The organism is Pseudoxanthomonas sp. z9 (assembly GCF_006542425.1).
In the GTDB taxonomy this organism is placed as follows: Bacteria; Pseudomonadota; Gammaproteobacteria; order Xanthomonadales; family Xanthomonadaceae; genus Pseudoxanthomonas_A.
In genome coordinates this window covers 111885-222455 of sequence record NZ_VFID01000014.1, presented here as the reverse complement: position 1 = coordinate 222455, position 110571 = coordinate 111885, and the positions used below count along the sequence as shown (strand labels likewise).

The 110571-nt window shown below is 66.9% G+C and carries 111 protein-coding genes, 5 tRNA genes and 2 pseudogenes (1 of these 118 cut by a window edge); 34 read left to right on the top strand and 84 right to left on the bottom strand.

Features of this window, described 5'->3' with window-relative positions; translation table 11 throughout:
• Positions 1-195: 195 nt before the first annotated feature.
• Entirely contained in the window at positions 196-1647 is a 1452-nt protein-coding gene (locus FG323_RS17160; protein WP_141455926.1) for a bifunctional 2-methylcitrate dehydratase/aconitate hydratase, read from the bottom strand.
• Positions 1648-1775: 128 nt separating this feature from the next.
• On the opposite strand from FG323_RS17160, the gene FG323_RS17155 reads away from it, so the two are divergent.
• Positions 1776-2585, top strand: coding sequence for a class III extradiol ring-cleavage dioxygenase (locus FG323_RS17155; RefSeq protein WP_255470219.1), 810 nt, complete (start codon positions 1776-1778; stop codon positions 2583-2585).
• Positions 2586-2618: 33 nt separating this feature from the next.
• Here the strand turns inward: FG323_RS17155 and FG323_RS17150 are convergent, their stop codons facing one another.
• On the bottom strand, positions 2619-3548 hold the full coding sequence (locus FG323_RS17150) for a LysR family transcriptional regulator (protein ID WP_141455925.1): 930 nt from the start codon (positions 3546-3548) through the stop codon (positions 2619-2621).
• Positions 3549-3674: 126 nt separating this feature from the next.
• On the opposite strand from FG323_RS17150, the gene FG323_RS17145 reads away from it, so the two are divergent.
• Genes FG323_RS17145 through FG323_RS17130 form a run of 4 tightly spaced genes read left to right on the top strand, consistent with a single transcriptional unit; the run spans position 3675 to position 7639 of the window.
• Positions 3675-4871, top strand: a complete 1197-nt coding sequence (locus FG323_RS17145; protein ID WP_141456024.1) for an MFS transporter — start codon at positions 3675-3677, stop codon at positions 4869-4871.
• Positions 4872-4916: 45 nt separating this feature from the next.
• On the top strand, positions 4917-5948 hold the full coding sequence (locus tag FG323_RS17140) for an aldo/keto reductase (protein ID WP_141455924.1): 1032 nt from the start codon (positions 4917-4919) through the stop codon (positions 5946-5948).
• Between the two features lie 37 nt (positions 5949-5985).
• The gene (locus FG323_RS17135) at positions 5986-7005 is read left to right on the top strand and encodes a zinc-binding alcohol dehydrogenase family protein (RefSeq protein ID WP_141455923.1); all 1020 of its coding nucleotides are present in this window, start codon (positions 5986-5988) and stop codon (positions 7003-7005) included.
• Between the two features lie 4 nt (positions 7006-7009).
• Positions 7010-7639 carry a LysE family translocator gene (locus FG323_RS17130; protein ID WP_141455922.1) on the top strand — a complete coding sequence of 210 codons (630 nt, stop codon included), beginning with the start codon at positions 7010-7012 and terminating at the stop codon, positions 7637-7639.
• Between the two features lie 12 nt (positions 7640-7651).
• On the opposite strand, the gene FG323_RS17125 is transcribed toward FG323_RS17130, so the two are convergent.
• The 3 genes from FG323_RS17125 to FG323_RS17115 are packed head-to-tail and all read right to left on the bottom strand — an operon-like array spanning position 7652 to position 12559.
• The gene (locus FG323_RS17125) at positions 7652-10459 is read right to left on the bottom strand and encodes an AAA family ATPase (protein ID WP_181444274.1); all 2808 of its coding nucleotides are present in this window, start codon (positions 10457-10459) and stop codon (positions 7652-7654) included.
• Entirely contained in the window at positions 10452-11207 is a 756-nt protein-coding gene (locus tag FG323_RS17120) for a hypothetical protein (RefSeq protein ID WP_141455920.1), read from the bottom strand. Before FG323_RS17120 ends, FG323_RS17125 begins: the two co-directional genes overlap by 8 nt.
• Positions 11204-12559 carry a hypothetical protein gene (locus FG323_RS17115; RefSeq protein WP_181444273.1) on the bottom strand — a complete coding sequence of 452 codons (1356 nt, stop codon included), beginning with the start codon at positions 12557-12559 and terminating at the stop codon, positions 11204-11206. The genes FG323_RS17120 and FG323_RS17115 overlap by 4 nt, the downstream gene beginning before the upstream one ends.
• A 179-nt stretch (positions 12560-12738) precedes the next feature.
• Here FG323_RS17115 and FG323_RS17110 point away from each other — a divergent pair, with 179 nt between their 5' ends.
• The 3 genes from FG323_RS17110 (at position 12739) to FG323_RS17100 (ending at position 16451) form a co-directional block, all read left to right on the top strand.
• Positions 12739-14781, top strand: a complete 2043-nt coding sequence (locus FG323_RS17110; RefSeq protein ID WP_141455919.1) for an NADPH-dependent 2,4-dienoyl-CoA reductase — start codon at positions 12739-12741, stop codon at positions 14779-14781.
• A 450-nt stretch (positions 14782-15231) separates the two neighbouring features.
• Positions 15232-15696: a cell wall hydrolase gene (locus FG323_RS17105; RefSeq protein WP_141455918.1), complete on the top strand. Its 465-nt coding sequence runs from the start codon at positions 15232-15234 to the stop codon at positions 15694-15696.
• 143 nt (positions 15697-15839) lie between these two features.
• Positions 15840-16451, top strand: coding sequence for a glutathione S-transferase N-terminal domain-containing protein (locus FG323_RS17100; RefSeq protein WP_141455917.1), 612 nt, complete (start codon positions 15840-15842; stop codon positions 16449-16451).
• A 66-nt stretch (positions 16452-16517) separates the two neighbouring features.
• On the opposite strand, the gene prpF is transcribed toward FG323_RS17100, so the two are convergent.
• The 5 genes from prpF to prpB all read right to left on the bottom strand — a co-directional run bounded on the left by prpF (position 16518) and on the right by prpB (position 23087).
• Positions 16518-17711, bottom strand: a complete 1194-nt coding sequence (gene prpF, locus FG323_RS17095) for a 2-methylaconitate cis-trans isomerase PrpF (RefSeq protein WP_141455916.1) — start codon at positions 17709-17711, stop codon at positions 16518-16520.
• An 18-nt stretch (positions 17712-17729) separates the two neighbouring features.
• Positions 17730-18188, bottom strand: a complete 459-nt coding sequence (locus FG323_RS17090) for an SRPBCC family protein (protein ID WP_203322211.1) — start codon at positions 18186-18188, stop codon at positions 17730-17732.
• 58 nt (positions 18189-18246) lie between these two features.
• Positions 18247-20856 (bottom strand): Fe/S-dependent 2-methylisocitrate dehydratase AcnD, encoded by a 2610-nt coding sequence (acnD, locus tag FG323_RS17085; RefSeq protein WP_141455914.1) that lies wholly within the window; start codon positions 20854-20856, stop codon positions 18247-18249.
• Between the two features lie 97 nt (positions 20857-20953).
• A complete protein-coding gene (gene prpC, locus FG323_RS17080) occupies positions 20954-22108 on the bottom strand; it encodes a 2-methylcitrate synthase (protein ID WP_141455913.1) in 1155 nt (384 codons plus the stop codon).
• A gap of 91 nt (positions 22109-22199) precedes the next feature.
• Positions 22200-23087, bottom strand: coding sequence for a methylisocitrate lyase (gene prpB, locus FG323_RS17075; RefSeq protein WP_141455912.1), 888 nt, complete (start codon positions 23085-23087; stop codon positions 22200-22202).
• 144 nt (positions 23088-23231) lie between these two features.
• Between prpB and FG323_RS17070 the strand changes: the two genes are divergently transcribed.
• Positions 23232-24449, top strand: a complete 1218-nt coding sequence (locus FG323_RS17070) for a citrate synthase family protein (RefSeq protein ID WP_141455911.1) — start codon at positions 23232-23234, stop codon at positions 24447-24449.
• A 7-nt stretch (positions 24450-24456) separates the two neighbouring features.
• Here FG323_RS17070 and prpE read toward each other — a convergent pair whose 3' ends face one another.
• The 5 genes from prpE to FG323_RS17045 form a co-directional block, all read right to left on the bottom strand.
• A complete protein-coding gene (prpE, locus tag FG323_RS17065) occupies positions 24457-26358 on the bottom strand; it encodes a propionate--CoA ligase (protein ID WP_141455910.1) in 1902 nt (633 codons plus the stop codon).
• Between the two features lie 180 nt (positions 26359-26538).
• The gene (locus FG323_RS17060) at positions 26539-27864 is read right to left on the bottom strand and encodes a hypothetical protein (protein WP_141455909.1); all 1326 of its coding nucleotides are present in this window, start codon (positions 27862-27864) and stop codon (positions 26539-26541) included.
• A gap of 148 nt (positions 27865-28012) precedes the next feature.
• Positions 28013-28999, bottom strand: a complete 987-nt coding sequence (locus FG323_RS17055; RefSeq protein ID WP_141455908.1) for a malate dehydrogenase — start codon at positions 28997-28999, stop codon at positions 28013-28015.
• A gap of 32 nt (positions 29000-29031) precedes the next feature.
• Positions 29032-30231 carry a pyridoxal phosphate-dependent aminotransferase gene (locus FG323_RS17050; protein ID WP_141455907.1) on the bottom strand — a complete coding sequence of 400 codons (1200 nt, stop codon included), beginning with the start codon at positions 30229-30231 and terminating at the stop codon, positions 29032-29034.
• Positions 30232-30403: 172 nt separating this feature from the next.
• Entirely contained in the window at positions 30404-30898 is a 495-nt protein-coding gene (locus FG323_RS17045; RefSeq protein ID WP_141455906.1) for a peptidylprolyl isomerase, read from the bottom strand.
• A gap of 205 nt (positions 30899-31103) precedes the next feature.
• On the opposite strand from FG323_RS17045, the gene typA reads away from it, so the two are divergent.
• The 4 genes from typA (at position 31104) to FG323_RS17025 (ending at position 38703) form a co-directional block, all read left to right on the top strand.
• Positions 31104-32933 carry a translational GTPase TypA gene (gene typA, locus FG323_RS17040; protein WP_141455905.1) on the top strand — a complete coding sequence of 610 codons (1830 nt, stop codon included), beginning with the start codon at positions 31104-31106 and terminating at the stop codon, positions 32931-32933.
• A gap of 10 nt (positions 32934-32943) precedes the next feature.
• On the top strand, positions 32944-33414 hold the full coding sequence (locus tag FG323_RS17035; RefSeq protein WP_141455904.1) for a DUF2127 domain-containing protein: 471 nt from the start codon (positions 32944-32946) through the stop codon (positions 33412-33414).
• Positions 33415-33467: 53 nt separating this feature from the next.
• A complete protein-coding gene (locus FG323_RS17030) occupies positions 33468-35081 on the top strand; it encodes an amidase (protein ID WP_141455903.1) in 1614 nt (537 codons plus the stop codon).
• Positions 35082-35172: 91 nt separating this feature from the next.
• Complete coding sequence (locus FG323_RS17025; protein WP_141455902.1) at positions 35173-38703, top strand: EAL domain-containing protein; 3531 nt, start codon at positions 35173-35175, stop codon at positions 38701-38703.
• A gap of 7 nt (positions 38704-38710) precedes the next feature.
• Here FG323_RS17025 and FG323_RS17020 read toward each other — a convergent pair whose 3' ends face one another.
• The 54 genes from FG323_RS17020 to FG323_RS16755 form a co-directional block, all read right to left on the bottom strand.
• Positions 38711-40105: a 3-deoxy-7-phosphoheptulonate synthase class II gene (locus tag FG323_RS17020; RefSeq protein WP_141455901.1), complete on the bottom strand. Its 1395-nt coding sequence runs from the start codon at positions 40103-40105 to the stop codon at positions 38711-38713.
• Positions 40106-40161: 56 nt separating this feature from the next.
• Positions 40162-40677, bottom strand: coding sequence for a disulfide bond formation protein B (locus FG323_RS17015; RefSeq protein ID WP_141455900.1), 516 nt, complete (start codon positions 40675-40677; stop codon positions 40162-40164).
• A gap of 215 nt (positions 40678-40892) precedes the next feature.
• On the bottom strand, positions 40893-41264 hold the full coding sequence (rplQ, locus tag FG323_RS17010) for a 50S ribosomal protein L17 (RefSeq protein ID WP_141455899.1): 372 nt from the start codon (positions 41262-41264) through the stop codon (positions 40893-40895).
• 204 nt (positions 41265-41468) lie between these two features.
• Positions 41469-42467 (bottom strand): DNA-directed RNA polymerase subunit alpha, encoded by a 999-nt coding sequence (gene rpoA, locus FG323_RS17005; RefSeq protein ID WP_141455898.1) that lies wholly within the window; start codon positions 42465-42467, stop codon positions 41469-41471.
• Positions 42468-42521: 54 nt separating this feature from the next.
• Positions 42522-43148 (bottom strand): 30S ribosomal protein S4, encoded by a 627-nt coding sequence (rpsD, locus tag FG323_RS17000; protein ID WP_141455897.1) that lies wholly within the window; start codon positions 43146-43148, stop codon positions 42522-42524.
• 14 nt (positions 43149-43162) lie between these two features.
• Positions 43163-43555 carry a 30S ribosomal protein S11 gene (gene rpsK / locus FG323_RS16995; protein ID WP_055941307.1) on the bottom strand — a complete coding sequence of 131 codons (393 nt, stop codon included), beginning with the start codon at positions 43553-43555 and terminating at the stop codon, positions 43163-43165.
• A gap of 12 nt (positions 43556-43567) precedes the next feature.
• The gene (rpsM, locus tag FG323_RS16990; protein ID WP_055943298.1) at positions 43568-43924 is read right to left on the bottom strand and encodes a 30S ribosomal protein S13; all 357 of its coding nucleotides are present in this window, start codon (positions 43922-43924) and stop codon (positions 43568-43570) included.
• A 351-nt stretch (positions 43925-44275) separates the two neighbouring features.
• Positions 44276-45628 carry a preprotein translocase subunit SecY gene (gene secY / locus FG323_RS16985; RefSeq protein ID WP_141455896.1) on the bottom strand — a complete coding sequence of 451 codons (1353 nt, stop codon included), beginning with the start codon at positions 45626-45628 and terminating at the stop codon, positions 44276-44278.
• A 7-nt stretch (positions 45629-45635) separates the two neighbouring features.
• Entirely contained in the window at positions 45636-46079 is a 444-nt protein-coding gene (rplO, locus tag FG323_RS16980) for a 50S ribosomal protein L15 (RefSeq protein ID WP_181444278.1), read from the bottom strand.
• On the bottom strand, positions 46079-46270 hold the full coding sequence (rpmD, locus tag FG323_RS16975) for a 50S ribosomal protein L30 (RefSeq protein WP_055941302.1): 192 nt from the start codon (positions 46268-46270) through the stop codon (positions 46079-46081). Before rpmD ends, rplO begins: the two co-directional genes overlap by 1 nt.
• Positions 46263-46805: a 30S ribosomal protein S5 gene (gene rpsE, locus FG323_RS16970; protein WP_141455894.1), complete on the bottom strand. Its 543-nt coding sequence runs from the start codon at positions 46803-46805 to the stop codon at positions 46263-46265. Before rpsE ends, rpmD begins: the two co-directional genes overlap by 8 nt.
• Before the next feature lie 153 nt (positions 46806-46958).
• Positions 46959-47315: a 50S ribosomal protein L18 gene (rplR, locus tag FG323_RS16965; protein ID WP_141455893.1), complete on the bottom strand. Its 357-nt coding sequence runs from the start codon at positions 47313-47315 to the stop codon at positions 46959-46961.
• A 29-nt stretch (positions 47316-47344) separates the two neighbouring features.
• Entirely contained in the window at positions 47345-47872 is a 528-nt protein-coding gene (gene rplF, locus FG323_RS16960) for a 50S ribosomal protein L6 (RefSeq protein WP_141455892.1), read from the bottom strand.
• Positions 47873-47884: 12 nt separating this feature from the next.
• Complete coding sequence (gene rpsH / locus FG323_RS16955; RefSeq protein ID WP_141455891.1) at positions 47885-48283, bottom strand: 30S ribosomal protein S8; 399 nt, start codon at positions 48281-48283, stop codon at positions 47885-47887.
• A gap of 198 nt (positions 48284-48481) precedes the next feature.
• Positions 48482-48787, bottom strand: a complete 306-nt coding sequence (gene rpsN / locus FG323_RS16950) for a 30S ribosomal protein S14 (protein ID WP_141455890.1) — start codon at positions 48785-48787, stop codon at positions 48482-48484.
• Between the two features lie 18 nt (positions 48788-48805).
• Entirely contained in the window at positions 48806-49348 is a 543-nt protein-coding gene (gene rplE / locus FG323_RS16945; protein WP_141455889.1) for a 50S ribosomal protein L5, read from the bottom strand.
• An 11-nt stretch (positions 49349-49359) separates the two neighbouring features.
• Entirely contained in the window at positions 49360-49677 is a 318-nt protein-coding gene (gene rplX, locus FG323_RS16940; protein ID WP_141455888.1) for a 50S ribosomal protein L24, read from the bottom strand.
• A gap of 15 nt (positions 49678-49692) precedes the next feature.
• A complete protein-coding gene (gene rplN / locus FG323_RS16935; protein WP_013535986.1) occupies positions 49693-50061 on the bottom strand; it encodes a 50S ribosomal protein L14 in 369 nt (122 codons plus the stop codon).
• Between the two features lie 15 nt (positions 50062-50076).
• Positions 50077-50343, bottom strand: a complete 267-nt coding sequence (gene rpsQ, locus FG323_RS16930; RefSeq protein WP_141455887.1) for a 30S ribosomal protein S17 — start codon at positions 50341-50343, stop codon at positions 50077-50079.
• A gap of 12 nt (positions 50344-50355) precedes the next feature.
• Positions 50356-50541, bottom strand: a complete 186-nt coding sequence (gene rpmC, locus FG323_RS16925) for a 50S ribosomal protein L29 (RefSeq protein WP_141455886.1) — start codon at positions 50539-50541, stop codon at positions 50356-50358.
• Complete coding sequence (rplP, locus tag FG323_RS16920; RefSeq protein ID WP_141455885.1) at positions 50541-50954, bottom strand: 50S ribosomal protein L16; 414 nt, start codon at positions 50952-50954, stop codon at positions 50541-50543. Before rplP ends, rpmC begins: the two co-directional genes overlap by 1 nt.
• A 2-nt stretch (positions 50955-50956) precedes the next feature.
• On the bottom strand, positions 50957-51691 hold the full coding sequence (rpsC, locus tag FG323_RS16915) for a 30S ribosomal protein S3 (protein ID WP_141455884.1): 735 nt from the start codon (positions 51689-51691) through the stop codon (positions 50957-50959).
• A gap of 2 nt (positions 51692-51693) precedes the next feature.
• The gene (gene rplV / locus FG323_RS16910) at positions 51694-52029 is read right to left on the bottom strand and encodes a 50S ribosomal protein L22 (RefSeq protein ID WP_079724420.1); all 336 of its coding nucleotides are present in this window, start codon (positions 52027-52029) and stop codon (positions 51694-51696) included.
• Positions 52030-52041: 12 nt separating this feature from the next.
• Positions 52042-52317 carry a 30S ribosomal protein S19 gene (gene rpsS, locus FG323_RS16905; RefSeq protein ID WP_055941277.1) on the bottom strand — a complete coding sequence of 92 codons (276 nt, stop codon included), beginning with the start codon at positions 52315-52317 and terminating at the stop codon, positions 52042-52044.
• 6 nt (positions 52318-52323) lie between these two features.
• Entirely contained in the window at positions 52324-53151 is an 828-nt protein-coding gene (rplB, locus tag FG323_RS16900) for a 50S ribosomal protein L2 (RefSeq protein ID WP_141455883.1), read from the bottom strand.
• 11 nt (positions 53152-53162) lie between these two features.
• On the bottom strand, positions 53163-53459 hold the full coding sequence (gene rplW, locus FG323_RS16895) for a 50S ribosomal protein L23 (protein WP_141455882.1): 297 nt from the start codon (positions 53457-53459) through the stop codon (positions 53163-53165).
• Positions 53456-54061, bottom strand: a complete 606-nt coding sequence (gene rplD / locus FG323_RS16890) for a 50S ribosomal protein L4 (RefSeq protein ID WP_141455881.1) — start codon at positions 54059-54061, stop codon at positions 53456-53458. Before rplD ends, rplW begins: the two co-directional genes overlap by 4 nt.
• A gap of 11 nt (positions 54062-54072) precedes the next feature.
• Positions 54073-54726: a 50S ribosomal protein L3 gene (gene rplC, locus FG323_RS16885; RefSeq protein WP_141455880.1), complete on the bottom strand. Its 654-nt coding sequence runs from the start codon at positions 54724-54726 to the stop codon at positions 54073-54075.
• 11 nt (positions 54727-54737) lie between these two features.
• A complete protein-coding gene (gene rpsJ / locus FG323_RS16880; RefSeq protein WP_022968186.1) occupies positions 54738-55049 on the bottom strand; it encodes a 30S ribosomal protein S10 in 312 nt (103 codons plus the stop codon).
• Between the two features lie 573 nt (positions 55050-55622).
• Positions 55623-56813, bottom strand: a complete 1191-nt coding sequence (tuf, locus tag FG323_RS16875) for an elongation factor Tu (protein WP_141455868.1) — start codon at positions 56811-56813, stop codon at positions 55623-55625.
• 98 nt (positions 56814-56911) lie between these two features.
• Complete coding sequence (fusA, locus tag FG323_RS16870) at positions 56912-59002, bottom strand: elongation factor G (protein WP_141455879.1); 2091 nt, start codon at positions 59000-59002, stop codon at positions 56912-56914.
• Positions 59003-59173: 171 nt separating this feature from the next.
• On the bottom strand, positions 59174-59641 hold the full coding sequence (gene rpsG / locus FG323_RS16865) for a 30S ribosomal protein S7 (RefSeq protein WP_141455878.1): 468 nt from the start codon (positions 59639-59641) through the stop codon (positions 59174-59176).
• 18 nt (positions 59642-59659) lie between these two features.
• The gene (gene rpsL, locus FG323_RS16860; RefSeq protein WP_141455877.1) at positions 59660-60034 is read right to left on the bottom strand and encodes a 30S ribosomal protein S12; all 375 of its coding nucleotides are present in this window, start codon (positions 60032-60034) and stop codon (positions 59660-59662) included.
• Positions 60035-60267: 233 nt separating this feature from the next.
• Entirely contained in the window at positions 60268-64494 is a 4227-nt protein-coding gene (rpoC, locus tag FG323_RS16855) for a DNA-directed RNA polymerase subunit beta' (protein WP_141455876.1), read from the bottom strand.
• Positions 64495-64624: 130 nt separating this feature from the next.
• Positions 64625-68776 (bottom strand): DNA-directed RNA polymerase subunit beta, encoded by a 4152-nt coding sequence (gene rpoB / locus FG323_RS16850; protein ID WP_141455875.1) that lies wholly within the window; start codon positions 68774-68776, stop codon positions 64625-64627.
• A gap of 313 nt (positions 68777-69089) precedes the next feature.
• Complete coding sequence (rplL, locus tag FG323_RS16845; RefSeq protein WP_141455874.1) at positions 69090-69461, bottom strand: 50S ribosomal protein L7/L12; 372 nt, start codon at positions 69459-69461, stop codon at positions 69090-69092.
• Positions 69462-69522: 61 nt separating this feature from the next.
• Positions 69523-70047, bottom strand: a complete 525-nt coding sequence (gene rplJ / locus FG323_RS16840) for a 50S ribosomal protein L10 (protein ID WP_141455873.1) — start codon at positions 70045-70047, stop codon at positions 69523-69525.
• A gap of 462 nt (positions 70048-70509) precedes the next feature.
• Positions 70510-71208: a 50S ribosomal protein L1 gene (gene rplA, locus FG323_RS16835; RefSeq protein WP_141455872.1), complete on the bottom strand. Its 699-nt coding sequence runs from the start codon at positions 71206-71208 to the stop codon at positions 70510-70512.
• Between the two features lie 3 nt (positions 71209-71211).
• Complete coding sequence (gene rplK, locus FG323_RS16830; RefSeq protein WP_141455871.1) at positions 71212-71640, bottom strand: 50S ribosomal protein L11; 429 nt, start codon at positions 71638-71640, stop codon at positions 71212-71214.
• 195 nt (positions 71641-71835) lie between these two features.
• Positions 71836-72393, bottom strand: a complete 558-nt coding sequence (gene nusG / locus FG323_RS16825) for a transcription termination/antitermination protein NusG (RefSeq protein ID WP_141455870.1) — start codon at positions 72391-72393, stop codon at positions 71836-71838.
• 13 nt (positions 72394-72406) lie between these two features.
• Entirely contained in the window at positions 72407-72796 is a 390-nt protein-coding gene (secE, locus tag FG323_RS16820) for a preprotein translocase subunit SecE (protein ID WP_141455869.1), read from the bottom strand.
• A 70-nt stretch (positions 72797-72866) separates the two neighbouring features.
• Positions 72867-72942: transfer RNA gene (locus FG323_RS16815), tRNA-Trp, on the bottom strand.
• 98 nt (positions 72943-73040) lie between these two features.
• Positions 73041-74231, bottom strand: a complete 1191-nt coding sequence (gene tuf / locus FG323_RS16810) for an elongation factor Tu (RefSeq protein WP_141455868.1) — start codon at positions 74229-74231, stop codon at positions 73041-73043.
• Positions 74232-74276: 45 nt separating this feature from the next.
• A tRNA-Thr gene (locus FG323_RS16805) sits at positions 74277-74352 on the bottom strand.
• Between the two features lie 52 nt (positions 74353-74404).
• Positions 74405-74478 (bottom strand) — tRNA-Gly (locus FG323_RS16800).
• A 37-nt stretch (positions 74479-74515) separates the two neighbouring features.
• Positions 74516-74601, bottom strand: a tRNA-Tyr gene (locus tag FG323_RS16795).
• 110 nt (positions 74602-74711) lie between these two features.
• Complete coding sequence (gene ychF, locus FG323_RS16790; protein WP_141455867.1) at positions 74712-75803, bottom strand: redox-regulated ATPase YchF; 1092 nt, start codon at positions 75801-75803, stop codon at positions 74712-74714.
• Positions 75804-75884: 81 nt separating this feature from the next.
• Positions 75885-76466, bottom strand: coding sequence for an aminoacyl-tRNA hydrolase (gene pth / locus FG323_RS16785; RefSeq protein ID WP_141455866.1), 582 nt, complete (start codon positions 76464-76466; stop codon positions 75885-75887).
• Positions 76467-76519: 53 nt separating this feature from the next.
• Entirely contained in the window at positions 76520-77149 is a 630-nt protein-coding gene (locus FG323_RS16780) for a 50S ribosomal protein L25/general stress protein Ctc (protein WP_141455865.1), read from the bottom strand.
• 150 nt (positions 77150-77299) lie between these two features.
• Positions 77300-78259 (bottom strand): ribose-phosphate diphosphokinase, encoded by a 960-nt coding sequence (locus FG323_RS16775; protein WP_141455864.1) that lies wholly within the window; start codon positions 78257-78259, stop codon positions 77300-77302.
• 81 nt (positions 78260-78340) lie between these two features.
• Positions 78341-78416 (bottom strand) — tRNA-Gln (locus FG323_RS16770).
• A gap of 5 nt (positions 78417-78421) precedes the next feature.
• Positions 78422-79291: a 4-(cytidine 5'-diphospho)-2-C-methyl-D-erythritol kinase gene (ispE, locus tag FG323_RS16765; protein ID WP_255470218.1), complete on the bottom strand. Its 870-nt coding sequence runs from the start codon at positions 79289-79291 to the stop codon at positions 78422-78424.
• On the bottom strand, positions 79288-79929 hold the full coding sequence (gene lolB, locus FG323_RS16760) for a lipoprotein insertase outer membrane protein LolB (protein ID WP_141455862.1): 642 nt from the start codon (positions 79927-79929) through the stop codon (positions 79288-79290). The genes ispE and lolB overlap by 4 nt, the downstream gene beginning before the upstream one ends.
• Positions 79926-81593, bottom strand: coding sequence for a tetratricopeptide repeat protein (locus FG323_RS16755; protein WP_141455861.1), 1668 nt, complete (start codon positions 81591-81593; stop codon positions 79926-79928). The genes lolB and FG323_RS16755 overlap by 4 nt, the downstream gene beginning before the upstream one ends.
• Before the next feature lie 67 nt (positions 81594-81660).
• Here FG323_RS16755 and hemA point away from each other — a divergent pair, with 67 nt between their 5' ends.
• The 7 genes from hemA to FG323_RS16720 all read left to right on the top strand — a co-directional run bounded on the left by hemA (position 81661) and on the right by FG323_RS16720 (position 87060).
• Positions 81661-82941, top strand: coding sequence for a glutamyl-tRNA reductase (gene hemA / locus FG323_RS16750; protein WP_141455860.1), 1281 nt, complete (start codon positions 81661-81663; stop codon positions 82939-82941).
• Complete coding sequence (gene prfA / locus FG323_RS16745; RefSeq protein ID WP_141455859.1) at positions 82919-84004, top strand: peptide chain release factor 1; 1086 nt, start codon at positions 82919-82921, stop codon at positions 84002-84004. The genes hemA and prfA overlap by 23 nt, the downstream gene beginning before the upstream one ends.
• Entirely contained in the window at positions 84001-84453 is a 453-nt protein-coding gene (locus FG323_RS16740; RefSeq protein ID WP_141455858.1) for a GNAT family N-acetyltransferase, read from the top strand. The genes prfA and FG323_RS16740 overlap by 4 nt, the downstream gene beginning before the upstream one ends.
• A gap of 102 nt (positions 84454-84555) precedes the next feature.
• Positions 84556-85074 (top strand): molybdenum cofactor biosynthesis protein B, encoded by a 519-nt coding sequence (gene moaB / locus FG323_RS16735; protein WP_141455857.1) that lies wholly within the window; start codon positions 84556-84558, stop codon positions 85072-85074.
• Between the two features lie 14 nt (positions 85075-85088).
• Positions 85089-85439: a helix-turn-helix domain-containing protein gene (locus FG323_RS16730; RefSeq protein WP_141455856.1), complete on the top strand. Its 351-nt coding sequence runs from the start codon at positions 85089-85091 to the stop codon at positions 85437-85439.
• Positions 85436-86212, top strand: a complete 777-nt coding sequence (ppk2, locus tag FG323_RS16725; protein WP_141455855.1) for a polyphosphate kinase 2 — start codon at positions 85436-85438, stop codon at positions 86210-86212. Before FG323_RS16730 ends, ppk2 begins: the two co-directional genes overlap by 4 nt.
• Before the next feature lie 143 nt (positions 86213-86355).
• A complete protein-coding gene (locus tag FG323_RS16720) occupies positions 86356-87060 on the top strand; it encodes a hypothetical protein (RefSeq protein ID WP_141455854.1) in 705 nt (234 codons plus the stop codon).
• Positions 87061-87127: 67 nt separating this feature from the next.
• Here the strand turns inward: FG323_RS16720 and FG323_RS16715 are convergent, their stop codons facing one another.
• Genes FG323_RS16715 through FG323_RS16705 form a run of 3 tightly spaced genes read right to left on the bottom strand, consistent with a single transcriptional unit; the run spans position 87128 to position 89249 of the window.
• Positions 87128-87394 (bottom strand): acylphosphatase, encoded by a 267-nt coding sequence (locus tag FG323_RS16715; protein WP_141455853.1) that lies wholly within the window; start codon positions 87392-87394, stop codon positions 87128-87130.
• On the bottom strand, positions 87394-87975 hold the full coding sequence (locus FG323_RS16710) for a TlpA disulfide reductase family protein (protein WP_141455852.1): 582 nt from the start codon (positions 87973-87975) through the stop codon (positions 87394-87396). Before FG323_RS16710 ends, FG323_RS16715 begins: the two co-directional genes overlap by 1 nt.
• On the bottom strand, positions 87972-89249 hold the full coding sequence (locus FG323_RS16705; protein ID WP_141456023.1) for a YihY family inner membrane protein: 1278 nt from the start codon (positions 89247-89249) through the stop codon (positions 87972-87974). The genes FG323_RS16710 and FG323_RS16705 overlap by 4 nt, the downstream gene beginning before the upstream one ends.
• Before the next feature lie 91 nt (positions 89250-89340).
• Here FG323_RS16705 and wrbA point away from each other — a divergent pair, with 91 nt between their 5' ends.
• From wrbA to FG323_RS16685, 4 genes are read left to right on the top strand one after another with little or no spacing between them, the layout of a single operon-like run.
• Entirely contained in the window at positions 89341-89940 is a 600-nt protein-coding gene (wrbA, locus tag FG323_RS16700; RefSeq protein ID WP_141455851.1) for an NAD(P)H:quinone oxidoreductase, read from the top strand.
• The gene (locus FG323_RS16695) at positions 89937-90275 is read left to right on the top strand and encodes a DUF2069 domain-containing protein (RefSeq protein ID WP_141455850.1); all 339 of its coding nucleotides are present in this window, start codon (positions 89937-89939) and stop codon (positions 90273-90275) included. The genes wrbA and FG323_RS16695 overlap by 4 nt, the downstream gene beginning before the upstream one ends.
• 44 nt (positions 90276-90319) lie before the next feature.
• A complete protein-coding gene (locus FG323_RS16690) occupies positions 90320-91051 on the top strand; it encodes a hypothetical protein (RefSeq protein ID WP_141455849.1) in 732 nt (243 codons plus the stop codon).
• Position 91052: 1 nt separating this feature from the next.
• On the top strand, positions 91053-91538 hold the full coding sequence (locus tag FG323_RS16685) for an asparaginase domain-containing protein (RefSeq protein WP_141455848.1): 486 nt from the start codon (positions 91053-91055) through the stop codon (positions 91536-91538).
• Positions 91539-91584: 46 nt separating this feature from the next.
• On the opposite strand, the gene FG323_RS16680 is transcribed toward FG323_RS16685, so the two are convergent.
• Positions 91585-92973, bottom strand: a complete 1389-nt coding sequence (locus FG323_RS16680; protein WP_141455847.1) for a PLP-dependent aminotransferase family protein — start codon at positions 92971-92973, stop codon at positions 91585-91587.
• Between the two features lie 125 nt (positions 92974-93098).
• Between FG323_RS16680 and FG323_RS16675 the strand changes: the two genes are divergently transcribed.
• Positions 93099-93962, top strand: a complete 864-nt coding sequence (locus FG323_RS16675) for a DMT family transporter (protein WP_141455846.1) — start codon at positions 93099-93101, stop codon at positions 93960-93962.
• Between the two features lie 75 nt (positions 93963-94037).
• Here FG323_RS16675 and FG323_RS16670 read toward each other — a convergent pair whose 3' ends face one another.
• Positions 94038-95144 carry a branched-chain amino acid aminotransferase gene (locus tag FG323_RS16670; protein WP_141455845.1) on the bottom strand — a complete coding sequence of 369 codons (1107 nt, stop codon included), beginning with the start codon at positions 95142-95144 and terminating at the stop codon, positions 94038-94040.
• A 50-nt stretch (positions 95145-95194) separates the two neighbouring features.
• Complete coding sequence (gene sufT, locus FG323_RS16665) at positions 95195-95746, bottom strand: putative Fe-S cluster assembly protein SufT (protein ID WP_141455844.1); 552 nt, start codon at positions 95744-95746, stop codon at positions 95195-95197.
• A 108-nt stretch (positions 95747-95854) separates the two neighbouring features.
• Here sufT and FG323_RS16660 point away from each other — a divergent pair, with 108 nt between their 5' ends.
• Positions 95855-96274: a hypothetical protein gene (locus FG323_RS16660; protein WP_141455843.1), complete on the top strand. Its 420-nt coding sequence runs from the start codon at positions 95855-95857 to the stop codon at positions 96272-96274.
• 64 nt (positions 96275-96338) lie between these two features.
• On the opposite strand, the gene FG323_RS16655 is transcribed toward FG323_RS16660, so the two are convergent.
• A complete protein-coding gene (locus FG323_RS16655; protein WP_141455842.1) occupies positions 96339-97796 on the bottom strand; it encodes an NAD(P)(+) transhydrogenase (Re/Si-specific) subunit beta in 1458 nt (485 codons plus the stop codon).
• Positions 97796-98101, bottom strand: coding sequence for an NAD(P) transhydrogenase subunit alpha (locus FG323_RS16650; protein WP_141455841.1), 306 nt, complete (start codon positions 98099-98101; stop codon positions 97796-97798). The genes FG323_RS16655 and FG323_RS16650 overlap by 1 nt, the downstream gene beginning before the upstream one ends.
• Positions 98102-98272: 171 nt before the next feature.
• On the opposite strand from FG323_RS16650, the gene FG323_RS16645 reads away from it, so the two are divergent.
• The 4 genes from FG323_RS16645 to FG323_RS16630 are packed head-to-tail and all read left to right on the top strand — an operon-like array spanning position 98273 to position 99988.
• Entirely contained in the window at positions 98273-98608 is a 336-nt protein-coding gene (locus FG323_RS16645) for a hypothetical protein (protein WP_141455840.1), read from the top strand.
• Between the two features lie 9 nt (positions 98609-98617).
• A complete protein-coding gene (locus FG323_RS16640) occupies positions 98618-99175 on the top strand; it encodes an RNA polymerase sigma factor (RefSeq protein WP_255470217.1) in 558 nt (185 codons plus the stop codon).
• Positions 99172-99531 (top strand): hypothetical protein, encoded by a 360-nt coding sequence (locus FG323_RS16635; RefSeq protein ID WP_141455838.1) that lies wholly within the window; start codon positions 99172-99174, stop codon positions 99529-99531. The genes FG323_RS16640 and FG323_RS16635 overlap by 4 nt, the downstream gene beginning before the upstream one ends.
• A gap of 4 nt (positions 99532-99535) precedes the next feature.
• On the top strand, positions 99536-99988 hold the full coding sequence (locus FG323_RS16630; RefSeq protein ID WP_141455837.1) for a DUF3106 domain-containing protein: 453 nt from the start codon (positions 99536-99538) through the stop codon (positions 99986-99988).
• A gap of 27 nt (positions 99989-100015) precedes the next feature.
• Here FG323_RS16630 and FG323_RS16625 read toward each other — a convergent pair whose 3' ends face one another.
• Both FG323_RS16625 and FG323_RS16620 read right to left on the bottom strand, forming a co-directional pair.
• Positions 100016-101104, bottom strand: a complete 1089-nt coding sequence (locus tag FG323_RS16625) for an NAD(P) transhydrogenase subunit alpha (RefSeq protein WP_141455836.1) — start codon at positions 101102-101104, stop codon at positions 100016-100018.
• 69 nt (positions 101105-101173) lie between these two features.
• The gene (locus tag FG323_RS16620) at positions 101174-103459 is read right to left on the bottom strand and encodes a DUF1631 domain-containing protein (RefSeq protein WP_141455835.1); all 2286 of its coding nucleotides are present in this window, start codon (positions 103457-103459) and stop codon (positions 101174-101176) included.
• Between the two features lie 152 nt (positions 103460-103611).
• On the opposite strand from FG323_RS16620, the gene FG323_RS16615 reads away from it, so the two are divergent.
• Genes FG323_RS16615 through FG323_RS16605 form a run of 3 tightly spaced genes read left to right on the top strand, consistent with a single transcriptional unit; the run spans position 103612 to position 105736 of the window.
• Positions 103612-104196: a nitroreductase gene (locus tag FG323_RS16615; RefSeq protein WP_141455834.1), complete on the top strand. Its 585-nt coding sequence runs from the start codon at positions 103612-103614 to the stop codon at positions 104194-104196.
• Positions 104186-105109 carry a 5'-3' exonuclease H3TH domain-containing protein gene (locus tag FG323_RS16610; protein WP_141455833.1) on the top strand — a complete coding sequence of 308 codons (924 nt, stop codon included), beginning with the start codon at positions 104186-104188 and terminating at the stop codon, positions 105107-105109. The genes FG323_RS16615 and FG323_RS16610 overlap by 11 nt, the downstream gene beginning before the upstream one ends.
• A 60-nt stretch (positions 105110-105169) precedes the next feature.
• Positions 105170-105736 carry an NUDIX hydrolase gene (locus FG323_RS16605; RefSeq protein WP_141455832.1) on the top strand — a complete coding sequence of 189 codons (567 nt, stop codon included), beginning with the start codon at positions 105170-105172 and terminating at the stop codon, positions 105734-105736.
• Between the two features lie 10 nt (positions 105737-105746).
• Here the strand turns inward: FG323_RS16605 and FG323_RS16600 are convergent, their stop codons facing one another.
• The gene (locus FG323_RS16600; protein WP_141455831.1) at positions 105747-106625 is read right to left on the bottom strand and encodes a LysR family transcriptional regulator; all 879 of its coding nucleotides are present in this window, start codon (positions 106623-106625) and stop codon (positions 105747-105749) included.
• An 86-nt stretch (positions 106626-106711) separates the two neighbouring features.
• Here FG323_RS16600 and FG323_RS16595 point away from each other — a divergent pair.
• Positions 106712-107194: pseudogene (locus FG323_RS16595) on the top strand (multidrug/biocide efflux PACE transporter).
• 83 nt (positions 107195-107277) lie between these two features.
• On the opposite strand, the pseudogene FG323_RS16590 reads toward FG323_RS16595, so the two are convergent.
• From FG323_RS16590 to FG323_RS16575, 4 genes and pseudogenes are all read right to left on the bottom strand, one after another.
• A pseudogene (locus FG323_RS16590) lies at positions 107278-107499 on the bottom strand (alkylphosphonate utilization protein); the annotation flags it as partial.
• 62 nt (positions 107500-107561) lie between these two features.
• Complete coding sequence (gene pip / locus FG323_RS16585) at positions 107562-108503, bottom strand: prolyl aminopeptidase (RefSeq protein ID WP_141455829.1); 942 nt, start codon at positions 108501-108503, stop codon at positions 107562-107564.
• Between the two features lie 70 nt (positions 108504-108573).
• The gene (gene prmC, locus FG323_RS16580) at positions 108574-109425 is read right to left on the bottom strand and encodes a peptide chain release factor N(5)-glutamine methyltransferase (RefSeq protein WP_141455828.1); all 852 of its coding nucleotides are present in this window, start codon (positions 109423-109425) and stop codon (positions 108574-108576) included.
• 37 nt (positions 109426-109462) lie between these two features.
• Positions 109463-110571: the 3' portion of a M1 family metallopeptidase gene (locus FG323_RS16575; protein ID WP_141455827.1), read on the bottom strand. 1597 nt of this gene lie beyond the right edge of the window; the window shows 1109 of its 2706 coding nt (coding positions 1598-2706); its start codon lies off the right edge, out of view — the gene reads right to left on this strand; it ends in the stop codon at positions 109463-109465.

Genomic DNA, 110571 nt, shown 5'->3' with positions numbered 1-110571 from the left:
CTCCTTGTCTAAATCAGCAGTTGTAGAAAAACCGACGTACTTAAACTCGCGTTTTTTCCAGCTTTCTTATGGTTGTGCGGACGGCCGTCACGCTCGCCATCCTGAACAGATTATGCGGGAGGAAGTGAAGACAGCGTTAACGGTACCATAACAAGTCCACCCGGCCAAGGAAATTGTCTCGTCCGTGCCGGCAATTCATGCGGCCCGGCACAACGCCATCAACTCGTCCATGGCCAGCGCATCCAGGCGTTCCGGGGTCCTTGCCAGCGCCATCAGGCGGTCGACCTGCTCCTCCGGCAGGCGCCCCCTCAGGGCCGCCTCGCATTTGGCCATCAGCAGCGGCATGCCCTCCTGCCGCCGACGCCGGTGGCCGACAGGGTAATCGATCGCGATCCGCTCCGTCCGGCTTCCGTCGCTGAAAAATACCTGCACCGCGTTGCCGATGAAGCGCTTGCCGGGATCCAGATAGTCGCGGGTGAAATCCGGATTCTCATTGACAATCATCAACTTGCGCAGCCAATCGATGCGCGGGTCGGCGGCACGGGCGTCGCTGTAATCCCCGGCTTCCAGTTGCCCGAAAATCAATGGCACCGCCACCATGTACTGCAGGCAATGATCCCGGTCAGCGTAGTTGGCCAGGGGGCCGGTCTTGTCGATGATGCGCTGGCCCGCCTGCTGGGTCTCGATCACCACGCGCTCCACCTGGTCCAGGCGGGGCGCCACCTGCGGATGCAGGCGCAGGGCGCATTCGACCGCGGTCTGTGCGTGGAACTCGGCGGGATGGCTGATCTTGAACAGGATGTTCTCCATCACGTAGCTGCCGAAGGGCCGTTCGAAGCGGAAGGGCTGGCCGCCGAAAGCCACGTCGTAGAAGCCCCAGACCGGAGCGCTCAGTGCGCTGGGGTAGCCGGTTTCGCCTTTCACCGCGTTCAAGGCGTGGGTCACCGCGCGGCGGCAGGCGTCGCCCGCCGCCCAGCTCTTGCGCGGGCCGGTGTTGGGCGCGTGGCGATAGGCGCGCAAGGCGCCATTGTCGATCCAGCTGTTGGAAATCGCGTTGATGATCTGCGCGCGGGTGCCGCCGAGCATGTGGGTCGCCACCGCGGTGGAGGCCAGCCGGACCAGGATGACGTGGTCCAGGCCGACCCGGTTGAAGGCGTTGAGCAGCGCATAGCCGCCCTGGATCTCGTGGGCCTTGATGGCATGGCCCAGCAGTTCGCGTACCGTCATCGGCGCGCGGCCTTCGCGGCGCGCCTGCCGGCTCAGGTAGTCCCCCAGCGCCAACAGCGCGCCCAGGTTGTCGGAGGGATGCCCCCACTCGGCGGCCAGCCAGGTGTCGTTGAAATCCAGCCAGCGGATCTGGGTGCCGATGGCGAATGCCGCCTGGACGGGATCCAGTTCATGGACCGTCCCCGGTATCCGGACCCCGCCGGCCATTTCCGCGCCCGGCACCACCGGGCCCAGATGGCGGGCACACTCGGGAAACTCCGTGGCCAGCATCGCGCAGGCCAGCGAATCCAGCAGCACCCAGCGCGCGGTGTCGTAGGCCTCGACCGAGTCGATGCGATGGTCGACGACGTAGTCGGCCACCTGGACCATCGGCGGATCGGGATCCGGGCGACGCGCCGAACGCAGATCATCCTGGCTCATGGGGCCTCCTTGGATTGAGGGCATCGCCATCTTGCCAGAACCCGATTCCGCGCCCGCTTCGCAGGGCGTTCCGGCGCCGCAACACATCGGTCTGCAGCCGTCTATTGGCGCGGGCCCGGAGCAGGCACATGCTGCACGGCATGGACACTCCCGCCGCGCTCCCCGCCGTCTTCCTTTCCCATGGTTCACCGATGCTGGCGGTCGAGGACTCGCCCACCGGCCGGTTCCTGGATCGACTCGGTGACCTGCTGCCGCGCCCGCGCGCCATCGTGGTGGCGTCGGCGCATTTCATGGCGGCGGTTCCGACCATCACCGCCACCGGCGCGCCCCGCACCATCCACGACTTCGGCGGCTTTCCCGCGCCGCTGTACGAGATCCGCTATCCGGCGCAGGGCTCGCCGTCGCTGGCCGGCACGGTCTTCGAATTGCTGCGCGAAGCCGGCATCGAAGCCCGCCAGGACGACCGGCACGGCATCGATCATGGCGTCTGGGTGCCGTTGCGACGGATGTATCCGCAGGCGGACATTCCGGTCGTCGCGCTGTCGGTGAATCCGGATGGCGACGCCGAGGAACACTATCGGGTCGGTCGCGCGCTCGCGCCGCTTCGTGCCGACGGCGTGCTGGTGGTCGGCTCCGGTGGGTTCTCGCACAACCTGCGCGCGCTGGACTGGCGCAACCCCGACGCCGCCGAGTTCCCGTGGGTCGCCGCGTTCACCGATGCCCTGCGCGCGAAACTGGAAGCCGGAGACACCGCCGGCGCGCTGGACTGGCGTGCGCTGCCCGAGGCATTGCGCAACCACCCGACCCAGGAACACCTCTATCCGCTGTATGTCGCCCTCGGCGCGGGTGGCGACGGCGCGCACGGCAGGCTGCTGCATCGCGACGTGGAGATGGCGGGCCTGGCGCTGGACGCCTTTGCCTTCGATACCTGGACCTGAGCCGCAGCCGGACGATGCGCGCGAGCCTTCCGCTCACCCTGCCAGCGCAGGAAGTCCCTGCTCCCACGGCGGGTTCTCGCCGAATCGCGCGGCCAGCAGGTCGATGAACGCGCGCACCCGCGGCGGCACCAGCCGCCGCTGCGGCATCACCGCGCTGATCGCGGTGGTGGCCGGCGGGTACATCGGCAACACGACTTCCAGCCGGCCGGCGCGCAGGTCGTCGGCCACGTGCCAGAGGGAATGCACGGCGATGCCCTCGCCCGCGACCGCGGCGTCGCGCAGCAATTCGCCGAAATTGCTTTCGTAGCGTCCGTTCACCCGCACCGCGACCTCCTTGCCCTGCGGGTCCTGCAACCGCCAGAGATCCTGCCGGCCCTGGCTGCCGACCAGCAGCAGGCATTCGTGCCGGGCCAGTTGCTCCGGATGCAACGGGCGACCGCGTCGCCGCAGGTAGTCCGGCGAGGCGCACAGCAGCCGCCGGTTGGGCGCGATGCGGCGCGCGACCAGTCCCGAGTCCTCGAGCGCGCCGATGCGGATCGCCAGGTCGAAGCCCTCGCTCACCAGGTCCACCACCTGATCGCTCAGGTGCACCGCCATCCGCAGTTTCGGATGCCCGGCCAGGAACGCGGGCAGCAGCGGCGAGACGTACTGCCGGCCGAAGGTTGCCGACAGGGTCACCCGCAGGGTGCCGGCTACCTCGGTGGCGGCTTCGCGCAGGCCGGCGCCCAGCGACTCCAGATCCTCCACCAGCGCCCGGCCCTGCTGGGCCAGCGCCGCGCCTTCCGGGGTGGGGTGCAGGCGACGGGTGGTCCGGTGCAGCAGGCGCACGCCCAGTTCGCGCTCCAGCCGCTTCAGCCGCTGGCTGGCGACCGCCACCGACAGGTCCAGGCTGTGCGCCGCCGCAGTGATGGACCCCAGGTCCAGCACGCGCAGGAACAGGGTCAGGTCGCCGACACGGTCCATGATTATCAAATATTCATTGATAGTGATTCGACATATTCGCGCTTTTTCGCAATCTGTGGAAGGTCCAAAGTGCGCACCTTCTCCACCGGACCCTTCCCCGTGACCGCTGCCGCCCCCCGCTCCCGCATGCCGATCGCGCTGTACGCCCTGACCGCCGGGGCGTTCGGCATCGGCACCACCGAATTCGTCATCATGGGCCTGCTGATGCAGGTCGCCACCGACCTGCATGTCTCCATCGCCGCCGCCGGCCTGCTGATCTCCGGCTACGCGCTGGGCGTGTTCGCCGGGGCGCCGCTGCTGACCGCAGCCACCAGCCGGATGCCGCGCAAGGCGGTGCTGGTGGCGCTGATGGTCATCTTCACGCTCGGCAACCTGGCCTGCGCGATCGCGCCGGACTACACCACGCTGATGATCGCGCGGGTAATCACCTCGCTGGCGCACGGGACGTTCTTCGGCGTCGGCGCGGTGGTCGCCACCGGCCTGGTGGCCGAGGATCGCAAGGCGTCGGCGATCTCGATCATGTTCACCGGCCTGACCGTGGCGACCCTGCTCGGCGTGCCCGCCGGCGCCTGGCTGGGCCTGCAGTTCGGCTGGCGCGCGACGTTCTGGGCGGTGACCGCGATCGGCGTGATCGCCACCGTGGTAATCGCCACGCTGGTGCCCTCCGATCGCGGCGACGCCGCGCCGATCGCCTTCCGCGAGGAATTGAAGTCGATCGCGCAGCCGCAGGTGCTGCTGGGCCTGCTGATGACGGTGCTGGGCTTTGGCGGCATGTTCACCGTGTACACCTACATCCAGCCGCTGCTCACCCAGATCACCGGCTTCGCCGATGCGGCGGTGTCCCCCATCCTGCTGGTGTTCGGCGTGGGCATGATTGTCGGCAACCTGCTGGGCGGCCGCTTCGCCGATCGCCGCCTGCAACCGGCGTTGCTCGGCACGTTGATCGCGCTGGCGCTGGTGATGGGGCTGATGAGTTTCGCGCTGCACAGCCGCTGGGCGATGGTGCTGTTCACCGGCCTGCTCGGCGCCGCCGCGTTCGCCACGGTCTCGCCGCTGCAACTGTGGGTGTTGCAGAAGGCCGGCGCCGCGCAAAGCCTGGCGTCCAGCCTGAACATCGGCGCCTTCAACCTGGGCAATGCGATGGGCGCCTGGCTGGGCGGCCTGGTCATCGCCCACGGCGCCGGCCTGTCCGCGCTGACCTGGATTGGCGCGCTGGTGCCGCTGTCGGCCTTCGTGGTGGCGCTATGGAGCATCGCGCTGGAGCGACGCCAGCTTCGCGACGCCGCCACTCCGGCCGCACTGCGCGCCGGCGAGTGCGCCTGAAGTAGGTCCTTTCTCTCTCTTCCCTTCTCCTTTCTAGGACATTCCATGGAAACCCGTTTTCTCGGCCGCTCCGGCCTCAAAGTCTCCGCGCTCGGTTTCGGCGCCGGCACCTTCGGCGGCAAGGGTCCGCTGTTCAGCGCCTGGGGCAATACCGATGTCGTCGAGGCGCGCCGGATGATCGATCTGGCCATCGAGGCCGGCATCAATTTCTTCGACACCGCCGATGTCTATTCCGACGGCGCGTCCGAATCCATCCTCGGCGAAGCGCTGCGCGGCCGCCGCGACCAGGTGATCCTGTCCAGCAAGACCGGGCTGCGGCTGGGCGACGGCGCCAACGACGCCGGCACCTCGCGGCTGCGCCTGCTCAAGGCGGTGGACGCTTCGCTGAAGCGGCTGGATACCGACTACCTGGATCTGCTGCAACTGCATGCCTTCGATGCGATGACGCCGATCGAGGAGACCCTCTCCACCCTCGATGACCTGGTCCGTGCCGGCAAGGTGCGTTATCTCGGCGTCTCCAACTTCTCCGGCTGGCAGCTGATGAAATCGCTGGGCATCGCCGAGCGCCACGGCTGGAGCCGCTACGTCGCCAACCAGACCTACTACTCGCTGATCGGCCGCGACTACGAATGGGAGCTGATGCCGCTGGGTATCGACCAGGGCGTTGGCGCGGTGGTCTGGAGTCCGCTGGGCTGGGGCCGGCTGACCGGCAAGATCCGCCGCGGCCAACCGCTGCCGGAAACCAGCCGCCTGCACGACACCGCCGCGATCGGTCCGGCGGTGGATCCCGAACGCCTGTACCGCATCGTCGATGTGCTCGATGAAATCGCCGCCGAAACCGGCAAGGCGGTCCCGCAGATCGCCATCAATTGGCTGCTGCAGCGTCCCACCGTGTCGACCGTGCTGATCGGCGCGCGCAACGAAGAGCAGCTGAAGCAGAACCTCGGGGCGGTGGGCTGGCAGCTCACGCCGGAGCAGATCGCCCGCCTGGATGCCGTGAGCGCGACCGAAACGCCGTATCCGTACTATCCCTACTGGCGCGGGCAATTCTCCGAACGCAGCCCGCTTCCCGTCTGACCACCCACCTGCCCCTTCGTTGCAACCGGAGTCCCCCATGAAAGCCGTCGGCCTCACCCGTTACCTGCCCATCGACGATCCGCAATCGTTGCTGGACATCGAACTGCCCAAGCCAGAACCCACCGGCCACGACATCCTGGTGCGGGTGGAAGCGATCTCGGTCAACCCGGTCGATACCAAGGTGCGCGCGCCCAAGCCGCAGCAGGAAGATCCGCCGCGCGTGCTCGGCTACGACGCCGCCGGCGTGGTCGAGGCGGTCGGCGACCAGGTGACCCTGTTCGCGCCAGGCGACGAGGTCTACTACGCCGGCGACATCACCCGTGCCGGCAGCAACGCGCAGTTCCAGCTGGTCGACGAGCGCATCGTCGGCCGCAAGCCGGCGACGCTGGACTTCGCCGAGGCCGCGGCGCTGCCGCTGACCACCATCACCGCCTGGGAGCTGCTGTTCCACCGCATGCCCTATTCGATCGACAACGAATGCAACCGCCGCAGCCTGCTGGTCATCGCCGGCGCCGGTGGCGTAGGGTCGATGGCGATCCAACTGGCGCGCCGCGCCGGCTTCACCGTCATCGCCACCGCCTCGCGTCCGGAGACGATCGAATGGTGCCGTTCGCTGGGCGCACAGCACGTCATCGATCATCGACAGGATCTGGCGCCGCAACTGGCGGCAATCGGATTTTCACAGGTTGACGCGGTGCTGAACCTGGCCGACACCGACCGCTACTGGAGCGTGATTGGCGAAATCATTGCTCCGCTCGGCCATGTCGGCTTGATCGTCGAACCCAGCGGCGAGCTGCGCATCGGCGATCCCTACAAGGCCAAGTCGATCGGTATCCACTGGGAAATGATGTTCGCGCGCCCACGCTTCCAGACGCCCGATCTGATCGAACAGCACCGGCTGCTCAGCCGCGCCGCCAGCCTGATCGATGCGGGTGAACTGCGCAGCAACCATCGCGAGACATTGGGGCCGATCAACGCCGCCAACCTGCGCGAGGCGCATCGCCGGCTGGAGTCCGGCACCACCATCGGCAAGCTGGTGCTGGCGGGTTGGGAATGACGACATGAGCGCCAGCGCCTGGTGGCTGTTCTGCACGCTGTCGTTGATCACCGCATTCACCCCGGGACCGGCGGTGCTGCTGGCGGTTTCCAACGCGACCACGCTGGGCGCGCGGCGTGCGCTGATCAGTTCGCTCGGCAACGCGACCGGCGTGTTCGTCGTCGCGGTCACCGCGTTGCTGGGGCTGGGAGCGTTGTTGCAGGCGTCCTCGACCGCCTTCACCATGCTCAAGACCGCCGGTGCGATGTATCTGGTCTATCTGGGCATCCGCCAATGGCGCAGCCCACCGCCGTTCGCCGCGGACGCTTCGCTGTCGCCGGCGAATGGCGATGCATGGCGGTTGTTCGGCCAAGGCGTGCTGGTGGCGGCGACCAATCCGAAGAGCATCCTGTTCTTCACCGCGCTGCTGCCGCAGTTCATGCAGCCGCAGGCTTCGCCCTGGCGGCAGGGCCTGCTGCTGACCGTCACCTTCGCCGCCTGCACGGTGCTGTCGCACCTGTGCTACGTCGCCGCCGCGCGCCACCTGCGCCGCTGGCTGGGCGGCGCCCGTGGGCGCTGGTGGCAGCGCCTCAGCGGCATGTTGTTCATCGGGCTGGGACTGGGCCTGCTGCGACTGCGCAGGCAGGCCACCTGACGCCGCGCGGACTCAGGCCGCGGCCGCGTCCTGCCCGCGATCGCGCTTGAGCACCGCCACCGGTTCGGCCCAACTGCTGCCGGCGCGCCGCTTGCTGGTCGCCAGCACCAGGTCCGAGGGTTCGAACACGTTGACGTTGTGGGTGATCGGCGTGGTCAGGATGTACTGGGCGTCGGTCGAGCGCAGGAAGCGGCCGACCTTTTCGATGTTGGCCACGTCCAGATGCGCGAACGGTTCGTCGATGAAGACGAATCCGCCCGGCTGTTCCTCGTCGCGCAGCAACGCCACCAGCAGCAGCAGCGACTTCATCACCTGCTGGCCGCCGGACGCCTCACCGTCGTCCAGGCCGATCCAGCCCTTGCGATCGAAATCGAAGCGCACGGTCAGGCCCGCCTGCGCCAGCGCGGTGTCCTCGTTGACCAGTTCCGGCATCTCCACGTCGACGCCGATGCCGGACAGCTCGCCCAGCGCGACCAGGTTCTTGCGGTAGCGGCGGACGGTGGCACGCAGCACGTTGATGTAGGCGCCCCGCGCTTCCTCGGTCAACTTGCGCGCGCGGTGCAGGTGCGCCTCGCGCTTGCCGATGGCGGCTTCCAGGCCGGCGTGGTCGGCGGCGAACTTGTCGCGCAGCGCGACGCAGCCGTCGTCCTCCACATAGGCGCCGCGCGCCAGCCGCTCGTCGATCCGCTCGACTTCGCGACGCACCGCGTTGGCGCTTTCGTATTCGTCGCGTGCGGCCCGCAACGCGGCCACGCCGCGCCACTCCAGCGGCATCTGCGCGCGGCGGCGGCGGAAGTCGACGATCCGCTGCACCAGCGCCATCCGCTCCTGCGCGATCTGGTGTTCGCGCTCGCGCAGTTCATTCTCCAGCGCCTTCAGTTCGCCCGCCCGGCTGGCGGCGGCGATGCTCTCGGCCTTGTCCTCGGCGGCCAGGCGATCGAGCTCGGTGCGCACTTCCATCAATGCGGTGGCCGCCTGCTGCGCGGCCTCGGCCAGTTCCGGCAGGCGTTCGGCCGCATCGGCGAACTCGGCCGCGCGCGTCACCAGTTCGTTGCCCGCGCCCAGTCCGAGCAGGCGCGCCTGGCTGGCGTCGACCTGCTGGCCCAGTCCGCTCAGTTCTTCCTCGCGCGCATGCGCGCGCTGCTGGAGGGCCGTCAGTTCCGCGCGCAGTTCGGCCAGTTGCGCCTGGCGGGCACCCGCGCCGAAGTGATGCGCGTTGCCGCCGATATGACGACCACCACGCTGTTCGCGCAGATAGCCCTTGGCGGTAATCCAGTCCTGGCCCTTGGGCAGGCGATGACCGGCCTGCACGTCCTCCACCCGCTGGATCCGATCCAGCTGGCGCGGCAGCCACGCCGGTGGGTCGTCGAGGAAGCGCACCACTTCCAGCAGCGAACCGCGGGTCGGCTTGTCGGCCGGCGCGCGATCGGCGACCAGGAAGTGGCGGTACTGCATCTGCTCGCCCAGTTGCCACGCCGCGGCGGCGTCCTTCGGCGAATCCAGCACCAGCAGGTGGCGGTAGGGCGCGAGCACCGCTTCCACCGCCGTCGCCCATTCCGGATTGGCAATCTCGACCAGTTCGGTCAGCACCCTGTGGCCGATGCCCTTGGCGTCGAGCGCGGCACGGAAGTCGCGTTCGAACGGCTCGGTGACCCGACCACCGCCGTTGAGCGCGGCGACCTGGGCGGTTATCTCGGCGGCGCGCTGGCGATCGCGCTGGCCTTCCAGTTTCAGCTCGGCCTGGCGCCGGCGGCCTTCCTCGACTTCCCGGCTCAGCGCCTTGACGTCGGCGCCCTTGCGTCCACCCTGCAGGCGATCCAGATCGTCGCGTCGCTTGACCAGCATCTCCGCATCGCGCGCATGGTCGCGGGCATGGGTGAACACCGCTTCGGCCCCGGCCTGGCGCGCGCGCACCTCGGCCAGCGCCTGCTGCAACGTGGTGCGCTGCGCCTGCGCACCGGCTTCCTGCGCCAGCAACGCGGCGTGCGCATGCCGGCGTTCGCGCAGCGCGCGGCGCAGGCCGATCAGGCGCGGGCGCGCGCCTTCGATGGTCGCACGCAGATCCGCCAGTTCCACCTTCGGCACGATCTCGGTATGCAAGCGGTTGCGCTGGCTGCGCAGTGACAGGCCGTCCTCGAACGAGCGCACATCGGCGCGCGAGGACTCCAGCCGCAGATGAAGTTCCGCCAGGCCCTGCTGGAGCTGCCCGATCTCCTTCTCCACGTCGAACTGCTCGCTGCGCGCGCGCTGGTAGTCGTCCAGCACCGCCTTGTCCTCGAACACGTCGAACACCAGTTGCAGCAGTTCGCGCGGCGAGAGTTGGCACAGCTTGTCGGTGGCGCCCTGTTCCAGGGTCAGCACGCGGCAGATGGCGCGGCTCAGGCCGGCGCCGGCCAGGCGCACCCGGTAGTCACGCACACCCAGCCATTCGCCGCCCTGTTCCAGCGTCTCGATCGGCACGTCGCCGGGCACGATCTGGTAATCGCGCGACCAGTCGCCGCCGCGCTTGCGCACCCGGCAGGCGATCGTGACCTGCTCGTCCATGTACGGGAAGAACGCGCGCTTGCCGCGCCGGTCGGCGGGATTGCTGACCACCGCGCGCAACCAGGCATAGGGCTTGCCGTTGTGGCGCAGGTAGGTCTTGTAGTCGCGCGCCATGTCGCGATCGTCGATCGCCAGCAGCGTGCGCAGCGCATCCAGCAGGGTGGTCTTGCCGGAGCCGTTGGGGCCGACCACGGTGATGATCGAAGCGTCCAGCGGCAGCGTGTAGCGCTGCCAGTAATCCCAGTGGACGACTTCCAGCTGACGGAACTCAAACATCGGCCTGCACCTCTTCGTCCAGCGCGCTCTCGTCGAGTGCGTCCTCGTCGGGCACGTCATCGCCCGACGCATTCCCGCCCGCTTCCTCGCCACGTTCGCGGGCGGCGGCCTGCGACTGCCGCGCTTCCTCGATGACCTGCGACAGCGCGCCGTCCATCACCCGGCTGGCGATGCGCTCGTAGTCGAACGCCAGGTCCAGCAGCGGACCCTCGTGGATGCGCTCGCGGCGGCGGACGATGAAACCCTGGCGCTGCAGCGCGCCCAGGTTCATCTGCAGGCGTCCCTTGCCGCCCAGCTTGTCGCTGAAGTCGGCCAGCAGGGTGCGTTCGTTGATCGGCTCGACCACTTCCGCGCCCACCGGCACCGGCTTGAGTTCGGCGAACATCTGCTCCTGTTCCTGCGCGCGCTCGCCTTCCTGGCGCGCGATCTGGCGCTGGCGCTTGGGCAGCACCAGCAGCGCCCACAGCACCACCAGCAACGCCAGTGCGTCGCGGCCCAGCGACAGGTTGCTGGCCGCCCACGCTTCGGCGTTGCCGAAAACCTCGTTCTCCTGCGTGCGCGCCACGCCCACCGCGACATGCGCGGCGTAGGGATGTTCGAGCAGGCGCAGGCCGGCGGCGGCGAGGCGGCGGTCGAGGTCGTCGCGCAGTTCGGCGTCGACCAGGACCTGGCGCACGGCGCGGTCCTCGCGCGGCAGCCAGCGCTCGGCCAGCAGCCGCGCGATCAGGGATGCGATGGGGTCACTCATGCGGTCTGTGTCTTCCGTTTCTTCGGTTTGTCTTGCTTGTCTTGTTTGTCTGGCTTGCGCGTGGCGACGGGCATGGCAGGTTTCGGCGCGGATTGCGGCAGCAACTGGCCGCGGCTCATATAGGCGACGCCGGCGCGCTGGACCTCCTCGAACACCGGTTCGACCCGCCACTGCATCGGCAGCTGCGCCAGCGAGGCGCCCACGCCCTGGCGGTTCTCCGCGCCGGCATCGCCGATCAATCCAAGCAGCGACAATCGGTACGCGCTGAGCGCAAAGCTTTCCTGCGGCACCCAGTCGGCCAGCGGGGCCTCCTGGTCGAGGCCGGTGAGCTGGTCCAGCCATTGTTCGGCATGGGCGTAGTCGTTCTGCGCGACCGGGGCCTGGGTATCGCTGGGCGCTTGCTGCGCCGGCGGCAGCGCGGTGCTTTCCTGGCCTTCGCGTTCGCGCTCGACCAGTTCGTACTCGGCCACGTCCAGGGCGATCGGCCCGAGCACGAAGGCCGGCATCGGCGTGCGCACCAGCACGTCGTCGGCCAGTGCCGCCAGCGCGTCGATGTCGCGGGCGCGCAGGAAGCGGTTGACGTCGGAAGAGGACAGTCCGCTCGCGCCCAGGTGCACGCGGTGGCGGTCGAGCTGGTTCAGCGCGCGCTGGAACACCGACGCCTGGCGCAGCAACGCGCTCTGCGCGCGGCCGATCTGCTGGGCGACCCGATGGGTCGCGGTATCCAGATCGCCGTCGGCGGCGATGTCGCGAATCAGTTCGGTGCCCTTCTCCACCCATTGCCAGACCGATTGCAATGTATCGGCGGCACGCTGGATGCGGTGTTCCGAACCACTCAGCACGGCCTGGTCGAAGTCCTCGCGCAGTTCGTTGAGCCGCGACAGCAGGTGCTGCAGATCGTCGGCCCCGACCCGCCCGACCGCCTGGCCCGCGGCCAGCTGCGCGGTGACGTAGGCCAGTTCGTCGCCTTCGCGGTTGAACTGCAGCAGCATGCCGATCGCCGCCAGCGCCTGGCGCCCGACCGGGCTGATGCGGTAGCGCTGGCTGTGCGCTTCCCATAGCAGCAGGCCGTTCTCGCGCAGGCGCCCCAGCACGGTGTCGAACTTGACCGGATCCAGATAGGCGAACTGATCACGCAGTTCCTGCGGGGTCCAGTCCGGCGCCTGCCCGCGCTCGCCGATCGTGCGCAGTACCAGCAGGCGCACCATGACGTTCTCTTCGCCCCCGTGGAACAGGGTCGAGAAGGCCCGCAATTGATCGCGGGCGGCGAGCAGGGGGTGGAGGTCCGGCAGATCCGCGGCGGCGATGCCGTCGCGCAGGTAGTCGTGCAGGGGAGGTGTTGCGGCGTCCATGACGTCCCGAAAGCCTTGGTCCCCTATGGTCCCCGAGCGGGACGGGCGGGACAACTCTTGCCAAGCGGGCGCGTTCTGTGCCGTGCTTGGGCTTGTCCCGGAGGTGGCGCCAGCACTTGCGCCAGCGCCCAGCCCGGGGCATCGTGTTGCATCCATACGCCAGCGTATCCATCGCCCGCATGACGCCCAGCGCCGCCGCCCTTCCCGCCGAGCACTATCCGCACCTGTTTGCCCCGCTGGATCTGGGGTTCACCCGGGTCCGCAACCGCATCCTGATGGGCTCGATGCATACCGGCCTGGAGGACCGCGCCCGCGACTTCCCCCGGCTGGCCGCCTATTTCGCCGAGCGCGCCGCCGGCGGCGTGGGCCTGATGGTGACCGGCGGGTTCTCGCCCAACCTGGTCGGCTGGCTGAAGCCGTTTGGCGGCAAGCTGTCCTGGCCGTGGGAAGTGCGTCCGCACAAGTTCGTCACCCGCGCCGCGCATGATCACGGCGCGCTGATCTGCCTGCAGCTGCTGCACGCCGGCCGCTATGCCTACCACCCGCTGTCGGTCGCTCCGTCGAAACTGAAGGCGCCGATCAACCCGTTCACCCCGCGCGCGATGTCCGCGCGCGCCGTGCAGTCGCAAATCAACGCCTATGCCGGCGCTGCCCGGCGCGCCCGCGATGCCGGTTACGACGGGGTCGAGGTGATGGGCTCGGAAGGCTATCTGATCAACGAGTTCACCGCCCCGCGCACCAATCGCCGCAACGATGCCTGGGGCGGCACACCGGAAAAGCGCATGCGCTTCGCGGTCGAGATCGTCCGCCGCATCCGCGAGGCCTGCGGGCCGGACTTCATCATCATCTACCGGCTGTCGCTGCTGGATCTGGTCGAGGACGGCAACCAGTGGGAGGAAATCCTCGCCCAGGCCCGCGCGGTGGAAGCCGCCGGCGCGACGATCATCAATTCCGGCATCGGCTGGCACGAGGCGCGCGTGCCGACCATCGTCACCTCGGTGCCACGCGCGGCGTTCGTCGACGTCACTGCCAAGCTCAAGCCGCATGTATCGGTGCCGGTGGTGGCGACCAACCGCATCAACATGCCGGACGTGGCCGAGAGCATCCTGGCCGCCGGCAAGGCCGACATCGTGTCGCTGGCGCGACCGCTGCTGGCCGATCCGCAATGGCCGGAGAAGGCGCGTACCGGCCGCGCGCATGCCATCAATACCTGCATCGCCTGCAACCAGGCCTGCCTGGACCATGTGTTCGAGAACAAGACCGCCAGCTGCCTGGTCAACCCGCGCGCCTGCGCCGAAACCGAACTGACCTATCCGAAGACCTTCGCCGCCAAACGCGTCGCCGTGGTCGGCGCCGGTCCGGCCGGCCTCGCCTGCGCGACCGTGGCGGCCGAACGCGGGCACCGGGTCACCCTGATCGATGCCGAGCCGGAAATCGGCGGGCAGTTCAATTTCGCCAAGCGCATTCCCGGCAAGGAGGAGTTCCACGAAACCCTGCGCTACTTCCGTCATCGGCTGGAAGAGACCGGCGTCGAGGTGAAGCTCTCCACGCACGCTGATGCGGCGCTGCTGGCCGGCTTCGACGAAGTGGTGCTGGCGACCGGCATCATTCCGCGCCGGGTGGATTTTCCCGGCGCCGATCATCCCAAGGTGGTCAGTTATGCCGACGTGCTGTCGGGCCGGGTCACGGTCGGCGCCCGCGCGGCGCTGATCGGTGCCGGCGGCATCGGTTTCGACGTGGCCGAGTTCCTGGTCCAGGAAGGCCCTTCGCCCAGCCTGGATCCGGCGCGCTGGATGGCCGAATGGGGCGTGGACGCCACCTTCGAGGGCCGTGGCAGCCTGGTCCGCCCGCAGCCCGAACCGCCGGCCCGCGAGGTCTGGCTGCTCCAGCGCAGCGCCGGCAAGCCGGGCGCGCGGCTGGGCAAGACCAGCGGCTGGGTCCACCGGGCCACGCTCAAGGCGAAGCAGGTGAAGATGCTGGGCGGAGTCGAGTACCTGGGCGTGGACGACGCCGGCCTGCGCATCCGCGTGGACGGCGCCGAACAGGTGCTGCCGGTCGATCACGTGGTGGTCTGCGCCGGCCAGGAGCCGCGCCGGGATCTGCAGGCGGCGCTGCTGGCCGCCGGCTGCACCCCGCACCTGATCGGCGGGGCCGACGTGGCCGCCGAACTCGACGCCAAGCGCGCCATCGCCCAGGGCAGCCGGCTGGCCGCGACGCTCTGAGCCGACGGGCGGCGGACAGGCCGCCTCGTCACTGTTAATGACGGGCATCACAAATTTTCGCGCGTGATGCGCGATGAAGATACGCGCTCGCGCCTGCTTTCCAAGCCTTTTCAATGCGTTTCGCGCCGATGCCATGCGGCTCGCAATACGCCGCCAAGCCGCCTCGACCTTGACGCCGTTTTCACCAACAAGCATTTCCAATCAAATACTTAGTAGAGCTGTCAACCCGGCGCGTTCAGGGGGGGTTCCGGTTTTCGCCCGTACCTTGCGCCAACTTTTCGGCCCGCCCCCCAGTTCCGGCAGGCCGCCCCGGCGCCCTCATCATTCAGCCGGGACCCCGGGCAGCCCGTGTGAAGGCTGCCTCCCCATGACGCCCTGCCGCGTCCCTCCCCCGCCGCTTCCAATGGATCGGAACGGTCGGGACCGGCAAAGACGGAGCAAGGAGTTCCCATGAAACTGGCCTGGATTCTCTGGCTGTCGCAGATGTTGCCGCAGCCGGCCGCCGATTCGTTGTGCCTCAGTACCACCGTATACCTGGAAGCCCGCGACCAGACCCTGCGCGGCCAGCAAGCCGTCGCCGAAGTCGCCCTGCGCCGTCGCGACAGCGGCCTGTGGGGGGATTCGGTCTGCGAGGTGGTGACCGCCCGCAAGCAGTTCGCCCCCACCATCGTCGCCCCCGGTACCCGCCTGCAGAACGCGGATGCCTGGGCCAAGTCGGTCAGCGTCGCCCTGAACGCCGAGCGCAACTGGGCCCTGCCGCCCGGCCAGCGCAAGGAAATCGTGCCCGGCGCGAGCCATTTCATGGCCCACCAGATCGCCAACCCGAGTTGGCGCAACGCCTATCGCGTGGCCACCATCGGCGATCACACCTTCCTGCGCGTGCAATCGCTCAAGCCGCAACCACCGCGCTCGTAACGCCGAGCGCCTGGTCGCCGACGCCAGTTTTCGCCTTCCGGCAAGCAGGCCGTCCGTGACGGTCCGTTACAGCGGCGGCCTTGTGGACCCTGGATGGGTCTGGGAGAGTTCCCGGATCGCTTTCTAGTATCTGGAGTCCACCCATGAAGCTGTACAGCAAGCCCGGCGCCTGTTCCACCGCCGACCATATCGCCCTGCAATGGACCGGCCAGCCCTTCGAACTGAAGGTGATGACCGCCGCCGAGATGAAGGCGCCGGAGTACCTGGCAATCAACCCGACCGGCGCGGTCCCGGCGATTGTCGACGGCGACTTCGTCCTGACCCAGAACGCCGCGATCATGGGCTACATCGCCGACCGCTACCCGCAGGCCGGCCTCGGTGGCGATGGTTCCGCGCAGCAGCGCGCCGAAGCCGCGCGCTGGCTGTCCTTCGTCAACTCCGACGTGCATCCGGCGTTCACCCCGCTGTTCGCGCCGGGCAAGTTCATCGCCGACGAATCCGAGTTCGATGCCATCAAGGCCGCTGCGCGCAAGCGCCTGCGCGGCCTGTTCGAAAGCGCCAACCAGCGGCTCGAAGGCCGGCAGTGGCTGGCCGGTTTCCGCAGCTTTGCCGATCCGTACTTCTACATCACCCTGCGCTGGGCCGGTAACGTCGGCGTGGATCTCACGGGGCTCGACAACCTGGCGGCGTTCCGCCAGCGGATGGAAGCCGATCCGGGCGTGCAGGCCGCGCTCAAGGCGGAAGGGCTGCACTGAACAATGGGAAAGGGCGGGCCAAGGCCCGCCCTTTTTCCTTCCCGGGTATCCGTAGACCGGTCCCCGTCAGGACGCATCGCCCGGAACACGCACCCAGCCTTCCATCAGGATGCGCGCGCTGCGGCTCATGATGGCCTTGGCGACCTTCCATTCGCCGTTTTCCTGCGAGGCCTCCGCCCCCACCCGCAAGGTGCCCGAGGGATGCCCGAAGCGCACCGCGCTGCGTTCGCCGCCACCCGCGGCCAGATTCACCAACGTGCCCGGCACCGCCGCGGCGGTGCCGATGGCGACGGCGGCGGTGCCCATCATCGCGTGATGCAGCTTGCCCATCGACATCGCGCGCACCACCAGGTCGATATCACCCGCGCCCACCTGCTTGCCGCTGGAAGTGACGTAATCCTTTGCCGGCGCCACGAACGCCACCTTCGGCGTGTGCTGGCGGCGCGCGGCCTCCGATACATCGGCGATCAATCCCATCCGCACCGCGCCGTGCGCACGGAGGGTCTCGAACATCGCCAGCGCCTTCGGATCACTGTTGATCGCGTCCTGCAGTTCCGTCCCGGTATAGCCGATGTCGGCGGCGTTGACGAAGATGGTCGGGATGCCGGCATTGATCAGCGTCGCCGGAAACGTGCCGATGCCCGGCACGTCCAGCTCATCGACCAGATTGCCGGTCGGGAACATCGCGCCGCCGCCCTCGCCTTCGCCCTCATCGGCGGGATCCAGGAATTCCAGTTGCACCTCCGCGGCCGGGAAGGTCACGCCGTCCAGTTCGAAATCACCGGTTTCCTGCACCTGCCCGCCGGTGATCGGCACGTGCGCGACGATGGTCTTGCCGATGTTCGACTGCCAGATACGCACCGTGCAGACGCCATCGCGCGGGATGCGCGCGGCGTCCACCAGTCCACCCGCGATGGCGAACGATCCCACCGCCGCCGACAGGTTGCCGCAGTTGCCGCTCCAGTCGACGAAGGCGCTGTCGATGGACACTTGGCCGAACAGGTAATCGACATCGTGATCCGGCCGCTCGCTCTTCGCCAGGATCACCGTCTTGCTGGTGCTGGAAGTCGCGCCGCCCATGCCATCGATCTGCTTTCCGTAAGGATCGGGGCTGCCGATCACCCGCAGCATCAGCGCATCGCGCGCCGCGCCCGGCATGCGCGCGGGCTCGGGTAGATCCTGCAGCCGGAAGAACACGCCCTTGCTGGTGCCTCCGCGCATGTAGGTGGCGGGGATTCGGATCTGCGGCGCGTGCGGCATGGAGGCCTCGATGTTCGGTCAGGGGTTGTCGGGAATCTGGGGCTCGACCACGTTGGCCAGCAGGGTCAACGACTCCTGCCAGCCGAGGTAGCAGAACTCCACCGGAATCATCGCGGGAATGCCTTCCTGCACGATGCTGATCTCGGTGCCGCAGGCCACCGCCTTGAGCGAGACGCTGACCTGCATGGTGCCCGGCAGCGCCGGATTCTCGAACTGGTCGTCGTAGCGGATGCGCTCACCCGGCACCAGCTCGCGATAGGTGCCGCCGAAGGCATGGCTGGAGCCGGTGCCGAAATTGGTGAACGACATCCGGTAGGTCCCGCCGACGACCGGATCGATGTGGTGGACCTTGCCGGTGAAGCCGTGTGGCGGCAGCCACTTCACCATGGCCTCCGGATCCAGGAAGGCGCGGTAGACGCGCTCGGGCGGCGCGCGCAGGACGCGGTGCAGGCGGACGGTTCCGGTCTCGTTCGACATGGTCATGGCCTCTCGGGGATGGTCCGTTCCACTCTAGCGCGGCGGGCGCAAGACGGCGTCACGCCGCCTGCGCCGATTCCAGGAAGTCCTGGGCGAAGCGCTGGAGCACGCCACCGGCCTCGTAGATCGAGACTTCCTCGTCGCTGTCCAGCCGACAGGTCACCGGCACTTCGACGCGCTCGCCGTCGCGGCGATGGATCACCAGCGTCAGCGTCGCGCGCGGACGGCGCTCGCCGATGACGTCGAAGGTCTCGGTGCCGTCGATGCCCAGGGTCAGCCGGGTGATGCCCGGCTGGAACTCCAGCGGCAGCACGCCCATGCCGATCAGGTTGGTGCGGTGGATGCGCTCGAAACCCTCGGCGACGATCGCCTCCACGCCCGCCAGGCGCACGCCCTTGGCCGCCCAGTCGCGCGACGAACCCTGTCCGTAATCGGCGCCGGCGATGATGATCAACGGCTGCTTGCGCTCCATGTATGTTTCGATGGCCTCCCACATGCGCATCACCTGGCCTTCCGGCTCGACCCGCGCCAGCGAGCCCTGCTTCACGCCGCCGTCGGGGTTGCGCACCATCTCGTTGAATAGCTTCGGATTGGCGAAGGTCGCGCGCTGCGCGGTCAGGTGGTCACCGCGGTGGGTGGCATAGGAATTGAAGTCCTCTTCCGGCAGGCCCATCTTCGCCAGATACTCGCCGGCCGCGCTGTCCAGCAGGATCGCGTTGGACGGTGACAGGTGATCGGTGGTGATGTTGTCCGGCAGCACCGCCAGCGGGCGCATGCCGCGCAGCGTGCGTTCGCCGGCCAGCGCGCCCTCCCAGTACGGTGGGCGGCGGATGTAAGTGCTCATCGGGCGCCAGTCGTACAGTGGGCTGGCGCGTTCGCCGTGTTCGACCCGCACGTTGAACATTGGACCGTACACGCGGCGGAACTGCTCCGGCTTCACCGAGGCGCGCACCACCGCGTCGATTTCCTCGTCGCTCGGCCACAGGTCCTTCAGCCGGATCTCGCGCCCCTCGAACGTGCCCAGCACGTCCTTCTCGATGTCGAACCGCACGGTGCCGGCAATCGCATACGCCACCACCAGCGGCGGCGAGGCGAGGAATGCCTGCTTGGCGTAGGGATGGATGCGCCCGTCGAAATTGCGGTTGCCCGACAGCACGGCGGTCGCGTACAGATCACGCTCGACGATCTCCTGCTGGATCTTCGGATCCAGCGCGCCGGACATGCCGTTGCAGGTGGTGCAGGCGAAGGCGACCACGCCGAAGCCGAGCTTTTCCAGTTCCGGGGTCAGCCCGGCCTCGTCCAGGTACAGCGCCACCGCCTTGGAACCGGGCGCCAGCGACGACTTCACCCACGGCTTGCGGGTCAGACCCACGCGGTTGGCGTTGCGCGCCAGCAGCGCGGCGGCGATCACGTTGCGCGGGTTGCTGGTGTTGGTGCAGCTGGTGATGGCGGCGATGATGACCGCGCCATCCGGCATCAGGCCCTCGGCCTCCTGCGCGCGAGCTTGCGCCAGATCGCCCGCGATGCCCTTCTCCGCCAGATCGGCGGTGGCGACGCGGGCGTGCGGATTGGACGGGCCGGCCATGTTGCGGACCACGCTGGAAAGATCGAACGTCAACGTCCGTTCGTACTCGGCGTTGCCCAGGCTGTCGGCCCACAGGCCGGCGGTCCTGGCGTAGGTCTCGACCAGGCGGACCTGCTCCTCCTCGCGGCCGGTCAGGCGCAGGTAGTCCAGGGTCTGGCCGTCGATGAAGAACATCGCCGCGGTGGCGCCGTACTCCGGCGCCATGTTGGAAATGGTGGCGCGGTCGCCCAGGGTGAGCGCGGCGGCACCTTCACCGCGGAATTCCAGATAGGCGCCGACCACCTTCTGCTTGCGCAGGAACTCGGTCAGCGCCAGCACGATGTCGGTGGCGGTGATGCCCGGCTGCGGGCGGCCGGTCAGCTCTACGCCGACGATGTCCGGCAGGCGCATCCACGAGGCACGCCCCAGCATCACGTTCTCCGCTTCCAGGCCGCCGACGCCGATCGCGATCACGCCCAGCGCATCGACGTGCGGGGTGTGGCTGTCGGTGCCCACGCAGGTATCCGGGAAAGCCACGCCACCGCGCACCTGGATCACCGGCGACATTTTCTCCAGGTTGATCTGGTGCATGATGCCGTTGCCCGGCGGGATGACGTCGACGTTCTCGAACGCATGCCGCGTCCATTCGATGAAATGGAAGCGATCCTCGTTGCGGCGATCCTCGATCGCGCGGTTCTTGGAAAACGCATCCGGATCGTAGCCGCCGCATTCCACCGCCAGCGAGTGATCCACGATCAGCTGTACCGGCACCACCGGATTGACCTTGGCCGGATCCCCGCCCTTGTCGGCGATGGCGTCGCGCAGGCCGGCCAGATCGACCAGCGCGGTCTGGCCGAGGATGTCGTGGCAGACCACCCGTGCCGGGAACCATGGGAAATCCAGATCGCGGCGGCGCTCGATCAGCTGCTTCAAGGAATCGACCAGGGTCGCCGGTTCGCAGCGGCGGACCAGGTTTTCCGCCAGCACACGCGAGGTGTACGGCAACCGGTCGTAGGCGCCGGGCGCGATCGCGTCGACCGCGGCGCGCGCGTCGAAGTAGTCCAGTGAGGTGCCCGGCAGGGCCTTGCGGTATTCGGTGTTCATGGCTTCGCGGTCGGCGTGGCTTTGCGGCGGTCGGGATTTCGGATCATCGGTGGCGGCTGCGCGCGTTCCCGGACGGAAACGCACGGGCACGGCCGAATCAACGCTGGTCGATCGGGACGAACTTCAGGTTCTCGGGGCCGGTGTAGTTGGCGCTGGGGCGGATGATCTTGCCGTCGATGCGCTGCTCGATGACGTGCGCGCTCCAGCCGCTGGTGCGGGCGATGACGAACAGCGGGGTGAACATCGCGGTCGGCACGCCCATCATGTGGTAGCTCACCGCGCTGAACCAGTCCAGGTTGGGGAACATCTTCTTGATGTCCCACATCACCGCTTCCAGGCGCTCGGCGATGGCGTACATCTTGGTGCTCTGCTGTTCCTCGGACAGATCCTTCGCCACCTGCTTGATCACGTCGTTGCGCGGATCGCCGACGGTGTAGACCGGATGGCCGAAACCGATGACCACTTCCTTGCGTTCGACCCGCGCCTTGATGTCGGCCTCGGCCTCGTCCGGCGTCTCGTAGCGCTTCTGCACCTCGAACGCGACTTCGTTGGCGCCGCCGTGCTTGGGTCCGCGCAGCGCGCCGATGGCGCCGGTGATGCACGAATGCATGTCGCTGCCCGTGCCGGCGATCACGCGCGCGGTGAAGGTCGAGGCGTTGAACTCGTGCTCGGCGTACAGGATCAGCGAGGTATGCATCGCGCGCACCCACGAGTCGCGCGGCTTCTCGCCATGCAGCAGGTGCAGGAAGTGGCCGCCGATCGAGTCGTCGTCGGTCTCCACGTCGATGCGCTTGCCATTGTGGCTGTAGTGGTACCAGTACAGCAGCATCGAACCCAGCGAGGCCATCAGCTTGTCGGCGATGTCGCGCGCGCCCGGGTGGTTGTGGTCGTCCTTCTCCGGCGACACGCAGCCCAGCACCGACACGCCGGTGCGCATCACGTCCATCGGGTGCGCCGACGGCGGCAGCTGTTCCAGCGCTGTCTTGACCGAGGCCGGGATGCCGCGCAGCGATTTCAGCTTGGCCTTGTAGCCGGCCAGTTCGGCGCGGTTGGGCAGCTTGCCATGGACCAGCAGGTAGGCGACCTCCTCGAACTCGCTGGTGGTGGCGATGTCGAGGATGTCGTAGCCGCGGTAATGCAGATCGTTGCCGCTGCGGCCGACCGTGCACAGCGCGGTGTTGCCGGCGGCGGTGCCGCTGAGGGCGACGGACTTCTTCGGCTTGAAGCCGGTGGCTGGGGTGGGTTCACTCATTGCTGCCTCCCGATGGTGTGGCGGTGCGGCGGAAGCGGCTCCGCCGCGCTGGAATGACCGGGGACGGACCGAACCGCCCCCCGGGCTGATGTCAGGCGTCGCCCTTCTTCGCGAACAGGGCGTCGAGCTTGTCTTCGTAGGCGTGGTAGCCCAGGTAGTCGTACAGGTCCGCGCGCGACTGCAGGGTATCGATGATGTTCTTCTGGGTGCCTTCGCGGCGCACGGTCTCGTAGAAGTTCAACGCCGCCTTGTTCATGGCGCGATAGGCGCCGCAGCAGTACAGCGCGATGTCCACGCCGGCCGTGCGCAGTTCGTCGACGGTGAAGAACGGGGTGGAACCGAACTCGGTCAGGTTGGCCAGGATCGGCACCTTCACCGCGTCCTTGAAACGGCGGTAGTCCTCCAGCGTCTTCATCGCCTCGGGGAAGATCATGTCCGCGCCGGCCTCGACATAGGCGACCGCGCGTTCGATCGCCGCGTCGATGCCCTCGACGGCGGCGGCGTCGGTGCGCGCCATGATCACGAAGCCGTCATCGCCACGCGCGTCCACCGCGGCCTTGACCCGATCGACCATCTCGTCCTTCGGCACCACTTCCTTGCCGGGGCGATGGCCACAGCGTTTCTGGCCGACCTGGTCCTCCATGTGCACGGCGGCCACGCCGACGCGCTCGAACGAACGGATGGTGCGCGCGATGTTGAACGCGCCGCCCCAGCCGGTGTCGATGTCGACCAGCAGCGGCAAACCGGTGGCATCGACGATGCGACGCGCGTCGGTCAGCACGTCTTCCATCGTGCTGATGCCCAGATCGGGCATGCCCAGCGAGTTGGCGGCGACGCCGCCACCGGACAGGTACAGCGCCTTGTAGCCGACGCGGCGGGCCATCAGGCCGGCGTAGGCGGTGATGGCGCCCATCACCTGCAGCGGGGATTCCTCGGCGATCGCGGCGCGGAAGCGCGCGCCGGCGGATGCGTTGCTCATGCATGTCTCCTGCGGAAGCGGATGGCGCCCGTTCCTCGGCGGAGCGGGCCGGGGGTGCGCGCAGGGTACGCGCACCGGCGGCGCACAATCTGGCACCATCGCTCGGGTTGATCAATCTTGATTACATCAATCAATCTATCCGCCATGGAAACCGACCTGCTCTCCGCCCAGGACACCTGCCGGCTGCTCGGCATCAGCCAGGCCACCCTGTACGCCTACGTCAGCCGTGGCCTGATCGAATCGCGCCCGGGAACCGACCACCGCAGTCGGCTGTATCTGCGCCGCGACGTGGAGCGGCTGGCGCAACGCAAGCGTGCCGGTCGCGGCGCCGCCCGTGGCGCCGCGCAGAGCCTGGACCGCGGCCTGCCGGTGCTGGAGACGCGGATTTCGCTGATCCGCCCGGAGGGCCCCTACTACCGCGGACGTTCGGCGGTCGCCGCGGTGCGCGAAGGCGCCACCCTGGAAGACGCCGCCCGGCTGCTGTGGGACTGCGGCGACCAGGATCCCTTCACGGCGACGCTGGAGACGCAATGGCCGGCGCACGTCGCCCCCATCGCCGGCGACGCGGACCTGCCGCCGCTGGCGCGCGCGATGTCGGCGATTCCGCTGCTGGCGCTGGACGTGCGCCAATCCGTGGGCGCCTCCGCCCTGGTCCGCCACGAAATCGCGGCCACCCTGCTGCGCCACAACGCCGCGCTGCTGGTGGCGCGCCCACCTTCCGCGGGGCCGGTCCATCGGCTGCTGGCGGATGCGTGGAAACCGGGCGACGAAGGTTTCGCCGATACGGTGCGCGCGGCGCTGGTGCTGTGCGCCGAGCACGAACTCAACGTCTCCGCGTTCGCCGCGCGCGTGGTCGCCTCGACCGGCGCGCACCTGCACGCGACCGTATGCAGCGGCCTGGCGGCGTTGTCCGGCCCGCGCCACGGCGGCGCCACCGCACGCGCCTATTCGCTGATAGAAGCCGCCTGCGCGGCGGACTTGCCTCGCGATTTCATCGCCGCGCGCTGGCAGCAGGGCGAGGACCTGCCGGGCTTCGGCCACGCGCTGTACCCGCATGGCGATCCGCGCGCAACGGAACTGCTCGCGCGATTGCGCCGCCAGCATGCCGATACGCCGGCAATGCAGCGGATGGAAGCGGTGATCAGCGCCACCGAAGACATCAACGGGCTACGCCCCAACGTCGATTTCACCCTGGCGGCGATCTGCCACGCCAACGCCCTGCCCGCATCGCCGGCGCTGGTGATGTTCGCCGCGGCGCGGCTGGCAGGCTGGCTCGCGCATGCGCTGGAACAGCAGGCCCAGGGCCGGCTGATCCGTCCCCGCGCCAGCTACGCCGGCGTGCCGCCCGCCGCGGCGGAATGAACCGGCATCAGTTGCCGGCCTCCGGCCCGCGCTGCAGCGCCTTCTTCACTTCCTCCAGCGCGTTCGGATCATCCAGTGTGGAAAGGTCGCCGGGATCCGCGCCCTGCGCCAGCGCCTGCAATGAACGCCGCAGCAGCTTGCCGGAACGGGTCTTGGGCAGTGCATTGACGATGTACACGCGCGCCGGCCGTGCCACCGCGCCCAGGCTCTGCTCCACGGTACGGCGCATGCCTTCGGCGGCACGCACGCGTTCGTGCGGTTCCTCGGTCGCCTGCCGCAGCGTCGCGAATACCACCGGTACCTGCCCTTTCAGTTCGTCGTTGACACCAATCACCGCGGCCTCGGCCACGGCGGGGAACCCGGACACCGATTCCTCGATCTCGCGCGTGCCCAGGCGATGTCCAGCGACGTTGATGACATCGTCGGTGCGCCCGAGGATGAAGGTGTAACCCTGCTCGTCGCGGATGGCCCAGTCCAGCGAGCTGTACAGCAGTTCCTTGAAATGGCTGAAGTAGCTGGACAGGAAGCGGGCATCATCGTTCCAGATGGTGGTCATGCAGCCCGGCGGCAGCGGCGGCTGGATGACCAGCACGCCCTTCTCGCCCGGCCCGACTTCCGCGCCGGTGCCTTCGTCGATGACCTTCATCCGGTACCCTAGATTGGGGAAACCGGGCGAACCGAACTTCACCGGCTTCATGTCCAGGCCCGGCAGCAGCGTCAGCGCCGGCCAGCCGGTCTCGGTCTGCCAGTAGTTGTCGATGACCGGCTTGCCCAGCGCGTCGTTGATCCAGTGCGCGGTCGGTTCGTCCAGCGGCTCGCCGGCCAGGAACAGGTATCGCAGCTTCGACAGATCATGCCGGCGGATGAAATCGACATCGTGCTTCTTCAGTACCCGGATCGCCGTCGGCGAAGAGAACATGGTGCGCACGCCGTACTTCTCGCACAGCGACCACCAGATGCCGGCATCCGGGTGGAATGGCAGGCCTTCGTACAACACCGAAGTGGCGCCGACGATCAGCGGCCCATAGACGTTGTACGAGTGTCCGACCGCCCAGCCCACGTCGGAGGTGGAGAACATCACCTGCCCCGGCGCGACGTCGAACACCGTGCGCATCGACAGCGCCAGCGCGACCGCGTAGCCGCCGACATCGCGCTGCACGCCCTTGGGCTTGCCGGTGGTGCCGGAGGTGTACAACAGGTAGCTGGGCTCGTTGGATTCCAGCCATGCCACGTCCACCTGCTCGTCGCCGACCGCCTGGCGCAGCGTGGCGTAGTCCTCGTCGCGCCCCGCCACCTTCGGTTCGGCCGGATCCAGTCCGCGCGAGACAATCAGCACCTTGGGCGGCGGCGTGGCCGCCTTCGCGCAGGCTTCGTCGACCAGCGGCTTGTACGGGATGACCTTCCCGCCGCGCATGCCGGCATCGGCGGCGATCAGCAGTTTGGGCTGGGCATCGTCAATGCGCAGCGCGAGGTTGTGCGCGGCGAAACCGCCGAAGACCACCGAATGGATTGCTCCGATGCGCGCGCAGGCGAGCATCGCGAATACCGCCTCGGCCATGTTGGGCATGTAGATGACCACCCGATCACCGCGCCCCACGCCCAGGCGCAGGAGGATGGCGGCGAAAGCGTTCACGTCGCGATGCAGTTCGCGGTAGCTGATCTCGCGCGTGGTGCCGGTTTCGGTGGACACCGCCACCAGCGCCAGCTGGTCGGCGCGTTCGGGCAGATGCCGGTCCACCGCGTTGTAGCAGAGATTGGTCTGGCCCCCGACGAACCAGCGCCGGAACGGCGGCTTCGAATAGTCCAGCACCTGCCGTGGCGGCACATGCCAGTGGATGGCGCGCGCCTCCTCGCCCCAGAAGGCTTCAGGCTCGTCGATCGAGCGGCGATAGACGTCTTCGTACCCCATGCCACCCTCTCGCACCGCAGAGACGATAAGGAGCATAGATCCGCTTTGTAATCGGTGCCCTGCGACATTGGTCGCATGAGCGGTACCTCCCAAAGCGCTCCGGCGGGCACAGCGTTGCGGTGTCGACTCTACCTTTCCGGCATCACGGTGGCCCCGATGCATCCCTATCTGGCGGGCATCTCAGGCATGTTCGCCGGTTCCTTCCACGAGCCGTCCTGAACGTTCAGGATTCGATGTCCCTGCCATCTCGTGATCCCGCCGCGTCGTCATGCGCAGAACCATCATGCAAAGCAGCGGTGCAAGCAGGAAGAGACTCAGAAAATACCTGCCTTGGATCTCGAAGACCAAGTGAACACACCAGAAAGAAAGCGGCCAAAGCATGGGCAGCAATGACAGGAGCCGGTCTCTTCTCCATACCCGGAGGATCGTCAAAACACATGCGAAGAAGACAGCCATCTTCAGCCAGCCGTAGGCCAGCCTTTCCACTGCAAGCGCCTGGTAATAGCGTTTCTGGAATTCGGCCGCATTTGGTGTCGCATTGATATTTGCCCGGACATTGGGCGATTCAATCAGCCAATAGAGTGCGAAGGGAGGCGGATTCAGAATTTCGGGAGCCTTGCAGCGCATGACGGACAACCAATGCTGAAAGGGCCGGGCCTGCAGCCGCTCAATGACTGCTGTGGGCAAGGTGCGCGACAGGTCCTCCCTTGCAGCCTCGGCTGCACGGATTGACCAGTATCCACACCCCTGATCGGGCTGGTCGCTGGACACAAGCAAACCGCCATACAAGGTCACGGCAGAACTGGTCCTGATCTGTTCCGTCCTCCCGCTCAATTGCCGCAAGCCCATATCCATCAGGAATCCCAGGATCGAGCCAACCAGCAGAATCAGCAGAACCCGCCTGCCACGGCTTTCCTCTCTCCGGAAAAATGGCAACAGGCCGGACATCGCCCCAAGTCCCACCAGCGTCCAAAGAATCAGCGCGAATTGCGGCTTTGTCGATACGCCCATGGCGAGCGCCAGCAACACAAGTAGACTCCGCCATCGCGCCGCAAGCGCAAGCCGCTCGTCCGCCAGCAGCCAGAACGCAGTCGCCAATCCCGTTGCCGCGATGAGATCCAGTTGCACAAGCGACATGAAAGGCACGATCAGGAAAAGTATCGCGACGACGATCTGGGCAAGCCAGCGCCATCGAGAGCCGTCCAACCGATATGCCAACCAGAACAGCCATCCCAAAGCGGATATATTGAGGAACAATGCGGCGACCAGCGGTGACGCGCCCATCGCTTTTGGAATTGCCAGCAGCCAAATACCGATGCCCCCGCGCTCGTAAGCGCTTGAAACACCAGCCGCGTTCCAGTAATAGAGCCAGTCACTATGAGGCTCTGGATGCCACCATATCCCCAGAATGATCGCTGCCATTGCCAGCAACAGGAATTGCGCAATGGCAAGGTAGTGCCAACTGTGCGGCTGTGCTCCCGCCCTCTCCATCATCCGCGCCCACATCCTGATCCTCGTCCGGAGTGCATGCTATCAGGCCTGACCTAGCTCCACAGGCAGCCGCCATACGCGAGATACCCGTCAAGAAGAACTTCAAAAACAGAACGCCAGGCTCTCGCCCAGCGTTCTGGGTACAGCGCTTGAGCGGGAAAACTCAGCCCAGCAGATGCGCCACGCCGGCGCGCTCTTCTTCCAGCTCGGCCAGGGTCTTGTCCATGGCGGCGCGGCTGAACGCGTCGACTTCCAGGCCTTCCACGCGGGTGTATTCGCCGTTGGCGGTGATCACCGGCACACCGTAGATCACGCCTTCCGGGATGCCGTAGCTGCCATCGGACGGCACGCCCATGGTCACCCACTTGCCGTTGCTGCCCAGCACCCAGTCACGGATGTGGTCGATGGCGGCGTTGGCGGCGGAAGCGGCCGAGGACAGGCCTCGCGCCTCGATGATGGCGGCGCCGCGCTTGCCGACCTGCGGGATGAAGGTGTTGGCGTTCCAGTCGGCGTCGTTGATCTTGTCCTTCAGCGACACCCCGTTGGCGGTGGCGAAGCGGTAGTCCGGGTACATGGTCGGGCTGTGGTTGCCCCACACCACCAGCTTCTCGATGTCGCCCACGGCCACGCCGGCCTTGTTGGCGAGCTGGCTCAGCGCGCGGTTGTGGTCCAGGCGCAGCATCGCGGTGAAGTTCCTGGCCGGCAGGTCCGGCGCCGACTTCATGGCGATGTAGGCGTTGGTGTTGGCCGGGTTGCCGACCACCAGCACCTTGACGTCGCGGCTGGCGACCTTGTTCAGCGCGGCGCCCTGGGCAGTGAAGATCTTGGCGTTCTCCAGCAGCAGGTCCTTGCGCTCCATGCCTGGGCCGCGCGGACGCGCGCCGACCAGCAGGGCCACGTCAGCATCCTTGAACGCCACTTCCGGGTCGTCGGTGCCGACCATGCCGGCCAACAGCGGGAACGCGCAGTCTTCCAGCTCCATCATCACGCCCTTCAGCGCGGCCTGGGCCTTGTCGATCGGCAGCTCCAGCAACTGCAGGATGACCGGCTGGTCCTTGCCGAGCATTTCACCGGAGGCGATGCGGAACAGCAGGGCATAACCGATCTGGCCGGCGGCGCCGGTGACTGCAACACGGACGGGGGTCTTCATGGGATTGTCTCCGAGGGAAAGGAAAGCCGGACTCACGCGAGTTCGGCGAAGAAGGCCTGGATGCGCGACAGGCCTTCATCCAGCTGGGCGTCGGCACAGGTGTAGGAAATGCGCAGCGCGCGCGGTTCGCCGAAGGCCGAACCCGGCACGCAGGCCACGCCCTTGGCTTCCAGCAGGGCGTTGCAGAAGTCCACGTCATTGTGGATGACCACGCCGTCATGCGTTTTTCCGAACGCGACCGAGATGTCCGGGAACGCGTAGAACGCGCCTTCCGGACGCGGGCACACTACGCCCGGAATCCCGGCCAGCGCCGCCAGCACGCGATCCCGCTTGGTGGCGAACTCGGCGCATTTGCGCTGCGGGATGTCCTGCGGACCGGTCAGCGCGGCGATGGCGGCGGCGGTGACCACTTCCGGCAGGTTGGTGATGTGGTTGGAGTTGAGCGCCACCAGCGCCTGGGCGACGTTCTCCGGCGCGGCGATCAGGCCCACGCGCCAACCCGGCATGCCGTAGGTCTTGGACAACGAGTCGATGACGACGGTGCGATCGCGCAGTTCCGGGCGGAAGTGCAGGAAGTTGTGGTAGCCGACACCATCGAACACCAGGCGGTTGTAGATGTCGTCCAGCAGGATCCAGGTATCCGGGTGGCGCGCCACCACCTCGGCCAGCGCCGCCACCTCGTCCTTCGAATAGACCATGCCGGTCGGATTGGACGGGTTGTTGAACAGGAACACCTTGGGCTTCCGCGCCAGGGCAGCGTCCAGTTGTTGCGGGGTGAGCTTGTAGTTCTGCTCGGGCGGGCACGGCAGCTTCAGCGACACCGCGCCGACGATGTCGGCGATGTCCTGGTAGGTGGTCCAGTACGGGGTCGGATAGGCGATGGTGTCGCCCTCGTCCAGCAGCGCCTCGGCCAGGTTGTACAGCACGTGCTTGGCGCCGACGCCGGCGACGATGTTGCGGCGGGTGTAACCGGTCAGTCCGCTGCCTTCCAGGTGATGCAGGAACGCATCCAGCAGGGCATCGGTGCCGCGATTGGAGCCGTACTGGCCCGAGTCCTTGTCCAGCGATTTGCGCGCGGCCTCGTAGACGTGCTCGCCAGGCAGGAAATTCGGTACGCCGATCGAGAAGCTGATGATGTCGCGGCCTTCGGCCTTGAGCTTCTTCGCCTTTTCCGCGACCGCCATGATCGCGCTGGGCTTGGCGCGACCGGTGCGCCGGGCAAGCTGGGGCATTGCATTACCTCGCAGGGGATGTTTCGCGGGAGGAACGTGCGTGCGCCGTTTTTTGCGGCGCGAAATTTTACCACGCCGCCCCGGTCCGGCCGGGGTGGATCGGAGGGTCCGGCCTCCTCCCTTGGTCGTAGCCGAGGCTCCCCCGACCGGGGGAGCGCACGGCCGGCGCGGGTCAGGCGCTCAGGTAACGGTTCCACTCGGCCACGCGGTCGGCCTTGGCGGCCAGCACGGCGTCGGCGTCACCCTCGATGGTGAGGCGGTTGATCAGGTCGCCCTGCTGGACCGCGTCGACCACGTCCAGGCCTTCCAGGACCTTGCCGAACACGGTGTGCTTGCCGTCCAGCCACGGGGTCGCCACGTGGGTGATGAAGAACTGGCTGCCATTGGTGTTGGGGCCGGCATTGGCCATCGACAGCACGCCGCGCTCGTGGCGCACGCCGTTGTTGGTCTCGTCCTCGAACCGGTAGCCCGGGCCGCCGCGGCCGGAACCCTCGGGGCAGCCGCCCTGGATCATGAAATCGGCAATCACCCGGTGGAAGTTCAGGCCGTCGTAGAAGCCGCGTTTGGCCAGGTTGACGAAGTTGGCGACCGTCAGCGGGGCCTTGTCGGGGTACAGCTCGACCTTGATGGGGCCGCGGGAGGTGTCGAAAGTGGCGATGAGGGACATCGGGAGCTCCAGATACGGGACAGGGGTTCAGGGGGCCCGGGGGTTCCGGAAACCGGGCCTGGCCCGAATCTGGGGGCCAATGGCGCCGTTTCCAGCCCCGGCCCGTTCAGCCAGGACGCCCGGACGCTAATTGCGGGGACGTAACCCGTTATAATACGCCCCATTCCTCCACAGCCCCTGCGCGCACACTGGCGCGCTTTTCCGCATGTCCATCCAGAATCTCCGCAACATCGCCATCGTCGCCCACGTCGACCACGGCAAGACCACTCTCGTCGACTGCCTGCTGAAGCAGTCCGGCACCCTGTCCGAGCGCACGGTGCTTGCCGAGCGGGTGATGGACAGCAACGACCAGGAAAAGGAACGCGGCATCACCATCCTGGCCAAGAACACCGCCATCACCTGGCAGGGCAACCGAATCAACATCGTCGACACCCCCGGACACGCCGACTTCGGCGGCGAGGTGGAGCGCGTGCTGTCGATGGTGGACTCGGTGCTGATCCTGGTCGATGCGATGGACGGCCCGATGCCGCAGACCCGCTTCGTGACCCAGAAGGCGTTCGCGATGGGCTTCAAGCCGATCGTGGTGGTCAACAAGATCGACCGCCCCGGCGCGCGTCCGGACTGGGTCATCGACCAGGTGTTCGACCTGTTCGACAAGCTCGGCGCCACCAACGAGCAGCTCGATTTCCCGATCGTCTACGCCTCGGCGCTGCATGGCTACGCCAGCCTGGACGACACCACCCGCGATGGCGACATGACCCCGCTGTACGAAGCGATCATGAAGCACGTCCCGGCGCCGTCGGTGGATCGGGAAGGCGCGTTCCAGATGCGCATCAGCCAGCTGGACTACAACAATTTCGTCGGCCTGATCGGCATCGGCCGCATCCAGCGCGGCAAGGTCAAGAAGAACCAGCCGGTCAGCGTGGTCGATCGCGAAGGCAAGAAGCGCCAGGGCAAGATCGTGCAGGTGCTGGGCTTCATGGGCCTGGAGCGCATCGAGGTCGAGGAGGCCGAGGCCGGCGACATCGTCGCCATCGCTGGCATCCAGGATCTGAGCATTTCCGACACCGTATGCGCGCTGGACACCCCGGAGGCGCTGCCGGCGCTGACCGTCGACGAGCCGACCATCAGCATGACCTTCCAGGTCAACAACTCGCCGTTCGCTGGCCACAAGGATTTCTCCGGTGGCAAGTTCATCACCAGCCGCCAGCTGCGTGAGCGGCTGGAGCGTGAAACCCTGCACAACGTCGCGCTGAAGGTCGAGGAGACCGCCGACGCCGACAAGTTCCTGGTCTCCGGCCGCGGCGAACTGCACCTGTCGGTGCTGATCGAAACCATGCGCCGCGAAGGCTTCGAACTGGCCGTGTCGCGCCCGGAAGTCATCATCAAGGAAATCGACGGCCAGTTGATGGAGCCGGTCGAGCAGTTGGTGGTCGACATCGAAGAAGTGCACCAGGGCGGCGTGATGGAAAAGCTGGGCACCCGCAAGGCGCAGCTGAAGAACATGGAATCCGACGGCAAGGGCCGCGTGCGCCTGGACTACACGATTCCGGCGCGTGGCCTGATTGGGTTCCAGAACGAGTTCAGGACCCTCACCCAGGGTTCGGGCCTGCTGTTCCACGTGTTCGATCACTACGGTCCGAAGGAAACCGGCCCGATCGCCAAGCGCCAGAACGGCGTGATGATCGCCAACGCCCCCGGCGTCACCCCGGCCTACTCGCTGGGACCGCTGGAAGAGCGCGGCCGCCTGTTCGCCGCCGAGGGCGACAACGTCTACGAAGGCCAGTTGGTCGGCATCCACTCCAAGGACAATGACCTGACCGTCAATGTCATCAAGCCCAAGCCGCTGACCAACATGCGCGCCTCGGGCAAGGACGACGCGATCAAGCTGACTCCCGCGCTGAAGTACTCGCTGGAACAGGCCTTGGATTTCATCGAGGACGACGAGCTGGTGGAAGTCACTCCGAAGGAAATCCGCCTGCGCAAGAAGATGCTGACCGAAAGCGATCGCAAGCGCGCCTCGCGCGCCGCCTGATCGCCCACGGATGGTCGAGGCCCCCTACAACCCGGATCCCAAGGCGCATCCGGGCCTGCACGTCATCGCCCTGTTCGAGGGGTTGAAGGGGGTACTGGCACTGGCCGCCGCGACCGGGCTGGCGCTGCTGGGACCGCAGCCACTGCGGCGCTGGGTGGAGGCGATGATCGCCCGCTTCCATCTCGATACCGAGCACGGCACCCTGCCCTCGCTGCTCAACGCCATCAATCCCGAGGCGGTCCACCTGGCCGTCCTGGTGGTCGTGCTGTACGCGATCATGCGGCTGGCCGAAGCCTGGGGCCTGTGGCGCGCCCGCGCATGGGCTTCCTGGCTGGGCTGCATCGGCTCGGCGCTGTACCTGCCGCTGGATCTGTACGCGCTGTACCACCATCCCGGCTGGCACACCTGGGCGGTGCTGCTGATCAATCTGGCCGTGGTCTACATCCTCGGCCGCGACCTGCGCAGGCGCCGCAGGGTTTGAAAGCACCTCCCGGCCTGCTAGCCTCACGCTAGCTCACCGGGGGATTCCAACACATGCGTTCGCGAACGCTGCTGCTTTCAGCCGCCCTGATGCTGGCCGCCTGCCAGCGCCAGCCCGCCGCCGTCACCAACGCGCCCGCCGACGCGCCGACGGACTTCGCCTACGCCGAACTGGACATCGACGACCTGCAGGGACGCATGCAGCGCGGCGAACTCGACAGCCGCACCCTCACCCGCGCCTACCTGGACCGCATCGCCGCGATCGACAAGGCCGGGCCGCAGCTGAACTCGGTCATCGAAATCAACGCCGACGCCATGAAGGAAGCCGCCCTGCGCGACCTGGAACGCAAGGACAACGCGGTGCGCGGCCCGCTGCACGGCATCCCGATCCTGCTCAAGGACAACATCGACGCCACTCCGATGGTCAACTCGGCCGGTTCGCTGGCGCTGAAGGATTTCCGACCCGCCAGCGACGCCTTCCTGGTCAAGCGCCTGCGCGAGGCCGGCGCGGTCATCCTGGGCAAGACCAACCTGAGCGAGTGGGCGAACTTCCGTTCCACCCATTCCACCTCCGGCTGGAGCGCGCGCGGTGGCCAGACCCGCAATCCCTACGTGCTGGATCGCAATCCCTGCGGCTCCAGTTCCGGCAGCGCCGTCGCCGTTTCGGCCAACCTCGCCGCCGCCAGCATCGGCACCGAAACCGACGGCAGCATCATCTGCCCGGCCGCGGTCAGCGGCGTGGTCGGGCTGAAGCCGACGGTTGGCCTGATCAGCCGCGACGGCATCATCCCGATCTCGTTCAGCCAGGACACCGCCGGACCGATGACCCGCAGCGTGGCCGACGCGGCGCTGTTGCTGACCGCGCTGGCCGGTCGCGATGCCGCCGATCCTGCCACCACCCGCGCGGCCTGGAACATCACCCTCGACTACCACGCGCGACTGAAGCCGGACGGGCTGAAGGGCGCGCGCATCGGCGTGCTGCGCAGCAAGCTCGCCATCCATCCGGATGCGGCCGCCGCGATGGAAGGCGCGATCAAGGTGATGCGCGAGGCCGGCGCGACGATCGTCGATGCCGAGATTCCGACCGACGGCCAGTGGGACGAAGCCGAACTGGAATTGATGCTGTACGAGTTCAAGGCCGGGCTGGAGCGCTACCTCGCCGGCCACGGCGCACCGGTGAAAACCCTGTCGCAGCTGATCGGCTACAACCAGCAGTACCGCGTCTCGGAGATGCCGTACTTCGGGCAGGAGCTGTTCGAAATGGCCAATGCCAAGGGCGGCCTCGGCGAAAGCGGCTACATCAGCGCGCGCAGTCGCGCACGCCGGCTGGCCGGGCCGGAGGGCATCGACGCGGCACTCAAGGCGCAGCAGCTCGATGCGCTGGTCGCGCCGGCCACCGGTCCGGCATGGCTGACCGACCACAAGGCCGGCGATCACTTTCCGGGTGCGGGTTACGGCGCCGCCGCGGTCGCGGGTTATCCCAGCCTGACCGTGCCGATGGGCCACAGCGATGGCCTGCCGCTGGGCATCGTCTTCATGGGAACCGCCTGGAGCGAGGGGCGCCTGATCGAACTCGGCTACGCCTATGAGCAGCTGACCCGTGCCCGCAATCCCCCCGAGTACTGGCCAACCCTGGATACCCGTGGATCGCAGGCGGCCCGCCGCTGAATGGTCCGGCCCTTTCCCGCTTCTGGCGACCATCCGGGAGCCGGCGTAGCATGACCCCCACTGTCCGCGCGGCCACCTGACCAGAACGCTGATGGAGCTCGATCCGCAACGCGCCTCGGAACTGCGTGCCCTGGGCAGCTCACGCTTCGCCGCCGCCGAGCGCCGGCGGCGCCTGGACCGGCTGGCGTGGGGCGTGCTGGTGCTGTCCTTCCTGCTGTCGCTGTGGTTCGGGGTAATGGCCTGGCAGCAGGCGCGGGCCGGGGCCGGCGCGCGCTTCCATGCCCGGGCCGAGGCCATGGCCACCGCGCTGGCCACCCACATGAATGCCTACGAGGACACGGTGCGCGCCGCCGCGGCCGTGCTGGAAGCGCAGCCGGGCCTGGATCGCGCCGGCTTCCAGACTTTCGCCCGCCGGTTGCGGATTCCCAACCAGCCCGCCGGCGTGCATGGCCTGGGCTTCGCGCGGCGGGTGACGGCGGCCGGGCTTCCCGCCTACCTGGCCCGCCAACGCGAAATCCACGGGCCGGCATTCCGCCTGCATCCCGACGGCGCGCGCGACGAATACGTGGTGCTCGACCTGGTCTACCCCGAGCGGGACGGCATGCTGCCGCTGCTGGGCAGGGACGTGTTCGCCGAACCGGCCCGGCGCGCGGCCATGCAGCGGGCGCGTGACAGCGGACAGCTGAGCATCGCCCCGCGGATCGCCCTGGCCGACAGTTCGCGCGGCGATTCCGGACGTCCCGGCTTCCTGCTCTATTCTCCGGTCTACGACGCGGCGATGCCGCTGGAGGCCGATGCCGCATTGCACCGCGCGCACCTGCGCGGCTTCGCGACGGCGGGATTCGGCTGGGCCCAGGTGATGCAGGAAGTCGCGGGCGAAACCGGCGGCGGAGATCCGCTCGATCTGCGCCTGCTCGTCCGCGCGCCCGACGCCCCTCCGATGCTGGTGTTCGAACGCGCCGACCTGCGCGAGCGCTACGGCGGCGACATGGAACCGGCTTTCCACTACGCCCGCAATCTGGATTTCCTCGGCGGCGCCTGGGAACTGACCCTGTCCTCGCCCCCCGCGCACATCGCCATTCCCGGCCTGCTGCCCATCGCGGCGCTGACGTTCTGCGGCCTGGCCTTCGGTGTCCTGATGTTCCTCCTGCTGCGCAGCCTGGCGCGCGCAGAGCACCGCAGCCGCGCATTGCTGGACGCGGTCGCCGATCATCTGCCGGCGCTGATCGCCTACGTGGGCCGGGATCGTCGCTACGGCTTCACCAACCGCGCCACCCGCGACTGGTTCGGCGACCAGGCACCCTGGACGGATCGCACCATCGAGGAGGTCCATGCCGGCAATCCCGCGTTCCTGGCCGATCTGCGCCGCGCGCTGGAGGAAAGCACCCCGGATCACGGCGCCGTGTGGGAGACCCGCATCGGCGATCCGGAACGTCCGGTACAGGCCTATCTGGTGCCGGACGTGGACCCCGACCGAACCACCGCCGGCTGGTACCTGATGGCCACCGACACCAGCGAGCAGAAGCGCGCGCAGCGCGAGATTTCGCTCGCCCGCGATCACCTGCAGCGCATCACCGACAAGCTGCCGGCGATGATCGCCCAGTACGATCGCGAAGAACGCACTGTGTTCTTCAACCGCGCCTGCCAGGAGCTGCCGATCTGGCAACGCCCGTACTCGCCGGGCGTGCCGATTCGCGAGATGCTGGGTGAAGAGCACTACGCGCGCCGCAAGCCCTACATCGATGCCGTGCTCTCCGGCCGCGATGTCGACTTCGAGACATCCTTTACCCTGCCCTCCGGCCCGCGCCGGATGCACGTCTACTACACACCCGACATTGGCGACGACGGCGCGGTGAACGGTTTCCTGGTGATGGTGATCGACATCACCGACAAGGCGCAGCTGGAAAGCGCGCTGCACGATGCGACCGAGCGCGCCGAGGTCACCCTGTCCTCGATCAGCGAGGCGGTCGTCACCGTCGATACCGAAGGCCGCGTCACCTACATGAACCCGGCGGCGGAAGCGATCGGCGGCTGGACCCTGCAGGAAGCCGTCGGCCTCGCGCTGGAGAAAGTGCTGCCATTGCGGTCCGTGGCCGAATCCACGGAGGAAGGCGAAACCGGTGCGCCGGTTTCGGTGCCCGGTGATCTGGAACTGGCGCGGCGGGACGGCCGAAGGATGCTGGTGAAGCGCTCCGTCTCGCCCCTGCACGGGCACGACGACAGCCTGATGGGTTCGGTCATGGTCCTGCGCGACATCACCGAGGAGCGCACGCTCAGCGCGCGCATGGCCTATCTGGCGCACCACGACTCGCTGACCACCCTGCCCAACCGCCTCCAGCTCAACGAGGCGCTGGCGCAGTCGATCGCCAACGCCACCCATCGCGGCACCAGCGTCGCGGTGCTGTTCATCGATCTGGACCTGTTCAAGCACGTCAACGACGCGCTTGGCCACCACATCGGCGATCAACTGCTGCAGCAGGTGGCCAAGCGGATCCAGCGCAACATCGGCAACCTGGGCACGGTCTACCGGACCGGCGGGGACGAGTTCGTCGTGCTGCTGGACAATGTGGTCAACCGCGACGGTGTCGCATTGGTGGCTGAGCGACTGCTGGCCATCGGCGGCACACCGTACACGGTGGCCTCGCACGAACTGCACCAGGCCTTCAGCATCGGCGTCAGCCTGTTCCCCGAGGATGGCTACGACGCGCCCACCCTGATGATGCGTTCCGACGCGGCGATGTACCTGGCCAAGCGCAACGGCCGCAATGCGTTCCGTTTCTACACCCGCGAACTGGCGTCGAGCGTGGACGCGCGCATCGAGCTGGAAAGCAGCCTGCGCCGCAGTCTGCGCAACGGCGACCTGACCCTCTACTACCAGCCGCAGATCGACCGCCGCACCGGCCGCATCGTTGGCGTCGAAGGACTGGTGCGCTGGAAGCGCGGCGACCGCCTGATGCTGCCCGGCGAATTCCTGCCGATCGCCGAGGAAACCAACCTCATCGTCGATCTCGACCAATGGGCCATCCGCGCCGCCTGCCGACAGAGCCGGCAGTGGCAGCAGATGGGCCTGCCGCCGATCCGGGTTTCGGTGAATGTCGCCGCCGCCAACTTCGACACCGATACGCTGGTGGACACCGTCGTCTCCGCGCTCGGGGAAAGCGGCCTGCCCGCCGAATACCTGGAACTGGAAGTGACCGAAACCACCCTGATGCGCGACGTCCAGCGCACCGACCGCGTCCTGCGCGCGCTCAAGGCGCTGGGCGTGCGCATCGCCATCGATGATTTCGGCACCGGCTTCTCCAGCCTGAGCTACCTGGGCAACTACGGTTTCAACGTGCTCAAGATCGACCAGTCGTTCGTGCGCGACGTCACCGAGGCCAACCAGGGCGCGATCACCCGCGCCATCATCGGCCTCGCCGGCCAGCTCCAGTGCCGCACGGTCGCCGAGGGTGTCGAGACCCAGGCACAGCTGGCGTGGCTGGTGGCCAACGGATGCGACGAATTGCAGGGCAACCTGTTCAGTCCGCCGGTGCCGGCGGCCGATTTCGCCCGCCTGTTCGCAGGCGAGCCTTCATGGTTCATTCCGCAACCGGCGCGTGGGATGCACGCGCACTGGTCCTGAGTCGGGCTCAGCGCCCGGCCGGCGACGCCAGCTGGTTCTGCTTGCGCACGATCGACATCGCGATTTCCAGCGATTGCTCGTAGTTCAGACGTGGGTCCACGGTCGAGCGATATGCGCGCTCCAGGTCGGCGTCGGTCAGTTCGCGCGCGCCACCGGTGCATTCGGTGACGTCCTCGCCGGTCAGTTCCAGGTGCACGCCTCCCAGCCGGGTTCCGGCCGCGGCGTGCAGATCGAATGACTGCTCGACCTCGCCCCGGATGTTGTCGAACCGGCGGGTCTTGTAGCCGTTGGAAGTGCTCTCGGTATTGCCGTGCATCGGATCGCAGACCCACAGCACGCGTCGACCGTCGCGGCGGACCGCTTCCAGCAACGGCGGCAGCTTCTCGGCGATCTGGGTCGCGCCCATGCGGTGGATGAAGGTCAGGCGGCCCGGCTCGTCTTCCGGATTCAGCACATCGATCAGGCGCAGCAGTTGATCGGGCGAGACCGACGGCCCCACCTTGATGGCGATCGGATTGCGTACGCCGCGAAGGTACTCCACGTGCGCGCCGTCGACCGCCGCGGTGCGCATGCCGATCCACGGGAAGTGCGTGCTCAGGTTGAACCAGCCCCATTGCCGCGGTACTTCGCGGGTCAACGCTTCCTCGTACGGCAGCAGCAGCGCTTCGTGCGAGGTATAGAAATCGATGCGATTGAGATTGTGGACTTCGGATCCGGACAGGGTCTCCATGAAGCGCACGGCGTCACCAATCGAGCGCACCATGTCCTGGTACTCGGCCGCCAGCGGCGAGTAGCCCACCCAGCTCAGGTTCCAGTATTCCGGATGGTGCAGGTCGGCGAAACCGCCGTCGATCAGCGCGCGCACGAAATTCATCGTCATGGCCGAACGCGCATGCGCCTTGATCATCCGGCGCGGATCCGGAATCCGCGCCTCGGCGGTGAAGTCCGGCCGGTTGACCAGATCACCGCGATAGCTGGGCAGCGTGACCCCGTCGCGGGTTTCGTTGTCGGCCGAACGCGGCTTGGCGTACTGGCCGGCGAACCGTCCCACCCGCACCACCGGCAGGCGCAGGCCATGCACCAGCACCAGGCTCATCTGCAGCAGGACCTTCAGCCGGTTGGAAATCAGCCCCGACTCGCAGTCGCTGAAACTCTCTGCGCAGTCACCGCCCTGCAGCAGGAAGCGCTTGCCTTCCTGCGCTTCGGCCAACTGCTTCTTCAGCGCGAAGATTTCCCACGACGTCACCAGCGGCGGCAACTGCCGGAGTTCGGCCAGCGCCGACGCGAGTGCCTCGGCGTCCGGATAGGTCGGCATCTGCACCGCCGGCCGCTCGCGCCAACTGTCGGGTGCCCAGTTCGCGGGCAGGCTGACGGCGCGGAGATTGCGATCGGGGGAGCTCATGGCGGGATTCCTCGTGCGGTCCACCATGGTGACAGAATGGTGCGCCGCGTCAAACCTCAGTAATAGCGTGACTTGCGCCGCTTGAACGCGGCCAACAGCGCCCACAGGGCCAGCAGGACGAACCAGACCAGCGCCCAGCCCGGCATCGACAAGCCCAGGAACGCCCAGTCGACCTTGGCGCATTCGCCGGAGCCGGTCAGCACCTGCCTCAGCACGTCGCCCAGTGGAAAGGCTTCCATCATGTAGGCCAGGTCCGGACCACAGGCCGGCACCTTGTCCGGCGGCAGGCCCTGCAGCCAGACATGGCGGCCGGCGATGCCGATGCCCAGCCCGGCCGCGGCCAGCCCGAGGATGCCGTAGAAGCCGCGCCCGCCCGCCGCTTTCGGCGAGTGCAGGCCGCCCAGCAGGAATACCAGCGCCAACAGCGCGAACGCGCCGCGCTGGAAAGTGCAAAGCGGACAGGGAATCAGTCCCTGGACATGCTCCAGGTACAGCGCGTAGCCCAGCAGGCCGGCGCAGATGACGAAGCCGAGAAGGAACTGCGCGCGGAATGACCAGCGGAACGGGTTCATGAAAGCTCGCTGCGGACGGGTAAGCCGCATTATCGCCGTGTGAAGGCCAAAAACAAATTCCGCGTGGTTACCAGCGACCTCCCTTCCGCCCGCTCCCCCTGGGAGCGGGGACCGACCGCGAATCCGCATCCCGTCCTCGTCATCGGCACCGGTTCTTCCGGGCACAAAAAACCCCGGCATGGCCGGGGTTTTTCGGGGTCCGGCGGGAAGCCGGCTTACTCGGCCGTTTCCGGACGGTCCACGAGTTCCACGTAGGCCATCGGCGCGTTGTCGCCGGCGCGGAAACCGCACTTGAGGATGCGCAGGTAACCGCCCGGACGGGACTGGTAGCGCGGGCCGAGGGTGGTGAACAGGGTACCAACGGCTTCCTTGTCGCGCAGGCGCGAGAAGGCGAGGCGGCGATTGGCGACGCCGTCGACCTTGGCCAGCGTGATCAGCGGCTCGGCGACGCGGCGCAGTTCCTTGGCCTTGGGCAGGGTGGTGCGGATGAGGCCGTGCTTGATCAGCGAGGCGGCCATGTTGCTGAACATCGCTTCGCGATGGGCGCTGGTGCGGCTGAACTTGCGGCCGGCTTTCTGGTGGCGCATGGTTTTGATTCCTGATGATGAATGTTGAAGCTGTTGGACATCGTTGTCGCCTTCCTGGCGTTGGAACTTGGACTGCGGATGGTCCGAACCGGCCTGTGCTCCCTGGCCGGAAACCGTCGCGGGCCTTCAGGCCCGTCGACGTTGCTGCTCTGGTGAAACCACCCGCGCCCGGAGGCGCGGGGTATTGCGATGACCGCGTGCGGCTTAGCCGAGCATGCCGTGCTGGGCGACGCCGGCCGGCGGCCAGTTCTCCAGCTTCATGCCCAGGGACAGGCCACGCTGCGCCAGGACTTCCTTGATCTCGGTCAGCGACTTCTTGCCGAGGTTCGGGGTCTTGAGCAGTTCCACTTCGGTCTTCTGGATCAGGTCGCCGATGTAGTAGATGCTCTCGGCCTTGAGGCAGTTGGCCGAACGCACGGTCAGCTCCAGATCGTCGATCGGGCGCAGCAGCACCGGATCCACGCCGCTGCTGGCCGGCTTGGCCGCGCCGCGGTCGCGGTGGGTGAAGTCACCGAACACCGACAGCTGGTCGCTGAGGATGTCGGCGGCGGTGCGCACGGCTTCCTCGGCGTCGATGGTGCCGTTGGTCTCGATGTCCAGGACCAGCTTGTCCAGGTCGGTACGCTGCTCCACGCGCGCGGCTTCCACCGCGTAGGCGACGCGGCGGACCGGCGAGAACGAGGCGTCCAGCACCAGGCGGCCGATGCTGCGGGTCTCTTCATCCGGACGACGGCGGGCAGCCGCCGGCTGGTAGCCGAAACCGCGCTCGATCTTCAGGCGCATGTTGATCGCGGTGTCCTTGGTCAGGTTGCAGATGACCAGGTCCGGATTGAGGATTTCGACGTTGTGATCGGTCTTGATGTCGGCGGCGGTCACCACGCCCGGGCCCTGCTTGCTCAGGGTCAGGGTCGAGGAATCACCGGTGTGGATGCGGATGGCCACATCCTTGAGGTTCAGCAGGACTTCCAGCACGTCTTCCTGCAGGCCTTCGATGGTGCTGTATTCGTGCAGCACGCCGTCGATCTCGACTTCGGTGATCGCGAAGCCGGGAATCGAGGAGAGCAGCACGCGGCGCAGCGCATTGCCGAGCGTATGGCCGTAACCACGCTCCAGCGGTTCGATGACCACTTTCGCACGGTTGTCGGTCAGACGCTCGATCTGCGGGCCGCGGGGGCGCAGCACTTGCTGAGTGATACCCGTCATGTTGCTTTGTCTCCTGCAAACCCCCGACGGGGGCATCGGGGGTGCGTGAATGAATTACTTCGAGTACAACTCGACGATCAGCGCTTCGTTGATGTCCGCAGGCAGGTCGGAACGTTCCGGCACGGCCTTGAACACGCCGCTGAACTTCTTCGCGTCGACTTCGATCCAGGACGGGCTCAGGTCGAGCTGCTCGGACAGGGTCAGCGACTCCTGCACGCGCAGCTGCTTCTGGGCACGCTCGGACAGGGCGATCGCGTCACCGGCCTTGACCTGGTAGGACGGCAGGTTGACCGGCTTGCCATTGACCAGCACGCCACGGTGCGAGACCAGCTGGCGGGCGGCCGGACGGGTCACGGCGAAGCCCATGCGGTAGATCACGTTGTCCAGGCGGGTTTCCAGCAACTGCAGCAGGTTCTCGCCGGTGTTGCCCTTCTTGGTCGAGGCCTTCTTGTAGTAGTTGCGGAACTGGCGCTCCAGCAGACCGTAGATACGCTTGACCTTCTGCTTCTCGCGCAGCTGGGTGGCGTAGTCGGACAGCTTGCCCTTGCGGGCGGCACCGTGCTGGCCGGGCTTTTGCTCCAGCTTGCACTTGGAGTCCAGCGCGCGGGCCGGGCTCTTAAGGGACAGGTCGGCGCCTTCGCGGCGCGCGAGCTTACAGGTAGGACCGATATAACGAGCCATTTCTTATCGCCCCCTTAGACGCGACGCTTCTTCGGCGGACGGCACCCGTTGTGCGGGATAGGCGTCACGTCGATGATGTTGGTGATCTTGTAGCCGACGTTGTTCAACGAACGAACGGCCGACTCACGGCCCGGACCCGGGCCCTTGATGCGGACTTCCAGCGACTTCACGCCGTAATCCAGCGCGGCACGGCCGGCCTTCTCGGCGGCGACCTGTGCAGCGAACGGGGTCGACTTGCGCGAACCGCGGAAACCGGCACCACCGGAGGTCGCCCAGGAAAGCGCATTGCCCTGGCGATCGGTGATGGTGACGATGGTGTTGTTGAAAGAAGCGTGGACGTGGGCGACGCCGTCGGTGATGACGCGCTTGATCTTCTTCTTGACTTTGGCAGCAGCTGGCTTGGCCATGATGGTCGCCCCTTACTTCTTGATGGCTTTGCGCGGACCCTTGCGGGTACGGGCGTTGGTGCGGGTGCGCTGGCCGCGCAGCGGCAGGCCGCGGCGATGGCGCAGGCCGCGATAGCAGCCCAGATCCATCAGGCGCTTGATCGCGATGCCGACTTCACGGCGCAGGTCGCCCTCGACCACGTACTTGCCGACTTCGGCGCGCAGGCGCTCGACTTCCGGCTCCGACAGGTCGCGGATCTTGGTGGTCGATGCGACGCCAGCGGCTTCGCAGACCTTCTTGGAACGGGTACGGCCAATGCCGTAGATGCTTTGCAAACCGACCCAGACATGCTTCTGGGCAGGCAGGTTGACACCTGCAATACGCGCCATGACGCGGTCTCCAACTGTGTTTGATGGCCCGGCAGGCCCCCTTTCCGAGGCGGAAAACGGGCAGACGGACGGAGTGAACTGGAAATTTTAGCAAGATCTCGGGTTACTGGGAAGCCCATGCCGACCGGGGGTCGGCACGAAGCCCGGCATGGGGAGTGTGCCCATGCTCCGGCGCCGGAAGCCGCCTGGTGCGGGGTCCCGGGTTGCCCCGGAGCCCTGCCCCGCCCGCGCTACTCTGGCGCGGGACCGGCTGCTCCACACCCGTGCGCGAGATCGCCGCCCGGGCCGCCCTTTTGGTTGGTCCGGCCCCGTGGGGCCGGCCGCGCGGAAGGCTCCGCGCTAGGGGGGTGATTATCCGCGCGAAAGTCCGCCGCGGGAACCACCCTTCAGGTTTGCCTTCTTCAACAGGCTTTCGTACTGGTGCGACATCAGGTGCGCCTGGACCTGCGCGATGAAGTCCATGACCACCACCACCACGATCAGCAGCGAAGTGCCACCGAAGTAGAACGAGGTGCCCAGCTGGGTCCGCATCACTTCCGGCAGCAGGCACACCGCCACCAGATACAGCGAACCGGCCGCGGTCAGGCGGGTCAGCACGCCGTCGACGTAATCCGCCGTCGCCTTGCCCGGGCGGATGCCCGGAATCAGCGCACCCGACTTCTTCAGGTTCTCGGCGGTTTCCTGCGAGTTGAACACCAGCGCCGTGTAGAAGAACGCGAAGCCGATGATCATCGCCGCGAACACGATCATGTGCAGCGGTTCGCCCGGCGCCAGCGCCTGCGAGATGCGCTGCAGCCAGGTGGTCGCACCGTTCTGCCCGGACCACATCGCCAGCGTGGCCGGGAAGGCCAGGATGCTGGAGGCGAAGATCGGCGGGATGACGCCGGACATGTTGAGCTTCAGCGGCAGGAACGAAGTCTGGTTCATGTACGCGCTGCGGCCACCCTGGCGGCGCGCGTAGTTCACCGTGATGCGGCGCTGGCCGCGTTCCACGAACACCACGAAGAAGGTGAAGCCGAACACCACCAGCACGATGATGATCAACGAGATCGCGCTGAGCGTACCGGTCTGGAAGGCTTCCAGGGTGGTCAGCACCGCACCCGGCAGGCCCGCCACGATACCGGCGAAGATGATCAGCGACACACCGTTGCCGACGCCACGCTCGGTCACCTGCTCACCCAGCCACATCAGGAAGATGGTGCCGGCGGTCAGCGCGACCACGGCGGTCAGGACGAAACCCATGCCTGGCGAGTACACCACCGGCACGCCGCCCGGAGCGACCTGGTTCTGCAGCGCCACGGCGATGCTTCCGCCCTGTACCACCGCCAGCAGCACCGCACCGATGCGCGAGTACTGGGTGATCTTGCGGCGGCCGGACTCGCCTTCCTTCTGCAACGCCTTCAGGCTGGGGAAGATATGCACGCCCAGCTGCATCACGATCGACGCCGAGATGTACGGCATGACATTCAGCGCGAAGATGCTGAAGCGATGCAGGGCGCCACCCGAGAACATGTTGAACATGTCCACGATGCCGCCCTGGTTCTGCATCATCGCGAGCATGGCGTCGGGATTGACGCCGGGCACCGGCACGTAGCAGCCGATGCGATAGACGATCAAGGCACCCAGCACGAACAGCAGGCGCTGGCGGAGTTCGGTGAACTTGCCTGCGCCTGCCAGCGCGCTGGCGGCATTACCCTGCGCCATGCGTCACTTACTCCTGCACGCTGCCGCCGGCGGCTTCGATAGCCGCCTTGGCACCTGCGGTGGCCAGCACGCCCTTCAGCACGAACTTCTTGGTCAGTTCGCCCTTCTTGACGATCTTGGCGCGCTTGGCGGTGCTGGGGACCAGCTTGGCGGCACGCAACGCGGCGAAGTCGATCTCGCCGGCTTCCAGCTTGTCCAGCTGGTAGGACAGCACTTCCGCGGTGTCCTGCTTGAGCTTGGAGCGGAAACCCACCTTCGGCAGACGCTTGATCAGCGGCATCTGGCCGCCTTCGAACTTCGCCTTGATCTTGCCCTTGCCCGCGCGGGCGAAGGAACCCTTGTGACCGCGACCGGCGGTCTTGCCCAGGCCGGAACCGATACCGCGGCCAACGCGGGTGCGTTCGGCGCGGGCGCCCTCGGCGGGCTTCAACGTATTCAGACGCATGATGATTACTCCTCGACCTTGACGAGGTAGTGGACCTTGGCGATCAGGCCGCGAACCTGCGGGCTGTCCTTGAGTTCACGCACATCGTTCAGCTTGTTCAGGCCCAGCGCCTTCACCGACAGGCGGTGGCGGGACTGGGAACCACGCAGGCCGCGCACCAGGCGGACCTTGACGGTCTTGTTGGACTCGTTAGCCATTGAGGAGTTCCTCCACCTTCTTGCCGCGCTTGGCCGCGATGCGGGTGGGCGACTGCATGTCGTTCAGGCCCTTCAGGGTGGCGCGCACCAGGTTGATCGGGTTGCGCGAGCCGACGGCCTTGGCCAGCACGTTCTTCACGCCGACCGCTTCCAGCACGGCGCGCATCGCGCCGCCGGCGATCACGCCGGTACCTTCCGACGCCGGCTGCATGAACACGCGCGCCGCGCCGTGGCCGGCCTTGACCGGGTGCCACAGGGTGCCGTTGTTCAGGTCGACGTTGGACATATTCTTGCGGGCGTACTCCATCGACTTCTGGATGGCGACCGGCACTTCGCGCGCCTTGCCGTAGCCGAAGCCAATCTTGCCGGCGCCGTCGCCCACCACCGTCAGCGCGGTGAAGGTGAACTGGCGGCCGCCCTTGACGGTCTTGCTGACGCGGTTGACCGCGACCAGCTTCTCGATCATGCCGTCGTCGACTTTCTCTTCGCGGTTGCGGTCGCGATCACGACCCCGCGGTTCACGTTGTTCTGCCATTTTGAAATCCTTGGTTGATGTGGATTTGTGGCTTGGCCACTTATGGTTGTGGAGTACTTCGTTGCCACGCTTCCGGTCACACAAGGACCGGGGCGCCCGGCGCAGCCCGCACCGGCAGGTCAAGGCATGGGGTCGCCCCCATGCCTTTCAAGATTAGAACTGCAGGCCGCCTTCGCGGGCCGCGTCGGCCAGGGCCTTGATGCGGCCATGGAAGCGGTAACCGGAACGGTCGAAAGCCACCTTCTCGATGCCCGCGGCCTTGGCGCGCTCGGCGATCAGCTTGCCGACCTTGGCGGCGGCATCGCTGTTCTTGCCGTTCTTCAGGCCATCCTTCACGTCGGCCTGCAGGGTGTTCGCCGAAGCGATGACCTTGGCGCCGTCGGCGGTGAACAGCTGGGCGTAGATGTGCTGGCCGGTACGCAGGACGGACAGGCGCGGCACACCCAGTTCGCGGATGTGCGCACGGGTCGACTTGGCGCGGCGCAGGCGGGCGGTGTTCTTGATGCTCATGATCTGGTTCCTCGAAGCCGAAGGCGTGCTTACGCCTTCTTCGCTTCCTTACGGATGATGGTCTCGTCGGAGTACTTCACGCCCTTGCCCTTGTAGGGCTCCGGCGGACGGAAACCGCGGATCTTGGCGGCGACTTCGCCCACGCGCTGCTTGTCCGCGCCCTGGACCAGGATTTCGGTCTGGGTCGGGGTGGCGATGGTGATGCCCTCCGGCGCCTGGAACACGACCGGGTGCGAGAAGCCGAGCGACAGGCTCAGATCCTTGCCCTGCATCGCGGCACGGTAACCCACGCCGACCAGTTCCAGCTTGCGCTCGAAACCTTCGGACACACCCTTCACCATGTTGGCGAGGATGGCGCGGATGGTACCGGTGATGGCGTCATGCTCGATGGCTTCCGGCGCCAGATTGGCAACGCCGTTCTCGATCTTCACTTCGACGCCGGCGGGCTTGGCGATCGCCAGGGTGCCCTTCGGGCCCTTGACGGTCAGCGTTTCCGCCTGGAGGTTGATTTCAACGCCCTTGGGCAGGGCAATCGGCTTTTTGGCTACACGGGACATTGGCTTACTCCGTTAGGCCACGAAGCACAGGACTTCACCGCCGACGCCCTGCTGGCGCGCCTGCGCATCGGTCATGATGCCCTTGGAGGTGGAAATGATGGCGACGCCCAGGCCGCCGAGGACCTTCGGCAGTTCGGCCTTGCCACGGTACTGGCGCAGTCCCGAACGGGACACGCGCGACAGCTTCTCGATGACCGGCTTGCCTTCGAAGTATTTCAGGACGATTTCCAGCTCGGCCTTGTTGTTTTCCGTCTTCGTCACGCGCGCGTCGGCGATGTAGCCTTCCGACTTCAGGACGTTGGCGATCGAGGCCTTGATCTTGGAGGACGGCATCTTCACCGTCTGCTTGCCGACCGCGGCCGCATTCTTGATGCGGACCAGCATGTCGGCGATGGGATCAGTCATGCTCATAAGTGGTTGCCTTTTGAGTAGCACCGATATCCGCTTTCGCGAAAATCTTGGGTTGTGCCTGGAAGCCCCAGGTGGCGGTCCCGTCGGGACCAGGCTCCGCGGCGGGCCGCGGGAACCGGTAATTGTACAGCAACAAGTCCGGCATGTGCCGGACTTGCTCTCTGACCATCCCGGGACGGGCCCGGGAGGCCGGATTTGTTACCAGCTGGCCTTGCGCAGGCCGGGCACGTCACCGCGCATGGTGGCTTCGCGCAGCTTGTTGCGGCCCAGGCCGAACTTGCGGTACACGCCGCGCGAACGACCGGACAGTTCGCAGCGGTTGCGCTCGCGGCACGGCGAGGAGTCGCGCGGCAGCTTCTGCAGCTTGGTCACCGCTTCCATCTTCTCTTCATAGGACGCGTTGACGCCCGAGATGATCTTCTTCAGTGCTTCGCGCTTGGCGGCGTACTTCTTCGCCAGCTTGGCCCGCTTGATATCGCGGTTCACCATTGAGGTCTTGGCCATGTGTGGTTTTCCTGCGACTCAGTTACGGAACGGGAACTTGAATGCTTCCAGCAGCGCCTTGGCTTCGGCGTCGCTCTTGGCGGTGGTGGTGATGGCGATATCCATGCCGCGGAGCGCGTCGACCTGGTCGAAGTCGATTTCCGGGAAGATGATCTGTTCCTTCACGCCCATATTGTAATTGCCGCGGCCGTCGAACGAACGACCCGACACGCCGCGGAAGTCACGCACGCGCGGCAGCGAGATGTTGATCAGGCGGTCCAGGAATTCGTACATCTTGGCGCGACGCAGGGTCACCTTGCAGCCGATCGGCCAGCCGTCGCGGATCTTGAACGAAGCCACCGAGATGCGGGACTTGGTCGTGATCGGCTTCTGGCCACTGATCTTGGCCAGATCGGCCACGGCGTTTTCCAGGATCTTCTTGTTGGTCGCCGCTTCACCCACACCCATGTTGATGGTGATCTTGGTGATCTTCGGGACTTCCATCGGATTGGTGTAGCCGAACTTCTTCATCAGAGCCGGCGCCACTTCTTCCTTGTAAATTTTTTCGAGACGGGTGGTCATGACCTCATTCCTCAGGCGTCGAGCGCCTCACCACTGGAGCGGAACACACGCAGTTTGCGTCCATCCTCCAGGACCTTGAAACCGATACGCTCGCCCTTGCCGGTGGCCGGGTTGAACAGAGCGACGTTCGAAATGTGGATCGAGGATTCACGCTCGACCACGCCGCCGGCGATGCCCGCCTGCGGATTCGGCTTGGTATGGCGCTTGACGACGTTGACGTTGGAGACGACCACACGGTCACCGTCCACGCGCACCACGTCGCCCTTCTTGCCCTTGTCCTTGCCGGCGATGACGACCACCTGGTCGCCCTTCTTGATACGGTTTGCCATTTCTATGTCCTCCGCTCAGAGCACTTCAGGCGCGAGCGAAACGATCTTCATGAACTTCTCGGAACGCAGCTCGCGGGTCACGGGCCCGAAGATGCGGGTGCCGATCGGCTCCTGCTTGTTGTTGAGCAGCACGGCCGCGTTGCCGTCGAAGCGGATCAGCGAGCCGTCCGGGCGACGAACGCCCTTGCGGGTACGCACGACCACGGCGTCGTAGACTTCGCCCTTCTTGACCTTGCCACGCGGGATGGCGTCCTTGACGGTCACCTTGATGATGTCGCCGATGCCGGCGTAACGGCGCTTGGAGCCGCCCAGCACCTTGATGCACATCAGTTCCTTGGCGCCGGAGTTGTCGGCCGCGTCAAGGTAGCTCTGCATCTGGATCATGATTCAGATCTCCTCTTATTCAGCCGCGCGGGTGACGATTTCCACCACGCGCCAGTTCTTGGTCTTGGACATCGGGGCGATTTCGGTCACCCGCACCACGTCGCCTTCCTTGCAGCTGTTGTCCGCGTCGTGCGCGTGCAGCTTGGTGGAACGACGAATGTACTTGCCGTACAGGGCGTGCTTGACCTGACGCTCCACCAGCACGGTGACGGTCTTGTCCATCTTGTTGCTGACGACGCGGCCTTCGATGGTGCGTTGCGCTTTGTCTTTGTTATCGCTCATCTCGGGCGCTCCTTACTTCTTGCCGCCGAGCAGGGTCTTGACGCGAGCGATCTCGCGGCGAACCCGGCGGGTTTCATGGGTCTTCGGCAGCTGGCCAGTGACCTTCTGCATGCGCAGGGAGAACTGCTCCTTGCGCAGGTCGGTCAGGTGGGCCTTCAGTTCGTCAGCCGACTTCTCGCGGAGTTGCTTGAGTTCCATTAGCGCACCGTCCGGGTCACGAATTGGGTGGTGACGGACAGCTTGGCCGCGGCCAGGCGGAACGCCTCGCGCGCGATTTCCTCGCTGACGCCTTCGATTTCATAGATCATGCGGCCGGGCTGGATCTGGGCGACCCAGTACTCCACGTTGCCCTTACCGGAGCCCATTCGGACTTCGATCGGCTTCTTGGTGATCGGCTTGTCGGGGAACACGCGGATCCACATCTTGCCGCCACGCTTGACGTAACGGCTGATGGAGCGGCGGGCCGCCTCGATCTGGCGCGCGGTCAGCTGACCGTGCGCCGTGGCCTTCAGGCCGTACTCGCCGAAGCTGACGAGATTTCCGTTCCAGCTCAGGCCTTCGTTACGGCCCTTGTGCATCTTGCGGAATTTGGTTCGCTTGGGTTGCAACATGATTATTCCCTCGCCTCGCGATCACGGCGCGGTCCACGCGGACGGTCGCTGCGCTCATTGCGTTCGGCGCGCGGCGTATCGTCCTGCTTCTCCTGGCCCACCTGGCTGAAATCGAAGATTTCGCCCTTGTAGACCCACACCTTGATGCCGATGATGCCGTAGGTGGTCTTGGCTTCAGCGAAGCCGTAGTCGATGTCCGCACGCAGGGTGTGCAGCGGCACGCGACCTTCGCGGTACCACTCCGAACGGGCGATTTCAGCGCCGTTCAAGCGGCCGGCGACATTGACCTTGATGCCCAGGGCGCCCAGACGCATCGCGTTGCCGACCGCGCGCTTCATGGCACGGCGGAACATGATGCGGCGCTCCAGCTGCTGGGCGATCGACTCGGCCACCAGCTGCGCGTCCAGTTCCGGCTTGCGGACTTCGGTGACGTTGATGTGCGCGGGAACGCCCATCAGGTCGCTGACTTCCTTGCGCAGCTTCTCGATGTCCTCGCCACGCTTGCCGATCACCACGCCCGGGCGGGCGGTGTGGATGGTCACGCGGGCGGTCTTGGCCGGACGCTCGATCAGGATCTTGGAGATGCCCGCCTGCGCCAGCTTCTTGCGCAGCATTTCGCGCACCTTGAGGTCGGCGGCCAGGTAGTCGGCGTAGTCGCGCTTGTTGGCGAACCACTTGGAATTCCAGTCCTTGGCGATGCCCAGGCGGATTCCGGTCGGATGAACTTTGTGACCCATACTTATTTGCCCTCGCCCACGACCACGGTGATGTGGCTGGTGCGCTTAAGAATGCGGGTACCACGGCCCTTGGCACGGGCCATGAAACGCTTCAGCACCGGACCTTCGTCGACCATGATGGTCTTGACCTTCAGCTCGTCGACGTCGGCACCCTGGTTGTTCTCGGCGTTGGCGATAGCGGACTCGACCACCTTCTTGATCAGGTGGGCGGCCTTCTTGTCCGAGAACTTCAGCAGGTTGACGGCGCGTTCGGCCGACAGGCCACGCACCTGGTCAGCAACCAGGCGGGCCTTCTGCGGGGAGATGCGCGCGGTGCGCAGGATGGCTTTCGCTTCCATGGTCATCTCTCCTTACTTCTTGCCGCCGGCTTTCTTGTCGCCACCGTGGCCCTTGAAGGTACGGGTGACGGCAAATTCGCCGAGCTTGTGGCCGACCATGTTCTCGTTGACGAGCACCGGAACGTGGTTCTTGCCGTTGTGGATGGCGATCGTGAAACCCACCATTTCCGGCAGGATCATCGAGCGGCGCGACCAGGTCTTGATCGGCTTCTTGCTGCCGCCCGCGGCCTCCACCTTCTTGACGAGGTGGTGATCGACGAACGGGCCCTTCTTGAGTGAACGTGCCATGGTCGATTAGCCCCTACGATCGCGGACGATGAATTGCTGAGTGCGCTTGTTCTTGCGCGTCTTGTAACCCTTGGTCGGCACGCCCCACGGGGTGACCGGGTGCGGGTTGCCCTGGCCGGCCTTGGCCTCACCACCACCGTGCGGGTGGTCGACGGGGTTCATGGCCGCACCGCGGACGGTCGGCTTGACGCCGCGCCAGCGCTTGGCACCGGCCTTGCCCAGCTTTTCCAGGCTGTGCTCGTCGTTGCCGACTTCGCCGACGGTGGCGCGGCACTCGACCTGCACCTTGCGCATTTCGCCGGAGCGAAGGCGCAGCGTGGCGAAGCCCTGCTCGCGGGCGACCAACTGCACGGCGGCACCGGCGGCGCGGGCGATCTGGGCGCCCTTGCCCGGCTTCAGCTCGATGCCGTGCACGGTGGTACCGACCGGGATGTTGCGCAGCGGCAGCGTGTTGCCGACCTTGATCGGCGCATCGCTGCCGGCGATGACCTGGTCACCGGCCTTCAGGCCCTTCGGGGCGATGATGTAGCGGCGCTCGCCGTCGACGTAGCACAGCAGCGCGATGTGCGCGGTGCGGTTCGGATCGTATTCGATCCGCTCAACACGCGCCGGAATGCCTTCCTTGTCGCGCTTGAAGTCGATGATGCGGTAGTGCTGCTTGTGGCCACCGCCGATGTGGCGGGTGGTGATGCGGCCGTGGTGGTTGCGACCGCCGGTCTTGCTCTGCTTTTCCAGCAGCGCAGCATGCGGGGCACCCTTGTGCAGGTCCGGCGTCACCACGCGGACCGCGGAACGGCGGCCGGCGGAGGTTGGCTTGAATTTCATCAATGGCATGTGGGTCTACCTCAGGCCTTGGCCGTTACGTCGATAGCCTGGCCCTCGGCCAGACGCACGTACGCCTTGCGCCAGTCGCCGCGACGGCCGTTGCGGAAACGGAAGGACTTGTTCTTGCCCTTCACGTTGACCACATTGACTGCCTCGACCTTGACGTCGAACAACTTTTCCACGGCGGCCTTCACGTCGGCCTTGGTGGCGTCATTCGAAACTTCAAAGACGTATTGGTTGGAAACTTCCTGCAGGCGCGCCGTCTTCTCGGAGACACGCGGAGCACGCAGCACGCTGAAGATTTTCTCGTTGCTCATGCCAGCCACTCCTCGATCTTCTTGACGGCATCGGCGGTGACGACGACGCTGTCGGCGCCCACCAGGGCGACCGGATCCAGGCCCTGCACGTCGCGCACCTCCACATACGGCAGGTTGCGGGCGGACAGGTACAGATGCTCGGAGGCGTCTTCGGTGACGATCAGCGGGCGCTGACCGACTTCCAGACCCTTCAGCTTTTCAATCAGCGTCTTGGTCTTGGTGGTGTCGAGGTCGAACGCATCCACCACCATCAGGCGGTTCTGGCGGTTCAGCTCCGACAGGATCGCGCAGATGGCCGCGCGGTACATCTTGCGGTTGACCTTCTGGTCGAAGCTGCGGGGCTTCGCTGCGAAGGTCACGCCGCCGCCGACGAAGATCGGCGCGGTCAGCGCACCGTGACGGGCACCGCCGCCCTTCTGCTTCTTCGACTTCTTGGTGGTGCCGTTGACTTCGGCGCGGGTCTTCTGCGCCTTGGTGCCGGCACGACCGGCATTGCGGTAGGCAACGACGACCTGGTGGACCAGATCTTCGCTGAATTCACGACCGAACACGGCGTCGGAAACCGACAGCTTGTTGGCGCTACCTGTGATGGCTAGTTCCATTGTCGTTCTCCTCAACCCTTGCTCGCCGGACGCACGATCACGTCACCACCGGCAGCACCCGGCACGGCGCCGCGAATGGCGATCAGGCCGCGCTCTGCATCCACGCGAACCACTTCCAGGTTCTGCGTGCTCTGCGTAACGGCACCCATGTGGCCGGACATCTTCTTGCCCGGGAACACGCGACCCGGGGTCTGGCGCTGACCCAGCGAACCCGGCGCGCGATGCGACAGCGAGTTACCGTGGGTGGCGTCGCCCATGGTGAAGTTCCAGCGCTTGATGGTGCCCTGGAAGCCCTTGCCCTTGGTCACGCCCTGGACGTCGACCTTCTGGCCCACTTCGAAAATGTCGGCCTTGATTTCGCCGCCGACGGTGAAGTCGCCCAGCTTGTCGGCTTCGACGCGCAGTTCCCACAGGCCACGACCGGCTTCGACCTTGGCCTTGGCCAGGTGACCGGCGACCGGCTTGGTGACCAGCGAGGCACGACGGGTGCCGACGGCAACCTGCACGGCGCTGTAGCCGTCGGTTTCCAGGGTCTTGATCTGGGTGATGCGGTTCGGGGTGGCTTCAATCAGCGTCACCGGAATGGACTTGCCGTCCTCGGTGAACACGCGGGTCATGCCGGCCTTGCGGCCGACGATTCCCAACGAATACTTCTTCGCGGTCATGGTCGTTGGCCTCAGGTCAGCTTGATCTGGACGTCGACGCCGGCCGCGAGTTCGAGCTTCATCAGCGCGTCCACGGTCTTGTCGTTGGGGTCGACGATATCGAGCACACGCTTGTGCGTGCGGGTTTCGTACTGGTCGCGGGCGTCCTTGTCGACGTGCGGGGAAACCAGGACGGTGTAGCGTTCGATCTTGGTCGGCAGCGGGATCGGGCCGCGCACTTGCGCGCCGGTCCGCTTGGCCGTCTCAACGATCTCGCTGGCCGAGCGGTCGATCAAGCGATGATCGTACGCCTTGAGCCGGATTCGGATCTTTTGGTCCGCCATGACGGAATTTCCTTCGTTAAAGAGCGACGGGCGCGGCTTCTGGGATGCCTTGCCCCGGTAGGGTCCAGACGTTCAGCCCCGTAGCCGGAACCGCCGGAAAGCGCGGTCACGGTGAGCCTGAGCGGCCTGGGGTTTCATCCTGAAAAACTGGGCAGGCCGGTAAACCGGCCCGCCCAGACAGAAAAGTATAGGACGCATGACTGGCCCCGTCAATAGCGGGGCGTCCGCCCCTGAAACCGGGCGGCAGGCACGCGACTCTCCTTGTCTGGCGAACACGAAGCACTCCCTGTGCTTCTTTTCGCGGTAGCGCCGGCATACCTCCCAGGGGGAACCGGCGTGGGTATTGCGATACCCGGGATGGCGGGGCCAGCCGGGGGCGCGCATTATAGCGATGTTTTTGCTGGTTTGCAGCAAATCCGGCGAATTTCTATCGCCAGACGCCGGTGGGGGCCGGAAGCCCTGCAACCGCGAAGGTATTTCTGGCCTTGCCGGTCCCATCGACCCGGCTTCCACCGGGGTAACGCACCGACAAGACAACGGGGGCGGACCTTTCGGCCCGCCCCCGTCGGTTCATTACTTGATGATCTTGGCCACGACGCCGGCGCCGACGGTACGACCGCCTTCGCGAATGGCGAAACGCAGGCCTTCGTCCATCGCCACCGGGTTGATGAGCTGGACGGTCATCTTGATGTTGTCGCCCGGCATCACCATCTCGGTGCCTTCCGGCAGCGTCACCGCACCGGTGATGTCCGTGGTGCGGAAGTAGAACTGCGGACGGTAACCCTTGAAGAACGGCGTGTGACGGCCGCCCTCGTCCTTCGACAACACGTACACCTCGGCCTCGAACTCGGTGTGTGGGGTGATGGAACCCGGCTTGGCCAGCACCTGGCCACGCTCCACGTCGTCACGCTTGGTGCCGCGCAGCAGCAGGCCCGCGTTGTCGCCCGCCTGGCCCTGGTCCAGCAGCTTGCGGAACATTTCCACGCCCGTGACCGTGGTCTTCTGGGTCGGACGGATACCGACGATTTCGATTTCGTCGCCCACCTTGATGATGCCGCGCTCGATACGACCGGTCACCACCGTGCCGCGACCGGAAATCGAGAACACGTCTTCCACCGGCATCAGGAACGGCTTGTCCACGTCACGCTGCGGTTCCGGAATGAACGTGTCCAGCGCTTCCACCAGCTTCAGGATGGCCGGCACGCCAATCTCCGACTGGTCGCCTTCCAGCGCCAGACGCGCCGAACCCTTGATGATGGGGGTGTCGTCGCCCGGGAACTCGTACTTGGTCAGCAGCTCGCGAACTTCCATTTCCACCAGTTCCAGCAGCTCGGCGTCGTCCACCATGTCCGCCTTGTTCAGGAACACCACGATGTACGGCACGCCCACCTGGCGCGACAGCAGGATGTGCTCGCGCGTCTGCGGCATCGGGCCGTCCGCGGCCGAGCACACCAGAATCGCGCCGTCCATCTGCGCCGCACCGGTAATCATGTTCTTCACGTAGTCCGCGTGTCCCGGGCAGTCCACGTGCGCGTAGTGGCGCGTCGGGCTTTCGTATTCCACGTGCGCCGTCGAAATCGTGATGCCGCGGGCCTTCTCTTCCGGCGCCGCGTCAATCGCGTCGTACGCCTTGAACTCGCCGCCAAAGCGCTCGGCACCCACCTTCGTCAGCGCCGCCGTCAGCGTCGTCTTGCCGTGGTCAACGTGACCAATGGTGCCCACGTTCACGTGCGGCTTGGTGCGTTCGAACTTACCCTTTGCCATTTTGAAAACTCCGATATTGGGGATTGGGGATTGGGGATTGGGAAAAAACGGGATTCATGCTCTTGCGAATCTCGAACCCCGAATCCCGTTTCCCTGCATTAATTCTTCTTGACGACCGCGTCGGCGATGTTGGCCGGCGCTTCGGCGTAGTGGTCGAACTCCATCGTGAAGGTGGCGCGACCCTGCGACATCGAGCGCAACGTGGTGGCGTAGCCGAACATTTCGCCCAGCGGCACCATCGCGTTGATCACCTTGCCGGACGGACTGTCGTCCTGGCCCTGCAGGATGCCGCGGCGGCGGCTCACGTCGCCCATCACGTCACCCAGGTAATCTTCCGGGGTAACGATCTCGACCTTCATCATCGGCTCCAGCAGGACCGGGCTGGCCTTGCTGAAGGCTTCCTTGAACGCCATCGAACCGGCGACCTTGAACGCCATTTCGTTCGAGTCGACGTCGTGGAACGAGCCATCGACCGCGACGATCTTGACGTCGACCACCGGGAAGCCGGCGAGCACGCCGTTCTTCATCGCTTCCTCGATGCCCTTGCCAGCGGCCGTCACGTATTCCTTCGGCACCACGCCGCCGACGATCGCGCTCTCGTAGGAGAAGCCGACGCCGCGTTCCTGCGGCTCCATCTCGATGACGATGTGGCCGTACTGGCCGCGACCGCCCGACTGGCGCACGAACTTGCCTTCCTGCTTGACCTTCTGGCGGATGGTTTCGCGGTAGGCCACCTGCGGCTTGCCGACGTTGGCTTCAACGTTGAACTCGCGCTTCATGCGGTCGACGATGATGTCCAGGTGCAGCTCGCCCATGCCGGAGATGATGGTCTGGCCGGACTCTTCGTCGGTACGCACGCGGAACGAGGGATCTTCCTGGGCCAGGCGACCCAGTGCGATGCCCATCTTTTCCTGGTCCGACTTGGTCTTCGGCTCGACCGCCATCGAGATCACCGGCTCCGGGAACACCATGCGCTCCAGGGTGATGATGTGATCCTGCGCGCACAGGGTGTCGCCGGTGGTGACGTCCTTCAGGCCGACCGCCGCGGCGATGTCGCCCGCGCGCACTTCCTTGATTTCATCGCGCTGGTTGGAGTGCATCTGCAGGATGCGGCCCACGCGTTCCTTCTTCGACTTGACCGGGTTGTACACCTGGTCGCCCGAATTCAGCACGCCCGAGTAGACGCGGAAGAAGGTCAGCGAGCCGACGAACGGGTCGGTCATGATCTTGAACGCCAGCGCCGAGAACGGCTCGGTGTCGGACGCCTTGCGGCTGTCTTCCTTCTCGTTCTCGTCGATGCCCTGCACCGGCGGACGATCCGCCGGCGACGGCAGCAGGTTGACCACGCCGTCCAGCATCGCCTGCACGCCCTTGTTCTTGAACGCCGAGCCGCAGAACACCGGCACGATTTCCACCTTCAGGGTGCGCTCGCGCAGACCGGCGATGATGTCGGCTTCCGACAGCTCACCGTCGTTGAGGTACTTGTCCATCAGCGCTTCCGAGGCTTCGGCCGCGGCTTCGATCATGAACGCACGCGCTTGCTCGGCCTTTTCCTTCAGCTCGGCCGGGATATCGCGGTATTCGAACTTGGTGCCCTGCGAGGCGACATCCCAGTGGATGGCCTTCATCTTCAGCAGGTCGACCACGCCCTCGAAGCCGTCTTCGGCGCCGATCGGCACCTGCATCGGCACGGCGTACGCGCCCAGGCGCGACTTCAGCTGGCCGACGACCTTGTCGAAGTTGGCACCGGTGCGGTCCATCTTGTTGACGAACGCCATGCGCGGCACAGCGTACTTGTTGGCCTGGCGCCACACCGTCTCGGACTGCGGCTGCACGCCACCGACCGAGCACAGCACGAACACCGCGCCGTCGAGCACGCGCAGCGAACGCTCGACTTCGATGGTGAAGTCGACGTGCCCGGGGGTGTCGATGATGTTGAAGCGGTGTTCCTGGAACGAACCATCCATGCCCTTCCAGAACGCCGTGGTGGCGGCGGAAGTGATGGTGATACCGCGCTCCTGCTCCTGCTCCATCCAGTCCATCGTGGCGGCACCTTCGTGCACTTCACCGATCTTGTGGCTCTTGCCGGTGTAGAACAGGATGCGCTCGGACGTGGTGGTCTTGCCCGCGTCGATGTGGGCCATGATGCCGAAGTTGCGGTAACGCTCGATGGGAGTGGTGCGAGCCACGACAGTCTCTCTTTTCTGATGGGAGGACCGACGGGAATCCGGTCCTCCGTGGAGGGCGATCTTCTATATGGCCGAATGCCGCCTTGCGGCGGCCTTCGGTGTTCTGCGGACAGGCCGCTTGGGGCACCTAGATGGTGCCGATGGCCCCCGATTGCAAGGGGGCCTGGCTTGTTACCAGCGGTAGTGGGCGAACGCCTTGTTCGCTTCCGCCATGCGGTGGGTTTCTTCGCGCTTCTTGATGGCGCCACCACGGTTTTCCGAGGCGTCCAGCAGCTCGGCGGCCAGCTTGCGCGGCATCGAGTTCTCGCCGCGCTTGCGGGCGGATTCGATCAGCCAGCGCATCGCCAGCGCCAGGCGGCGGCTGGAACGCACTTCGACCGGCACCTGGTAGGTGGCACCGCCGACACGGCGGGACTTCACCTCGACGGTCGGGGCGACGTTGTCCAACGCCTTTTCGACCAGTTCCAGGGCATTCGGGTTCTTTTCGCCGATGACGTCCATGGCGCCATAGACGATCTTCTCGGCGACGGACTTCTTGCCGCTGAGCATGACCATGTTGATGAAACGGGCGATCGTCTGGCTGCCGTGCTTGGGATCCGGCAGGACTTCACGCTGGGGAGCTGAGCCTTTACGCGACATAGTTCTTCTTCCTTAACCTTAAGCCTTCGGGCGCTTGGCGCCGTACTTGGAACGGCCCTGGCGACGCTTGGCGACACCGGAGGCGTCGAGCGAACCGCGGACGGTGTGGTAACGCACGCCCGGCAGGTCCTTCACACGACCGCCACGCACGAGCACCACGGAGTGCTCCTGCAGGTTGTGACCTTCGCCACCGATGTAGCTGATGACTTCTTCCTGGTTGGTCAGGCGCACCTTGGCCACCTTGCGAAGCGCCGAGTTCGGCTTCTTCGGGGTGGTGGTGTAGACGCGCGTGCACACGCCGCGACGCTGCGGGCACTTGTCCAGCGCCGGCGAGGCGCTCTTGTAAGTGGTTGCCTGCCGCGGCTTGCGGACCAGCTGGTTGATGGTTGCCATGTTTGGATTCTTTGGGTGAAGGCCGGAGCCTTGTTGCGTGAAAACGACGGCAGGCCGCGAACCGGCCCACCGAGACGGAAAAGTATAGCTGGCACCCGGCGACACCGTCAATGCGGTGTATGCCGGGGGCCTCTACAGGTTTGCGATCCCGCCCTTCCTGGGCCGAAAACGAGGGGCTCCCTGCCCCTCATTTCGTGGTCTGGGGCGGCCCTGAGGCCGCCATCTTGCCGTTTTTAGCTGGCGCTGGACTCCTCGCCGGCTTCCTCGGCCGCGGGGGCCGGGATCGAAGCTTCGGCCGGGCTGCCGGCCAGCGCATCCACTTCCGCCTCGGTCAGACCGGAGGCGTTGCGGCGACGCTGGTTGTGGTAGGCCAGGCCGGTACCGGCCGGGATCAGGCGGCCGACGATCACGTTTTCCTTCAGGCCGCGCAGGCTGTCGCGGGTACCGCGGACGGCCGCCTCGGTCAGCACGCGGGTGGTCTCCTGGAACGAAGCCGCCGAGATGAACGACTCGGTCGCCAGCGAGGCCTTGGTGATGCCCAGCAGGACCGGGTCGTACTTGGCCGGCAGTTCGTTGCGGGCGGCCAGCTTGACGTTCTCCTCGATCAGGCGCTGCTTCTCGACCTGCTCACCGGACAGGAACTTGCTGTTGCCGGTGTCGGTGATCTCGACCTTGCGCAGCATCTGGCGGGTGATCACCTCGATGTGCTTGTCGTTGATCTTCACGCCCTGCAGGCGGTACACGTCCTGGATTTCCTTCACCAGATAGGCTGCCAGCGGTTCCACGCCCAGCAGGCGCAGGATGTCCTGCGGGCTCGGCTCGCCGTCCACGATGGTTTCGCCCTTGGTCACGTGCTCGCCTTCGAACACGATGATCTGGCGGAACTTCGGAATCAGCTCCTCGTGTTCCGAACCATCGGTGTCCTTGATGATCAGGCGCTGCTTGCCCTTGGTGTCCTTGCCGAAGCTGATCACGCCGGAGCGCTCGGCGAGGATCGCGGGATCCTTCGGCTTGCGCGCTTCGAACAGATCGGCCACGCGCGGCAGACCGCCCGTGATGTCGCGGGTCTTCGAGGCTTCCTGCGGGATCTTGGCGACCACGTCGCCCACACCCACCGGGGCGCCGTCCTGCAGGTTGACGATCGAACGCGGCGGCAGCAGGTACTGCGCCGGCAGGTCGGTACCGGGGATGTTCAGATCCTTGCCGTCCTTGTCGACGATGCGGACGATCGGGCGCAGATCCTTGCCCTGCGAACCGCGACGCTTCGGATCGGTGATCTCGCGCGAGGCCAGGCCGGTCAGCTCGTCGGTCTTCTCGATGACGGTGACGCCATCGACGAAGTCCACGAAGCGGACGAAACCGGCCACTTCCGAGACGATCGGGTGGTTGTGCGGATCCCAGTTCGCCACGGCCTGGCCGGCGGTGATCTGGTCGCCGTCCTTGACGTTGATGGTGGCACCGTAGGGCAGCTTGTAGCGCTCGCGCTCGCGACCGTGGCCGTCCAGCACCGACAGTTCGCCCGAGCGCGAGACCGCGACCAGGCTGCTGTTGGCATGCTCGACGTACTTCAGGTTGTTGAACTTGATCGAGCCGGTGGTCTTGACGGTGATGTTGTCCACCGCCGCCGCACGCGAAGCCGCACCACCGATGTGGAACGTACGCATGGTCAGCTGGGTGCCGGGCTCGCCGATCGACTGGGCGGCGATGACGCCGACCGCTTCACCGATGTTGACGATGTGGCCACGGGCCAGGTCGCGACCGTAGCAGTGCGCGCACACGCCGAACTCGGATTCGCAGGTGATGGTCGAACGCACCTTGATGGACTGCACGCTGGCGTCTTCCAGCTTCTGCACCCAGGCTTCGTCCAGCAGGGTGTTGCGGGTGACGATCGGATCCTCGTCGTTGCCCGGCAGGAACACGTCCTCGGCCACGACGCGGCCCAGCACGCGGTCGCGCAACGGCTCGACCACGTCGCCGCCTTCCACGATCGGGGTCATGGTCAGGCCTTCGCTGGTGCCGCAATCCACTTCGGTGATCACCACGTCCTGCGCCACGTCGACCAGGCGGCGGGTCAGGTAACCCGAGTTCGCCGTCTTCAACGCGGTATCGGCCAGACCCTTTCGGGCACCGTGGGTGGAGTTGAAGTACTCCTGCACGTTCAGGCCTTCGCGGAAGTTCGCCTTGATGGGCGTCTCGATAATCGAGCCGTCCGGACGCGCCATCAGGCCACGCATACCGGCCAACTGGCGGATCTGCGCCTGGCTACCACGCGCGCCGGAGTCGGCCATGATGTACAGCGAGTTCATCGACTTTTCGTTGATGGTCTCGCCCTTGGCGTTCTGCACCTTGTCGGTACCGATGGTGTCCATCATCGCCTTGGCGATGCGCTCGTTGGTGCGCGACCAGATGTCGACCACCTTGTTGTAGCGCTCGCCGGCGGTGACTAGGCCCGACTGGTACTGCTCCTGGATTTCCAGCACTTCCTGCTCGGCTTCGCCCAGGATGCCCTTCTTCTCGGCCGGGATCAGCATGTCGTCGATGCCGATGGAGACGCCGGCGCGGGTCGCGTAGGCGAAGCCGGTGTACATCAGCTTGTCGGCGAACACGACCGTGTCCTTCAGGCCCAGCATGCGGTAGCTGGAGTTGATCAGGCGGCTGATGGCCTTCTTGTTCAACTCGGTGTTGGCCAGCGCGAAAGGCAGGCCTTCCGGCAGGATGTCGGCCAGCAGCGCGCGGCCGATCGTGGTGTCCACGATCGACGACTTGCGCTGCTTGCTGCCGTCCTCGTCGGTCACCACCTCGGTGATGCGGACCTTGACCTTGGCATGCAGCTCGACCACGCGGTTGTCGTAGGCGCGCTTGACCTCGGAGATGTTGGCGAACGCCATGCCTTCACCCTTCTTGTTCTCCAGGGCGCGGGTCATGTAGTACAGGCCGAGCACGACGTCCTGCGACGGCACGATGATCGGCTCGCCGTTGGCGGGCGACAGGATGTTGTTGGTCGACATCATCAGCGCGCGGGCTTCCAGCTGCGCTTCCAGCGACAGCGGGACGTGCACGGCCATCTGGTCACCGTCGAAGTCGGCGTTGAACGCGGTGCAGACCAGCGGATGCAGCTGGATCGCCTTGCCTTCGATCAGCACCGGCTCGAACGCCTGAATGCCCAGGCGGTGCAGGGTCGGCGCACGGTTCAGCAGCACCGGGTGTTCGCGGATGACCTCTTCCAGGATGTCCCAGACTTCGGCTTCTTCACGCTCGACCAGCTTCTTGGCGGCCTTGATGGTGGTGGCCAGGCCGCGACGCTGCAGCTTGGCGAACACGAACGGCTTGAACAGCTCCAGCGCCATCTTCTTCGGCAGGCCGCACTGGTGCAGCTTGAGGTACGGACCGACCACGATGACCGAACGGCCGGAGTAGTCGACGCGCTTGCCGAGCAGGTTCTGGCGGAAGCGGCCCTGCTTGCCCTTGATCATGTCGGCCAGCGACTTGAGCGGGCGCTTGTTGGTGCCGGTGATGGCGCGGCCGCGACGGCCGTTGTCCATCAGGGCGTCCACCGACTCCTGCAACATGCGCTTTTCGTTGCGCACGATGATGTCCGGGGCGTTCAGCTCCAGCAGGCGGCGCAGGCGGTTGTTGCGGTTGATGACGCGGCGGTACAGGTCGTTCAGATCGGAAGTCGCGAAGCGGCCGCCGTCCAGCGGCACCAGCGGGCGCAGGTCCGGCGGCAGCACCGGCAGCACGGTCATGACCATCCATTCCGGACGGTTGCCCGACTCCAGGAACGCCTCGATCAGCTTGATGCGCTTGGTCAGGCGCTTGAGCTTGGTCTCGGAGTTGGTGCTGGCGATTTCCTCGCGCAGGTTGACCATCTCGGCCTGCAGGTCGATGGTGCGCAGCAGGTCATAGACCGCCTCGGCGCCCATCGCGGCGTCGAAGTCGTCGCCGTGCTCCTGGCGCGCCTGCATGTACTGCTCTTCGGTGAGTAGCTGGCGGCGTTCCAGCGTGGTCAGGCCGGGTTCGGTGACCACGTAGGCTTCGAAGTACAGCACGCGCTCGATGTCGCGCAGGGTCATGTCCAGCATCAGGCCGATGCGCGAGGGCAGCGACTTGAGGAACCAGATGTGCGCGACCGGCGAGGCCAGGTCGATATGGCCCATGCGCTCGCGGCGCACCTTGGCCAGGGTGACTTCGGTGCCGCACTTCTCGCAGACCACGCCGCGGTGCTTCATGCGCTTGTACTTGCCGCACAGGCATTCATAGTCCTTGATCGGGCCGAAGATGGCGGCACAGAACAGGCCGTCGCGCTCCGGCTTGAAGGTACGGTAGTTGATCGTTTCCGGCTTCTTCACTTCACCGTAGGACCAGGAACGGATCAGGTCCGGCGAAGCCAGCGCGATCTTGATCGCGTCGAAATCCAGCGTCTGGCGCTGCTGGTTGAAGAGGTTGAGCAAATCTTTCATTTGGTTTCTCCGGGAATAGAGAATCGAGAATGGGGAATGGTCAGAAGCGAGGAACCGGGTCGGTGACGTTGCTGGAAGCGGCATGCCGCTTTGCAACGATTCCCTATTCCCGATTCCCCATTCCCTACCCTCAGTTGTCTTCCAGTTCCATGTTGATGGCCAGGGAGCGGATTTCCTTCACCAGCACGTTGAAGGATTCCGGCATGCCCGCGACCATCTCGTGTTCGCCGTCGACAATGTTCTTGTACATCTGGTTGCGGCCCTGCACGTCGTCCGACTTGACCGTCAGCATTTCCTGCAGGGTGTGCGCCGCGCCGTAGGCTTCCAGCGCCCAGACTTCCATTTCGCCGAAACGCTGGCCGCCGAACTGAGCCTTGCCGCCCAGCGGCTGCTGGGTGACCAGCGAGTACGGACCGGTCGAGCGGGCGTGCATCTTGTCGTCCACCAGGTGGTTCAGCTTCAGCATGTGCATGTAGCCGACCGTGGTGTGGCGATCAAACGCTTCGCCGGTGCGGCCATCGAACAGCTGGGTCTGGCCGCTGATCGGCAGATCAGCCAGTTCCAGCATGTGCTTGATTTCCGCTTCCGCCGCGCCGTCGAACACCGGAGTGGCCATCGGCACGCCGTCGGTCAGGTTGCGCGCGAGGTTGATCAGCTCCTCGTCGCTGAACTGCGAGAGGTCGACGCGGTCTTCGCCCAGCTTCTTTTCGTGGTTGTAGATCTGGTCCAGGAACTTGCGCAGATCCGCGACCTTGGCCTGCGCTTCCAGCATGGCCTGGATCTTCCGGCCCAGTCCCTTGGCGGCCCAGCCCAGGTGGACTTCCAGCACCTGGCCGATGTTCATACGCGACGGCACGCCCAGCGGATTCAGCACGATATCCACGGTCTCGCCGGTGGCCATGTACGGCATGTCCTCGACCGGCACGATGGTCGACACCACGCCCTTGTTGCCGTGACGGCCGGCCATCTTGTCGCCCGGCTGGATGCGGCGCTTCACGGCCAGGTAGACCTTGACCATCTTCAGCACGCCCGGGGCGAGATCGTCGCCGGCGGTGATCTTGCCGCGCTTGTCGGCGAAGCGGCGCTCGAACTCCTTCTCGTGCGCCTGGATCTGCTTCTGGGCGCGTTCGATGGCGTCGGAGGCGTCGTCGTCCTTCATGCGGATGGCGAACCAGTCGGCCTTCTTCAGGCCGTCCAGGTAGGCGTCATTGACGGTGTCGCCCTTCTTCAGGCCCGGACCACCGTTGGCGACCTTGCCGACCAGCTGCGAACGCAGGCGGGCATAGATGGCGCTTTCCAGGATGCGGAACTGGTCGTCGAAGTCCTTCTTGACGCGCTTGATCTCGCTTTCCTCGATCTGGCGGGCGCGCTTGTCCTTCTCGATGCCGTCGCGGGTGAAGACCTGCACGTCGATGACGGTGCCGTCCATGCCCGGCGGCACGCGCAGCGAGCTGTCCTTAACGTCGGAGGCCTTCTCGCCGAAGATGGCGCGCAGCAGCTTCTCTTCCGGAGTCAGCTGGCTTTCGCCCTTCGGCGTGACCTTGCCGACCATGATGTCGCCGGCGCGCACTTCGGCGCCGATGTACACCACGCCGCTCTCGTCCAGGCGGTTCAGCGCCTGCTCGGAGACGTTCGGGATGTCGGCCGAGATTTCCTCCGGACCCAGCTTGGTGTCGCGCGCGACGCAGGTCAGTTCTTCGATGTGGATCGTGGTGTAGCGATCCTCTTCCACCACGCGCTCGGAGAGCAGGATGGAGTCTTCGAAGTTGTAGCCGTTCCACGGCATGAACGCGATCAGCATGTTCTGGCCCAGGGCCAGTTCGCCGATGTCGGTCGAGGGGCCGTCGGCCAGCACGTCGCCGCGCGCCACCACGTCACCCACGTTCACCAGCGGACGCTGGTTGATGCAGGTGTTCTGGTTGGAGCGGGTGTACTTGATCAGCGTGTAGATATCCACGCCGGCATCGTGCTCGCCGGAAATCTCGCTCTCGTTGACCTTGACCACGATGCGGGCGGCGTCGATCTGTTCGACCACGCCACCGCGGCGCGCATTGACGGTCACGCCCGAGTCACGCGCCACGGCGCGCTCGATGCCGGTACCGACCAGCGGCTTCTGCGCACGCAGCGTCGGCACGGCCTGGCGCTGCATATTGGCGCCCATCAGCGCGCGGTTGGCGTCGTCGTGCTCCAGGAACGGCACCAGCGCCGCCGCGACCGACACGGTCTGCATCGGCGAGACGTCCATGTAATGCACTTCGCTCGGCGGCTTCAGCAGCGACTCGCCCTGGTAGCGGCACGGCACGAACTGTTCGGTCAGGTGGCCCTTGGCGTCATGCAGCGCATTGGCCTGGGCGATGACGTACTCGTTTTCCTCGATCGCCGACAGGTACTCGATCTCGTCGGTGATGGTGCCGTCCACGACCTTGCGGTACGGGGTTTCCAGGAAGCCGTAGTTGTTGGTGCGGGCGTACACGGCCAGCGAGTTGATCAGGCCGATGTTCGGGCCTTCCGGAGTCTCGATGGTGCAGACGCGGCCATAATGGGTCGGGTGCACGTCGCGCACTTCGAAGCCGGCGCGCTCGCGGGTCAGGCCGCCCGGGCCCAGCGCCGAGACGCGGCGCTTGTGGGTCACTTCCGACAGCGGGTTGTTCTGATCCATGAACTGCGACAGCTGCGAGGAGCCGAAGAACTCCTTGATCGCGGCGGCCACCGGCTTGGCGTTGATCAGTTCCTGCGGGGTCAGGCCCTCGGATTCGGCCATCGACAGGCGCTCCTTGACCGCGCGCTCGACGCGGACCAGGCCCACGCGGAACACGTTCTCGGCCATTTCGCCGACCGAACGCACGCGGCGGTTGCCCAGGTGATCGATGTCGTCGACGGTGCCACGGCCATTGCGGATCTCGGTCAGGACCTTGATCACGTCCAGGATGTCCGAGCTATCGCCCAGCTCGGCGACCAGGCGCTTGGCCTCTTCGTCGGTGCGCGAACCGAAGTACTTCTTGTCGTACAGCACGGCTTCGCCGGTGACTTCCTTGCGGCCGACACGGCGGTTGAACTTCATCCGGCCGACGTTGGACAGGTCGTAGCGCTCGAAGGTGAAGAACAGGTTGTGGAACAGGTTCTGCGCGGCGTCCTTGGTCGGCGGCTCGCCCGGACGCATCATCCGGTAGATTTCGACCAGCGCTTCCAGCTGGGTGCGGCTCGGATCGATGCGCAGGGTATTGGACAGGTACGGACCGCGATCCAGATCGTTCACCCACAGGGTGCCGACCGCGTCGACGCCGGCCTTGCGGAACTTGACCAGCTGCTCCTCGGTGATCTCGTCGTTGGCATTGGCCAGCAGCTCGCCGGTGTTGCCGTCGATCACGTCGTGCGACAGGATGCGGCCGACCAGGTACTCGTCGGGCACCGCCAGCGCGGAGATGCCGGACTGCTCCAGCTGCTTCACGTGGCGCGCGGTGATGCGCTTGCCGGCCTCGACGATGACCTTGTCGCCGTCGGCCAGATCGAAGTTGAGGGTTTCACCGCGCAGGCGCTCGGACACCAGTTCCAGCTGCACGCCTTCGGGCAGGATGTGGAAGGTGTTGATGTCGAAGAACTCGTTGAGCATCTCCTCGTTGGAGTAGCCCAGCGCGCGCAGCAGGATGGTCACCGGCAGCTTGCGGCGACGGTCGATACGGGTGAACAGCGCGTCCTTGGGATCGAACTCGAAGTCCAGCCAGGAGCCGCGATACGGGATGATGCGTGCGCTGTACAGCAGCTTGCCCGAGCTGTGGGTCTTGCCGCGATCGTGATCGAAGAACACGCCCGGCGAGCGGTGCAGCTGGGAGACGATGACGCGCTCGGTACCGTTGACGATGAAGGTGCCGTTCTCGGTCATCAGCGGGATTTCGCCCAGATAGACCTCTTGCTCCTTCACGTACTTGATCGCCTTGGTCGACGATTCGCGGTCATAGATGACCAGGCGGACGGTGACGCGCAGCGGGGCGCCGTAGCTCAGGCCACGGTTGCGGCATTCGCGCTCGTCGAACACGGGTTCGCCCAGCTTGTAGCCAACGTATTCCAGCGCGGCATTGCCGCTGTAGCTGGAAATCGGGAACACCGACTTGAGGGCGGCATGCAGGCCGCGATCCTCGCGCTTGGACGGCTCGGTGAATTCCTGCAGGAATTCGCGGTAGGAGTCGACCTGGATGGCCAGCAGGAAGGGGACTTCGAGGATCGAACGCTGTTTGCCGAAGTCCTTGCGGATGCGCTTCTTCTCGGTGAACGAATATGTCGTCATGGGAGTGCCTTTGGCATCGGGGGCCGCGCGTCCGCGGCCCCGGGGGAACATTCTTTCGAACGGGAGAATTTTCAGTTGGAAGCCGCTGGTATTGCCGGCACCAGCACGCCTTCTGCTGCTGCTTCCAACTACAAACTCGCTTTGGCGGGAATCGGGAATAGGGAATGGAGAATCGTCAGAAAAGCGGCCTTTCGGGCCGTGCTCCAGCGATTCCCTATTCCCTATTCCCTATTCCCGTTGAAACGACCGAAGGCCAGGGGCTTGCGCCCCCGGCCTCGGTTTGCCGCCGATGTTGCGTGGCGACGGATTTTGCTTACTTCACTTCGACGGTGGCGCCGACAGCCTCGAGGTCCTTCTTCATCTTCTCGGCGTCTTCCTTCGAAGCGGCTTCCTTCAGGACGCCACCGGCCTCGGCGAGGTCCTTGGCTTCCTTCAGGCCCAGGCCGGTGATGGCGCGGACGGCCTTGATGACTTCGACCTTCTTGTCGCCGGCGGACTTCAGGGTGACGGTGAATTCGGTCTGCTCTTCGGCCGGGGCGGCGGCGGCGGCCGGACCGGCAGCGGCAACGACCGGGGCGGCGGCGGAGACGCCGAACTTCTCTTCGATGGCCTTGACCAGCTCCATCACTTCCATCAGGGTCTTGCCGGCAATGGCGTCGACGATCTGTTCGTTGGAAAGGGACATTGTGTTTACCTTTGGAAATTTATCTTGGGAAAGGGTTCAGTGAACCGTTAAGACGTCGAACTCAGGCTTCGGCCGCAGCTTCGGCGACGGCTTCGCCGCCACCCTGCTTGTCGCCCACGGCCTTGACGGCACGGGCGAACATCGAGGCCGGTTCGGCCAGGACGCGGGCCAGCATGGCCAGGGCCTGATCGCGGGTCGGCAGTGACGCCAGGACCTCGACGTGGCTGGCCGGATACAGCTGACCACCCAACGCGACCACCTTGGCCTGCAGCTTGTCGTTGCCCTTGGCGAATTCCTTGATCAGACGCCCGGCGGCGCCGGGTTCTTCCGTCGAAAACGCATACAGCAGCGGACCGACGAGCTTGTCCTTGACGCACTCGTATTCGGTACCTTCGACGGCACGGGAAGCCAGGGTGTTCTTGACAACTTTCAGGAACACGCCGGTCTCACGCGCCTTCTTGCGCATCGCGGTCATCTGGGTGACCGTGATGCCTGCGTATTCGGCGGCGACCAGGGAGTGCGCCTTGGCGGCGACGTCTGCCAGTTCGGCGACTACTTCTTGCTTCTGGGACAGATTGAGAGCCATACACTCCTCACTTGTTGATTCCGCTCGCGGCTCCTGCCGCTTGCGGTCCTGGACGGCACCCATCCTGGGTGCCGGGGGCGCGAGCCCCGGCGGTGGCCTTTCTGACTGGCATGAATCTGCACCAGGAAATTTCCAGAAGGCGGCACCATCTGCGCAGGCGCGTCCCCTTTCGGGTCCGGATTAAGCGATCCCGCTTCCATCGACGGCGATTCCCTGCCAACACGAGCTTCCGTGCCCGTCGTCGATGCGCGCTGACCGCACCTGCGGTCTTTGACGGCTATCGCGCGGGAACGGATTCCGTTGCGATTGCCCTCAAATGTTCGGCAACGTCCTTGCGGACGCTGCCTTGTTGCGTTTCCTTGCGTGGGCTGGATCCAGGGATCTTCAAGATTCCAATGGATCCCTGCTTTCGCAGGGATGATGAACCGGCAAGCCCACGCGCTTGGCGCGCGGGCCGGTTCATCACTTCAGGTTGAGCGACGACTGGTCGACGGTGACGCCGGGACCCATGGTCGAGCTGACCGAGATCTTCTGCAGATACTGACCCTTGGCGGTGGCCGGCTTGGCCTTGACCAGATCGGCCAGCAGGGCCTGCAGGTTGTTCTTCAGCGCTTCGTCCTCGAAGCTGGCCTTGCCGATGGTGCAGTGGATGATGCCGGCCTTGTCGGTGCGGTAGCGCACCTGACCCGACTTGGCGTTCTTCACGGCTTCGGCCGGGTTCGGCGACACGGTGCCGACCTTCGGGTTCGGCATCAGGCCGCGCGGACCCAGCACGGTGCCCAGCTTGCCGACCACGCGCATCGCGTCCGGCGTGGCGATGACCACGTCGTAGTTGATGTCGCCGGCCAGCATCTTCTCGGCCAGGTCGTCCATGCCGACGGCTTCGGCGCCGGCGGCGGCCGCTTCGTCAGCCTTGGCGCCGGCCGGGGCGAACACCGCCACGCGCACCGACTTGCCGGTACCGGCCGGCAGCACGGTCGAACCGCGGACCTGCTGGTCGGACTTCTTGGCGTCCACGCCCAGGCGCACCGCGACGTCGACGGACTCGACGAACTTGGCCTTGGTGGCGGACTTGATGATCTTCAGCGCCTCGTCGATGGCATACGCCTTGCCCGGGGTCACTGCGGCCAGGATGGCCTTCTGTCGCTTGGTCTGTGCCATCTCTTAACCCTCCACCGTCAGGCCCATGGAGCGGGCCGAACCCGCGATCGTGCGAACTGCCGCGTCCAGATCGGCCGCGGTCAGGTCGGGTTCCTTCGCCTTGGCGATCTCTTCCAGCTGCTTGCGGGTCACCTTGCCCACCTTTTCGGTGTTCGGACGCTTGGAGCCGGACTGGATGCCCACGGCCTTCTTCAGCAGGATGGTCGCCGGCGGCGTCTTGGTGATGAAGGTGAACGTACGGTCGGAGTAGGCGGTGATGACCACCGGAATCGGCAGACCCGGCTCCAGCTTCTGCGTGGCGGCGTTGAACGCCTTGCAGAACTCCATGATGTTCAGGCCGCGCTGGCCCAGGGCCGGGCCGACCGGCGGCGAGGGGTTGGCCTGGCCGGCCTTCACCTGCAGCTTGATGTAACCAACAACTTTCTTAGCCATTTGAGTTCTCTCCGGGTGCTAGCGCCTGTTGTCAGGCTCCCCATCGGACCGGGAAAATCACGCGTCCCGGCTTCGCGTTGTAGACGCACGGAAGCCGCCTTGCGGCGGCTGGTGCCCTGCCCGGCTCCTTTGGACAGGGAGCCGCGCAGTATATCAGGGTTTTCCGGGCCGTGCCGGAGGCACGCCGGAAGGGGGTCAGGCCTTCTCGACCTGGCCGAATTCCAGCTCCACCGGGGTGGAGCGGCCGAAAATGAGCACCGCTACGCGCAGGCGGCTCTTTTCGTAGTTGACTTCCTCGACCACGCCGTTGAAGTCGTTGAACGGGCCATCGATGACCCGGACCATTTCGCCCGGCTCGAACAGCACCTTGGGACGGGGCTTTTCCACGCCTTCCTGAACGCGATCCAGGATGGCGGCGGCCTCCTCGTCGCGGATCGGCAACGGACGATCGGCGGTGCCGCCGATGAAGCCCAGCACCTTGCTGGTTTCCTTGACCAGGTGCCAGCTCTCGTTGTCCATGCGCGGGATGCCCGCCTCGTCATGGGTCTCGATCTGGACCAGGACATAGCCCGGGAAGAACTTGCGCTCGGAACGGCGCTTCTGGCCGGAGCGCATCTCGACCACTTCCTCGGTCGGAACCAGGACGTCGCCGAACTTTTCCTGCATGTCGTTGCGGACGATGCGATCACGCAGCGCCTGTGCAACCGACTTCTCGAAGCCCGAATAGGCGTGAACCACGTACCAACGCTTCACTGCGACATTCTCCTCAGCGGCCGTAGTCCAGGAACAACTCGATCGCCCACTTGATGGCGAAATCGAAGCCCGCCAGCAGCAGGCTCAGGATGATGACGACGATCGCCACCACCCAGGTCATGCGGGTCGCTTCCTGGCGGGTCGGCCAGACCACCTTGCGCAACTCGAACCGCGATTCGGACAGGAATTCACGGGTATCCCGGCCCTTGCCGGTGGTCAGGAACACGACGGTGCCCAGGACCAGGCCGGCCGCGACCGCCAGCGAGCGCAGCGGCGTGGCCCACTGGCCATTGAACCACCACCAGGCCACCAGACCGGCGACCACCAGGGCAGCGGCCAGCACGTACTTGGCGATGTCGCCGGCGGATGCGCCGCCCTTGGATTGTTCGACCTTGCTGTTCAAGTCAGTGTCGCTCTTTGCTCTGGGAGGCCGGCCATGCATTGCCGACCTTGTGCGGAAGACTCCGCCGGTGTGGCACGCCAGGAGGGACTCGAACCCCCAACCTGCGGTTTTGGAGACCGCTGCTCTGCCAATTGAGCTACTGGCGTATCGATTTGCTAAAGGTTTCCCTTAGACGGCGAAGGCGGACCGAGGTTCCGGCCCGCCGTTCGCGAGGTCCGGCGAAGCGATTCGCCGGAACAGCAGCTTACTTGATGATCTTGGCCACGACGCCGGCGCCGACGGTACGACCGCCTTCGCGAATGGCGAAACGCAGGCCTTCGTCCATCGCCACCGGGTTGATGAGCTGGACGGTCATCTTGATGTTGTCGCCCGGCATCACCATCTCGGTGCCTTCCGGCAGCGTCACCGCACCGGTGATGTCCGTGGTGCGGAAGTAGAACTGCGGACGGTAACCCTTGAAGAACGGCGTGTGACGGCCGCCCTCGTCCTTCGACAACACGTACACCTCGGCCTCGAACTCGGTGTGCGGGGTGATGGAACCCGGCTTGGCCAGCACCTGGCCACGCTCCACGTCGTCACGCTTGGTGCCGCGCAGCAGCAGGCCCGCGTTGTCGCCCGCCTGGCCCTGGTCCAGCAGCTTGCGGAACATTTCCACGCCCGTGACCGTGGTCTTCTGGGTCGGACGGATACCGACGATTTCGATTTCGTCGCCCACCTTGATGATGCCGCGCTCGATACGACCGGTCACCACCGTGCCGCGACCGGAAATCGAGAACACGTCTTCCACCGGCATCAGGAACGGCTTGTCCACGTCACGCTGCGGTTCCGGAATGAACGTGTCCAGCGCTTCCACCAGCTTCAGGATGGCCGGCACGCCAATCTCCGACTGGTCGCCTTCCAGCGCCAGACGCGCCGAACCCTTGATGATGGGGGTGTCGTCGCCCGGGAACTCGTACTTGGTCAGCAGCTCGCGAACTTCCATTTCCACCAGTTCCAGCAGCTCGGCGTCGTCCACCATGTCCGCCTTGTTCAGGAACACCACGATGTACGGCACGCCCACCTGGCGCGACAGCAGGATGTGCTCGCGCGTCTGCGGCATCGGGCCGTCCGCGGCCGAGCACACCAGAATCGCGCCGTCCATCTGCGCCGCACCGGTAATCATGTTCTTCACGTAGTCCGCGTGTCCCGGGCAGTCCACGTGCGCGTAGTGGCGCGTCGGGCTTTCGTATTCCACGTGCGCCGTCGAAATCGTGATGCCGCGGGCCTTCTCTTCCGGCGCCGCGTCAATCGCGTCGTACGCCTTGAACTCGCCGCCAAAGCGCTCGGCACCCACCTTCGTCAGCGCCGCCGTCAGCGTCGTCTTGCCGTGGTCAACGTGACCAATGGTGCCCACGTTCACGTGCGGCTTGGTGCGTTCGAATTTACCCTTTGCCATGGCTGCTTCTTCTCGAGGTGGATCGTTGAAATGGAGTTGGAAAGGTGGTGCTCACGAATGGAATCGAACCATCGACCTCCTCCTTACCAAGGAGGTGCTCTACCGACTGAGCTACGTGAGCGTGAAACTGTTTGTCGCTTCGGTTACCGCAGGTCCCGCGCTGGGCGTTCAAGTGGAGCGGGAGACGGGAATCGAACCCGCACCATCAGCTTGGAAGGCTGAGGTTCTACCGTTGAACTACTCCCGCGCCGGGAGACCACTACAACACAAAACAACTCAAATTTTGGTGGAGGGAGGTGGATTCGAACCACCGAAGGCGTAAGCCAGCAGATTTACAGTCTGCCCCCGTTGGCCGCTTGGGTATCCCTCCAAAGCCACCCGGAAGAGCCGGCCGGAGGGGCCAAATCAAACCGGGGTGAAACAGCCAGCGATTTTGGCCTGAAGCAGACTGGCTGTCAACGCGAAACGCCAACTTTTTTATCAGACATTGAAGCGGAAGTGCAGCACGTCGCCTTCCTGCACCCGGTATTCCTTGCCTTCCAGGCGCAGCCGGCCGGCGTCGCGCGCGCCCGCCTCGCCCTTGTACTTGATGAAATCGTCGAAGGCGATGGTCTCGGCGCGGATGAAGCCCTTCTCGAAATCGGTATGGATGACCGCCGCCGCCTGGGGCGCGGTGGCCCCGGCCTTGACCGTCCAGGCCCGGACTTCCTTGACCCCGGCGGTGAAGTAGGTCTGCAGGCCGAGCAGCTTGTAGGCCGCGCGGATCACCCGGTTGAGGCCGGGTTCGTCCAGGCCGAGGTCGGCCAGGAAGGTGTCGCGATCGGCGTCGTCCAGCTGGGCCAGCTCTTCCTCGATGGCGGCCGAGACCGGCACCACCTCGGCGCCCTCGGTGGCGGCGCGGGCGCGCACGGCCTCCAGGTGCGGATTGTTCTCGAAGCCGTCCTCCAGCACGTTGGCCACGTACATGACCGGCTTGAGGGTCAGCAGGAACAGGTCGCGGACCAGCGCGCGCTCCTCCTCGTCCAGACCCAGCGCGCGGCCGGGCTGGCCCTCGCTCAGGCCGGCATGCAGCTTCTGCAGGACCGGCTTGCGGGCGATGGCGTCCTTTTCACCGGCTTTAGCGGAGCGTTCGGCGCGGTTAAGTGCTTTTTCGACGCTATCCAGGTCCGCCAGCGCCAGTTCGGTGTCGATGGTCTCGATATCGGCGATGGGATCCACCTTGCCGGACACGTGGACGATGTCGCCGTGCTCGAAGCAGCGCACCACATGGGTGATCGCATCGACCTCGCGGATGTGGGCCAGGAACTTGTTGCCCAGGCCCTCGCCGCTGGCCGCGCCAGCCACCAGGCCGGCGATGTCGACGAACTCGACCGCGGTCGGCAGCACCTTCTGCGGCTTCACGATGTCCGCCAGCTGGTTCAGGCGCGGGTCCGGCACCGGCACCACGCCGACATTCGGCTCGATGGTGCAGAACGGAAAATTGGCCGCGGCGATGCCCGCCTTGGTCAGCGCGTTGAACAGGGTCGACTTGCCCACGTTGGGCAGGCCGACGATGCCGCATTTGATGCCCATGTTTTCAATCCGGGAATGGAGAATCGGGAATAGGGAATGGTCAAAGCAAAAGCGCTTCTACGATTCCCCATTCCCCATTCCCTATTCCCTTGCCGTGTGCAGCCGCTTCATGGCCTCGTTGAAATCACCCTGCACGGCCAGTGGCAGCACGTCGATGGCGTCGTCGATGGCGCGACCGATCAGGATTTCGTCGTCCTTGCCGGGTTTGCCCAGGACCCAGCCGGTCACCCTGTCCTTGTGGCCGGGATGGCCGATGCCGATGCGCAGACGGTGGAACTTGCCGTGCCCCAGCAACTGGAGGGTGTCGCGCAGGCCGTTCTGGCCGCCGTGGCCGCCATCGAACTTCAGTCGCGCCACGCCGGGGGCCAGGTCCAGTTCGTCGTGGGCCAACAGCGCCTCTTCCGGCTCGATCTTCCAGTAGCGCAGGGCGGCGGTCACCGACTTGCCGCTCAGGTTCATGTAGGTGGCCGGCTTGAGCAACCAGACCGGCTGGCCGGCGACCACGACCTTGGCGGTTTCACCGAACAGCTTGCTTTCCAGCCCAAACCGCACGCCCTGTGCCTCGGCCAGGGTGTCGACAAAACGGAACCCGGCGTTGTGCCGGGTTCTGGCGTGCTCGGCACCGGGATTGCCCAGTCCGACGATGAGACGAAGACCTGCCATCACAGTGCCTCACGCCGGTGCGCCCGCTGACGCGGACGCACCGTGGCGCAGGATTACTTCTCTTCCTTCTCGGCGCCTTCGGCCGGAGCCTCGGCTTCTTCCTTGCCGTGCTTGGCGATCACGACGGCGACGTCGTGTTCCTTGCCCAGCTTCAGTTCCGGGATTTCGACGCCGGCCGGCAGCTTGATCTCCGACAGGTGCACGACGGCGCCCACGGCCAGGTTCGACAGGTCGATCTCGATGAATTCCGGCAGATCCTTCGGCAGGCACTCGACCACGACTTCGTTCAGTTCGTGGGTCACGACCACGTCGGCCGACTTGCCGGCGGGCGAAGTGTCCTGGTTGATGAAGTGCAGCGGCACCGCGGTGCGCAGGGTCTCGTTCTCGTTCACGCGCTGGAAGTCCAGGTGCATGATCTGCTGCTTGTACGGATGACGCTGCATGTCACGCAGCAGCACCTTCTGGATGTCGCCGTTGAGGCTCAGGTCCAGGATCGAGGAGTAGAACCAGTCGTGCTGGCTGGCCAGCCAGACTTCGTTGTGGTTCAGCTGGATGCTGACCGGCTTGAGTTCGCCACCACCGTAGACGATGGCGGGCACGTTGCCGGCGTGACGCAGGCGGCGGCTCGCACCCTTACCCTCGTCTTCGCGGCGCTGCACCTTGATTTCGTGTGTCTTTGCCATGTTTGCTAATTACCTAGTTGATGAATCGCCTCGCGGCGATCTTGAAGACTCCCCCGCGACCAGGAGAGTCGTTGGAATGCCGGGATTTGGCATTCGGGATTCGGGATTCGCAAACGCCAATCCCGAATCCCCAATCACGAATCCCGGCCCTCAATCCACGTACAGCGAGCTCACCGATTCGCCGAAGGCGATGCGGCGAACGGTTTCGGCCAGCAGTTCCGCCACGCTGAGCTGGCGGATCCGGCCGCACGCCTTCGCTTCCGGCGAAAGCGGGATGGTGTCGGTGACGACCAGTTCATCCAGCACCGACTTGTTCAGGTTGTCCACCGCCGGGCCCGAGAGCACGGCGTGGGTGCAGTACGCAGCCACCTTCTTGGCACCGCGCGACTTCAGCGCGGCGGCGGCGGCGCACAGGGTGCCGGCGGTGTCGACGATGTCGTCCACCAGCACGCAGTCCTTGCCGTCGACGTCACCGATGATGTTCATCACGGTGGCGACATTGGCGCGCGGACGGCGCTTGTCGATGATGGCCAGGTCGGCATCGTCCAGGCGCTTGGCGACGGCGCGCGCGCGCACCACGCCGCCCACGTCGGGCGAGACCACGATCAGGTTGTCGGTGCCGTAGGCGCGCCAGATATCGGCCAGCAGCAGCGGCGAGGCGTACACGTTGTCGACCGGGATATCGAAGAAGCCCTGGATCTGGTCGGCATGCAGGTCCACCGTCAGCACCCGATCGGTACCGACCGCGCTGAACATCTTGGCCGCCACCTTGGCCGTGATCGGCACGCGCGAGGAACGCAGGCGGCGATCCTGGCGCGAGTAGCCGAAGTACGGCACCACCGCGGTGACGCTGGCGGCCGATGCGCGCTTGAGCGCGTCGATCAGCACCAGCAGTTCCATCAGGTTTTCCGCGGCCGGGGCGCAGGTGGGCTGGACCACGAACACTTCCTGGCGGCGGACGTTCTCCTCGATTTCCACCTGCACTTCACCGTCGGAGAAGCGCGACACCAGCGCCTTGCCCGGACGCACGCCCAGTTCGCGGCAGATGCTGTCGGCCAGCGGTTTGTTGGCGTTGCCGGAGAAGACAAGCAGGTTGCGGTCGTCTTGCATTTTTCTCTCTCGGCGTGGCTTCTGGCGGCGGCGGGAAGTCGCGGCGCAGTCCCTCGCGGGCGCTGCAGGAAAACCGCGGATTGGCAGGGGCGGAAGGATTCGAACCTACGAATGCCGGGATCAAAACCCGGTGCCTTAACCACTTGGCGACGCCCCTAGGCGTTAGGTTTCCGATTCGAGCGCATCCTGCAGCGGCGACCGCGCCGCGCCCGGCACCAGCCAGGCCCGCAGGCCGGACAGTTCCGCCAGCGCCGCTTCCGCCTGGGTCCGCTGGGCGAACTCGACGAAACAACCGCTGCCGGATCCGGTCAGCCGCGGCGTGCCGATACGCGCCAGAGCCTGGAACACCGCCTCGATGGCAGGTTCCCGGCGGCGCAGTACCGGCTCGAACGCATTGCCGAGCAGGTGTCCCGAAACGAAGTCCGACATTTTCGCGGGTGGCGCGTTTCGCGTCAAATCAGGGGCCTGGAAAAGTGCCGCGGTGGGCACGTGGACGCCGGGGTCGACCAGCACGTACCAGGCCGGAGGCAGGGCGATGGGCGTGAGCTGTTCGCCAACGCCCTCGGCCCAGGCGTTGTGCCCGCGGACGAATACCGGCACGTCCGCGCCCAGCCGCAGGCCCAGCGCCGCCAGCCGGTCCACCGGCAGGCCGGTGCCCCAGAGCCGGTTGAGTACCACCAGCACGGTGGCCGCATCGGATGAGCCACCGCCGAAGCCGCCACCGGCCGGGATGCGCTTTTCGACGGAGATGTCCGCTCCTTGCGCGCAGTTGGCATCTTCTTTTAGCAGATTGGCCGCGCGCACCAGCAAATCATCGGCCTCGGCCACGCCGGGGACGGAAGCTCCCACCCGGCGGATCGCGCCATCCGGCCGCACCCGCAGGTGCACGGTGTCGCCCCAGTCCAGGATCCGGAACACCGACTGCAGCAGGTGATAGCCGTCCGGCCGGCGGCCGGTGATGTGGAGGAACAGGTTCAGCTTGGCCGGTGCGGGCCAGGCCGACCAGCCATCCTCCGGAGAGAGTGCCGTCACGGCGCGGCCCCGAGATCCCAGCGATCCACGACCAGGCGGACCCGGGCCTGGCCGCGCTCGGCCTCGATGCGCCGGGGCATCGCGGGCTGGGCGCCGGCGGCCGGCAGCCATTCGGTGTAGCGGATGGTCCAGCCGGCCTGGCGCAACGTCTGCAGTTGGCCCTCGGGACCGAACTCCGGGCTGCCCTGCCCGCTCAGGCCGCGCGCCCATTCCGAGAGGGTCTGCACCGGAATGTCCCAGCCGGTGGCTTCGCGCAGCAGCAGATCGGCGTCTTCGCCCTGGCGGGGGCCACCTTCCAGCCCTTCCAGCCGCGCGCCGTCGGCGCCGGCGCTGAGGCGCCAGCTCTGGCGGGTGACCGGGGCGCTCAACGAAGCGGTGTACTGCGTGCCCTGCTGGCGCCAGTCGAGCCGGCCGCTGCCGCCCTTGCCGGCCTGGCTGACCGCCACCCGCGCCTCGAATCCCCATTCCGGTTGCCCGCGCAACCACGCTTCACGGGTGGCCTGGCGCGCCTGCGCGGCGGCCACGTCCTCGGGATCTTCCAGTGGCGGCGGCGTAGATTTGCGGCCACCGCCGCTGGCGCAGGCGGCCAGCATCAACACACAGGCCGCCAGCAGCGGTCCACGCCAGTTCCACTTCATGCTCCGGTCTTCTCCAGCGCCCGCTGCAGCGAGCGGTTTTCAGGGTCGAGCTTGCGCGCCTCGTCGAAATACTTGCGCGCCTCGTCCTTCTGCCCCATCACCCACAGCACTTCGCCGACGTGCGCGGCGATCTCGGGATCCTTCTGCAGGGTGAAGGCACGGCGCAATTGCACCAGCGCCTCCGGCAACCGTCCCAGCCGGTACAGCACCCAGCCGTAGCTGTCGATGATGGCGGCGTTCTCGGGTTCGGCCACCCGCGCGCGATCGATCAGCTCCAGCGCTTCCTGGTAGCGCTGGGTGCGATCGGCCAGGGTGTAGCCGAGCGCGTTGAGGGTGGCGGTGTTCTCCGGATCGATGACCAGGATCTTGCGGAAATCGGCCTCCGCGCGATCGACGCGATCGCGCCGTTCCCACGCCAGGCCACGCGCATAGAGGATCTCGATGTCGTCCGGATAGGCCGCCAGGCCGCGCGCGAACACGTCCAGTTCGCCGGCGTCGTCACCGTTTTTCTGGCGCAGTTCGGCTTCCAGCAGGTAGGCGTTGCGGCGGGCATCGTCGTCGGCCGAGGCATCACCCTGCAGGGTGCGCAGTTCCTGGAAGGCCTGGGCCTTGCTGTCCAGTTCGTAGAGGGTGTTGGCGGCGCGCAGGCGCGCCTCCGAGCGGGCGCTGCCGGCCGGCACGCTGCGGTACCAGTCCAGCGCTTCCTGCGGCCGCTTGAGGAACTCGGCCATCTGCCCCAGCAGCAACCTGCGGCCGCCATCAGGCTCGCTGGCCTCGCGGCGCAGTTCGTCGTACAGCGCGGTCAATGCGGTGGTGTTGTCGGCCTTGGCCAGCAGCGAGGCCCGCAGCGCGTAGCTCTGGTCGTCCTGCGGCCCTTTCGCCAGGGTCGCCGCGGCGGCCGCGGAATCTCCCAGCGCCTCGTACTCGGCCGCCACCGCCAAACGGAGTTCGGGCTTTTCCAGTATGTCCGGGCCCAGTCCGCCCAACACCTTGCGCGCCTCGGCCTCGTCGCCGGAACGCCGCAGCTGGGCCGCGTGCAGCAGCACCACGCGCGGCTCCTGCGGGAAGCGGTCCACCACGCTGCCGACGATCCGGCGCGACAGTTCCGGCTGCTCCAGCTGCTGGGCCAATCCAGCGAACGCCAACCAGGCCTGCAACTGGGCGGGAATGGTGTTGCCGTCGACCAGTTCGCCCAGCAGTTTCGCCGGCAGCTCCGGATCCTTGCCGCCGCTGCCCAGCGCGGTCAGCGCGTAGCGCCAGCCCATCTCGTCGGGCGAGGCCATCAGCGTGCCCAGTTCCCGGCGGGCGGCACGGGCGTCGCCCCGGCGCAGCGCCAGGGTGGCTTCGGCGCCGCGCATGGCCAGCGACTTCGGCGCGCGGGCGCGCCACAGCTTGAGCGCCTCGGTGGCGCCGGCGTCGTCGTTGGAAAGCAGGGCGATGCGGGTGGCACGCTCGGCCAGCCCGGCATCCTCGGTGGCGCGGGCCGCTTCCAGGTACCAGCGGGAGGCTTCCGACAGCTGCCCGGCCTGGAGCGCGAACTCGCCCGCCATCACCGTGGTGAGGGCATCGTCCCGCGCCGGCGCCGCCTTGCGCGAGGCCAACGCGGGGCCGGACAGGGCCAACAGCAAGGAAAGCACCAGGCTGAGACGCAATATTGCGGGCATGAGACTCACGTGGGCCGTAAAATAGCGGCCACTTACCAGCCAGCAGCTTAGCGCAAGCACCTGAACGATGACGTTGTGGGTCCTCGGACTGAATCACCAGACCGCGCCGGTCGAACTGCGCGAACGCGTGGCGTTCGACGCCGGCGCGTTGCCGTCGGCGCTGTCCGCGTTGCGCGCCCTGCCGCAGGTCGAGGAAGCCGCGCTGCTGTCGACCTGCAACCGCACCGAACTGTACGCGGTGGCCGACGATGGGCAGGTGCTGGCGAACTGGCTGGCCACCCACGCCGACGGGCTGGAGGCCTATCTGTACCGCCATCGCGACGCCGACGCCGTGCGCCACCTGTTCCGGGTCGCGACCGGACTGGACTCGATGGTGCTGGGGGAACCGCAGATTCTCGGCCAGGTGAAGGACGCCTGGGCCAACGCGCGCGAGCACGGCGCGCTGGGCAGTCGCCTGGACCGGCTGTTCCAGCAGACCTTCGCCGTCGCCAAGCGCGCCCGCACCGATACACGCGTGGGCGCCAATCCGGTGTCGGTGGCGTCCACCGCGGTGCGCCTGGCGCAGGATTCCTTTGCCCGCCTCAGCGATTCGACCGTGCTGCTGGTCGGCGCCGGCGAAACCATCGAACTCGCCGCCAAGCATCTCAGTGAAGGCCGGGTGCGGCGGCTGCTGATCGCCAACCGCACGCTTGCCCACGCGCAGGAGCTGGCCAGCCGGCACGGCGGTTACGCGCTGCCGCTGGGCGAGCTGGAACGCCACCTGGCGGAGGCCGACGTGGTGTTTTCAGCGACCGCCGCGCGCGAACCGATCCTGCTGCGCGCGCACGTCGAGCAGGCGCTGGCGCGCCGCCGGCACAAGCCGATGCTGCTGTTCGATCTGGCGGTCCCGCGCGATATCGCCGCCGATGTGGCCGACCTCAACGACGCCTACCTGTACACGGTCGACGATCTGGAACGCGCGGTCGAGGACAACCGCCGCAGCCGCCGCGAGGCCGCCGACGCCGCCGAGGCGATCATCGAACTGCAGGTCGCCCGCTTCGTCGAAACCCTGCACGCCAGCAGCCGCCAGGAGCCGCTCAAGCGCCTGCGCGCGCATGGCGAACAGGCACGCGACGACGTCTTGGCCAAGGCCCGCCAGCAGCTGTCCAACGGCCGCGATCCGGAAGCGGTGCTGGAATTCCTGGCCCACTCGCTGACCAACCGGCTGCTGCATCCGCCGACCGCCGCGCTGCGCGAGGCCGCGCTGACCGGCGATGCCGAACTGGCGCGCGCGGCCGATCGCCTGTTCCCGGAAAAGGCGCCCTACTCCCATTCCAAGAAGCCCGATGACGCCGACGCTGCGCCGTAAACTCGAAGTGCTGGCCGAACGCCGCGAAGAACTGGAACGCCTGCTGGCCGACCCCGGCGTGGCCGGCGACAACGACCGTTTCCGCAACTATTCGCGCGAGTTCGCGCAACTGGAACCAGTGGCGCTGGCGCTGGCGGAGGAAGCCAAGGCCAAGCGCGACCTGGCCTCGGCCGAGGCGATGCGCGGGGATCCGGACCTGGCCGAACTGGCGGAAGAGGAAATCGCCACCGCGCGCGCGCGCCTGGCCGAACTGGAAGACGAACTGTCGCTGCTGCTGGTGCCGCGCGACAACCGCGACGACGGCAACCTGTTCCTGGAAGTGCGCGCCGGCACCGGCGGCGACGAGGCGGCCATCTTCGCCGGCGACCTGTTCCGCATGTATGCACGCTATGCCGAACGCCAGGGCTGGCGGGTGGAGATCGAGTCCGACAATCCCGGCGAGCATGGCGGCTACAAGGAAATCGTGGCCAAGGTCAGCGGGCGTGGCGCGTTCTCGCGACTCAAGTTCGAGTCCGGCACCCACCGCGTGCAACGCGTGCCCGAAACCGAATCACAGGGCCGCATCCATACCTCGGCGGCGACGGTGGCGATCATCCCCGACGTGGACGAGGTCGAGGATGTCACCATCAATCCAGCGGATTTGAGGATCGACACCTTCCGCTCCTCCGGCGCCGGTGGCCAGCACGTCAACAAGACCGAATCGGCCATCCGCATCACCCACGTCCCCACCGGTGTGGTGGTCGAGTGCCAGACCGAGCGCAGCCAGCACGCCAACCGGGACAAGGCGATGAAGCGGCTGAAGGCGCAACTGCTCGACGCCGAGCGCAGCAAGCAGCAGGCCGCCCAGGCCGCCTCGCGGCGGTTGCAGGTCGGCAGCGGTGACCGCAGCCAGCGCATCCGCACCTACAACTTCCCGCAGGGCCGGATCACCGATCACCGGGTCGAGGGCCTGACCCTGTACGATCTGCCCAACATCATGGAAGGCGATCTGGATCCGCTGGTGGATCGCCTGACCCGCGAATACCAGGCCGACGAACTGGCCCGACTGACGGAGGCGGCATGAGCATCACGGTACGACGCGCGACCCTGGCCGACGCGGGCGCGATCGCGCCACTGTTCGATCTGTACCGGCAGTTCTACGAGCAGGCCCCGGGCGCCACGCTGGCGTCGACGTTCATCCACGAGCGGCTGGCGCGCGAGGAGTCGGTGATCTTCGTCGCCGAGGACGACGGCCGCCTGCTGGGGTTCACCCAGTTGTTTCCTTCGTTCTCCTCCGTGCGCGCGGTACGCATCTGGGTGCTCAACGACCTGTATGTCGTTCGCGAGGCCCGCCGCCAGGGCGTGGCGCGGACATTGCTGGACGCCGCGGCGGCGTTTGGCCGGGATTCGGGTGCCGCGCGCCTGGAACTGGAAACCGATCACGACAACCGTACCGCCCAGGCACTGTATCGGCACCTGGGCTGGGAGCCGTATGACGGCACCCTGCGATTCCGGCTTCCGCTGGATGCCTGAAGCCATTTTGCGGCACGGATACCCCTGCGATGGCGAGGGACGCGCGGCGGTCGTGAACGGGCACCATTGAAAGGCCAGCCGGCCAGCCCTTACGCTGCCGGCATGAGCCATGCCAACGACTTCCTGCCCCTGCGCCTCGCCCTGCTGACCGTCTCCGACAGCCGCACCCTGGCCGAGGACGGCAGCGGCGACTACCTCGCCAACGCCGCCACCGACGCCGGCCACCGGATCGCCGAGCGCAGCCTGCTCCCGGACGACCGCTACCAGCTGCGTGCACTGGTTTCGCGCTGGATCGCGGATCCGGCGGTGGACGGCATCCTCGTCACCGGCGGCACCGGCTTCACCGGCCGCGATTCCACCCCGGAAGCCCTGCTGCCGCTGCTCGACAAGGAGATGCCGGGCTTTGGCGAGTTGTTCCGCGCGATCAGCTTCGAGGAAATCGGTACGTCCTCGCTGCAGTCGCGCGCCTTCGCCGGACTTGCCAACGGCACTTTCCTGTTCTGCCTGCCCGGCTCCACCTCGGCCTGCCGCACGGCCTGGGAACGCATCATCTCCGCACAACTCGACGCCCGCACCCGGCCCTGCAACCTCGCCACCCTGCGGCCCCGCCTCAAGGAATGACTACAGGAACGGCCATGTCCATCGACGCCACCCTGCGCATGCTCGCCAAGGCCAGCGGACTCAGCGCCGCCGACATCGCCACCGCCATTCCCAAGGTCGGCGCCGCGACCGTCCGATCGTGGATGAGCGGCGACAAGCTGCCCGGCAAGGATCAGCTGGCCGCCCTCGCCCGCGCGTTCGGCGTACCGGCCGGCGCGTTGCTGGCGGAACTGGCCACCCAGCTGGATCCGGCGCGCACGCGCGGCGAACACGATCTGCTGGCCGCGTACCGCGAACTGAATTCCCGCCAGCAGGGCGCGCTGCTGGAAGTGGCGCGCGGCATGGCCGGCACCACCCGCCAGAACCGCCGGAAGAAGACCCCATGAAGGAACTCAAGCGCAAGGAATACGAGCAGTTGCTCAAGCCGTTGCAACTGGAGCTGGCGGCGATGGCACGCTGGGCCGCGCACGCGGGCGCGCGCATCGTGGTGTTGATGGAAGGCCGCGATACCGCCGGCAAGGGCGGCGCCATCAACGCCATCCGCGAACACCTCAATCCGCGCCAGTGCCATGTGGCCGCGCTACCCAAGCCCGGCGAACGCGAGAGCACCCAGTGGTACCTGCAGCGTTACATCGCCCATCTGCCGGCGGCGGGCGAAATCGTGCTGTTCGATCGCAGCTGGTACAACCGCGCCGGGGTGGAAAAGGTAATGGGCTTCTGCACCGCCACCGAGTATCGCCGGTTCCTGGCCCAGGTGCCGATCTTCGAGAAGCTGCTGGTGGACGACGGCATCCTGCTGTTCAAGTACTGGCTGGCGGTTGACCAGGCGCGCCAGGAAGAGCGCTTCGCCGAACGCGCCGAGGAACCGCTCAAGAGCTGGAAACTCTCACCCATCGATCTGAAGGCGCGCGAGAAATACGCGGACTACACCACCGCCCGCGAAGCCATGTTCAAGGCCACGCACACCACTGATGCGCCGTGGACGCTGGTCGACTTCAACGACCAGCGACGCGGACGGCTGACCCTGATCCGCGACCTGCTGGATCGCCTGCCCGACACCCATGTGCAGTTGGAAACCTTCGGCCTTCCGCCGCTGAAGGGCAAGCCGCAGAAGGAAAAGTACGGCGTGCTCAAGCCGATCAAGCCGTTTCCGATTTGACCTGCGCTGCCGGCCTGCGGGGCTGAATGTTTCCCATGTGGAACGCCGGTTACGTAAGTCGTTTCACCGCCGATTCAGTCCGTTCTCCCAAGACTCGCCGCACCCTGCGATGCATCAGCAACGCACCTGCAAAAGGAGTGCCCATGAATACCGTTCGCCATTCCAGACCGCTGCTGGCGCTGTGCGCCGGCCTGCTGCTTGCCACCGCCTCGGCCGCGGATGCGCAGGTGGTCGGCTACAACTTCCGCACGGGCGATGCGTGGGTGGATACCCGCCTGATCGAGATCAACGACTACGGTTCGCGCTACCGCGAGCCCTTCATCGACGAGATGACCGGTTATTACGGTGCGCCGCGCTCGCTGGTGACGGATCTGTTCGGCCGGCGCTGGTCGGCGGGCGACATCTACTACGCCTGCGCCATCGCGCACATCCTGCGCCTGCCCTGCATCGACGTCGTCCATGAGTACGAGCGCAATCCCGGCCAGGGCTGGGGCGCCATCGCCAAGCGCATGGGCATCAAGCCCGGCTCGTCGCAATTCCATGCGCTGAAGAATGGCTTCTCGCGCACCTATGACCGCTGGGGCTATCCGGTCGCGGTGGATCGCAACGTGCATGTCGACTGGTCCAAGCATGGTCCTGGCAAGGGCAAGCCGGCGAATGCCGGCAACGGCAACGGCGGCGGCAAGAACTCGCGTCCGGCGCAGGGCAACGGCCACGCGGCCTCCGACAAGGGCCGCGGCGGCGAGCACGGTCCTCCGGTGCAAAGCGGCGGCGGCAAGGGCAAGGGCCACGGTCAGGGACAAGGACAGGGTGGCAAGGACAAGGGCAACGGCCACGGCAAGAAGTAGGCCGGATCGATCCAGCGCAAACAAAGAGGCGGCCACCAGGCCGCCTCTTTTGTTATGCGAGCGCGCTTCAGCCGACGTCGAATCCCGGCGGCACCGGCGTGGTCCACGGCGAGCGTTCCACCCGCTCGACCCGCGCCTGTGGCGGACCATGGTGCAGCCAGCCCGCCAGCGTCTCGATGGCCTCCGGCTCGCCGGCCGCAATCACTTCCACGCGTCCATCCGGCAGGTTCCGCGCCATGCCCGCCAGGCCCAGTCGGCGCGCCTGCTCACGGGTGGAGGCGCGGAAGAACACGCCCTGCACCTTGCCTTCGATCAGGAAACGGACCGCGTCCATCAGCCGGGCTTGCCCACCGGCTGCGCGATCAGGGCTTCCAGTTCGCGCGCGGTGACCGGACCGGCGAACGCCTTGGCCACCTTGCCTTCCGGCGAGATCAGATAGGTGGTGGGAAGCCCGCGCGGCGTCGCGAAATCGGCCGGCGGCGCCATCACGTCCAGGATGGCGATCGGATAGACCACCGGGTGTTCCTTCAGGAACGCCTGCATGTCGGCAGCGGTGATGTCCTCGTAGGCCAGGCCGACGACCTGCACGTCCTCGCGCATCGCGTCCAGCGCCGACAGTTCCGGCATCTCCTTCAGGCAGGGCGCGCACCAGGTGGCCCAGAAGTTGACCACCACCCACTTGCCGCGCTGCGCGGACAGGTCGAATCGTCCGCCATCCACGGTATCGACCACCAGCGTCGGCAGGTCCGCGGTGGTTTCCCGGATCTGCATGCCGTTGCCGTTGCCGGCGTCGGCCGCGGGCGCTTTCGCGGCCGGTTTTGGTTCACCGGTCCCAGCGGGGGCGGCCGGCGTCGAAGGCTTGCAACCGGCCAGCGCCAGCGTGCCCGCCAGCAGGATTGTCAGCACCACTCTCATCGATTGTCCTCGTTGGAATCCAGATAGATGTCGCTGACCCGGCGCTTGAGCAGTTCGCGCAGCGGCACCCGCAATTCGTCCAGCGCGCGGCGCGCGGCGATGCCGAGCGAATCGTCGCGACACGGCAGGTGCGCCTCGGCGATTGGAATGCGCAACTGGCAGGCCTCGTAGAGTTCGGCCAGGGTCATGTCGTCCAGATCCCGCGCCAGCAGCCATTCGCCCTCCTCGGCCCGGCGCAGCAGGTTGATGTCGGCCAATTGGCCGAGCATCTGCTGGATCAGCGAATCGGTCAGGATCGGTTCCAGCGCCAGGATCTGGTCGCTGTGCAGGCCCTGGCCCTGCGCGCGGGCTTCGTTGAAGCGGCCCAGCATGCGCAGCAGGCCATAGATTTCGTAGCCCAGCGGCAGCCGCATCGACACCGGCTGGTAACGGAAGGCCGCCATCGCCGACGCCAGCGACGCCCCCATCAGGATCGCCACCCAGCACAGGTAGATCCACATCAGCAGGATCGGCACCGCGGCGAAGGTGCTGTAGATCTTCTGGTAGGTGTTGAAGCTGCCCAGGTACAGGCCCAGTCCCCACTTGACCAGTTCCAGCAGGGCCGTGGCCAGCAAGGCGCCGGCCATCGCGTAGCGCAGCTTGATGGTCCGGTGCGGCACCACCCGGTAGATCATGGTGATGGCGGCGAACTCGATCAGCAGCGGCGCCAGGGTCAGCACGAAGGTGCGCAGCACCTGGCCCTCGCTGGTCGCGAACAGCGGCAAGGCGAAGAAACGGGCCGACATGGCCAGCGACGCCGCCGCCACCAGCGCGCCCAGGGTCAGCACCGTCCAGTACACCAGAAAGCGGCCGAACTTGGGCCGCGATGAGGCCACCCGCCAGATCCGGTTGAAGGTCGCCTCGACGCTGTTGAGCGTGATCAGCAGGGAAATCACCAGCACGATCACGCCGACCGCGGTGAGCTGGCCCGCGCTGGCGGAAAACTGCTTGATGTAGATCTCCGCCGAACGCGCGGCGTTGGGCACGAAGTTGGAGAAGATGTAGTCGCTGAGCTGGTCGCTCCAGCGATCGAACACCGGGAATGCCGACAACACCCCGAACACCACCATCGCCAGCGGCACCAGCGCGAACAGGGTGGTGTAGGCCAGCGATGCCGCCGCCTGGAACAGCCGATCGTCAAGGAAACGCTTGGCCAGGAAACGGAAGAAGGTACCGGCGCGCGCGCGGTCGCGCAGGCGGTCGGTCCAGCGATTGACGGAATCCAGTGGCTCCATGACGCCGAAAGGGTAACCGATGCGTCCGCGACGCGACATCGCCGCGTTCCCCGGGGGATACTAGGCGGCCCTGAGGCGAATGGACCGATGCATGGCCGAGATCCTGGTGCTCTACTACAGCCGCGGCGGATCGGTAGCCCGCCTGGCCCGGCAGATCGCGCGCGGCATCGGCGAGGTCGAGGGCATGGCAGCGCGCCTGCGCACGGTGCCGCCCGTGGCGCCGGTCACCCAGCAGGCCGCGCCTCCGGTCCCCGAGGAAGGCGCGCCCTACGTGGAAGCGCGCGACCTGGTCGAATGCGCCGGCCTCATCCTCGGCAGCCCCACCCGCTTCGGCAACATGGCCGCCCCGCTCAAGCATTTCATCGACGGCCTGGGCGCGGAATGGGCCAGCGGAACCCTGGTCGACAAACCCGCCGCGGTATTCACCTCCACCGCGACCCAGCATGGCGGACAGGAATCGACCCTGCTGTCGATGCAATTGCCGTTGCTGCATCACGGCTGCGTGCTGGTCGGGATTCCGTTCACCGAGACATTGTTGAGCACCACCCGCACCGGCGGTTCGCCCTATGGCGCCAGCCACGTGGCCGGTGGCAGCGACGACCCCGTGCTCAGCGACGATGAAGCCGCGCTGGCGCGTGCGCTCGGTCGTCGCGTGGCCGATGTCGCGCGTCGGCTGGAGGCGCGGCGATGACGCGTCCGCGCCTCGCGTCCGCGCTGATGCTGCTGGTGCTGGCGGCCCTGTACGCGCTGTGGTTCCGCGGTGATCGCCATTATCCGGCCGTGCTGCTGGTGTTCTGCCTGCCGCCATTGCTGCTGGCGCTGGGGCATTTCCTGCATCGACCGAGGGCACCTTACTGGGCCGGGGTGTTCGCCCTGTTCTGGTTCGCCCATGCGGTGATGGTCGCCTGGTCGCGGCCGGCCGAGGCCGGCTACGCGTGGGGCGGCATCGTGTTGGCGGTGGGCATCGTGCTGGCCACCAGTTGGCCGGCGCTACGCGCCCGCTTCGGTCGCAAGGCCAAACCGTGATTGCCTGCGGCACGTGGCGGCGGCTTCCGCGTTGGCCTGCGCTGTTGCTGTTGTCGCTGTGCGTGGTCTCGCCCGCGTTCGCCGGTGAGGATGGCGGCGAATGCCAACCGCGCGAACAGGTCGTCACCCAGGCGGACGGCTCGCGCCTGCGCCTGGCGGTCCGATGCGACGCGGCCGGTGCCGATGGGACGGTGTCGCCGCCCCGCTACGAGGTGGCGATTGCCGCTCCGGGCGGCTCGCGGTTCCAACCGGCGCTGACGCTGGGGACCGACGCCATGGAAGAACCCCTGCGCGATGTCGACCTTGTCGACATTGATCAGGATGGCTTCTTCGAAGTGGAAACACGCGGCATGTGTGGTGCCGGCCCGAACTGCCTGGGCGATCTCTATCGCCGGGATCCGGCCACCGGCAAACTCTTCCATTTCTTCAGCGGCGGCTACGCGGACCTGCGCGTGATCGACGGCCACCTGGTCGAGTCCGGGCGCGCCAGTTGCTGCGCCTGGGAATACCACGCCTGGCCGCTGGGCGGTCCGCCGCGCCTGCGCGACTACGACAACATGACGCTGATGATCACCATTGGCGCGGATATCGCGAGCGAAGACGAGGATGCGCCCGCCCGGTGCACGTTCAGCCAAAGGAACGGCGATAATTGGCAGGTTGTCGCGCCCCCGGGCGCGGCATGGCTGGCGCTGTGCGAGGCATACGGCGACGGCTATCACCTGGTCACCCCCGAAGAAGCGCGCGCCGCGGAAGCCGCGGCCGCGCAGGAGCCCTGAGATGGAAGAACTTCTGATCGTCACCACCGGCGGCACGATCGACAAGATCTATTTCGACGACAAGTCCGACTACCAGATCGGCGATCCGCAGATCGGCCAGATCCTGAAGGAACTCGGGGTGGCGTTCCGCTTCACCGTCATCCCGATCATCCGCAAGGACTCGCTGCACATCACCGACGAGGACCGCGAGCTGATCCGCGCCACCGTCGCCGCGCAGCCGGCGCGCCACGTGCTGATCACCCACGGTACCGACTCGATGGTGCAGACCGGCCACGTGCTCACGTCCATTCCGGACAAGACCATCGTGATGACCGGCGCGCTCAATCCGGCACGCTTCCGTGGCTCGGACGCGGAATTCAACATCGGTTGCGCGGTCGGCGCGGTGCAGTCGCTGCCGCCGGGCGTCTACATCGCCATGAACGGCCGCATCTGGGATCCGGCCAAGGTCCGCAAGAACGTCGCCGCCAACCGTTTCGAAGCGGCCTGATCCGGGCCGCGCCGCCGCACCCGCCGTCCCGCACGGCAATGGGCAGCTAGGCCGCCAGCGCACGCTTCAGCGCGGCGTGGATCCGCGGATCCAGCGACTGCGCGGCGTTGAAGCGCATGAAGCGCCCCGCCTCCGGCGACGGGCTGAAGGCATTGCCGGGCGCCAGCACCATCCCGTCCTCCAGGCAGTCGCGGGCCAGGCGCGCCGCATCGACGCCGGCCGGCAGCCGGCACCACAGGAACATGCCGGCCTGTGGCGTCAGCCACGGCGTGATGCCGACCTCGCCCAGCTTCGCGATGACCCGCCCGCGCGCATCGGCCAGGCGCAACCGCACGCCCTCCATGTGCCGGCGATAGCCGCTGTCGGTCAGCGCCGCCAGCAGGACATCGGCGGCCAGCCGGCTGCCGCCGAAACCGGTGGCGAGCTTGAGATCGGCCAGCGCGTCGAGCCAGTCCGGGCGCGCGGCGATGAAGCCGCAGCGCAGGGATGCCGAAAGGGTCTTGGAGAAACTGCCGATCTGGATCACCCGCGACAGGCCGTCGAACGCCGCCAGCCGCGGCGCAGGCGCGGTTTCGAAGTCGGCGAAGATGTCATCCTCGACGATCACCAGGTTCGACATCTCCGCCAGCTTCAGCAGCCGGTGCGCGGTCACCGGCGACAGCACCGCGCCGGTCGGGTTGTGCAGTCCCGAATTGGTGATGTAGAGCCGGGGCGCCTGCGCCTGCAATGCGGCCGCGAACGCCTCCAGATCCGGCCCTGACGGCGTGTAGGGCACGCCGACCACCTTGACCCGATGCGCCTTCAGCAACGCGTGGAAATTGAAGTAGCAGGGATCATCGACCAGTACGGCGTCGCCGGGTTCGAGCAGGAAGCGCGCGATCAGATCGATGGCGTGGGTGCCGGAATCGGTCAGCATGATCTGGTCCGGTGATGCCTCCACCCCGTTGCCCGCCAGCCGCCGCGCCAGCAGTTGCCGCAGCGCCGGCGCACCGAGTGGAGTGGCGTAATCGGCCAGCGACACCGTGTCGGTCCGCGCCACCGCGCGCAGCGCGCGGCGCATGCCCGACTCGTACATCCACGTCGCAGGCAGCCAGCCACAGCCAGGCTTGAGCATCGCCGCGTCGGTTTCCAGCGACTGCCGCGAAATCCACATCGGATCCACTTCCCGGTCGAGCCGCGGCCCCATCCGCGCCAGCGCCAGCGGCGCGACGGGCCCGGCGACATAGAAACCCGAACCCGGCCGCGAACCGATGACGCCCTCGGCGGCCAAGCGCTCGTAGGCTTCCACCACGGTGGACACCGAGACCTGCATCGCCTTCGCCTGCGCGCGCACCGAAGGCAACCGCGTGCCGGGCCCATAGGCGCGCGCGGCGATCCGCGCCCGAATGGCCGCCATTACCTGATCGATGCGGGTACTCCCCGACTGCCGGCCCATCGCGCTCCCTCCTCTCAACCGTATGGCCCAACAAGGCATAACAGTTACTTGCAACTGTATTGGATTGTATCTGGGGATGACGGCGCCGGCATGGTCCACTGGCCGCATTCCCCGAGAGTCAGGCAATGGACAAGGCGAGCAGCGGCTGGATCAACGGTTTCATCGGCGTGGTGATCTTCGCCGGCTCGCTGCCGGCCACCCGGGTGGCGGTGCTGGATCTGGATCCGGTGTTCCTGACCGCCGCCCGCGCCGCGATCGCCGGCCTGCTCGCGCTGCTGCTGCTGCGGGGGTTCCGCCAGCCACGCCCGGATCGGTCCGACCTGCCCTCGCTGGCGGTGGTGGTGCTGGGCGTGGTGGTCGGCTATCCGCTGCTGAGCGCGCTCGCCCTGCAACACGTGTCCTCGGCGCACACGATCGTGTTCGTCGGCCTGCTGCCGCTGAGCACGGCGCTCTTCGGGGTGATCCGCGGCGGCGAGCGGCCGCGGGCGATGTTCTGGCTGTTCTCGGTGCTGGGCAGTCTGTGCGTCGCGGGCTATGCGCTCCTGCACGATGCGGAGGCGTCATGGGCCGGCGATCTGCTGATGGTGGCCGCGATTCTCGTGTGCGGCCTGGGCTATGCCGAGGGCGCGCGGCTGTCCCGCCGGCTCGGCGGCTGGCAGGTGATCTGCTGGGCGCTGGCGTTGTCGCTGCCGGTGGTTCTGCCCATCACGTTCGCGTCGCGGCCGGATTCATTTGCCCCGGTGGGTACACCGGCCTGGCTCGGGCTGGCCTACGTCTCGCTCTTCAGCATGCTGATCGGCTTCGTGTTCTGGTATCGCGGTCTGGTGCAGGGCGGCATCGCCGCGGTCGGACAGTTGCAGCTGCTGCAACCGTTCTTCGGACTCGCCCTGGCGGCGTTGTTGCTGGGCGAAACGGTGAGCTGGACGATGCTCGCGGTGACCCTGGGCGTGGTTGCCTGCGTGGCCGGCGCGAAGAAGTTCGCGACCTGACAATCGTAGTGATTCCAGCAAACGAAAAAGGCCGGGCAATGCCCGGCCTTTTCGTCATGTCACTGGCGTCGCGCTTCAGTCGCGCAGCTTGACCAGCCAGCCGTGCCGATCGGGAATCTTGCCGTACTGGATGTCGGTCAGTTCCTTGCGGATGGCCATGGTCACTTCACCGGCTGGCGCGCTCGCATCGCCAACCGAGAAATCGCGGCCCTTCAACTCGCCGATCGGCGTGATCACGGCGGCGGTGCCGCAGGCGAACACTTCGGCGATTTCGCCCGAGGCCACGCCCTGCTTCCACTCGTCGATGGAGACCTTCCGCTCTTCGACCTTGTGGCCGCGATCGCGGGCCAGTTGCAGGATGCTGGAGCGGGTCACGCCTTCCAGGATGCTGCCGGACAGTTCCGGGGTCACGATCGTGCCGTCCTTGTAGACCAGGAACACGTTCATGCCGCCCAGTTCTTCCAGGTACTTGCCCTCGACCGGATCCAGGAACAGCACCTGCGAGCAGCCCTGCGCCTGCGCTTCCTGCTGCGGCAGCAGCGAGGCGGCGTAGTTGCCGCCGCACTTGGCCGCGCCGGTGCCGCCCTTGGCGGCGCGCGCGTAGTCGGTGGACAGCCAGATCGACACCGGCGCCACGCCCTTGGCGAAGTACGCGCCGGCCGGGCTGGCGATGACGTAGTAGCCGGCCTTCTGCGCGGCGCGCACGCCGAGGAAGGCTTCGGTGCCGATCATGAAGGGACGGAAGTACAGGCTGGTTTCCGGCGCGCCCGGCACCCAGTCGGCGTCCACGGCGATCAGCTGGCGCAACGATTCGGTGAACTCGGCCACCGGCAGTTCCGGCATCGCCAGGCGGCGGGCGGAACGTTGCAGGCGCGCGCCGTTGGCGTCGGGACGGAAGGTCCAGATCGAGCCGTCGGCGTGGCGATAGGCCTTGATGCCCTCGAAGATTTCCTGGCCGTAGTGCAGCACGGACGCGGCCGGATCCAGCGCCAGCGGACCGTAGGGACGCACCTGCGCGTCGTGCCAGCCCTGCGCCTTGTCCCACTCGATGGCGACCATGTGGTCGGTGAAATGCAGGCCGAAACCCGGCGCGGCGAGGATCTTCTCGCGCTCGGCGGTGCTGCGGGCCTGGGCGGAGCGTTCGACCCGGTAGACCAGGGGGGCGGCGTTGGCGACGTTCATCACTTGCTTCCTGTATTCCACTGCGAAAAAAGGGAAAAGCGCGCAGGCGCTCAGAGCATGCCGGTTTCCAGCTTGGCGGCTTCCGACATCATGTGGCGGCCCCACGGCGGGTCGAACACCAGTTCCACGTCCGCCTCGGCGATGGTGGGAATCATCTCCAGCTTGCTGCGCACGTCGTCGACCAGGATCTCGCCCATGCCGCAGCCGGGCGCGGTCAGGGTCATCTTCACCTCGACCTCGCGCTGGCCATCGTCGCGGTGGTTGAGCCGGGCTTCATAGACCAGCCCCAGATCGACGATGTTGAACGGGATTTCCGGATCGAAGCAGGTGCGCAGCTGTTGCCACACCATCTGCTCGACTTCGTCGTCGCTGGCGTTGTCCGGCAGGCTGAGCGGCTCGGTCGGCTCCTTGCCGATCGCATCGGCATCCTTGCCGGCGATGCGGAACAGGTTGCCTTCCACGAAGACCGTGTAGCTGCCACCCAGCGCCTGGGTGATGTAGCCGTAGGTGCCTGCCGGCAGGGTCACGCTCTCGCCCTGCGGTACCAGCACCGCGGGACAGTCACGCTCGAATTGGACGGGTTCGCTGCTGCGGGAATACATGCCGTTCACATGGGGGCGCGTGGGGGGCGCGCAAGGCCGACATTGTATCGCGGCAGCCCGGGCGGGGCCGGCAGGCCTTATCCTTGGCGGCCCCCTGCCGGAGCCTTCATGCCGCCCGCCGCCCCTCCCACGCCATCCTCCCGCTGGCTGGCCCCGATCATCCTGCTGCTCGGTGGCCTGTGCTTCAGCCTGATCTGGGTGCTGCTGGCGCTCTACCTGGGACGACAGTCCGGCTGGATGGCGCTGCTGGCGGCGCTGGACGCGGCCGTGCTCCTGCGCTTCGCCGGCGTGCGCCCGGGTGGCCGCCGCGCACTGGTGGCCGCGCTGGCGACAGTCGTGATGGCGGTACTGGCGAACTGGTTCATCATCGCCAGCCAGCTCGGCTTCGTGCTCGGCCTGCTGCCCTGGGAATCGGCGCTGCGGCTGGGGCTCTCCCATGCCTGGACCCTGGCCCAGCTCGCCAACGGCACGCTGGATTGGGCCTGCCTGCTGGTGTCTCCGCTGTTGGCGGCCTGGCTGGCGAAGTAGCGCGCGACCCGGATGGAATCACGCGGCGTGCCCTGCGCTGAAGCCCGTGCGAAGGGGCGGCGGCTCAGTGGCCGCCGCCGTCCAGTGCCTTCAGCTCGCTGACCAGCGCGCTGGCCATCTCCGCGCCGTCGCCGTACAGCATGCGGGTGTTGTCGGCGTAGAACAGCGCATTCTCGATGCCGGCGAAACCGGTGCCTTTGCCGCGCTTGATCACGATGGTGTTCCTGCTGTTGACCACGTCGAGGATCGGCATGCCGTAGATGGGGCTGGCGGGGTCGGTCTTCGCGACCGGGTTGACCACGTCATTGGCGCCAATCACCAACGACACGTCGGTGTTGGCGAACTCCGGGTTGATGTCGTCCATGTCCGCGATCAGATCGTAGGGCACGCCGGCCTCGGCCAGCAGCACGTTCATGTGCCCGGGCATGCGGCCGGCGACCGGATGGATGGCGAACTTCACCTTCACCCCGCGATCGATCAGCTTCTGCGCCAGTTCCCAGATCTTGTGCTGCGCCTGCGCCACCGCCATGCCGTAGCCGGGCACGATCACCACGCGCTCGGCGAAGGCCATCATCGCGGCGACGTCGCCGGCCTCGATCGGCTTCTGCGAACCGGAGATCTCCTGCGCCTGCCCGCCACCGCCGAAATTGGAGAACAGCACGTTGCGGATCGGCCGGTTCATCGCCTTGGCCATCAACCGGGTCAGCAGGATGCCCGCCGCGCCGACCATCATGCCGGCGATGATCAGCGCCTCGTTGCCCAGCACGTAACCCTCGAACGCCACCGCCAGGCCGGTGAAGGCGTTGTACAGCGAGATCACCACCGGCATGTCGGCGCCGCCGATCGGCAGGGTCATCAGCACGCCCAGCGCCAGCGCCAGCACGAAGAACGCGATGATGTACGGGACCGACAAGGTATAGGCCGCCCAGCCGCCGAGCGCCAGCATCGCGATGAACACGAGCAGGTTGAAGGCCTGCTGGCCGGGGAACACCACCCGCTTGTCCAGCCGCCCGTCAAGCTTGGCCCAGGCGATGACCGAACCGGACAGCGACACCGCGCCGATCGCCGAACCGATCACCGCCAGCGCCAGCGTGGTCGCATCCGGCTGGCGCGCGGCCAGCGCGGCGATCGCCGACTCGCTCCAGTGCGTGGTGTCGCGATGAACCAGGAAGGAGAAGCGCAGCAGTTCCACCGCGCCGATCGCCGCCGCCGAACCGCCGCCCATGCCGTTGTAGAGCGCGACCATCTGCGGCATGTCGGTGATCGGCACCTGCTTGCCGGATACCCAGGCCACCGCGCTGCCGATCGCCACCGCCGCGATGATCAGCGGGATGTTGTGCAGGTCCGGCAGGAAGAAGGTCGCCACCGTGGCGATCAGCATGCCCAGCCCGGCCCAGCGGATACCGCTGCGCGCGGTCAGCGGTGAGGCCATGCGCTGCAGGCCGAGCAGGAACAGGGTCGCGGCGACCAGGTAGCTGGCCTTGACCAGGAAGGACAGCAGTTCGGGCAGGGTCCAGCTCATCACTTGCCCTCCTTGCCCGGCTGCGGCTTGCTGGACTTGAACATCTCCAGCATGCGCTCGGTCACCACGTAGCCACCGGCGGCGTTGCCCGCGCCCAGCAGCACGGCGATGAAGCCGATGACCTTCTCCAGGGTGGTGTCCGCGTGCCCCAGCACCACCATCGCGCCGATCAGCACGATGCCGTGGATGAAGTTGGAGCCGGACATCAGCGGCGTATGCAGGATCACCGGCACCCGGGAAATGATCACATGCCCGGCGATGGCCGCCAGCATGAAGATGTACAAGGCCACGAAACCGTCGTTCATCCACGCACTCCCAGATTGTCGTTGCGCCGACGGGTCGCGCCGCGGCGTTTCCGCATCATAACCGCACCTGAACCCGGCGGAACCCCGCCACGCGCCTGTCAACGCGCGCGCCGCCGGCGCGTTTCCTGTGCCGCAAGCGACACCGTTCCCACCCACCGCGAGGCAACCGCCATGAACCGCCGCATTCCGCTGTGCCTGGCCGTACTGCTGTCCGCCGTCGCCGCCCCGGCCTTCGCCGCCGATCCCGGCGATCGGGCCAACCACCGCCTCGACGTGCGTGGCGAGCGCATCGAACATCGCCTCGATGTCCGCGGCGATCGCATCGAGCGGCACTTCGATCGCCGCGCCGATCGGGCCGCCGCGCGTGGCCACCCGCGCGCCGCCACCCGCCTGGACGCGCGCGGCGAGCGCATCGACCGCCAACTGGACCGTCGGGGCGATCGCATCGAGGCGCGCATGGACCGCCGCGGCGACCGGATCGAGCGCCGCTGGGACCGCCGGAGCTAAGCTGTGCTGGTGAGTACCGGCCCCGGACAAGAAACCGATATCGCGACGCCGCCAGTGGCGGCGTCGCTAGATCAGTTCCTGGCCGGGCTGGGCACCCGCGCGTTCCGTTTCGCCGAGGCCGGACTGCGCAGCCGCGACGACGCGCTGGACGCGGTGCAGGACGCGATGATGAAGATGCTAGGCTACCGCGATCGCCCCGCCGCCGAGTGGACGCCGTTGTTCTGGAGCATCCTGCGGCGGAAGATCGTCGACGTGCAGCGCCGGCAGCGTTTCCGCCTGCGCTGGCTGCGACCGGAGGCCGAGGGCGAAGGCGAGGCCTCGCTGGACTGGGCCGACACCGGCCACGGCCCGGCGCAGTCGCATGAGCAACGCGAGGCCTACGCACGGCTGGTGCAGGCCCTGCGCGGCCTGCCGGCCCGCCAGCGCGAAGCCTTCACCCTGCGCGTGCTGGAAGAATTGGATGTCGCCGACACCGCGCGCGCGATGGGTTGCTCGGAAGGCTCGGTGAAGACCCACCTGTCGCGCGCGCGGGATGCGCTGCAGAAGCAACTGGAGGAATTCCGATGAACCCCGCCCACGAACCCGATTTCGACGCCCGTGCGCGCCAGGCGCATGCCGCGGCGCTCGCGCAGGTGTCCCCTCAAACCCTGGCACGCCTGCGCGCGGCCCGCCACTCCTCTCCGGCGTCGCAGCGGCGTGCCTGGCCCTGGCTGACCGCCACCGCGTTCAGCGCGGTGCTGGCGGTGATGGTCGGCCTGCAGTGGTTGCCGTCGTCACCCTCTCCGACACCGGCATCCCCGGAACCGGCGATCACCGCGGCCACGCCGGACGCGGCGCTTCCCGCCAACACCCTGCTCGACGAAAATCCCGATCTGTACCTGTGGCTGGCCTCCTCCGAGGCGCCGCCGCTGGCGATGGAGTGAACCGATGAAGACCCGAACCCTGCGTTGTTCCCTGCTGTCACTGCTGGGCCTGTCGTTGCTGTGGACCGGCCAGGCGCTGGCCCAGCAGGCCGCCCCGGCGCCCGCGCCGTTGCCGGAATGGGAGAAGCTGACGCCGCAGCAGCGTGAAACCTTGATCGCACCGCTGCGGGATCGCTGGAACGGCGATCCCCAGGGCCGTTCGCGGATGATGGAACACGGACGCCGCTGGCAGCAGATGACCCCCGAGCAGCGCGCGCAGGCACGCCGCGGCATGCACCGTTTCGAACACATGAATCCCGAGCAGCGCGATCGCGCGCGGGCGCTGTTCCTGCGCATGCGCGAGATGCCGCCGGAGCAGCGCGAAAAGCTGCGCGAGGACTGGAAGAAGATGACCCCGGAGCAGCGCCGCGCCTGGCTGGAACAGCATCGTCCCAAGGAGGACAGCCCGCGCCCCTGATCCGGCGGCGGCGCGTCGCCGACGGCGTCAGGCCGCCGGTTCGGGCCAGCGGGTCTTCGCCAGCAGTTCGTCCTGCCAGTCGAAGTTGATCGCTCCGTCCTTGAGGAACAGCGAGACGAAGTTCAGCACGTTGCGCGCGTACATCTCGCTGGCGTGCACCGCGCCCATGCTGGCGAGATTGAGCGGTCCGGCGACGGTGACGCCCTGGTGCTCGATCGTTTCAGCGGGCCGGGTGGCCTCGCAGTTGCCGCCGGTTTCCGCCGCCAGATCCACGATCACGCTGCCCGGCTTCATGCCCTCGACCATCGCGGTGGTGATGATCTTCGGCGCCGGCCTGCCCGGTACGGCGGCGGTGCAGACGATGACATCCACGCCCTTGAGGTGTTCCGCCAGCCGGCGCTGTTGCTCGGCGCGTTCCTCGTCGGTCAGCTGACGGGCGTAGCCGCCCTCGCCGGCCGCGCTCACGCCCAGGTCCAGGAAGCGGCCGCCCAGCGATTCGATCTGCTCGCGGGTCTCCGGGCGCACGTCGAAGCCCTCCACCTGCGCGCCCAGGCGCTTGGCGGTGGCGACCCCCTGCAGGCCCGCCACGCCGGCGCCGACGATCAGCACCTTCGACGGGCGGATGGTGCCGGCCGCGGTGGTCAGCATCGGAAAGAAGCGCGGGGCGAGCTGGGCGGCGATCAGCACGGCCTTGTAGCCGGCCATGCCCGCCTGCGAACTGAGCACGTCCATGGCCTGGGCGCGGGTCGTGCGCGGCAGGCGCTCCAGCGGAAACGCCAGCAGGCCGCGCGCCTGGATCGCCTCGGCACGCGCGGCATCCGCCTGAGGGTGCAGCATGCCGATCAGCGCCGCGCCGGTCTTCAACCGCGCCAGCGTTTCCGGCGCGGGCGGTTGCACGCACAGCACCACGTCGGCATTGGCCAGGGCATCGCCATCGGCCGGACGCGCACCGGCGCCGGCGTAGGCCTCGTCGAGGAAACCGGCCGAGCGCCCGGCACCGGGGTCGAACCGCACCTGGGCGCCGGCGGCGACCATTTTCTTGACCGTTTCCGGGGTGGCGGCCACGCGCCGCTCGCCCGCTGCGGTTTCCTTCAGGACCAGAACCTCGACCGCCATGCGTACTCCGGTGCCGTTTGTGTCGGAGCCGATGCTAGCAAATGCGGCGCGCCGCCGGGCGGCGCGGGATCAGGGCGCGTCGCCTGGGCGGACGGCCGGCTCCAGCCGATCGATCACGCCCTGCATGGCGCTGTCGAACGCGTCTTCCTCGATGTGCCGGCGCAGCCGGCCCAGGCGCACCATTGCCGCCAGTTCTTCCGGCGAGGCCACGCAGAAGCGCACGCCACGGCGATTGACGAACAGCAGGCGCGAGGAAATCGGACTCACCCACGACAGCTTGCCCGGCTGCACCTTGTTGTCCTTGTCGATGAAATCCAGCCAGGTGCCGATGGCGAGCAGGCGGAAGTGATCGGCGTCGGCGTGATCGAATTCGAGCGTGTCGATCCCGCCCACGATCTGGATCGGGGTGTTCTCATCCTCCGCCGGCTTGGGCAGGATGACCTGCGGCAGTTCCGGCAGTGATTTCTGCAGGTCCGGGCGCGATGCGGCGATCGCCTGCAAGGTGTCGTGCAGCGCGTCCACCGCGCCATGGGCGGCATCGGCATTCATGCCGACGCTGGCGAACACCTGCACCAGTCCGGGACGCCAGGCCTGCAGCCAGGGCTTGCCGATGATCTGGCGCTGCGCCTCGGTCAGTTCCTCGAGGATGCCGTCGGCCAGCGCCAGCGCGTCGCGCAATGCGTTGCTGTCCTCGCCCTCGCGCAGCAGCGTCATGGTGACGTGGTGGGCCCAGGGCTGGCGCAGGAATTCCTCGATCGCGCCCGGCAACTCGCGGCCTTCGACGCGGGTCGACAGCTCGGCGTTCATGCGCGTGCGCGCGGTTTCCAGGCGCTCCTGGCCACGCTGGATCTCGGCGGCCCGCCGCTCGGCGATCTCGATGCGGCGGCGGTGCTGGTCCAGGAAGGCGCGGAATTCTTCTTCCAGGGTCAGGAAGATGGCCAGGTTCTCGTTGAACTCGGCCACCAGCCGATCCACCACTTCCTCGACCTTGGTCAACAGCGTGCGTTCCGCAGCGCTTTCGCCGTTGTTGCCCTCGCAGGCTTCGGCCAGCGCGTTGAGCAGCCGGCGGGCTGGATGGGTCTTCTGCACGAACATGCGCCGATCCAGCAGCGCCACCTTCACGAATGGCACCACCAGCCGGCCGATCAGCTCGCGTGGCCGTCCTTCCAGGTCACGCTCGTCCAGCATGACGTCGAACAGCATGCCGACCAGATCGATGGCGTCCTCGTCGACCGGGGCCAGCCGGGCGGTGGACGGATCCACGCCCAGTTGGGTGGCGCTGCTGAGTACTTCATTCTTCAGCCGCTGCGCCAGCGATTCGCCGGTGTCGCCAATCGCGGCCCGCAGGGTCGCGCTCGGAGTGGATTGCAGCAGCGACAACACCGACAGCATTTCCCGCTGCGACAGATCGCGGGTCCCGAGCGCGCCACGCGCCGACTCCGGACCACGCTGGCCGCGCGACTCCTGCAGCAGGTGGTGCAGCGCTTCCAGCAGCACGGTCTGGGTGCCGGGCGCCTGCCCGTAGCTGCCCTCTTCCGGTTCCGCACGGCCGCCCGGGCCGCCATGCATTTCACGGAAGCCGGCCATCCGGTTGACGAAACGCGCGGCCCAGGCGGGCGCGTGCATCTCCTCGTCCTGGATCAGGGGCTCGCTGTCGAAGGTTTCCGGGCGCGGAGCCGGCGTCGGGGTCGGCTTCGGGCCCGCCGGCAGGTCCGGCGCCACGCCGACCCGGACCAGGCGCTGGTCGAGCGCCTCGTAGATGCGGGCCACCAGCGGCACCAGTTCGCGTTCGCACAGCTTGACCACCACCAGCCGGACCTCCAGCGCCAGATCACTGGTGCCGAAGGCGGTGTGGATGGCCGCGCCGATGTGCTCGGCGCCGATGGGATTGTGTTCGCCGTCCAGCTTGACGCTGGCGAGCACCGACAGCCGGCGCTCCAGCCGGCCCAGCACCGGCTTGCAGTCGCGCGCCAGCACCGCCGCCAGGTTGCGTGCGGCCAGGCGCGATTCCAGTTCCTGCTCGGTGACCAGGCTCAACCCGGAACTGTCGCCGCGTATCAGGATCTCCTCCGCGGACAGCGGCTGGCCGGCTTCCAGCGAACGCCAGGCTTCGAGCAGGGCATTGCGGAAACGCCCGATGATTTCCTCGCGCCGGCGACGCAATTCGCGCATCGCGTCGAGAAAGGCCATCTGCGAGGGGCCGGCGCGCTCGGCGCGATCGAACAATGCGTCGTCGAAACGGCCCAGCGCCTGGATGAACGCATCCGCCAGCGGCGGCAGCACGGCATCGCGCGCCTGGCCGAGCAGGCGCGGGTCGTGTCCACTGCTGGCAGTGGCGTGAGGGCTGTTCGTCATGCGCAAGGTTCCCCGCCTTGGCAGGCGAAAGTTGCAAACGACCCGTTAAGGTCAGGCGACTCACACATCGTAGGAAATCCAGTGCGAACCTGGCGTGACCAGATCGGCACTTTGGCGCGGTGCAACGGGAATGACAAGTTAAACTTGACGGCATGTCCGCCGCCTCCCCCCTCCAGTTCCTCGACGATCGCCGCTCGGTACCCTCCCGCCAGCTCGGTGAACCCGGGCCCGACCCGGCCACCCTGCACCGCATGCTCCAGTCCGCGGTACGCGTGCCGGATCACGGCAAGCTGGTGCCGTACCGCTTCCTGCACATCTCGGGTCCGGCCCGGTTCGCCCTGGGCGATGCGCTGGCCGAGCGCACCCTGGCACGCGATCCGGAGGCACCGGCCGCGGCGGTGGAAAAGGATCGGGCGCGCTTTTCCCATGCGCCCGACATCGTCACCGTGATCGCCCGGATCACGCCCGGCCACAAGGTGCCCGAGCAGGAGCAGTTGCTGACCGCGGGCAGCGTCTGCTTCGCCCTGCTGCAGGCCGCGCAGGCACTGGGGTTCGGTGCGCAGTGGCTGACCGGGTGGATGGCTTACGACGAGGCCGTCGCCGCCTTGCTGGGCCTGGCCACGAACGAACGCATCGTCGGCTTCATCCATATCGGCACGCCGCGGATGGACGCACCGGAGCGGGAACGGCCGGATCCGGCCACCCTGCTCAGCCAGTGGCAACCCGATGGCCGTTGACGCCGACCTCGCGCCGGCGCATCCGCTCTACCTGGTCGATGCCAGCCTGTACGTTTTCCGCGCCTGGCATTCGATGCCGGACGAGTTCCACGACGCCGACGGCTGGCCGACCAACGCGGTCCACGGCTTCGCCCGCTTCCTGCTGGAACTGCTGGAGAAGGAACGTCCGCGGCACATCGCCATCGCCTTCGACGAGGCGCTCGACAGCTGTTTCCGCAATCGCATCTATCCGGCCTACAAGGCCAATCGCGATCCGGCGCCCGAGGAACTGCGCCGGCAGTTCGGCCATTGCAAGGCGCTGTGCGCCGCGCTTGGACTGAGCGTGCTGGCGCATGCCGAATATGAGGCCGACGATCTGATCGGCAGCGCGCTGCACGGCGCCCGCCCCACCGGTTTCCGCGGCGTGATCGTCTCGGCCGACAAGGATCTGTCGCAATTGCTGTGGGAACACGACGAGCAGTGGGATTTCGCCCGCGGCCAGCGCTGGGGCATGGCCGGGGTCAAGGCGCGCCATGGCGTGGAAGCGCGGCAGATCGCCGATTACCTGGCGCTGACCGGCGACGCGGTCGACAACATCCCCGGCATCAGCGGCATCGGCGCCAAGAGCGCGGCGGTGCTGCTGGCGCATTTCGGCAGCCTGGACACATTGCTCGCGCGCATCGACGAGGTGCCGTTCCTGCGCCTGCGCGGCGCCGCCGGCATCGCCGCGCGCCTGCGCGAACAGCGGGAGCACGCGCTGCTGTGGCGCGAGCTGACCACCATCGCGCTGGATGCGCCGCTGGGCACGCAGGAAGCCGGGTTCGGCCGTGCCGCCGCCGACGGCGACGTGCTGCACGCCCTGGCCGAAGCGCTGCGATTCGGGCCGATGACCCGGCGGCGGCTGCTGGAAGCGGCGGGCCTTTCGGTCGCCTGATCGCGGCGCGACGCCATCCGCCGCCTACAAAACGTCATCGCCAGCCGTTAGCATCGCGGCATGGATGACGCTTCCCGACACCGCAAGACCGCCGCGCCACGCACCGTCTACGAAGGCCGCTACCTGCGGATGGTCGAGCGCGGTACCTGGGAGTACTCCGAGCGCACCCACAGCGGCGGGCTGGCCGCCATCATCATCGCGGTCACACCCGACGACCGCGTGCTGTTCGTCGAACAGTTCCGGGTGCCGCTGCAGGCCAATACCATCGAGATGCCGGCCGGACTGGTCGGCGACATCGATGCCGGCGAATCCATCGAGGTCTCGGCCATCCGCGAACTGGAAGAGGAGACCGGCTGGACCGCCGCGCGCGCGGAAGTCCTGTTGATCGGTCCCACCTCTTCCGGCAGCAGCAGCGAGAAGGTCGCCTTCGTGCGCGCCACCGGCCTGCGCAAGGTCGGCCCGGGCGGCGGCGACGGCGACGAGGACATCACCGTCCACGAAATCCCGCGTGCGGAAGCGGCGGCGTGGCTGACCGCGAAGCTGCGCGAAGGCTACGAACTGGACGCCAAGCTCTGGGCCGGCCTGTGGATGATCGAACACAACCTGGACGGCACCCCGCGCGGCTAGCCGCGGCCGGTCACGGCGATTCCGCCAGCAGCCGCTCCAGCATCCAGCTGGCGGCCGGTCCCAGCGGACGCCGCCGCGACCAGATGATGTCCACCGCCTGGGTGCGCGGCCAGCCGGTCACCTTCAGTTCCCGCAACCGGCCTCCCGCGTAACCATCGACCAGCCAGCGCGGGAGTTCGGCCCAGCCGAAGCCGTGCACCGCCATTTCCAGCAACAGCAGGTAGTTGGGCGCGGTCCAGCGGCCATCGCCGGCGGGCAAGGCATCATCTCGCGCTTCCGGCTGGCCCACCGTGCTCAACGCCAGCAGGCGCCAGCCGGCCAGATCCTCGACCCGTACGCGCGGCAATCCCGCCAGGGGATGGTCCTGGCCGACGAACAGGGCGAACTCGGCCCGTTCGGCCACGGTTGCCCAGCCCAGTTCCGGCGCGTACTGCTCGCGCGCGGCCAGCAATGCGAGGGTGGCGCGGCCCTCGTCGACCAGGTCGATCAAATCCTCGCGCTCGGCCAGCAGGCATTCGAATTCAAGGTCCGGATAGCGCTCGGCCATTTCCGCCAGCAGCGCCTCGTAGCCGGCCGACTGGTAGGCATCCGACAGGCCCAGGGTCACCCGCGCCTCGCGCCCGCCGGCCAGTTCCGCCGCCACCCGCTGGAGGCGGTCGGAGGCCGCCAGCACCTGTTCCACCCGACCGGCCAGCACCTGTCCGGCTTCGGTGAGCCGGGGTTGCCGGCCGGAACGGTCGAACAGGGTGACGCCCAGGTCGATTTCGAGCCGGGCGATGGCTTCGCTGACCGTGGACTGGCTCTTGCCCAACCGGCGTGCGGCCGCGCTGAACGAACCCAGGGCCACGGCCTGGGCAAACGCCTGCAAGGATTCCGGCGAGGGATTCATATATCGGTTTTCCCGATGGATTCCAACTTTAATCCATCCTATCAGCCGATGAGAATGTCCGCCTGTTGTTCTACAGGAGTTTCCCCATGAACCCGAATCGCGTTGCCCCCGAAAAGAGCCTGAAGGAACGCGTCCTCCACGCATTGGCCTTCGAAGGCCTCGCCATTGCCCTGTCCGCGCCGGCCCTGGCCTAGTTGCTGGGCAAGTCGCTGCTGCACACCGGCGCGCTGACCCTGGCGGTCTCGACCCTGGCGATGCTGTGGAACATGGCCTATACCGCCGGCTTCGACCGCGCCCAGCGGCACTGGGGCTTCGAGCGTACCCCGAAGGTCCGCGTCATCCACGCGCTGCTGTTCGAGTTGGGGCTGATCGTCGCCACCGTACCGCTGGCCGCCTGGTGGCTGTCGATCGGACTGGTGCAGGCGTTCGTGCTCGATATCGGCCTGCTGCTGTTCTTCCTGCCCTACACGCTGGGCTTCAACTGGGCCTATGACGTGCTGCGCGAACGCTGGCTGGCGCGGGACGCGACGCCGGTGCTGGAAGTCGTCGAAGCGCGCGGCCGGACGTAAATCGGCTCGCAATGAAAAAACCCGCGCCATCCGGCGCGGGTTTTCCTTTGATCCGGCCATCCGCCATGGCGGAGCGGACGGGCTCAGGCCTTCTTGAGGAACTCGGTACGCAGCACCAGGCCCTTGACCTTGTCGACGTTGCACTCGATGAGCTCCTCGTCGTCGGTCAGGCGGATGTTCTTGACCAGGGTGCCGCGCTTGAGCGTCACCGAGGTGCCCTTCACCTTCAGGTCCTTGATCAGCGTGACCGAGTCGCCATTGGCGAGCACGGTGCCGTTGCTGTCCTTGACGAGGATTTCTTCTTCCGACATTTCATCTCCATGGGACGGGCCGCGGCCCGCCGGCAAAACACCCCGAAGGGCAAAAATCAGGCGAACGCGTCGGTGGCCCGCACCAGCGCGTCGATGTTCTCTTCCTCGAAGGCGGAATGACCCGAGGTCGGCGTGATCTCCAGCCGGCCCTTCGGCCAGGCCTTGTGCAGTTCCCACGCATTGGCCACCGGGCAGACCACGTCGTAGCGGCCGTGCACGATGACACCGGGAATGTCGGCGATGCGCGATGCGTCGCGCAGCAGTTGGTCCTCGACCTCGAAGAAACCACCGTTGACGAAGTAATGGTTCTCGATGCGGGCGAAGGCCAGCGCGAATTCGGCGTCCTCATGGCCGCTGACGAAGTCCGCATCCACCCGCAGGAAGCTGGTCGCGCCTTCCCATACGCTCCACGCGCGCGCGGCCGCCAGCCGCACCGCGTGATCGCCGGAAGTCAGGCGGCGGTGATAGGCCGAAATCAGATCGTGGCGCTCGACAGGAGGAATCGCCGCCAGGTAGTGCTCCCAGGCATCCGGGAACAGGCGCGAAGCGCCTTGCTGGTAGAACCACTCCAGCTCCCAGCGGCGCAGCATGAAGATGCCGCGCAGGACCAGTTCCGTGACCTGCCGCGGATGGGTTTCGGCATAGGCCAGCGCCAGGGTCGAACCCCAGCTGCCGCCGAACACCTGCCAGCGCGCGATGCCCAGCCGCTCGCGCAGTTTCTCGATGTCGGCGACCAGATCCCAGGTGGTGTTGTCGACCAGATCCGCGTGCGGCGTCGAGCGCCCGGAGCCGCGCTGGTCGAACAGGATGATCCGGTACTTGGCCGGATCGTGGAAGCGGCGCATCTTCGGGCTGCAGCCGCCGCCCGGGCCGCCATGCAGCAGGACCACCGGCTTGCCGTCCGGATTGCCGCACTGCTCGTAATACAGCGTGTGGCGATCGTCGACCTTCAGCGTGCCGGTGTCGTAGGGTTCGATGTCCGGATAGAGCGTGCGCATGGCGGTTCCCGCGGAAAACAGGCGCCCATTCTAGCCGGCGCGGCCTTTCCCCGCTGCCGCGTGCGGCGACTCAGCCCGGCCAGCGCCCCAGCGTGACGCGATCGCGCGCTTCCAGATCCTGCTCGGTGGCGACGTCGGCGAAACCCGCCTGCAACAGCAGCTCGCGGATCGCCGCACCCTGGTCCCAACCATGTTCCAGCAACAGCCAGCCGTCCGCGCGCAGATGACGCGGGGCGCCATCGACGATGATACGAATCGCGTCCAGGCCATCGGCCCCGGACGCCAGCGCTGACATCGGCTCGTGGCGCAGATCGCCCTGCCACAGGTGGGGATCGGCCTCGGCGATGTAGGGCGGATTGCTGGCAACCAGATCGAAGCGCTGCCCCGCCAGCGGCTGCCACCAGTCACCCGACAGGAATCGGACGTTGCCGATGTCGTGCGCACGCGCATTGCACTCGGCGATCGCCAGCGCGCCCGTGCTGGCATCGGTGGCGACCACCCGTGCCCGTGGGCGCTCGCTGGCCACGGCCAGCGCGATCGCGCCGCTGCCGGTCCCGAGATCGGCCACGTCCGGCGCGCCTTCCATCGGAAGGCGGGCGAGCACGAGTTCCACCAGCAGTTCGGTTTCCGGACGCGGAATCAAGGTAGCCGGACCGACCGCCAGGTCCAGCGTCCAGAAACCGCGCCGTCCGGTCAGATAGGCCACCGGCTCGCCGGCGATGCGACGTTCCAGCAACGCCTCGAAGCGCGCCAGCTCTTCCGCGCCCAGCGGATCCCGTGCGTGCGCGAACAGCCAGGCGCGATCCCGTCCGAGCACGTGCGAGAGCAGATGCTCGGCGACATGGCGGCCGTCCCCGGCGGGAAGACGGCCGGCTGCCCGTGACAGGCATTGGCTTACATCGGATTGTCCGGAACTGCCCATCACGCGACCTGCGGCCCGCCCAGCGCGGGCGCGCAGCTTACTGCAAAGCGCCGCCGAAGCCCTTGCCCCGCTGCGCGTCGCGCAGGTCGGCGCACAGGCCGATGTTTTCCGCTTCCTGCTTCAGCGCGCGCGGGCCGCCTTCCACGGTCTTCATTCGTTCGCCGAACCGGGACAGCAGATCCGCGGCTTCCTGCTTGCTGCACATGCCCGCGCCATAGACCGAAACCAGCCGCGCGCCCGCCGGCGCCAGCGAGGCTTCCAGGGTCTTGAAATGGGTATCCACCCACTGGCGCAGGGCCGGACGCGCCGCTTCCGCTTCCATCTGCGGCATCAGCAGCGGCGCAAGCTCGTTCCGGCGCAGCAGCCCCTTTTCCAGGATGAAGGCACGCGCACGCTCGGCCAGCGGCGCGTCGCTCATGTTGCCCAGCGCCTCCAGCAGTTCCGTGCGGATCGCCGCATCCTGGGTCGCGCGCAGGTGCTTCTCTAGCAGATCGAAGGTCGCCGCATCCCCGGCGCGGGCGACCGCGGCCAGCGAAACCGCGCGCAGATCGCGCGGGACCGCTTCCGGATCCAGCTTGCCGGTGCCGGCGCTGCCGTCGGCCTTCTGGCCGATAATCGCGCGGCCGCGGCGCACCAGTTCCTCGCCCAGTTCCGGGCTTTCGCCAGTGCGGTACAGGAAACCGATCAGGGTGCGGCGCAGGATACGGGTGTCGTCGCTTTCGCCCGCCTTGGGCTCCAGGCCCAGCGCCTGCAGGCGCGGCCCGTAAATCTTGCGCGCGTAGGCGGCCACGGCAGCCTTCTGCGCATCGTCCGTGGCCAGGTACTCCTTCATCCAGGCCAGTTGTCCCATCGGCGCGGTCGCGGTCTGGCGCACCTCCGCGTCGGCCAGTTGCGGCACGCCGGCCAGGTAGCCGGCGGCGTCGATGCTGCCGGCCTTGAAGGCCGCTTCCAGCGAATCCGCGTAGACGCGCTGCTCGCGTTCGTCCAGTTGCGCGAACGCGCCCGCCAATTGCCTGGCCGCCTTGTCGTCGAGCGCGAACCGGTAGTAGCCGTTGCCGTGCGCGTTCGGCATCACCCAGGCCGGGCAGCTCTTGGCCTGGGTCAGCGGCATGGTCGTGGCGGCCTGTTCGACCAGGCTGCATTCGG

Bases quoted from the DNA above. Each gene is read 5' to 3' on its own strand.
- FG323_RS17160 (WP_141455926.1), bottom strand. From the start codon at position 1,647: ATGAGCCAGGATGATCTGCGTTCGGCGCGTCGCCCGGATCCCGATCCG.
- FG323_RS17155 (WP_255470219.1), top strand. From the start codon at position 1,776: ATGCTGCACGGCATGGACACTCCCGCCGCGCTCCCCGCCGTCTTCCTT.
- FG323_RS17150 (WP_141455925.1), bottom strand. From the start codon at position 3,548: ATGGACCGTGTCGGCGACCTGACCCTGTTCCTGCGCGTGCTGGACCTG.
- FG323_RS17145 (WP_141456024.1), top strand. From the start codon at position 3,675: ATGCCGATCGCGCTGTACGCCCTGACCGCCGGGGCGTTCGGCATCGGC.
- FG323_RS17140 (WP_141455924.1), top strand. From the start codon at position 4,917: ATGGAAACCCGTTTTCTCGGCCGCTCCGGCCTCAAAGTCTCCGCGCTC.
- FG323_RS17135 (WP_141455923.1), top strand. From the start codon at position 5,986: ATGAAAGCCGTCGGCCTCACCCGTTACCTGCCCATCGACGATCCGCAA.
- FG323_RS17130 (WP_141455922.1), top strand. From the start codon at position 7,010: ATGAGCGCCAGCGCCTGGTGGCTGTTCTGCACGCTGTCGTTGATCACC.
- FG323_RS17125 (WP_181444274.1), bottom strand. From the start codon at position 10,459: ATGTTTGAGTTCCGTCAGCTGGAAGTCGTCCACTGGGATTACTGGCAG.
- FG323_RS17120 (WP_141455920.1), bottom strand. From the start codon at position 11,207: ATGAGTGACCCCATCGCATCCCTGATCGCGCGGCTGCTGGCCGAGCGC.
- FG323_RS17115 (WP_181444273.1), bottom strand. From the start codon at position 12,559: ATGGACGCCGCAACACCTCCCCTGCACGACTACCTGCGCGACGGCATC.
- FG323_RS17110 (WP_141455919.1), top strand. From the start codon at position 12,739: ATGACGCCCAGCGCCGCCGCCCTTCCCGCCGAGCACTATCCGCACCTG.
- FG323_RS17105 (WP_141455918.1), top strand. From the start codon at position 15,232: ATGAAACTGGCCTGGATTCTCTGGCTGTCGCAGATGTTGCCGCAGCCG.
- FG323_RS17100 (WP_141455917.1), top strand. From the start codon at position 15,840: ATGAAGCTGTACAGCAAGCCCGGCGCCTGTTCCACCGCCGACCATATC.
- prpF (WP_141455916.1), bottom strand. From the start codon at position 17,711: ATGCCGCACGCGCCGCAGATCCGAATCCCCGCCACCTACATGCGCGGA.
- FG323_RS17090 (WP_203322211.1), bottom strand. From the start codon at position 18,188: ATGTCGAACGAGACCGGAACCGTCCGCCTGCACCGCGTCCTGCGCGCG.
- acnD (WP_141455914.1), bottom strand. From the start codon at position 20,856: ATGAACACCGAATACCGCAAGGCCCTGCCGGGCACCTCACTGGACTAC.
- prpC (WP_141455913.1), bottom strand. From the start codon at position 22,108: ATGAGTGAACCCACCCCAGCCACCGGCTTCAAGCCGAAGAAGTCCGTC.
- prpB (WP_141455912.1), bottom strand. From the start codon at position 23,087: ATGAGCAACGCATCCGCCGGCGCGCGCTTCCGCGCCGCGATCGCCGAG.
- FG323_RS17070 (WP_141455911.1), top strand. From the start codon at position 23,232: ATGGAAACCGACCTGCTCTCCGCCCAGGACACCTGCCGGCTGCTCGGC.
- prpE (WP_141455910.1), bottom strand. From the start codon at position 26,358: ATGGGGTACGAAGACGTCTATCGCCGCTCGATCGACGAGCCTGAAGCC.
- FG323_RS17060 (WP_141455909.1), bottom strand. From the start codon at position 27,864: ATGTGGGCGCGGATGATGGAGAGGGCGGGAGCACAGCCGCACAGTTGG.
- FG323_RS17055 (WP_141455908.1), bottom strand. From the start codon at position 28,999: ATGAAGACCCCCGTCCGTGTTGCAGTCACCGGCGCCGCCGGCCAGATC.
- FG323_RS17050 (WP_141455907.1), bottom strand. From the start codon at position 30,231: ATGCCCCAGCTTGCCCGGCGCACCGGTCGCGCCAAGCCCAGCGCGATC.
- FG323_RS17045 (WP_141455906.1), bottom strand. From the start codon at position 30,898: ATGTCCCTCATCGCCACTTTCGACACCTCCCGCGGCCCCATCAAGGTC.
- typA (WP_141455905.1), top strand. From the start codon at position 31,104: ATGTCCATCCAGAATCTCCGCAACATCGCCATCGTCGCCCACGTCGAC.
- FG323_RS17035 (WP_141455904.1), top strand. From the start codon at position 32,944: ATGGTCGAGGCCCCCTACAACCCGGATCCCAAGGCGCATCCGGGCCTG.
- FG323_RS17030 (WP_141455903.1), top strand. From the start codon at position 33,468: ATGCGTTCGCGAACGCTGCTGCTTTCAGCCGCCCTGATGCTGGCCGCC.
- FG323_RS17025 (WP_141455902.1), top strand. From the start codon at position 35,173: ATGGAGCTCGATCCGCAACGCGCCTCGGAACTGCGTGCCCTGGGCAGC.
- FG323_RS17020 (WP_141455901.1), bottom strand. From the start codon at position 40,105: ATGAGCTCCCCCGATCGCAATCTCCGCGCCGTCAGCCTGCCCGCGAAC.
- FG323_RS17015 (WP_141455900.1), bottom strand. From the start codon at position 40,677: ATGAACCCGTTCCGCTGGTCATTCCGCGCGCAGTTCCTTCTCGGCTTC.
- rplQ (WP_141455899.1), bottom strand. From the start codon at position 41,264: ATGCGCCACCAGAAAGCCGGCCGCAAGTTCAGCCGCACCAGCGCCCAT.
- rpoA (WP_141455898.1), bottom strand. From the start codon at position 42,467: ATGACGGGTATCACTCAGCAAGTGCTGCGCCCCCGCGGCCCGCAGATC.
- rpsD (WP_141455897.1), bottom strand. From the start codon at position 43,148: ATGGCTCGTTATATCGGTCCTACCTGTAAGCTCGCGCGCCGCGAAGGC.
- rpsK (WP_055941307.1), bottom strand. From the start codon at position 43,555: ATGGCCAAGCCAGCTGCTGCCAAAGTCAAGAAGAAGATCAAGCGCGTC.
- rpsM (WP_055943298.1), bottom strand. From the start codon at position 43,924: ATGGCGCGTATTGCAGGTGTCAACCTGCCTGCCCAGAAGCATGTCTGG.
- secY (WP_141455896.1), bottom strand. From the start codon at position 45,628: ATGGCGCAGGGTAATGCCGCCAGCGCGCTGGCAGGCGCAGGCAAGTTC.
- rpmD (WP_055941302.1), bottom strand. From the start codon at position 46,270: ATGGCTAACGAGTCCAACAAGACCGTCAAGGTCCGCCTGGTGCGCGGC.
- rpsE (WP_141455894.1), bottom strand. From the start codon at position 46,805: ATGGCAGAACAACGTGAACCGCGGGGTCGTGATCGCGACCGCAACCGC.
- rplR (WP_141455893.1), bottom strand. From the start codon at position 47,315: ATGAGCATCAAGAACACCGCCCGCCTGCGCCGCGCCAAGTCGACCCGT.
- rplF (WP_141455892.1), bottom strand. From the start codon at position 47,872: ATGTCCCGTGTAGCCAAAAAGCCGATTGCCCTGCCCAAGGGCGTTGAA.
- rpsH (WP_141455891.1), bottom strand. From the start codon at position 48,283: ATGAGCATGACTGATCCCATCGCCGACATGCTGGTCCGCATCAAGAAT.
- rpsN (WP_141455890.1), bottom strand. From the start codon at position 48,787: ATGGCCAAGACCTCAATGGTGAACCGCGATATCAAGCGGGCCAAGCTG.
- rplE (WP_141455889.1), bottom strand. From the start codon at position 49,348: ATGACCACCCGTCTCGAAAAAATTTACAAGGAAGAAGTGGCGCCGGCT.
- rplX (WP_141455888.1), bottom strand. From the start codon at position 49,677: ATGGCAAACCGTATCAAGAAGGGCGACCAGGTGGTCGTCATCGCCGGC.
- rplN (WP_013535986.1), bottom strand. From the start codon at position 50,061: ATGATCCAGATGCAGAGCTACCTTGACGCGGCCGACAACTCCGGCGCC.
- rpsQ (WP_141455887.1), bottom strand. From the start codon at position 50,343: ATGAGCGATAACAAAGACAAAGCGCAACGCACCATCGAAGGCCGCGTC.
- rpmC (WP_141455886.1), bottom strand. From the start codon at position 50,541: ATGGAACTCAAGCAACTCCGCGAGAAGTCGGCTGACGAACTGAAGGCC.
- rplP (WP_141455885.1), bottom strand. From the start codon at position 50,954: ATGTTGCAACCCAAGCGAACCAAATTCCGCAAGATGCACAAGGGCCGT.
- rpsC (WP_141455884.1), bottom strand. From the start codon at position 51,691: ATGGGTCACAAAGTTCATCCGACCGGAATCCGCCTGGGCATCGCCAAG.
- rplV (WP_079724420.1), bottom strand. From the start codon at position 52,029: ATGGAAGCGAAAGCCATCCTGCGCACCGCGCGCATCTCCCCGCAGAAG.
- rpsS (WP_055941277.1), bottom strand. From the start codon at position 52,317: ATGGCACGTTCACTCAAGAAGGGCCCGTTCGTCGATCACCACCTCGTC.
- rplB (WP_141455883.1), bottom strand. From the start codon at position 53,151: ATGCCATTGATGAAATTCAAGCCAACCTCCGCCGGCCGCCGTTCCGCG.
- rplW (WP_141455882.1), bottom strand. From the start codon at position 53,459: ATGAGCAACGAGAAAATCTTCAGCGTGCTGCGTGCTCCGCGTGTCTCC.
- rplD (WP_141455881.1), bottom strand. From the start codon at position 54,061: ATGGAACTAGCCATCACAGGTAGCGCCAACAAGCTGTCGGTTTCCGAC.
- rplC (WP_141455880.1), bottom strand. From the start codon at position 54,726: ATGACCGCGAAGAAGTATTCGTTGGGAATCGTCGGCCGCAAGGCCGGC.
- rpsJ (WP_022968186.1), bottom strand. From the start codon at position 55,049: ATGGCGGACCAAAAGATCCGAATCCGGCTCAAGGCGTACGATCATCGC.
- tuf (WP_141455868.1), bottom strand. From the start codon at position 56,813: ATGGCAAAGGGTAAGTTCGAACGCACCAAGCCGCACGTGAACGTGGGC.
- rpsG (WP_141455878.1), bottom strand. From the start codon at position 59,641: ATGTCGCGTAAAGGCTCAGCTCCCCAGCGTGAAGTCCTGCCGGATCCC.
- rpsL (WP_141455877.1), bottom strand. From the start codon at position 60,034: ATGGCAACCATCAACCAGCTGGTCCGCAAGCCGCGGCAGGCAACCACT.
- rpoC (WP_141455876.1), bottom strand. From the start codon at position 64,494: ATGAAAGATTTGCTCAACCTCTTCAACCAGCAGCGCCAGACGCTGGAT.
- rpoB (WP_141455875.1), bottom strand. From the start codon at position 68,776: ATGACGACATATTCGTTCACCGAGAAGAAGCGCATCCGCAAGGACTTC.
- rplL (WP_141455874.1), bottom strand. From the start codon at position 69,461: ATGTCCCTTTCCAACGAACAGATCGTCGACGCCATTGCCGGCAAGACC.
- rplJ (WP_141455873.1), bottom strand. From the start codon at position 70,047: ATGGCTCTCAATCTGTCCCAGAAGCAAGAAGTAGTCGCCGAACTGGCA.
- rplA (WP_141455872.1), bottom strand. From the start codon at position 71,208: ATGGCACAGACCAAGCGACAGAAGGCCATCCTGGCCGCAGTGACCCCG.
- rplK (WP_141455871.1), bottom strand. From the start codon at position 71,640: ATGGCTAAGAAAGTTGTTGGTTACATCAAGCTGCAGGTGAAGGCCGGC.
- tuf (WP_141455868.1), bottom strand. From the start codon at position 74,231: ATGGCAAAGGGTAAATTCGAACGCACCAAGCCGCACGTGAACGTGGGC.
- ychF (WP_141455867.1), bottom strand. From the start codon at position 75,803: ATGGGCATCAAATGCGGCATCGTCGGCCTGCCCAACGTGGGCAAGTCG.
- pth (WP_141455866.1), bottom strand. From the start codon at position 76,466: ATGGCAGGTCTTCGTCTCATCGTCGGACTGGGCAATCCCGGTGCCGAG.
- FG323_RS16780 (WP_141455865.1), bottom strand. From the start codon at position 77,149: ATGGCAAAGACACACGAAATCAAGGTGCAGCGCCGCGAAGACGAGGGT.
- FG323_RS16775 (WP_141455864.1), bottom strand. From the start codon at position 78,259: ATGCAAGACGACCGCAACCTGCTTGTCTTCTCCGGCAACGCCAACAAA.
- lolB (WP_141455862.1), bottom strand. From the start codon at position 79,929: ATGAAGTGGAACTGGCGTGGACCGCTGCTGGCGGCCTGTGTGTTGATG.
- FG323_RS16755 (WP_141455861.1), bottom strand. From the start codon at position 81,593: ATGCCCGCAATATTGCGTCTCAGCCTGGTGCTTTCCTTGCTGTTGGCC.
- hemA (WP_141455860.1), top strand. From the start codon at position 81,661: ATGACGTTGTGGGTCCTCGGACTGAATCACCAGACCGCGCCGGTCGAA.
- prfA (WP_141455859.1), top strand. From the start codon at position 82,919: ATGACGCCGACGCTGCGCCGTAAACTCGAAGTGCTGGCCGAACGCCGC.
- FG323_RS16740 (WP_141455858.1), top strand. From the start codon at position 84,001: ATGAGCATCACGGTACGACGCGCGACCCTGGCCGACGCGGGCGCGATC.
- moaB (WP_141455857.1), top strand. From the start codon at position 84,556: ATGAGCCATGCCAACGACTTCCTGCCCCTGCGCCTCGCCCTGCTGACC.
- FG323_RS16730 (WP_141455856.1), top strand. From the start codon at position 85,089: ATGTCCATCGACGCCACCCTGCGCATGCTCGCCAAGGCCAGCGGACTC.
- ppk2 (WP_141455855.1), top strand. From the start codon at position 85,436: ATGAAGGAACTCAAGCGCAAGGAATACGAGCAGTTGCTCAAGCCGTTG.
- FG323_RS16720 (WP_141455854.1), top strand. From the start codon at position 86,356: ATGAATACCGTTCGCCATTCCAGACCGCTGCTGGCGCTGTGCGCCGGC.
- FG323_RS16715 (WP_141455853.1), bottom strand. From the start codon at position 87,394: ATGGACGCGGTCCGTTTCCTGATCGAAGGCAAGGTGCAGGGCGTGTTC.
- FG323_RS16710 (WP_141455852.1), bottom strand. From the start codon at position 87,975: ATGAGAGTGGTGCTGACAATCCTGCTGGCGGGCACGCTGGCGCTGGCC.
- FG323_RS16705 (WP_141456023.1), bottom strand. From the start codon at position 89,249: ATGGAGCCACTGGATTCCGTCAATCGCTGGACCGACCGCCTGCGCGAC.
- wrbA (WP_141455851.1), top strand. From the start codon at position 89,341: ATGGCCGAGATCCTGGTGCTCTACTACAGCCGCGGCGGATCGGTAGCC.
- FG323_RS16695 (WP_141455850.1), top strand. From the start codon at position 89,937: ATGACGCGTCCGCGCCTCGCGTCCGCGCTGATGCTGCTGGTGCTGGCG.
- FG323_RS16685 (WP_141455848.1), top strand. From the start codon at position 91,053: ATGGAAGAACTTCTGATCGTCACCACCGGCGGCACGATCGACAAGATC.
- FG323_RS16680 (WP_141455847.1), bottom strand. From the start codon at position 92,973: ATGGGCCGGCAGTCGGGGAGTACCCGCATCGATCAGGTAATGGCGGCC.
- FG323_RS16675 (WP_141455846.1), top strand. From the start codon at position 93,099: ATGGACAAGGCGAGCAGCGGCTGGATCAACGGTTTCATCGGCGTGGTG.
- FG323_RS16670 (WP_141455845.1), bottom strand. From the start codon at position 95,144: ATGAACGTCGCCAACGCCGCCCCCCTGGTCTACCGGGTCGAACGCTCC.
- sufT (WP_141455844.1), bottom strand. From the start codon at position 95,746: ATGTATTCCCGCAGCAGCGAACCCGTCCAATTCGAGCGTGACTGTCCC.
- FG323_RS16660 (WP_141455843.1), top strand. From the start codon at position 95,855: ATGCCGCCCGCCGCCCCTCCCACGCCATCCTCCCGCTGGCTGGCCCCG.
- FG323_RS16655 (WP_141455842.1), bottom strand. From the start codon at position 97,796: ATGAGCTGGACCCTGCCCGAACTGCTGTCCTTCCTGGTCAAGGCCAGC.
- FG323_RS16650 (WP_141455841.1), bottom strand. From the start codon at position 98,101: ATGAACGACGGTTTCGTGGCCTTGTACATCTTCATGCTGGCGGCCATC.
- FG323_RS16645 (WP_141455840.1), top strand. From the start codon at position 98,273: ATGAACCGCCGCATTCCGCTGTGCCTGGCCGTACTGCTGTCCGCCGTC.
- FG323_RS16635 (WP_141455838.1), top strand. From the start codon at position 99,172: ATGAACCCCGCCCACGAACCCGATTTCGACGCCCGTGCGCGCCAGGCG.
- FG323_RS16630 (WP_141455837.1), top strand. From the start codon at position 99,536: ATGAAGACCCGAACCCTGCGTTGTTCCCTGCTGTCACTGCTGGGCCTG.
- FG323_RS16625 (WP_141455836.1), bottom strand. From the start codon at position 101,104: ATGGCGGTCGAGGTTCTGGTCCTGAAGGAAACCGCAGCGGGCGAGCGG.
- FG323_RS16620 (WP_141455835.1), bottom strand. From the start codon at position 103,459: ATGACGAACAGCCCTCACGCCACTGCCAGCAGTGGACACGACCCGCGC.
- FG323_RS16615 (WP_141455834.1), top strand. From the start codon at position 103,612: ATGTCCGCCGCCTCCCCCCTCCAGTTCCTCGACGATCGCCGCTCGGTA.
- FG323_RS16610 (WP_141455833.1), top strand. From the start codon at position 104,186: ATGGCCGTTGACGCCGACCTCGCGCCGGCGCATCCGCTCTACCTGGTC.
- FG323_RS16605 (WP_141455832.1), top strand. From the start codon at position 105,170: ATGGATGACGCTTCCCGACACCGCAAGACCGCCGCGCCACGCACCGTC.
- FG323_RS16600 (WP_141455831.1), bottom strand. From the start codon at position 106,625: ATGAATCCCTCGCCGGAATCCTTGCAGGCGTTTGCCCAGGCCGTGGCC.
- pip (WP_141455829.1), bottom strand. From the start codon at position 108,503: ATGCGCACGCTCTATCCGGACATCGAACCCTACGACACCGGCACGCTG.
- prmC (WP_141455828.1), bottom strand. From the start codon at position 109,425: ATGGGCAGTTCCGGACAATCCGATGTAAGCCAATGCCTGTCACGGGCA.